We start from the raw sequence: 115,343 nt of genomic DNA, 5'->3' as shown, positions 1-115,343 counted from the left end.
CTCTCTGAACATCCTGAATTAAAACTACGGATTTTCATATTCTTGTCAGCTTCTGTCATGTCAAAATGATTCGCTTGTTATTCGGTAGGTAAATAAACAGAGCAATATCCGTCACTCTGAACATATACTTTATAATCAATAGCTTTTACATATTGATTGTAGGTACCATACCCTCCCATTTTATAGGCTTGAATAGTTTTAATAACCCATTCCTCCTTTTTATTAGCCAATATGCCATAAATGGTATTTGAGGGTTGTTTACTGATCAATAATTTAGCTGCTTTGATATTTTCAGCATAAAATTTATCAACTCTTCCATTGCTATTAAAAACTAAAAAATCGTCGTAGTGTTTACTATCAGAACCTCTCTGTGTCTCAAGCTTGGGAGGAACAATTCCAAATTTTCCTTTCGCTATATACATTCCTTCTAATATGTATATCTTATCAAATGCTATATCTGGAAAATCTTTAACATTAAAATTTTCGACTTCTTTTAACAGTTTGTTCTGAACACGGTCTATCTTTTGGCAGCCCGCTTGTGAGAAGAACGAAAAAAAAGTTAAAAAAATCATATATTTTTTATGTTTTACCATGATGTAAATTGATTTATTGTTTGGTATTGGAAATAAGGCAACCAGGAATTTGACGTCATTTGAAATGCTGGCTGCGGAGAAATCCAGCGGTGAGCGGCTACATTTTGAATGGCATGTCTTACCCACTCCGAGTTTACGCCAACTCTGTAATTACCCCAGCCAATGTAGGCTGCACCTAGTCGGTATTTAGGTCCTGTTTCTACAACCAAGCCATGGGTATATTTTTCTCCATAAGCTCCACCTAAATAATCATCTTTTCCAAATTTTCTCATTTCTGCATAATCATTTAAATAATTTTTTGCGTTATAATCATTTTCTTCGTAGGTATCTTTCATTCTTGATCCTGTGAAAAGATTAAACCCTGCATGAAAATCTCCAATACTTAAAGACATAGCTGCGGTTCTATATCTGTCATTACCATCGCCTAAAATTCCTTTACCTAATTTATCAAACGGGCTTCCATCATTTTCATAGCTCAGGGAGAAATCTCCGCTTACCAGTTTTACAATTCCTGTCTGTTGAGCATGTAAACCGCTCCATATATTGGTTCCCACCATCATTCCAAGATTCCCTTCGGTTCCCAGTGTTCCTGCCATTACAGAGGTTCTGTACTCCCAACCGCTCAAGCCGCTTCCTGCATGTGCGGTCTGATAGGTAACTCCATATCCGAAAGACATTCCGAAATCTCCGTTTTTATAGGATAAGCTAAAGTTGAAACCCGCACTGACGCCTTGTCCAAAAGCAATGGATGGCGATATGGAAAAACTAAATCCTCCTCCCAGGTTCATGCTAAAGCTCGGCATAAAGGAACCTATAAATGCTGATGTCAGCTGCTGTCCCCAGGAGCCCGACGGCACTCCTATGGCTCCCATAATGGCCCCTTGAATTGCTCCACCCAAGATAGACATTCCAAATTTACCCCAACTCCAGTCTCCAGTTTGTATGGCCTGCCCTATATAGCTTACCGCACCAGTGGCAGCTCCTATAATTGCACCGGCAATTACCAAAGCCCAAATAATTTCTCCACTAGGATCCATATACATCAATGGATTATTCAGTACATACCCGAATCTATTATAATTCTGTGTATTAAAGGGATCTTGTATATTATTATCTACGGATAGGAAAGTATGCAGCTTAGGGTCATACATTCTTCCATTCATATGAATAAGCCCTACCTGCATAAAGTGTTCATGTCCTGTATACCCTCTTTCAATAAACAGATCTGCTGTTCCTTTTTTCAAATCTATTTTCTTCCCATCCTTTTCCAGATATGTCAGATTTCCCCAAGGATCAAATTGTCTTCTTTCTTCAGCTTTTCCATCCTTACCGGAAATAGCTAGGATAGTTCCCTGGTAATCTCTGTGAATATAGTGAATTCCCTCGCTCAGGTATTCATCATATATGTCAAAATCTTTGACATGAATAACGGGAGCTGAATAAGGATCTCCTGCAATATATGTAATAATCCTTGTTTTTATAAATTGAGCAGGGGCTCTTCCGGGGAAGCGATTCTCAATAATTTCCACTGTATTATCATCAGAATAAAGTTTGTTCTTTGCATAATATGTGAAATAACTGTTATAATTATATTCTGAAGATGCTCTTGTCTGATGAATATTATAGGTGAATTTGGCCATTTCATTTCCATCCTGCATTATACTTACAGGATTTTTGTAGGCATTATATGAAATGGTCTGCAGTTGGTTTACCTTATAGTAAGCATCCCCAATAGGATTGAGGTTAATCCCTTTTTTTGCATACCTGTTACCATCTGCATATTTATAGTCTCCAACTTCGCTATTGGTATTGATTCTTCCATAGGTATCATAAGTTTGTGATTGAATCCCATTAGGATCTTTCCAGGAGATTAACCGCTGCATATTATCGTATTCAAAGCTTTCCTGCCAGCCATTGGTGATTGCTGCATTATTTCTTTTTTTCAATAATCCTGTATTGCCTTCAAATGTATACTCATTGGAGAGAATCAAACCGGAGCTATTCTTATGTCTTACTCCTTTTAAGAAATAATTGGCATCATAGGAATTGGCGATATCTGTTCCGTTACCAAAATTGGCAGAAATCACCTGTCCTTTTTCGTTGATACTGCTTAATTTCCAGAGTACATTTCCGTTGGGATCATTAATTCCTGTCAGCATCCCACAAGAAGCATACACATTTTCCATCGCCACTTCACTGGAAAGTGTACCATAGATGGTGTGCTTAGTTTCTCTTTTTACTCTTCCAAAACCATCATAGATAAAATATTTTTTGAAGATCGCTGTTCCGTTATTCTCTTCACTTTGGGCTACTCGGTAATAGTTATCATATTGATAAGTATAGGAATTATTTACCCCGTTAGAAGTTCCAGTTTCTGAATCCAGAAGTCCTTGGGCATTATAATTATAGACAATTTTTATATCTGTATTATCCCCTATAACATCTTTTTTGGCAACTCTTCCATACTGATCATAGGCATATATTGTTTTGCCTTTAGGGTTTTCCTCTTTCAGAAGCTGCCCCAAACCATCGTATACATAGGTATAATCTCCTCCCACAGAAGGATCGGACATTTTTGTTTTTCTTCCCCATCCATCTTGCTCTATATTTACAACATGCCCTGCATAGTTTGATGATTTCAGTGCTCCATTAGCATAATAAGTATAGTTAATGGTACCTCCATTATCAGTCATTTTAATTTTATTACCCCACTCGTCTTTAGTGACGGATTGTGTTTGTTGTCCATCTGTAACTGTTGCCGTTAATGCATTGTAAGAAGAGATAATAATTTTTCCGGTGGGTAAGCTGCTCTTGACCACTCTTCCATATACATCATATTCAGTGATTGTCCATTTACTTGGTGAAGTTGTGGAGAAGTAAGGCTCACTCACCTTATACGGTCTGTCTAGAACATCATAATCTGTTCTTTTTTCTATCCATTTGTCATTAAGAGACAATGCCTTTTCAACACGTGTCCTTCCCCAATTATCTGTAAATGTTTCCTTTATTGCTCCCGTGGCATCAACTACCCTAAGCTTTGTTCCATTAATAAAATCTCCTGAAGTAAGCCACTCGTAGAAATATTGAGTAGCATTATTATAAATATCCTTTTCCTGTGCTTTTCTCTGCCAGGTATCATAAACATAGGATACGGTTTGATTGAGATTATTTGTTCTGGAAATTAATGTTCCAAAATTAGAATCATAGGTAAATAGAGAGGATGCCCCTAAAATATCAATAGTCTTAATTGCAAATCTGCCAGAAGCATCATACTGAACCTTTTCAACTCTTGGTGTAATACCGTTGGTAGAAAGAGTTTTCTGAATATTATTTCCAAATACATCATATATAAAATCTTCAGTGATATAATCAGTATTGTTTCCTTTTTTTCTATTCTGCGTAAGGAGTCCGTTGGCATAAGTAAAAAGTAACTCCGTAGAAAAAGAGTCATTACCCAATACCTGTGTTTCAACCTTTTTCACCGGCCTTCCCACATAGTACTGGCTTCCGGTTCCTGATGGATTATCTTCATAATCTACCAAAGTTGTTTTTTCGCCGCCGTTGGCTACTGTTCTTGTTTTTTTAGGATTATTATAGGAATCATAGAGGTCGTAATACTGATTGATAGTGGTTCCTGCCAAGTTATCAATTTGCTGTACCTGTGATGGCAGATTCACAAAAACCTTGTTCGGTAGCAAGGAAGTTGTATAACTGTTAATGGTTTTCGAAACAAAGGTACCCGGAGAGTTAAAATCGGGGCTTGAGTTGAGATATGTTTCTTTCACCGCTCCTCTTTTCTGCGAATCCTGTAAAGAAACAGTCCAAAAAGGCTGTGTTACAGTTCCTCCATAAACAGATGATGTAGCTACCCCCTTCAAGCCTACGAGGCCTAAGCCTTCCATGTTCATTACAATTCCTTTATATCTGTATTCCTGTATTTTGGTTTCTCCATTAAAGCTTTTCTCAACTTTTTTCACAAGTTTTATAGATGGAGCAATATTAAGGTTGATATAAGGATACTGTTCAGAATTATCTGCTGTATAGGTACCGGAACCACTTCCAGTATCTATGGCCGCATCATATGAAATATCTGTTATAAGATCATTTTCTTTAATTCTCTTTAGGGTAACATCTTTACGATTATCTTTCTTGAATGAAACGTATTTTATTTTATCCCCACCGAAAAATGCATAATCCAGATTCTGGTTTGTAATATTGGAATTACTTAAAAATATAGGTGTCCCTTTATTAATGGCACCTCCGTAGGTATAATTATTTTGCCATCCATCTATATAGCCGGAAAAGCTAGGCATTCCATTCGTATTGCTTCCCATATTGTATTTCACCCCTCCTCTGTCTCTGATACTATAGTTGTCTCCATAGGCTAAATAAGCTCCATTTTGAGCAGATCCATAGTCTGGTACATTATGAGGAGTCAGAATATCGTGGTAGAACAAATCTGCTTTTCCATCTCCGTTAATGTCCGTAAAGGAATAATAAAATGTCTGAAGCATATGCCCACAGATATTGGAATTGGGGGATGGTCCTGGATAGCAAGTATTCTGAATCTGAGGCTTGAAATAATTGGTTCCTATATCCCTTACATTTCCCATAAATGATTCCCCAGAACTTATAATGAAAAACCAATTGGTATTGGCATTATCTATAGGAAATACAACATCCGTTTTTCCATCTCCATTAAAATCAGCAAGATAACATGGTAGATCTTTTTTAATCAGATTATGGGAATAAGATGCCTTTTGAACAAAGGTTCCGTTCTTTGTTCCAAATACATATAATTGACCAGGATTGAAGACATATAAATCAGAAACTCCATCGCCTTCAAAATCTGCCGAATATATTCTAGATTCTCCCGTGATTACAGCATTGGATCCCAACATGAGCGGGTTTTGAACAGCAGAATTATTCGGATCTAATTTTAACAGATAAAAAGTGGAAATATTAATCGTAACACCCTGATTACAACAACCCGGTGGAGGTCTGTTGGTATCACTCACTTTGGCTGGACCACAGTAATAATTTTGATTTACTGTATAAGGTCTCAATACTGCCAAAATATCAGAAACCCCGTCACCATCAAAATCTCCGACCAAATAATCCTTTGGAATCCTGTTATAGTAGGTATTGCTTCCGTTAATTACATTACATCTTTCATTCATTGCTGTATAAAACCTGTAAGAATTGGTGAATGAAAGATCAAGAGAATTAGCTGAGTTGGGGATATAATTATTTATTTTAATGATCTCCTCATCAGTAACAGGAGTTGCAGTACTGGTTACCACTGTAGAAACAGCATCCAGATTGTAAAACTTGTTATTAGGCAGCACTAATTTTGTTGAAAAAATTTCCTTAAACTTTTCAACATTAGTCACAGCACCGGCCACATTGGAAGTAGAATTCATCAACTGGCCGGAATTAAACCTATAAAGCTGATCTCTGGAATTAGGATAAGTCATGAAATCCAGAGAGCTATCACTATCAAAATACCCTGAAGTATACTGCCAATTGCTTCTATCATAGGCCGGAGAAACCCCAGTTATCGTTTTGGAATTATTACTGATCCCATTCTCAGTATTATCATATTCAAAAATAACAGGCTTTACCGCTTCACCACTGCCATTATATTGCTGAACACCAACGAGTCTCTGATAATTTAATGAAGTTACATCATAAGTCAATTGATATTTTCTGAAAAGCTGGTCATTTCCCGTAACCTCTACCCTATCCAGTTTTCTGTGTGAATAAATATCCCGTGCACCATAAATGTAGGCCTGATCTGTACGGGCAGCGTCTTTGTAATAAAATTGTATTTTATTGGGACTGTTATCCGGATTAACTGACAAGTTATTACCATATTCTATCGTTTTAACGTAGATATAATTATTAAAACTGTCATAGGTAAATTTAATCCTGTTTTGCTGGGCATCTTCAATATAATTGATCTTCCATTCATAGGTATTGGATCCTAGAAAGCCACTTCCGCCTCCATATTTTGTGGTTTTCCCATCAGGATAGTATACCATAAAATATTCCGGGCCGTTGGCTATATTTCCGTGGGAAACAATTTTAACATTAGAATACTGCTCTGTCTGATATTCTGCGCCGTCCGCACCATAAGTACCGGATTTCAGAAGTAATCGCTGCCCATCAAAGGCGAACCTGTCAGTATCATTATAATTCACTCCATCAATTACCCCATCATGAAATTTTGTAGAAGCTACTCTGGTAATGGAAGATATTCCGCCAATATTCCAACCCCATCCTGCAACTCCATTTCCTGCCTGGCTAGAATAAGCCAAAGAAATCCCCGGAGCAACATTCTTAATTCCCGGAAGATTGGCAATAGGTATTGTATAGTTGGCCCCTCCATTTGGAGATACCGATAACTCACCCGATGTCTGTCCTACAGACTGCCCATTCAATAGCCCCACTACTGAGAGTAGAGCTAATAAAAAGTAAATTTTGATTCTCATGGTTAGTAGTTTGGGTTATTGTTTTAAAATCTTGTAGGTTAGTTTTTCTCCGGTATTCAAATGGAAAACAACCACATACATTCCTATCGGCTTATCCGAAAGGTCCAGTACTACTTTATTCTCTCTTTTATCAAAGGTAAGTTCCCGGTACTGGGTAAAGTTGTAGGCTATATATTCCACTTTTTGGATCATAGCACCAAATTCAGGAGACCACACAAGTGTCGCCTTGTCTTTCGTAGGGTTCGGGTAAATTTTAACCTGATACTCTGGAGGAGGAAACTCTTTTTTACCGAGTTGCTCGTTGACGAGTGCATTTTTATCCGCAAATAAGCATAAAGCACAATATCGTCTTACGATCTGATTTCCTCCGCTATCATACTCAAATGATAGTGACTGTGATTTAATTCCCTCTATTGAAATCAATAAGAAAAGAATTAGCAGTAAATTTTTTCTCATAAACAATATCTTAGTATTTACAAAAGTCCAGAAAACAAATCAGCTGAGAAAGGACAATGTATCATAGATCAGGGATATAAATAAGATTAATTGTCTAAAAACGAAGCATTATTTATTTTTTTTAGATATTTTTGATAATAAAACACTAATTACCATGAAAAATTATCAGAAAAACCTTTTTGAATTGCTCATAAAGGAATCCGGAGGAAAAAAGAACCTGGTAGATATCATGATTGATAAACTGGCGCTATCCAATGATACAGCCTACAGAAGAATCAGCGGGAGAAGTCACATCACCCTGAATGAGGGTATTTCACTGGCTTCTCATTTTGGGGTTTCGCTGGATTTGATTCACAACGCAGCACCCAATAATGCCGTTTTGAATAAAATTCATGATATTTATAATATTGACGACCTGGAAATGTATTTCGATTCCTCCATTCGAAATCTACAGAAAGTAAAAAATACTCCGGATGTAGAATTTATCTATGCCGCCAAGGATATTCCTCTATTTTATTTTATGAGATTTGAGAATCTGAGAAAATTCAAAATCTATGCATGGCTAAAGCTTATGGATGTTGTTTTTTTCTCTCAGAGAATCAGTTTTGAAGACTTTGAAATTCCTGAAAAAATCAGCCAGAAAGCTATTCTTTTATCGGAAGTGTATAACGACGTAAACTCCACGGAAATATGGAGCAATGTTACCATTTATACTCTTCTTGAGCAGATCATTTATTTTCATCAGCTGGAATTAATCAATACGGAGAATGCCCAAAAGATTTGTGAAGAGATTACAGAAATGCTTACTCAAATAGAAGAAGAAGTCATTAGTGAGAAAAAAGAGTCGCTTAAGTTATATCAGAATGATCTTCTGATCATGAATAATAGCGTATTTATAAGATTTTCTGAACAGAAAATGCTCTTTTTACCCTACAATATTCTGAGCTATTATTACACACTGGATGAGAGAGTCTGTGGGAACTATGAAAAAAGCCTTGAACTGATTTTAAAGAATTCTGAATTGCTTTCTTCCAACAATAAAGCGAGGTACATTTTCTTCAACAAAATGTATAAAAAAGTAGAGGGAATAAAAAAGATGCTTCAAACTTATCATCAGCCATAAAAGGGATCTGCCCTTTGAAATAATCTGGTCTCCAAAATTGTTAAAATTAATCAAAGTTTAACCTAATAAATAGAGCCAGAAACTTTACGAATTATTATTTTTGATAAAATATATACATTTAAGATGTCATTACACTTTAATCCACGAGATATTACATGGCTTGCCTTTAATGAAAGGGTTTTACAGGAAGCCATGGACGAAAAGGTTCCTTTGCATTTAAGAATACGTTTTCTAGGAATTTTCTCCAATAATCTGGATGAATTTTTCAGAGTGCGTGTTGCCGGATTAAAGCGTGCCATGGATTTTAAGGAAAAAGTCATTGCAGAGTCTTTTTACCAGCCTCCATCCAAGATTCTTCAGAGAATCAATGAAATTGTAATGAGACAACAGCTGAATTTTGACAAAACCTGGAAAAATATTCAGGCTGAAATGGCTGACCATAAAGTTTCCATCAAAAATTCTAAAAACCTAACCGCAAATCAAAAGGAATTTGTAAGAACATATTTCGATGAGGTAGTAGAATCCAATGTGATTCCTATTCTTCTTCACGAAAATACTCCAATGCCGTACCTTAGAGATAAAAGTCTCTATCTTGGAGTTGCCATGAGAAAAAAAGACTGGCAGTATTCCAGCAACTACGCTATTATTGAAATTCCATCCCGTTTTGTAGGAAGATTTGTATTGCTGCCTACCGAAGATCCGGAAGAAAAAAACGTAATGCTTCTTGAAGATGTAATTACATTCAACCTACCCCATATTTTCTCTTATTTCGGGTATGATGAATTTGCAGCAAATGCTTTTAAAGTTACTAAAGATGCCGAATTGGATCTGGATAATGATATCCGCACCAACTTTGCAGAAAAGATAGAAAAAGGACTCAAAAACCGAAGAAAAGGGAAACCAACACGATTTGTTTTTGATAAAGATATGGATAAGGCCTTACTGGAACTTCTTATCCGAAAATTAAATTTAACAAAAAAAGACAGTATTATTCCGGGGGGAAAAATTCATAATTTCAAACATTTCATGGATTTTCCTGATGTTTTTGAAACCTATGCACGACCTGTGGAAAGGACTTCTTTTACCCACCAGGCATTTGAACATGGTGAAAGAGTAACAGATGTTATTTTAAAAGAAGATGTACTGCTTACATTCCCTTACCATAAATACAATCCTGTTATTGACCTTCTTCGTGAAGCAGCCATGGATCCGGATGTAAAATCCATACAAATCACTGCTTACCGTCTTGCAAGCAGCTCAAAGATCATTAATGCATTGATCTATGCAGCTAGAAATGGCAAGGAGGTTACTGTAATGCTTGAACTTCAGGCAAGGTTTGATGAAGAGTCCAATCTGGAATGGAAAGATATGCTGGAACCGGAGGGCATTACCGTTCTTGTAGGCCTTCCCAACAAAAAAGTGCACGCCAAGCTATGTGTTATCAAGAAAAGGGCACATAATAAGACTATTCAGTATGGTTTTGTAAGTACCGGAAACTTTAATGAAAAGACCGCCAGAATCTATGGGGACCACCTGCTTCTTACTGCAGATCGTGGCATCATGGCAGATATTAATAAGGTATTTAATGTTCTGAAAAAACCTAAGGACGATTATCTTCCGGTATTGAAAACTTGTAAAAACTTACTGGTTTGTCCGCAGTTTATGCGTGAGAAGATCGTTCATCATATTGATAAGGAAATTGAAGAGGCTAAAGTGGGAAGAAAAGCCGAAATTATTGTCAAGGCCAATTCCTTAAGTGACAGACTGCTGATTGAAAAGCTATATGATGCCGCAAAAGCCGGAGTGATTGTAAGATTAATTGTACGGGGAATCTACTGTGTCATTAACCAGAAAGATTTTAAAGAAAAAATTAAAGGTATAAGCATCGTGGATGAATATCTGGAGCATGCCAGAGTAATGTATTTCTATAATAAAGGTGCAGAAGATATGTATATTTCCTCTGCAGACTGGATGACCAGAAACCTGGATTACAGAATTGAAGCTGCTGCCAAGATCACAGATAAAAATCTTAAAAAAGAACTGAAAGATATTCTTGATATCCAGCTTAGGGATAATGTAAAAGCAAGAATACTGGACAAAAAACTAAGTAACGAGTATGTAAGAAACGACAAAAAGGAATGTCGTTCACAAATAGAAACCTATAAATATTTAAAGGCTAAAACGAGCAAAAAATGAAGATAGCAGCAATTGACATAGGAAGTAATGCAGCCAGACTTCTGATTAATGAGGTAAAAATAAATAATAAAAAACCCGAATTCATTAAACTCAATCTTCTGAGAATCCCTCTGAGATTGGGAATGGATGTATTCACCATCGGAAAGATCGGTGAAGAAAGAGAGAAAATGGTTATTGATTCTATGAAGATCTTTAGTGATCTGATGAAAATCTATAAGGTAGATCATTACAGAGCCTGCGCCACCAGCGCCATGCGTGATGCAGCAAATGGAAATGAAATCATAGAAAGAGTAAAGGAAGCTTCAGGCATCAATATTGAAATTATCTCCGGAGATGAAGAAGCCACCCTAATTTATGAAAATCATGTAGCAGAGGGTCTTGACAAAGATTTCGCATATTTATACATTGACGTAGGAGGAGGTTCTACCGAACTTACATTCTATGAAAACGGTAAAATGGTGTACGAAAGATCTTTCAATATAGGAACCATCCGTCTTCTTAACAACCTTGTTACAGAAGATAATTGGAAAGAGATGAAGGATGAAATCAAGGAGAATATTGTCAGCAAAAAACCAATTGTAGCCATTGGGTCGGGAGGAAATATCAATAAAGTGTTCTCCATGAGTAAAACCAAGGACGGAAAGCCCATGTCTTCTTCTCATTTGAAAAAAGTGTACAAAGAGTTCAATGAACTTTCTGTAGAGGAGAGAATGACGAAGCATAGCCTTAGAGAAGACAGAGCTGATGTATTGGTACATGCTCTGAATATTTTTAATAATGTGATGTCCTGGTCGGATATCAACAGAATATTTGTTCCGAAGATTTCTGTTGCAGATGGTTTAATTCAGAACATCTACAGCCAGTTACAGCATAAAATATAATTAAAAAAAACATAATTATTTCAAAACCGGACAAACTGTTGTTCGGTTTTCTTTTTTCAAAAAATGATAGTAAAATCGGACCGAAGTTTGCTCCTATTGAATTGAATTTACTATTTTAATGAAAAATTTAAAGTAAAATCTCATTACCAAACGTCTTACAATTATCAATAGCAAAACAATGAATCCAATCAAAATAATTCTCACAGGAGCTACAGGAATGGTAGGCGAAGGTGTTTTAATGGAATGTCTGGAGAATCCTAATATCTCCGAAATCCTTAGCGTAGGCAGAAAATCCTCCGGAAAAAAGCATCCTAAACTGAAAGAATACCTTGTTTCTGATTTCTTATCCATTAATATCAATGATGAACATCTAAAAGGTTATGATGCCTGCTTCTTTTGTGCCGGAATAAGCAGCGTAGGAATGAATGAGGAAGATTATACCAAAATTACCTACGATACCACCATACATTTTGCTGAAGCCGTTCTACACCAAAATCCTGAAATGGTTTTCAACTATGTTTCCGGTGCCAGCACAGACAGTACAGAAAGTGGCAAGGTGATGTGGGCAAGAGTAAAAGGCAGAACTGAAAATGCCTTAAAAAAAATGAATTTCAGAGGTGCTTACAATTTCCGTCCCGGATTTATGAAACCTGTTGATGGCCAATTGAATGTAAAATGGTTTTTTAAACCTTTTATTTGGATTTTTCCTATTTTTTTACCGTCAAAATCATTAACTTTACACGAAGTGGGTAGAGCAATGATTAATGCTGTGAATAAAGGATATCCTACCTCAACTTTAGAAATTCGAGATATTAAAAATTTAGCAATATGAGAGACATGTTAAAAAGAATTGTTCTGGTTATTTTTGTACTCTTACTTTTGACCGCAGTTTCAGGATTTCTCTATATGCAGAAACATCCCCTGGAAGGTGGAAAATCAGGAGCAATTTTAAATTTTTCCGGTAAGCCTTCAAAATAACTGAATTCTAAAATACATCCCCACCAAAAATTCCATCTTTTATTAGAAACAAACCTATTTTTTAAACATTTCTTAAAATTCCATTAAAATAGTTGCGAAACATAAAGTTCATTTTTGTATTCATCTAACTGAAGTAAAAAATGATCAACAACTACTTATTAAAAGGGTCTGTTATAGCCGCATTCTTTTTACAGAGCGGACTTTTCGGACAGACACTGATTCATTACTGGAATTTTAACAATAATACATCCTCAGCCTCCATCACTACGCCATCATCTACGTTGGCGAATGGTTCCCTTACAGCCATAGCAGGAGGTACAAGTGTGATAGATTTTGCCAACGGTACGGGACAAAACTTTAATATTGATAATTTAAATGCCAGAAACGGAGACGCATCCGGAACTCATCTGCGATTCAACAACCCAATTGGCGGAGCGTTACAATTTCACCTTCCAACAACAGGGTATAATAATGTTGTTGTAAAGTTTACCACCAGAAGATCTGCACAAGGTGCCGGAACACAAACCTGGTCTTATACAACGGATGGAACAACTTTTATGCCCTATCAAACGGTTACCCCGCAGGATGCCAATCCTCAATTAATTACTTTTGATTTTTCTGCCATTGCCGGAGCGTCCAATAATCCCAACTTTAAATTAAGAGTGGAATTCTCTGCAACAGGAGGAGGAACCGGAGGTAATAACCGTTTTGATAATTTCACGGTGGATGCTAATCCTGCCGGAGGTATTGACACCACTCCGCCTACCACAACCTATCTTCCCTCCAACAATACCAATAATGCCTCTACTACTGTAAATCCTACTATTTCCTTTAATGAAAATGTAAGACTTATAGATAATTCTGCGATTAACGATTCTAATGCACAAAATCTTGTAGAACTTCGTCTGGGAAGTTCTACAGGTACCCAAGTTCCCTTTACAACCTCTTTCAGCAATAACACCATCACTGTAATCCCTACTTCCGGCTTAATTCCGGGTCAAACATATTATCTGGCACTTAAGCCCAATACTGTAGAAGATTTCAGTGATAATGCAGTAGCTACAATAAGTTCAAGCACATTTACAACTGCCGGAACATCCATTTCTCTTGATAAAAACTTTATAAAAGTTGAGGAAAACGTGGGAAATCTGGCCTTTAAGATCAATGTAGCCAATCCCTCAACCGCAACGGTGAATTTGGTTGTGAAACCTGCACCCTTTAGTACTGCGGACAGTAATGATTTTACTTTAGCCAATCAAACTATCAATATCAATTCTTCTACAACAAGTTACACTGTTAATATTCCTATTATCGATGACACATTGGAGGAACAAAAAGCGGAATATTTTGTGGTGAGCCTTGAAAACCCAACTGGAGCAACAATTTCAGGTGATCAATCAGCAACTGTTTATATTATTGATAATGATAAACCAGCCCCTGCACCATCCAATCAGATCCAATTGAATTATATCGGGAGCTTTGATCCATCCGGAAATAATAACAGTTCTACAGAAATTGTAGTTCATGATAAGACTACACAACGACTGTTTACCATCAGCTCTATTACAGACGTTTTTGATATTATTGATTTTAGCAGCCCCGCCACACCATCTATTATCAAAACCGTAAACATGGCCCCTTACGGAGGCATCACAAGTATTGCCGTAAAAAATGGAATTATTGCCGCGGCTTCTCCCAATGCCAATCCGCAGCAAAATGGATCGGTAGTTTTCTTTGATATTAACGGAAACTTTCTAAAACAGGTTACTGTAGGTGCTTTACCGGATATGATTACTTTTACTCCTGACGGAACAAAAATTGTTACAGCCAATGAAGGAGAGCCTAATGATGCTTATACGATAGACCCTGAAGGGACGATCAGTATTATTGATATTGCGGGAGGAATTAACAACCTTGCTCAAACTGATGTGACAACCTTAAACTTTAACAGCTTTGATTCTCAGGTTGCTGCCTTAACAGCTACTGGCTTAAGAAAGGTAAGAACAAACAATACCTTATCTCAGGATCTGGAACCTGAATATGTTACGATAAACGCAGACAGCAAAAAAGCATGGGTAACACTTCAGGAAAATAACGCCATCGCTGAGGTTGATCTTACCACCAAGACTATCACCGGCATCTGGGGATTAGGTAAAAAAGACATGAGTCTTCCGGGTAACGGTTTTGATGCTTCAGACAATAATGGAGAGGTTCTTATTGCTAACTGGCCTGTAAAAGCTTATTACATTCCTGATGCAATACAAAACTATAAGGTTGGAAATACCCATTATATTGTAACCGCCAATGAGGGAGATGAAAAGGATCTTTCCGGATATAGTGAAAGAACAACGGTAGGAGCCAATAACTATACATTAGATCCTGTTATTTTTCCAAATGCTAATCTATTAAAGGCTTCACATAACCTTGGAAGATTCAGGGTATCCTCTGCTACAGGAAATACTGATGACGATGCCGATTTTGAGGAAATTGCAGCCTTGGGAGCACGTTCATTCTCAATATTTAATGCGGATACAAGGCAACAGGTTTATGACAGTGGAGACCAGTTTGAAAGATATATTGCAGCCAAACATCCTTTAATTTTCAATGCAGATAATGAATCTAACACCATTAAAAGCAGAAGCCGCGCAAAAGGTCCTGAACCGGAAGGAGTAGCCTTGGGAGTCATTAACGGACAAACGTATGCTTTCATCACATTGGAAAGAACAGGAGGAGTAATGGTTTACAATATCACAGATCCAAGCAATCCTACTTTCACAGATTATAAACATTCCCGTTCAACTTCAGCATATGGAGGAGACAACGGCCCTGAAGGAATTATTTATATCGCTCCTGAAAATACCACAACCAACAAAGGGTACGTCATCATTGCCAATGAACTTAGCGGAACCTTGTCTATGTATGAAGTGGCTGTTCCTCCTACATTAGGAACCGGTGAGGCAGCCTCAGAAAAAGCGACCTTCAGTGTATTCCCCAATCCTGTAAACAAAGGAAATACCTTATACTTCAACAGAAAACAGGACTACGAATTATACGATATGTCAGGAAAACTGATCGGAAAAGAGAAAAATGCTTTAACAATACCTACTTCAACCCTTTCTACAGGAGTTTATCTTGTAAAGACCTCGGAAGGACACCTGAAGAGAATTATTGTAAAGTAGATTATATTTTACTATTTAATTGAAGCTCCCTTTTGGGGGCTTTTTTTGTTATTTGGCCTTATCATACAAAGATTTTCTGTTCAAAATTGTAATCATTTAACTTTTGATTAACAAGGAGAAAATTATTTTATATCTATATTTATCCCGAACAAAAACCAAATTCAAAATGAAAAATATTAAGACGGCTGCTATTTTAGCCCTCCTATTCTTAGGAACTGGTAAAGCTTTTTCACAATCCAGAAAGACAGAATCTACCAAAGGCGTAGAACAGTCTGACAACAAAAAAATACAGGTAGAAGGAGTAGGTCATAAACTCAATTATACCCTGAATGGAGGAACAGTTGAGGTAGAAGGAGGTGATAATACCGTAATCATCAAGGGAAGTGCAAAAAAGATTTCTGTTTCAGGTACCGGAAACAAAGTATATATTGATAAAGTAGACAAAGTGGCCATAGAAGGTGGAGATAATACAGTGTACTACAAATCTGCAGGAACAAAAACAGGAAAGCCTGAAAGTGCCCTTACCGGTGTAGGAAACAAGGTCGTGAAACAATAAAAGAACAGTAAAAACAAGGCTTGGATTTTGTATTCATCCAGGCCTTTATTTTTAGAAACACATTATCATTTCATTTTGTGGAGAAGCTTTTTCCTTAAAAATATAAACTTCCTCCATAATTATATAACACGTTAGCTCTTATTCATTCTAATTTTATCCCGCGAAATGAAAAGAGTCTTTCACATACTGTTTATCCTCCTTTACATCGTAGTTTCCTCAGGGTTTACTACCAGCAGACATGTTTGCAAGGGAAACTCAAGTGAAATACATCTGGGCCTTAAAAAACTTTCTGATCTGGACTGCCCGAAATGCAGTGCCAACAAAGAAAGAAATCATGGCAAATGTTGTAAGCTGGAAGTAAAAAAAATCTGTAAAGAAGATAATCTGCCCCATTCTTACAAAAATTCGCCGGTAAAGTTTTTATCAGCATCCATTCCGTATTACAATCTGGGGACAGTATTTGATCAGGCCGTAGCTATTGATCCTGAAAACAATCCTTCCTATTTTGATCCCTCAAAATATCACCTCAACTACCCCTCCCTTTTCATTCTTCATTGCGTTTATAGAATTTAGAATACATTGAATCATACTCTGATCCCGATGGGGACAACTATTTTTCAATTTTAATTCTAAAAATATTCTATGAATTTATCATTCAGAGCACTCATCTTATGGCTGGGCTGCCCTGCCCTATCCTTTGCTCAATTCACGAGCTTAGAGGATGTACTTCTCAGGGCCGAAAAAAATTACCAGTCCATTCAAAAAAAAGAAATCAATATAAAGGCCTCCAATGAAAGGCTTCAACTTCAAAAAACCTATTATCTTCCGGAGGTTACCTTAATGGCTCAGCAGAGTTTTGGGACCATCAATGCTCAAAACGGTCCCATGTACAATATGGGAGGGTCTGGGATTGCCTCTACTTCCATGCCTTTGGCAGAACAAAACTGGAATGCCGGATTCGGGAGTCTATATCTGGCCAATATCAATTGGAATGTCTACACTTTCGGAAAGCTTAAAACAAAAGAAAATGTTGAGGTAGCAGATACGGAACTACAAAAAGCGGACTTAAAACAGGAGGTATTTCAACACCAGATAAAGGCAGCGGCGGCTTATTTTAATCTTTTGGTAAGCCAGCGTCTTGAAAATGTACAGCACGAAAATCATAAACGTTCAGAGGTCATTTACTCCATTGCTCAGGCAAGGGCCAACAGCGGACTGATTCCTGAAGTAGATGCCTCTCTGGCAAAAGCAGAAATGTCTGGTGCTCAAACGGCAATCATCAATGCCAATGATCATGTGCTGGAATACAATAAAAAACTGGCTGACTTGCTGGCAGAAAATTTTAATGATTATCAATTAGATCATTATTTCAGTAAGAATACACCTTATTGGGTTCCCGAAACCTCATCCTTAGATAGCCATCCCAGCACTCTTTTTGTGGCTCATAAAATTAATAAAAGTAAACAACAGGAAGCTTACTTACATACCGTAAGCTTACCTTCTATTTCTTTTTTTGGAACATTTCAGGGGCGTGGGTCTGGTTTTGCATCAAATTATGTTCAGGATAACTCTGCTTACTCAGCATCTTATTTGAAAGGAATTGGAGTAGACAGAATGAATTATATTGTAGGATTTAACCTTAGCTGGAATCTTACAGACTTTTACAGAAACAATTCCAGAGTAAATGAGCAGAAATTACTTACAAAAGCATTGGATTTTGATTATCAACAGCTCCAGCAGGAACTGCATAATCAACAGAATCTTTCGGAGTTGAAGTATAAAAATGCAGTAACAAAAGTAGCTGAATCCAAAATACAACTACAAGCTGCTACAGAGGCTTTTCATCAACAAAAAGCGCTGTATGAAAATGGGTTAACCACGATTGTAGATTTTACACAGGCTTTATATCTTCTGAACCGTGCTGAGATTAATTATGAGATTGCCCAGAATAATTCCTGGCAGGCTATCGTACTTATTGCAGCCTCTAAAGGAGATATTTCCATGATTACAAAAGCAATTACCCACTAACCAAAAATTTACACATGAATCTTATAAAGTTTGCATTACGCAGACCAATATCTGTAATGGTATTGGTATTGGGGCTGTTATTTTTCGGAATCAAGGCTGCCAAAGAAGTTAAGGTAGATATCCTCCCTGAAATGGATCTTCCTGTAGTATATGTTGCCCATTCCTTTAATGGATATACTCCACAACAGATGGAAGGGTATTTCACCAAAATGTATGTGAATATGCTTTTATTTACCAACGGAATCAAAAGTATTGAATCTAAAAATACCCAGGGACTCACTCTGATGAAAGTCAATTTTTATGAGGGAACCAATATGGGAGAAGCCATTGCACAAATCAATGCCCTTTCTACCCGTTCGCAGGTATTTTTACCTCCCGGGGCACCTCCTCCCTTTATTATTCGTTTTGACTCTTCTTCACAACCGGTAGGGCAGCTTGTTTTCCGAAGCAATACAAAAACAAATAATGAACTGCAGGATATTGCCAATTTCAATGCCCGCCCTTTCCTGATTGCCATCCCTGGGCTTACTACCGCTCCGCCCTTTGGAGGAAGCCCGCGTACCATAGAGGTCAACGTGAATCCTATTAAGCTGCGCGCCCATAATCTATCTCCTGAGCAGGTAGTAGAGGCCATCAGCAGGAATAATATCACTTCCCCTTCAGGAAATGTGTATATAGGAGAAACCAATTATCTTACTCCGACCAACAATACGGTAAAAAAGGTTGAAGAACTTGGAGATATTCCTCTTTTTAAAGGAACAGCAGACAATGTCTATGTTCGGGATGTAGCTACTGTAAAGGACGGAGCAGATGTTGCCACCGGCTATGCATTAATTGATGGGAAACGTTCTGTTTACATCAATATTGCCAAAGCTAGCAACGCTTCTACTCTTGAAGTCGTTAATAAACTGAAAGAATCATTACCAAAAATCCAGAGAAATATGCCTGATGATGTACAAATTTCCTATGAATTTGACCAATCAGTTTATATTTCAAGCGCCCTGAAAAGCTTAGCTGTTGAAGGAGTTTTGGGAGCTTTACTGACCGGGCTTATGGTGATGCTTTTTCTAAATGACCGCAGAGCTGCATTGATTGTTATTATGACAATTCCAATCTCCATTATTTCGGGGGTATTATTTCTGAAACTGTTCGGACAATCTATTAACATTATGTCCTTATCCGGACTTGCTCTTGCCATAGGAATTCTGGTGGATGAAAGTACAGTGACCATTGAAAATATTCACCAACATTTTGCAATGAAGAAGACCCGCGCACAGGCCATTTGGGATGCTTGTAAGGAAATCGCTTTCCCGAAATTGCTGATCATGCTTTGTATTCTCGCTGTATTTGCTCCGGCTTTCATGATGAGTGGTATTCCGGGATCATTATTTATGCCTTTGGCGATGGCAATAGGTTTTTCGATGATTGTATCCTTTATTTTGTCACAAACTTTTGTACCGGTAATGGCCAACTGGATGATGAAGCATGATCCTAAAACCTGTGAGAACCATAACCAAAATTGGTTTACCCGCTTCCGTGACCGTTTTTCAGAGTTTTTATCTTCTATGATGAAACACAGGAAAGTTATTGTAAGCGTAAGTCTAGTTATTGTTTTGGGGATTGGATTTGGACTTTATCAAGTGACCGGAAAAGATGTATTGCCTACTGTAAACTCGCGTCAGTTTCAGGTTCGTATAAAGGCAGCGGAAGGAACCCGTATTGAAGTCACGGAAATAAAAGTTAAAAAATTCCTCGAACATCTGAAAAATAAGGTTGGAAAAGACAATATTGCCATTTCTTCTGTATTTATCGGACAACATCCATCTACGTTTGCCGTAAGCCCCATCTACCTTTATAATGCAGGTCCTCATGAAGCTTTAATGCAGGTTGCCCTGAAGGAATTTAACGGTAATTCCGATGAACTAAAGGATGAGCTACGAACATATTACAAGGAAAAGATGCCTGACGTTCAGATTTCTTTTGAACCTATTGAATTAACTGAAAAAATTCTAAGTCAGGGAACAAACAATCCTGTCGAAATAAGGATTTCAGGAATGATGAAAAAGATGAACCGTATGTATGCAGAAAAGCTTTTAACCAAGATCAAAGAAATTGAATACATGCGGGATCAGCAAATCCCCCAATCTATGAACTATCCTGCTTTACAGATTAATATTGACAGAGTAAAGGCTGCACAATTGGGACTGGATGCTCAGGATATTGCTAAATCTTTGGTGACAGCCACTGCTTCTACCCGCTATACCAATAAGAACTTCTGGGTGGGAGGAATGATGGGTATTGCCTATGATGTGCAGGTACAGACTCCTCAAAATATTCTTAACAGTAAAGAGGAACTGGCCAATATTCCGTTGTCTAAAAACTCTGACAGACCTGTTTTGGGAGATGTTGCCACCATCAGTTCTTCAAAGGAATTGGGAGAAAGTTACAATCTGGGAACAATGGGTTACACTACGGTTACAGCTAATATCCATAAAACGGATCTGGAACAGGCTTCCAAGGATGTAAAAAAAGCCATTGAATCCCTTGGTGAACTTCCAAAAGGAATAAACATTGAGGTTTCCGGAATGGCTCCCGTACTGGATGAAACCATGAACAGCCTTTCTTCCGGACTTCTCATTGCAGCAGCAGTAATTTTTCTGATGCTTGCAGCCACTTTTCAGTCTTTCCGTGTTTCACTGGTTATTTTAACAACGGTACCGTTTGTTATTGTTGGATCGTTGACCTTATTAAAGCTTACAGGGTCTACCTTGAATCTTCAGTCTTATATGGGATTAATCATGTCTGTTGGAGTTTCCATTGCCAATGCTGTTCTATTGATCAGTAATGCTGAAACCATTCGAAAATCAACAGGGAATGCATTAGATTCTGCTATTGAGGCCGCCAAACTCCGTATCCGTCCGATCATTATGACGACATTGGCAATGGCTGCAGGGATGCTTCCCATGGCTATAGGGTTCGGAGAAGGAGGAGATCAGGTATCGCCGTTGGGCCGTGCCGTAATTGGAGGACTTATTTTCTCAACATTCTCTGTTCTTGTTATTCTTCCGCTTGTTTTTGGATGGATACAAAACAAGGCTAGTACTACTTCACTTTCTTTAGATCCGGAAGATGAAGAAAGCATCCATTATTCTAATTCCAACTTATAATTTTTACATTCAATGAAAAACCTATTATACACCGCCGCCATCCTTAGTATTATGATGATCCCGGCATCCTGCAGCAAAGAAAAAACCGCTCCCAAACAAGAAATGAAAGCCATGATGATGAACCCCATGGAAACGGTAACCATCAAAAAAAGCAATCCAAAAGTGGAACTTAAACTTCCCGGAGAACTGGTTCCCGATCAGGAAACGGCATTATTTGCTAAAGTGCAGAGCTATGTAAAGAAAATTAATGTAGATATTGGAACCTACGTAAGCGCAGGACAAGTTCTTATGGTTTTGGAAGCTCCGGAAATACAATCTCAGGCCGCTAATGCCAAAGCCAAATGGCAGGCACAGGAAGCAATCTATACCTCAACAAAGGCAAGTTATGAAAGAATGTATAGGGCCAATGAGACCAAGGGAGCCATTGCAAAAGATGCACTGGACCAGATTACAGCCCGAAAACTTTCCGATGCAGCACAGATGAATGCTGCAAGATCAGCCTATCACGAACTTCAGGATATCAACCGTTATCTGGTGATCCGAGCCCCTTTTAGTGGGGTCATTACGGAACGAAAGGTAGATCTGGGAGCTTATGTAGGACCTATGGGAGGAACTCCGCTTATGGTTATTCAAAATACATCAAAGCTACGATTGAGTTTATCTGTTTCCGAGGCTAGTGTTCCTTACCTTAATGTGGGAGATACCATTTCATTTCGGGTGAGTGCTATTCCTGAAAAAAGTTTTAAAGCCAGAATATCGAGAAAATCGGGTTCTTTGGATCTCAAACTGCGTTCGGAGAAGATAGAGGCAGATTTTGTCAATCATTCTAAGGAATTAAAGCCATTTATGATTGCAGAATCCATGATTCCTTTACAAAATAAAGAAGCAACATTTTTCATCCCAAGATCTTCTGTGGTAGAAAGCAATATGGGAATTTATGTCATTAAGAAAGAAAATGGAAAAGCAAAATTCATCCCTGTCAAAAAAGGAAGAATCCTTAATGATACTATTGAAGTATTCGGAGAGCTGTCAGAAGGAGACCAGATCATTAAAAAAGGGAATGAGGAAATTTTAGAAGGTAGCTTAATTAAATAATATCAACAATGAAAACAATATTTAGAAACACCTGTATTATTCTTTTCAGTGCAACAGTTGTATTGGCTTGTAATAAGGAAAAGGAGAAAGTAAAAAATGTGGAACCCGTCACTGCGCAGAAACCTCAGCCAGCAGCTTCCGGACAGTATGCAAAAGGCAGCCGTGTTCCGAATGAAACAGTCTGCATGGTTAATAATGCCTATATGGGCAAAAAACAAATGGAAGTTCCTCACAATGGTAAAGTATACTATGGTTGCTGTGAGATGTGTGTAAAAAGAATTCCAACAGATAAGACTGCCAGAGAAGCTATTGATCCGTACAGTGGGAAAACAGTGGATAAAGCAGATGCCTATATTGTAATGATCAGTGATGAGGGTGAGGTGGCTTATTTTGAAAATGAAGAGAGCTATAAGAAATTCCGAGCTCAGAATTCATAGTTATATTTTTCAGATTAATTGTTTTAGGGCTTGGTAACTTATTGTTATCAGGCTCTTTTTACAGAAAATAAAAAAGACAGGCATTGTAAAAAGCCTGTCTTTAAAAATATCTCAGATATAAATTATTCTACGTTGATTACCTTTTCAATTTCCGGTGCATGTTGTTTAATTGTATTTTCCACGCCTAGCTTTAGGGTTGAAAAATTTAACGAGCACCCGGAACAGTTACCCAGAAGTTTTACAAAAACCTGATTATCTTTCACGTCAATAAGCTCAATATCACCTCCGTCTTTATTCAAAAACGGTCTGATGCTTTCCAAAGCTTCCATTACTCTCGTTACTGTATCTTCGTGCGTTATGTTTGTTTCCATATTTTTTCAGTTCAATTCGGTTTTTTCAAATTTGATTGAAAGTTATTATTATTTTGCTTTTGGTGAGCATCCTGCCATTGTAGAAATCTTCACGGCTTCAGTTGGCGGAAGACTTTTATTTCTTTCTACCAGACTTTCTACCATTTTTCTTGCTGTTTCAGTATAGATTTCTGAAATTTTAGACCCTTCCTGAAGCGCTGCCGGTCTTCCTACATCTCCTGCTTCTCTGATGCTTTGGATCAAAGGAATCTCTCCTAATACCGGAATTCCAAGATCTTCTGCAAGATATTGTGCTCCCTGGTTTCCAAAGATATAATATTTATTTTCAGGAAGTTCTTCCGGTGTAAAATACGCCATATTTTCGATTAAACCAAGAACCGGAATATTGATGCTCTCCATCTGGAACATTGCAATCCCTTTTCTTACGTCTGCCAGTGCAACATGCTGAGGTGTACTTACAATCACCGCACCTGTTACAGGCACCTCCTGAATAATTGACAAGTGGATATCACCTGTTCCCGGAGGAAGATCTATTAATAGGAAATCCAATTCACCCCAAGCCGCATCTCTGATCATTTGATTCAATGCTTTTGAAGCCATTGGACCTCTCCAAACTACTGCCTGGTTTGCTCCTGAAAAATATCCTATTGAAAGCATTTTCACACCATAATTCTCAATAGGCTTCATCATGCTCTTTCCGTTTACTTCTACAGAAACTGGTTTTTCGCCCTCTGTATCAAACATTGTAGGAACTGAAGGACCATAGATGTCTGCATCCAATAATCCCACTTTAAAGCCCATTTTAGCCAATGTTACTGCCATATTTGCAGAAACTGTAGACTTCCCTACTCCTCCTTTACCGGAAGCAATAGCGATAATATTTTGAATTCCGGGAATTTGTTTTCCCTTGATCTGACTTTGCTGAATTTCACTAGGTTCCGGAGAAGCAATTTTAAGTTTTAAATGAATGTCTTCTCCAAACTCACTGGCAAAAGCCTGTTTCATTGCAGCTTCCAGTTTTTTCTTTTCGTGCATTGCAGGCGAATGAGCGGTCATGTCAATATAAACATCGTTACCCATTATCTGAAGATTATTCACCAAATCGTCTACTTCTATTTCTTTAAGGAAATCTTGAACCTTTTCTTTCGTCAACATATAAATATAAATTGTTTACAAATTTACGGATTTTTTCGATAATTTAGAATCAATAAAATCTATAATATCAGGTGATAAATCAGATCGTTAAAAATTTTGTTTATTCTATTTTTATCCTAACTCATCATCAACCGCAAAACAAAATCTATGGAAACTACTGCTTATCCATCCAAACAAGCCTCTCCCAAAGGAATCTTCACTGTAGGAGAAACAAGATTTAAATGGTATGATCTGGCAAAAGAGCCTACGGAGGTTTCTTCACAAGACATTTATCATGCTAAAGTATGCATTGAAAATGCCCGGGAAAACTTCCAAAATAGGGATGATCTTGGTTTTGTCATCCTGCATCGATGCGGAGATAATTACCTTCTTTTGGTCTGTACATGGCGCAATGAGAATGAATTATGGGAAAGTGTCTACTATGACGGTTCCGGAAAATTTGAGATATGGGACAGAAACAAAACCCACCTCCCGACTTATTGTGTCTGGGAAATGGGAATAGTTTACCATGAGTCCCAGGCATGGAAAAAGCACCTGGGAACTGCAAGGTATGAAAGTCATAAGGTGGAATATCTTAATAACTTTTTGGAAGGCGAGGTCTAATTTCACGAATCAATTCGCCCTGTATTTTTCATCAAAGTTTACATTTCTGCCGGATCCTTTCACTTTTTTGTTTCCAAAAGTATAGGTTGCAGATAACGTAAGTCTTCGGGCATCATAATAATTGTTGTAGGAATGAGTTCCTGTGGAATAATAAATTTCTCCGATACTTCTTGATTGCTTAAAAATATCAGACACCATTGCATTGATCTGGAGATTTTTTTCCATGAGGCTTATTTTAATGCCAGAGGTAAAATTTCCTGCAAAATCCATGTACACATTTCCGGAGTTAGATGGTAAACGGAACCAATAGTTAAGAATCAGCTGAATGGTTTTACTTTTATTCAGTGAAAAATTATTCTGAAAATCAAAATCATAGCCGTATCCTTTTTTAGACAAGGCATCAGTGGCAAAAACCTCGGTACTCATATAGGAAACATCTGCAGAGTAGTTGGCTTCCCAAAACTTCAGGAATGTATCCGAATAATTAAGAGTAACTCCAATATTATTCTGATTATAAAAATTGAAAAATGTACTGGTTCTGCTCTCTCCGGACAGGCTTGCTACCTGACCGAATGCATCCAGTGTTCTCTGGAAATAAACAGAAGTAGACAGCTTTCCTTTATAAACGTGTGAAAATTCAAAATTATGATTGATGGATGGCTTCAATAAAGGATTTCCCGTGAAGTAAGAATTAATATTGATATACCAGCGATAAGGGTTGATGGCACGAAAACCAGGTCTGTTGATCCTTTTGGAATAATTCAGGTTGAATGTATTGCTTTCATCACTTTTATAGGTAACATAAGCTGTTGGAAAGAATTTACCATAGGAATTTTCTGTCTGTTCTCCAGATGTCAGAGAGTTTCCGTTGACTGTAGAATATTCATAACGAAGTCCTGCCTTTGCAGACCATTTTTCGTTGAATGATTTTTCAAGGCTTATGTAGGCTGCATAATTTTTCTCATTATATTCAAATTCATTGCTCTTTAGCGGGTCTGTAACATAACTTCCATTATTCAGGTTTTGGTAGAAAATACTTGAATTATTATCAAAATTAGTGAACTTCACCCCAGCCTCTGTCTTTGCAAACTGATAAGGCAGCGTAAGATCTGCCTGCCCAGAATATATTTTATAATCCACCATGGATGGGGACTTTACGACAAAATTATTTCCTGAATTTTCCGTTGTTGTAAAATCGATGATATTCTTAGGGTTGTTAGAAAAATAATTTCCTGTGATACTTAGTTTATTATCCTGTTTTCCAAATTTAAGGTCGTAATACGCACTTACCGTATGCTGGGTGGTTTTCCCTCTGTGTTCCGCATCGGTAGATAATGTATTGGTATATATTTCATTTTGAAAATAATCTGAGGTATTTTCAATATCCATATTGGAATGTCCAAATCCATAGTCATAAATAAATCCGACGTTGGATTTTTTTCCCAACTGATAATCAATACTTAGGTTGGCTCCAAGCCCATCTCCAAAATCTCTTCTGTCATCACGACTTTTAAGTCCCTCTGCTCCCTCTATCCAATAGTTTTCAAAGGAATGCTTTTCGTATTTATTTTGTCTTAATTTCAGGGAAGAACGCAGCTTTTCATTCTGATAATTGATTGTTGCGCTGTTCGAAAATGCAGTGTAGGTTTGCTGTTGAAGACTTGTTGTAAGGCTTCCGCTCCATCCAAGGTTTTGATTTTTCTTGAGAACGATATTGATAAGTCCACTATTTCCCTGCGCTTCATACTTGGCCGGAGGAGTGGTAATGACTTCAATTTTTTCTATATTTTCTGATCTGAGGCTTTTAAGATAGGTAACGAGTTCTGCAGATGAGAGGTTCAGGATTCTTTCGTTAATCATCACTGATACTCCACTTTTCCCCGCAATTGAAACTCCTGCGTTATCGTCTACCTTTACCAAGGGGGTTGTGGCAAGGGCATCTGCTCCATCCATTCCTTGTGATGCTACAGAATTACTCACATTAAAAACCAATCTGTCGGCTTTTCTCTCGATCAGTTTTTTTCTGGCAGTAAGAGTAACTCCCTCAATCTGTTTTTCATTTTTCCTTTCAATAAAGAAATCCTGCTTTACTTCACCATTCACCACAACATCCATGCTGGATATTTCTGTGCCCTCCTGTATTAATTTTATATTGTAATTCCCGTTTTCAAAAAGTTTCAGCGTGTAATTTCCTTTTTCATCTGAAATGGCAGTCTGCTTTTTCTGATCCTTCACTGCTATCACCTCAATATAGGAAACCGTACTTCCAGCCTGAGTAATTTTTCCTGTAACTGTCTGAGAAAATATGGCCAGTGGCAACAGTATCATCGCTGAAAGTAATGTTCTCTTCATTTCTATGGTTGTTTTTAATAGAACAATCAATGACTCCTGTTTGTTACATGCAGTCTCTTATTTTAATGTTAAAAACAATTCTATAGTTACCATACAATAAATTCTACATTCCATCAACTTCTTGTAAATATTCTTAAAATACACTCTAGATAAATGTATCTTTAGGTTCATTTTATTCAAAACGACAGAAATAATTCAGTAAAATTTATAGGCAAAAAAAATAAAACACATGAAAGTAATAACATTATCAGGAGCAAAAGATACTGGAAAATCACATACAGTTAATATTGCATATACTTTTCTGCTTAGGGATGGATATGTACAAGTGCCCGGGAATTTCAGGGTTTTGGGAAATTCTAATAATAAAGACTTTACCGATATTTTGGAAAAAGAGGGTAAGAAAGTCGGCTTTGTAGGAATGGGTGATTATGTCAAGGGAGCAGGCAAGAGTCTAAAAAGCTTACTTGAGGAACTTGAATTAAAAGGTTGTGATACAGCGCTATGTGCAGCCCGAGACAATCCAAAAATTTTAGCAGCGGTACAGGCATACTCCCATCATATTATTATTCAAAAAACACTTTCTACGGGTGATGTGAGTCATAGAATTGTGAATACGAATGATGCGATTGTCATGATTTCTCATGTATAGTTTTGGAGGTAAACCAACCTCAAGTTATGGTTTCTTATATCATCTTTTAAAAGTAGTTTTGAAAAAAAATCAGAATAGGAAAATTCCTCCCCTGATTTAAGTATATTTGAGTAATAAAACTATTCAACCTTTTTCACGGCGAGACAGTATTAATTATCCCGTGAATATATTCCTATAAAATAAAACAGACTCTACATTCCTTTTCTTTCTCAAACATTCATGGAACATAACCATAGTTCTTAGATCTTATTTTGTGCAATTCATATTCCGAGTTTTTGGCCCGGTATTTTCAATATATTCGCTTTTATAAAATCATACAGTTATGAAAAGCAGACTCGTTGTATTCTCTTTATTCATTACCCAAATCATTTACGCGCAAAACTATTCTCAATCTATAAATTCTTTTATTGGTACCGAAGAACATGGAGCTGCCACTGTGTTTGGAATGGTACAATTATCTCAAAACACCAGGCTCATTACCCAAAATATAGGCAAGACAGAAATAAAAAAAACAGACTTTGAAAATGTACAATCCATTGAAGATTTAAAATATATTCAACAGACAGATTCTCCGATGATCTCAGCAGACAGAATCTTTGATTTTTCTACTAAAGTTGAAATTACGTCACAGAATCCTCGCGATAAAATTTATTATATGACCATAGATGCAAGTGATGCTAACAAAAGAAAAAAATTCACTGCTTACAAAAGACCATTTATGATCAGTAAGACCACTCAGGTTAAGGCCTATGCAGAAAGAAAGGGTGAAAAAAGCACAATCATTACGGCCAGCTTTAATAGAAGACCTAATTACTGGGATATCAATACACTTTCAAAAGCAGCTCCACAATATACAGCCAGTGGGAAGCTTGCTTTAATTGACGGAATAAGAGGGGATATAAACTGGCAAAGAGGTGAATGGCAAGGATATCAGGGGCAAAATTTTGAAGCTGTTATTGATTTTAAATCTCCTCAACAACTTACAACATTAACCTCTACTTATCTTCAGGACAGTAAAGCCCTGATTCTGATGCCTAAAAAAGTGGAATATTATGCTTCGATGAATGGAAAAGATTTTATCCTTTTAAAAACAATTGATAATGATATTGATCCTAAAGATGAACAAATACAAATCAAGGATTTCACCACAGAAATTCTTCCTACGGAAGCAAGATATCTTAAAGTAAAAGCTTATTACTTTGGGAAACTTCCGAAATCGCATAAGGGAGCCGGCGGAGAAGCTTATATCTTTATTGATGAAATTGCTGTAAAATAATACACTTATAATAAATGGAAAACCCATCATTCAGTATTATTCAGTATCATAATAGCCTCTTCATTTTTGAAGAGGCCAATTTATAATTTATACCATATTTTAATTCATTCTTTCAGACCATTGAAGAACCTCCGGAAGCTCCATATCTGAAAATTCAATATGGATTACTCTTCTTTTCTTTCCATTAGTTGTTCTGTTTGAACCATGTAGCGTGAGAGGTTTCATCAGCATAATTCCACCTTTTTCTACATTACAGATATCTTCTGTTTCTATTGACCAATCTATGGTTTCCGGTCTATAAATCCCCTTGGAATGGGATTTTGGAACCACTTTTAAAGCTCCATTATTTTCATCTGTATCATCTAAATGAATCCTGATGGTGTAAATATTCTCTAAAATATTCAAGGGAGGTTGTACGGCAAACTGATTTTGTTTTGTAGTCCAAGGTCCAAAATTGGGAAGTTCCAACTTTTTATCTACAGAAATGGTCAGATCCTGATGATAAGCAACATACCAATTGGATGTTTCAGGTTTATCAAAATAGATACTTTTTACAACAAAATATTTTTCTCCAAATATTTCTGTAATGATTCGTTGAATGTTATCATTAAAGATGAGGTCCTTTATTTCCGGAATTTCTTTCAAGAACTGTCTTATCGCAAAAAGGTCATCAGATTTTCTAAAATTTTCCCGTGAAGTATCTATACCGTTCAAAACACTGATTATTTTTTCTACTTCATCGACAGAAAAAACATCATTTATAATGGAAAAGCCATATTCTTGAATATGGCTTTTATAAGTTTCTAAGTTTTTTAAACTCATTATAATTTAAATTTTATCTAAAGGTTCGGTTAATTGGCCTTCCCATTTTGATACTGCAGAAGTAGCCAGTGTATTTCCTAACACGTTAGTCATACTTCTTCCCATATCGCAGAAATGGTCAATTGGTAGGATTAAAGCAATCCCTTCTGGTGGAATTCCGAACATGGAACAAGTTGCTACAATGATTACCAATGAAGCTCTTGGAACACCCGCAATTCCCTTAGAGGTAAGCATCAATACCAAAAGCATGGTGATCTGCTGCCCGATAGTCATCTCAATACCGTAAATCTGAGCAATGAAGATAGACGCAAACGTCATGTACATCATACTTCCATCCAGGTTGAAAGAATATCCTAAAGGTAAAATAAAAGATACTACTCTGCTGTTACAACCGAATTTTTCCAGCTCTTCCACCAATTTAGGGAATACAGCTTCGGAACTTGTTGTAGAGAAAGCAATCAATAATGGTTCTTTAATTCTTTTTAATAAATCAAATAAACGGTTTCCTAAGATAAAGTATCCTACCAATAAAAGCACCAGCCAAAGTACGCCCAGCGCAAAGAAAAAGTCTCTTAAGTAGATAGCATATACTTTAAATATTTCAAAACCATTGGTAGCCACTACAGCTGCAATAGCTCCCAATACCCCAAGCGGAGCAAACCACATGATATACCCTACCATTTTAAGGATACCATGAGCCATAATATCGAAAAGCTTAACAACAGGTTTAGAGTAATCCTCACCCAAATTCGCCAAAGCCACTCCAAACATAATAGCAAATACTACAATCTGTAATACTTCATTTGTAGCAAAGGCTTCAAATAAACTTTTAGGGATCATGTGCTTTACAAAGTCTTCCAGAGAAAAACTCTTGCTGCTTTTAAGAAGTTCATCAGCAGAAGCAACATCCTGAATAGGTAATTTGGTAACATGCCCCGGCTCCAGCCAGTTCACAAGGATCAATCCTATGAAAAGGGAAATCAAAGAAGCAGAGATGAACCAAAGCATTGCCTTTGTTCCTACCCTTCCAATCATTTTAATGTCGCTCATTTTAGCAATCCCCACTACCAGGGTAGTAAAAACCAAAGGCGCAATAATCATTTGTACCAATCTGATGAAAACAGTTCCAAGTAGTTTTATATTCTTGGAAAAAGGTTCTGCACTTTCGGGATACTGCACGTGTACAATTCCTCCAATCCCTACTCCCAGGATAAGCGCAATGATAATTGCTATAAAAAGTTTATTCTGTCCTTTCATATATATAGTTCAATTTGCGCAAATATAATGGTTTTTGAATTGGCAGGATATTTTATTCTAATTACGTTAAGGCCATATTAATTTTTTGAAACATAAAAATTAAATCGCTGGTTCAGAAAATATTGTAAAAAATTTAAGAAACATTTATTGATTTTTTATTCTTTTGGTACAAATTTTATTATTACATTTGATTGTATAACAACATTAAAATAAATATACAATATGAAAAAAACTATCGCAATGGCTGCATTAGCTGTAGCTGTATCTTTCGGGGCAGTTTCTTGTAAAAAGAAAATTTCTGATGCTGATCTTCAGACCCAAGCTACAACTGTAGTAACTTCTAATCCCAATGCTTCTGTTGAAGTAAAAGAAGGTGTGGCTCACTTAAGCGGAACTTTCGTTGATCAACAATCTAAAGATGCAATGATTGCACAATTAAAAGCAATCAATGGAGTAAAGGATGTAATGGATATGTCTAAAGTTGAGGCAGCTCCTGTTGTTGCACCTGTAGAGACTACATCTGCAGTAGACCCTGCTATCCAGAAAAAAGTTCAGGATGCTGTTAAAGATTTCCCTACTGTAAAAGTAGAAGTAGTAAATAATGAGCTTACTCTTACAGGAAATGTTTCTAAAGAACAAGCTAAAAAAATTAAGCAGTCTGTAGACGCTTTAAAAGTAGGTAAAGTAAAATATAACTACACTGTAAAATAATTAAATTAAGATGAGTACATTACAAGATAAATATTCAAGCGTAGTTGCAGCGGCTCAGTCTGCTGGAATTTCAAATCTTCAGGTTCAGGAGCAAGACGGAATTTTATATGTTTCCGGTGGTGCTTCCAATTCTGCAGCAAAAGATGCTGTTTGGAATGCTTTAGGTGCTATTGATTCTACTTATTCTGCATCAGATATTAATATTGATGTACAGGTAGAAGGTCTTGCATCAGGAGCTTCTTTAACTGTAGCTACAGAAGATTCTAACCTAAACATCAGACAGGAGCCTTCCACAGAAGCTGCTGTTGTAGGTAAAGCTGCAAAAGGATCTTCAGTAACTTTAATTGAACAAACTTCTGATGACTGGTGGAAGGTAAAAAATGCTGACGGACAGGAAGGATATGCTTATTCAAGATATTTGAAAGCATAATTTCATTAAAAAAAATAATTTTTGAAATATTTTTAAAGAAACATCTCCATGAGGAGATGTTTTTTTATTTTTACCGCTTTGAAAAGAACTTAATGAAGAAAATTATTCTGCTACTGATCTTGATATTCAATGTCCTGATTCTCCATGCTCAGAAATTGTATATTGACGGAAAAGTATCTGATTTTGAGAAAAAACCGCTGGAAAATGCCACAATATATCTTTTAAAACAAAAAGACTCCTCCATTGTCAATTACACCTCTACCAATAAGGAGGGTAAATTTTCTTTGAAGATTGATGAAGTAAGAGAGCCATCTATACTAAAAATTGATGCTGAGAAATTATCTTATTCAAAGGCATTTGAAAAAATAGAACAGTCATTATCTTTGGGAGACATTGAACTTAGCAAAAAGGAGGTGATTACGATAGATGAGGTGAAAATCACTGTTTCTCCAGTAAAAGTAAAGAATGACACCATAGAATTCAATGCTTCGGCCATTAAAGTACGTCCTGACAGCAAAATTGAGGAGCTTTTGAAACAAATTCCAGGGGTAGAAATCGGCAATGATGGAAAAATCACAGCCAACGGAAAAGAAGTGGACCAGATTATGGTTAATGGAAAGCCATTTTTTGATAAGGATGGTAAAATTGCCCTGCAAAACCTACCTGCCGACATTATCAAAAATATCCAGTTTACGACAACCAAAACAAAAGAGGAAGAACTGAGTGGAAAACCTCCAAAGTCTCAAAATACAACCATTAATTTTAATATTGATGAAAAGAAAAACAAAGGTCTTCTTTCAAGACTTACACTGGGCTATGGATCAGATAAGCGCTATGAGGGAAGTGGATTGTTAAGTTATTTTAAAGGAGATTCCAAGATCAGTCTATTGGCTTCTTCTAATAATATTAATTCGAAAAGTATTTCTGCGGATGATGTTTTTGATAGCATGGGGCGTAGCAGAGGTTCGGGAACCCAAAACGGCAGTAGCGGAATTCAAAGGACTACTACTATTGGTCTTAATTATAATGATAAACTTGGCAATGATGCAGATCTGGATAACCTCAGTCTAAAGTATTCAAAGTCTGAGACGGAAACCCGTTCCAAGGTTTCAAAGACTACCCTTCTTCCGGAGTATACACTAAAAACCAATTCTGAAAGTAATGGTGACAATGAGTCGAATCAATATAGTTTTGAGGCTTCAGCAAGGATAAAGCTGGATTCGATGACCAACATTTATATAATGCCCTCTTTTTCAAAGTCCGAAAACTTCAGCTTCAACAGATCAGCATCTTCCACTTTGAGAGATGACAAACTCTTGAATGAAAGTACATCCTCCAGCCAAACCAATGGAGAAAGCAATATATTTTCACCTAATATTTATTTTACCAAAAATCTAAAGAAAAAAGGCCGTTCAATATCTGCCAACATCAACACTTCAATTTCTGAGACAAAAAATGATAATATCAACCAGTCTCAAAATACGTTTTACAAAGAATCTGATATTACCACAGACAACAGAAATCAATTGCAAAGAACACGGGGACAAAACAACAACTATACTTTCAGTACCGTCTATACAGAACCTATTTCTGATTCTGCAACGGTAAGCTTTGGCCTGCAATATAACTCAAAATTATCCCTCGATGTAAGGAATTTTAGTGATTTTGATCCTGCTACCGGGCAATATTCTCAATATAATACACGTCTTTCTAACAGTATGGACCAAAAGATCAATCAGCTTTCTCCGGAACTTTCTTTTTTCCTTTACAAAAAGAAGTTCAACACCTGGAGTACTGTTAATTTTGACATTTCAGATATGAAAGTAAAGTCCTTATTTAATGGGCAGCTATATGATCTTCAGAGAAGTTTTTTCCTACCCAAATACACGGTTAATTTTCAGTATGCTTTTTCTGACCGCAAAAGATTAACCTTAATGAATTCTTCCAACTTTAATATTCCTGATGTAGAAAAATTAATTCCTTACAGAGATGAAGCTGATCCGCTAGTAACCTATACCGGAAATCCTGATTTAAAAAATACATGGACCAACAGCAGCAATATTTCCTTTAGCAGCTTTAATATTGTAAATAATTTCAGCTATTATATTAATGCAGGTTTTACCTACAGAAACAATGATGTTACCCAATATTCTCAATATGACAACTCAGGAAAACAGATTGTAACCTACAGTAATATAAGTGGAAATAAAAACTTCAATGTAAGTTCAGGCTTAACCAAGACTTTTAAATGGAAAGACAATAAATTCAGCATTAATCCAAGGTTCAGTATGAATTATACTTACAACAACGGGTTTATTAATGGACAGCTTTTTAAAAGCAATTCATACAACTTCAATCCAGCACTGAATCTGAGCTATGAAATTAAGGATAAACTTACCATAAAACCATCCTATAAGCTTGGATACAGCTTTTCAAACTACTCCAATTACAGGGTAGACCAGGTGAATACTGCCAATCAGTCTCTAAAACTGGAACTCACCAATTACCTCTTTCAAAGCAGACTTGTCTTTGGTAATGATTTTGAATACAACACTAATTCTAATATTGCTCCAGGTTTCAAAAAAGATTTTTACTTCTGGAATACCAGTCTGGGTTATTCATTCTACAATAAGCAGTTTACAGCTAAAATAAAGGTTTATGATGTATTAAATCAAAATCAAAGTGTAAGAAGAACTATTACGGATTCTTATTTTGAAGACCGTGAAGATTTAATTCTGAAGCGATACATTATGTTTTCTCTCAGTATGAAGCTTAATAAATTTGCAGGTAAAAAAATGAAGAAAAAATAAATTTCTTACACCTATATCTTTTAGTCACAAAAATTTTTGAACACTAATACATCCTAAGATCTGACAAAGCTTTTTTTAACCATCTACCTATAAATTTTCATTATCAATAATAAAAAACTAAAACAAATTCATTTTAAAGGAAGATTCTCATTATAAAATACAATAACAGTGTTTTTTTATTTTTAAATTAGCCTCAAATTTTACTTATGAAGATTCATCTTTCAATTTTACTTATTCTCTTTTTCATTCTTGGAAAGGCTCAAAACGCTGAACAAAAAGATAGTTTTGTTAAAGACAATTTCACCAAGAAAGAATTTTATATTCCTATGCGTGACGGAATTAAGCTTTTCACAGCAGTATATATCCCCAAAGATATTTCCAGTAAAAATAAATATCCGTTCCTGATGCAGAGAACCTGCTACAGCATTGCTCCTTATGGTGAAAACGAATATAAGGCTAAGGTGGGACCTAACTCCTTTCTGATGAAAGACAAGTACATTTTTGTATATCAGGATGTGCGTGGAAGATATATGAGTGAGGGAACTTTTACCAATATGACTCCACAAGTGGAACATAAAACAAAAAAGGATGTGGATGAAAGTACAGATACTTACGATACCATTGAATGGCTTTTGAAAAACGTTAAGGACAACAATGGTAAAGCAGGGCAATTTGGAACTTCTTATCCCGGCTTTTATACAGCTGTAGGAACATTGGCACAACATCCTGCGCTGGTGGCTTCTTCTCCTCAGGCTCCAATTTCAGATTTCTGGAATGATGATTTCCTTCACAACGGAAAATTTATGTTGGGATATTTCAGAACATTTCCTGTTTTCGGAGTTCAGAAAACAAAGCCTGAGCAAAAGGCATGGTACATGGATTCTTTCATTAAACAAACTTCTGAGGATGGACTGAAATTTTACAGAGAACTGGGTACTTTGAAAGATGCCTATGAAAAATATTACAAAAATAATTTTTTCATGACGGAGATTATGAATCATACAAACTATGATGAATTCTGGCAGAAAAGAGGTCTTCTTCCTCACCTAAAAAATATAAACCATGCAGTGATGACTGTTGGAGGTTGGTTTGATGCAGAAGATCTATCCGGGCCTTTAAATATTTATAAAACGATAGAAAAAACAAGCCCAAAGGCAAAAAACACTATTGTAATGGGACCTTTCTCCCACGGTGGATGGTCTCAGGAGCAAGGGAAACATTTCCATAGTGAGACTTATTTCGGGGATAGCATTGCAACCTATTACCAAAAAAATGTTGAAACAAAATTCTTTAATCATTATCTGAAAGGAAATACCAAGGAAGATGCAGGCCTTCCCGAAGCTTTAATGTATGATACGGGAGCTAAAGAATGGAAAGAATTTGCTTCATACCCACCTAAAAATGCACAGAAAGTGAATTTTTACTTGTCTGATAAAACTTTAAAAAAGACTTCCGGTCAAGGATATTCTGAATATTACAGTGATCCTGCCAATCCGGTTTTAAGCTCTGATCATTTAAAAGATTTCAATGGTTTTACTCCAAAAAATTACATGTCGGAGGACCAAAGATTTGCAGTGGGGAGACCGGATGTACTCACGTTCACAACAGATGTCCTGACAGATGATATTGCTTTTGCAGGAGAGATTTTGGCTAAGCTGAATATTGCCTCATCATCTACAGATGCAGACTTTGCAGTAAAATTGATCGATGTTTATCCCGAAGATTTCAAACCCGCAGAAAAGAAAGACGGAGTAATCTATGGAAACTATCACCAGATGGTAAGAAGTGAAATTATGCCTGCAAGATTCAGAAATTCTAAAGAAAAAGGAGAAGCTTTGGTTCCTAACCAGAAAACAGCTGTGAATTTCAGGCTTCAGGATGTGGTTCACACATTCAAAAAAGGGCATAAAATTCAAATACAGATCAGCAGTACATGGTTCCCACTTTTTGCTGTAAACCCGCAGAAATTTATGGAGAATCCAAATTTTGCCTCCAAAGAAGATTACACTAAGGCATTTATCAAAATATATGATGACAGTTCCATTGAGGCTGAAATTTTAAAATAAACTGAAAAAGCTGTTCGTTGGAACAGCTTTTTATATTTTTAGGTTTTGGTTAAATCCCACTTCTATTGATAGACAAACTAATCATATACCTTTAATGAAAATCTAATTTCTAATATTCTTCTTCAATGGTTCTGAAAGTAAGATTCACTCTTGGGGTCTTTACTTTGGTGGTAGGAGGAAGCCTGTGAAGCCAATTATCCTGAGTTGATCCTTTCATGATTAATAAGCTTCCAGTTTCAAGGAATATTTCTATTTTTTCCTTTGTTCTTTTATGTTTAAATAAAAATTTTCTCTCTGCTCCAAAGGTTAAGGATGCAATGGCCCCATGTTTTTTCAAATCCGTTTCTCCATCACTGTGATAGGCCATTCCTTCGCTTCCGTCATGGTATAAATTAAGCAGACAGGAATTGTATGTTTCTCCGGAAATCTCTTCGCACTTTTGTTTTAATTTCAAAAGCTCAGGAGTCCAGGGTTTAGCAAATTTTGTTCTGTTTGAATAGGTATATTCAAAAGCTTTTTCTCCAAACCACGCTACTTTTCGTTTGGTTAAAATGAGTTTTCCGAAGATCACCGCCTCATCATTTTCCCAGGGAATTTGATTGAACAGATATTCATAATACAAATCAGATTCTTCTTTTGTGAAGACTTTTCCATAATAATGAACAGTTCCGTCATTCGGAAGAAGACTTAAGGGATAATCTGGTGTTTCGTCGAACAGGCTGAGCATAATACTTTGTTTTGTGAGGGGTAATAATTTCTAAACACAAATTTCACTAAAATTTTCACAAATAACACAATAACTGTTACTTAAAATTTTTGCAATCCATTTAAGAATAGATTTGTGAACTCTCCCAACCCACAATCATCTGCTTTCTGTCACTACCCCATCGGTATCCTCCAAGGTGACCGCTAGACTGAATGACACGGTGACACGGAATAAGAAATGCTACCGGATTGCTCCCAATTGCAGTTCCTACGGCTCTGGATGCTTTCGGATTTCCTATTCTTTCAGCAAGGTTACCATAAGTGGATAATTTTCCCATGGGAATGGTTAATAGACTTTCCCATACCTTAAGCTGAAAATCGGTACCTTTTAAGTGGAGTTTGATTGTATTAAGCCTTGTCCAGTCTTTATCGAATATGGACAATGCATTTTTTTGAAGAGTATCCTGTTTTTCAAAAAAAGAAGCATTAGGAAATTTATGTTTCAAATTTCCTAATGCTGATTCTTTATTGTTTTCAAAAGCCATATGGCAGATCCCTTTCTCTGTAGATGCTACCAAAATGTTTCCAAAAGGACTTTCAGAAAAACTATAGTTGATGGCAAGGCTTTTTCCTCCATTCTTATATTCTGCCGGAGACATTCCTTCTATTTTCACAAACAAATCATGAAGTCTGCTTGTACTGGAAAGCCCGGTTTCATAAGCGGTATCAAAGATACTTGCTTTTTCTTCCTTTAATAAGTTTTTAGCATGTTCAAGACTGATGAACTGCAAAAACTTCTTCGGACTTGTGCCTGCCCAATCTGTAAATATCTTCTGAAAATGGGCCGGACTCAAGTGAATATTCTCTGCCACTTCCTCCAAACTTGGCTGAAGTCTGAAATTGCTCTGGATATACTCTATCGCTTTGGCAATTCTATTATAATCTATCTGACTTTGTGTGGACATTTTACTTTGTTTTTACCTCACAAATTTCCAAAGAATATACGGCAGAAAAAATCCGATTCTTGCGGAATATTAGTTGTTGTTATAAATATCGTTATAAGCAAGCATTTTGTAATATAACTTCGCAGACAAGAAAGCTGTTGGCTTAGCCATTGGAGAATCCATTAATTCTACAATATCGAATGCTACTACATTACATTTTTCAAATACTCTTCTTAATAATTCTAACGTTGGGTACCATTGTAATCCACCCGGCTCAGGAGTTCCTGTAGAAGGTGCAATAGAAGGATCGAAAGCATCAAGGTCAATGGTAATATATACGTTTCCTGAAACTTTTTCTAATACATCATTGATCCAGTTTTCGTTGTTCGCAATTTCATGAGCAAAAAATACTCTTCCTTCCGGTAGATATTGAGCTTCTTCAGCATCCATAGAACGAATTCCCACCTGAACCAGGTTATGTTTTTGATTCGCTTCAAATACCGCACAAGCATGGTTGGAAGTTGAACCGTGGAAGTCGGGACGTAGATCTGTATGGGCATCCAATTGAAGAACTGTTAAATTCTCAAATTTCTCACCTACCGCACGAATAGAACCAATAGAAACAGAGTGCTCACCACCAAAAAGAGTGAATACTTTTCCTTCATTGTTCAAAAGTTCTTTTGTTTTTTGGTAAACAGCTTCAGTCATTGCCTCAGGGCTAGAATTTTCAGTCACTTCACCTGCCAGGTATACTCCCTGCAAAAATGGCTCAGTACCTGTTTCAATGTCATAAAGCTCCATATTTTCAGAAGCGTTTAAGAATAATTCAGGACCTTTATCTGCTCCTTTTCCCCATGTTGAAGTTCCATCATAAGGAACTGTTACCAACATTACCTTCGAATTCTCTAACGTTGCGTTTTCTTCGGGAATTCCTGCGTATGTTCTCATGCTTTATTTAAAAATTTTAATGTTGTAAAGATTGAAATATTAGCTGCAAAGATACGAAGAAAGTTATGAGTTTTGAAAATGTCTAATTTACAATTTAATACCCTCAATTAAAATTCAAAACCCAAAATCTTATATATGAAGTCCTATATCTTCCGTGTTGTCTCTTTCAACTTTAAAATCAAATAGCTATTTTTACAAAAAACTTTATATATGTCTTTAAAAGCTGTTCTTTTCGATATGGATGGGGTAATTGTAGACACAGAACCATTACATAGAAAAGCTTATTTCAAAACGTTTGATGAATTGGAAATTGCAGTTTCCGAAGATTTATACACCTCTTTTACCGGGGCTTCTACCAAAAGGGTTTGTGAAGCATTAATTAGTGAATATGACCTAAGCCATACCCATGAAGCCATTGCCGGAATCAAAAGATCTCACTTCAAGGATTATTTTTATAATGATGATGAGTTTGATTTAATTCCCGGAGTTCGAAAACTGATTGAGCATTATCATGAAAATGGAATCAAGCTTATTTTAGCTTCTTCTGCAACCATGACAACAATTAATATGGTTTTTGAAAAATTCGGACTTGAAAAATATTTTAGCGGGAAGATCAGTGGTGCCGATTTAAAGGAGTCCAAACCTCATCCTGAAGTTTTTTTACTGGCAGCTGAACTGGCGGAAGAACCTCTAGAAAACTGCATGGTTATTGAAGATTCTACTAATGGAATTCTTGCAGCCCACAGAGCCAAAATTTTCTGTGCTGCCTACAGAAGTCCACATTCAAAAAATCAGGATTATACTTTAGCGGATACTGTTATTTCAGATTATGAAGAACTTGAACTCGATAAGATTTCTAAATACTTTTAAAATAAAATGAGCTCTCAAAACTGAGAGCTCATTTTTTATATTGATTAGTCTTTCGATCCAGTAAAACAATAAGATTGTATTGTTTTCGTTTTTCAAAATAACCGGTTAAGATCTTATTTGTAGCCTAAAAGCTTCAATATATCTTCAGGTTCCTGTTTCTCACGGAAAACCTCATATTGTAATTCGCCATTTTCATCTTTCTGGATCAGGACGTGTCTTGGCTGAGGCATCAGACAGTGGTGTACTCCACCATATCCTCCAATGGTTTCCTGATATGCTCCGGTATGGAAGAAACCAATATACAATGGCTTCGTATCACTGAAAACAGGTAAATAAATAGCATTCGTATGCTGCTCAGAGTTATAATAATCATCTGAATCACACGTTAATCCTCCCAGGAATACTCTTTCATAAGTATCTTCCCAACGGTTTAGCGGAAGCATGATAAAGTGTCTTGAAATAGCCCAAGTATCAGGAAGCGTAGTCATGAAAGAAGAATCAATCATATTCCACTTTTCTCTGTCATTCTGACGTTTTTGGGAAATAATCTTATAAAGGTTAGCTCCACTTTCTCCAACGGTAAAACTTCCGAACTCTGTATAAATATTGGGTTCTTCTACCCCTTCTTCTTCACAGAACTTTTTGATTTGAGAAACAATTTCCTCTACCATATACTGGTAATCGTAATCAAAGTTTAATGAAGTTTTGATTGGGAAACCACCTCCAATATTCAAGGAATCTACTTCAGGAGCAATTTTCTTCAAACGTGCATATACACGAAGACATTTGTACAATTCATTCCAATAGTATGAAGTATCTTTAATCCCCGTATTGATAAAGAAGTGAAGCATCTTCAGTCTTGCATTCGGATGTTCGGCAATCTTCTGGCTGTAGTAAGGGATGATATCCTTGTACCCGATTCCAAGTCTTGAGGTATAGAATTCGAATTTCGGTTCCTCTTCAGAGGCAATTCTGATTCCGATATTGAACGTAGAATCTATACTTTCCGTAAGCTTATCAAGTTCGCGGTAGTTATCCAAAATTGGAGTAATATTTTCAAAACCATTATTAATCATATCTGAAATCTTCATCAGATAGTCATCCGTTTTGAATCCATTACAGATTACTTCAATGTTTTTATCTACCTTTTCTTTCTCATAAAGAGATTTAACAATATCCATATCATAAGCAGAAGAAGTTTCTATCGAAATATCATTCTTCAAAGCCTCTTCCAATACAAAATTGAAATGACTGGATTTTGTACAGTAACAGTAGGTATAATTCTTTTTATATTCGGTTTTCTCAAAAGCTTCTTTAAACCAGCTTTTGGCTTTCTGAATATTTTGAGAAATTCTCGGCAAGTAGCTAATCTTTAGCGGAGTGCCAAATTGCTCAACAACGTCCATCAATGGAACATCGTGAAACAACAAATTGTTCTCAGAAACATTAAACTCCTCAGTAGGAAAATATAATGTCTGATCAATAAGTTCCGAGTACTTTATTTTCATTTCTAAACAAGTGAATTAAGAAATGCAAAATTGCTAAAAAAGTTTGATTTTTGGATGTTAAAATTATTATAATTTTAAATAAAACCTCAATATTGCCTCTTACAGAAATTTATAACTGATAATCAATAGGTAAACTTTTGGATATATTCCTCTCTTTTCGTGTCAGAGATCCCCAAAACCTGCTGAATATAAGCGTCTGTGGAACCATACTTTTTATCAATCTCCCCAAAAGCGGCATCAAGATACCTTTTTTCCACCCAACTTAATTTTTCCAGCACCTTTAAATCCATCTTTGGATATAGAAAATGCAGGCGATTGGCCAGTCGAAGTCTTTTTTCCACCAAATTTTTTCTAAAGTTGTTGGACAAAAGATATTCGTTATAAATTGTTTCTTTATCAAACTTCAGTATTGTAAGAACCAGTGCTGTAACAATTCCTGTTCTGTCTTTACCTGCAGTACAGTGATAAAGAATAGGTTCTTTAGAATCCATTACCTCTGTAATGATGGTCTTTATCATTTCGGGATTTTCCGTAACGTACTCACGGTAAAAGTCTATCATCCTCTTGTCAGCATCTGAAGCATTCACTTTTCCTTTCAGAACAAGTTTTCTTGCCTGTGAAAGCTGATCGCCCTCGTCCTCAAAAGCTGAATATTTTTTATAAACTATTGCATTAGGCAAATGATCAGGTTTTTGAAATATCTCCTTTGAATTTCTAAGATCAATGATTTCTTTTATTCCTAATTTTTCAATCTGATCAAAAGATTTCTTTTTAAGCTTATGAAGATGGGCGCTTCTGTAAAAAACACCCTCTTTTAAGCTTCTTCCATCCTTGTTTTTAATATCACTTACTGCACGGAAATTATGAACCTTTTTGATCTTAATTTCTTTTTCCGTTTCATTTTTACCATATTCCGGCATTTCAAAATTCTGTGTTTTACAAGAGAAAACACAGAATAATGAAATCGTAAAAACTGATATTTTAATTATTTTTTTCAATATATTTTCGGATATTCTATTTCGTTACTTCCTACAAAAAATAATAAATCTCCAGATTCATACTGAACAGTCACTTCATCTTCAACAGCAAAATTTCGGGTTCCTATTCTTGAAGTGATGCTTAGGCTTCCGTTTGTTAAAGGCCAGTTAAGCCCTGTTGTTGTTATATGATCAACAGATGGAAAAGGATAAAGAGAAATCATTCTGTTCTTTACTCCTTTCAATGTAAAATTGTTGGGAATAAAATAATATTCAGAAAACTCATCATAAAATTTAATGCTCATACGGTCTTTAAATGCAAAAGCAACGGTAAGATTTCCAAGAAAATGGTCTTGTTCTCCACCACTTCCTCCGAAAACATCTACCTCTGAATTTCCTTTTTCTAAAATAATTTCCAACGCTTTGTGAAAATCTGTTTTGTCCTGATCCAAGGTAAGAATAAACTTTTCCTGATACACGTTTTCATCCGATCCACAATGAGAATCAAAGTCACCGGATATAAAATCCAGTTTATCCAGAGGAAATCCCATTTTTTTCAGATAGTGAAAAGCACCATCTGTACAGGCAATCAGGTTATAATTATCCAGATCCGGAAAAGATTTTGGAGCGTCTCCGTTGATGAAAAGTAATGCTTTATCTCTCATTCGGGTTCCAGTATTCTTCCGGTTCGTTATTTACTTTTGAAATATATCTTGCTAGTACAAAAAGATAATCTGATAGTCTGTTTAAATATTTAATTAATTCCGGACGTACTTCTTCTGCTTCGTTAAGGAATACCAATGAACGTTCTGCTCTTCTGCAAATGGTTCTGGCAGCATGTAGAAATGTTGCAGGTTTTCCACCACCCGGAAGAATAAAATATTGAAGAGGTTCCAATTTTCCTTCAAAAGCATCCATCCACTGCTCCAATTCTTCAATCTCTGTTTCTGAGATAATGATAGGAAGACGTGATTTTCCGTTAGCTAACATCAATTTATCCGCCGGTGTTGCTGCTTCAGAACCTACCGTGAATAAATCAAACTGTATTTTCTTCAACTGCTTCAAAACTTCTTCATCTTCAATATGGCTTTTAGCAATTCCGATGAATGAGTTCAGTTCGTCTATATTTCCATAGCTGTCCACTCTTGCACTGGCCTTGGAAACTCTTGTTCCCCCATATAATGCAGTCTGACCTTTATCTCCTGTCTTTGTATAAATTTTCATACTACTAAAATACTTTAATTTGTATAAAGTACAATGTAAAAAGTAAAATGTATTGATGATTATCACTCTATTCCAGCTGTATTTTATTCCGAAGAATAATGGAATGAAAATTCACCTATGATTTGCAATAAAAACGGCCGGTAAAAACCGGCCAATCCAAATTATTTATTTACCTCTACATATTGTATGATGGTCTGATTTTTTGGGTTGTAGATGATTGTACTACTGTGTGGAAATCTTTTTAGCTTGTAATATTCAATGCTTTTATCCGTTTTAATATCTTCTAAAAAGCTTGTATCAAAGGTGTTTTCCGGAAGAAATTTTGAGATGAGACTTATTTTACTAAGAATACTTTGTCCATCAATCTTCCTTGCTGATTTATCTGATTTACTTTCATCAGAAGTAGACTGCTTTTCTAAAAAAGGAATTATGGCCGCAATATCAGCTTTGTATTTAAAGATGTATCCCTCAGTTCCGGTAGGAAGCTTAAACTTCTTTCCTTTATCTTCTGAAACCATGGATCCTGAATTAGGAAAAACTTCATTAAATTTTACATCCTGAGAGTTGGTAAAAGAGTTAATGGATTCATTGACTGTTTTTTTAACGGTTTCTTCTACTGCTTCCTGTGCTTTTTGCTGCACTGTTTCGGTTGTTTTCTGAACTGTCTGGTCAATTTTTTCCTCAATTTTATTACATGATACTAATAAAAATGTAGTCACAACGGGCAAAATATACTTCTTCATAATTCTAATGGTCAATTTCTTTTTTATTAATATACTTTTCTTCTAACGGAAAAGTAGGTCTCAATATTTTAGCAAAGAAATAAAATATTTTTCAACATCAAAAATCCTACTGACAAACTGTTGTCATCACCCGCTCTTACCTTTGTATCAACAATAACAAACAAAAACAATACATTATGACAGCTACAGCCACACAACAATTCATGTCAACCGAGCAATTATTAAAACATTGGCAAGGACACAGAAACCTGACAAGAAGAGTGATCGAAGCATTTCCTGAAAAAGAATTATTTGAGTTTTCAATTGGAGGTATGAGACCGTTTGCTAAGTTAGCAGTAGAGCTTATCAGCATTGGAGGTATCGCTTTAAAGGGAATTGTTGAAAGCAATACGGAAGCTTATACTGAGGAAAGCTTTAATCCAAAAACAAAAGAGGATATTCTTAAAAAATGGGATGAAGAAACAGGGGTTATCAATCATTACTTCAACCAGATTTCTGAGGAGCGTCTTCAGGAAACATTCAACCTATTTGGTCAGTATGAATTCCCGGTATATGAAAACATTCTTTATTTTGTAGACAACGAAATCCACCACCGTGGACAGGGATATGTTTATCTGAGAGCTTTAGGAATTGAACCTCCTTTCTTCTGGGAGAGATTCTAATTAAAGTACAATAATTAAGGAAAGCTGATAAGCTGAGAAACAAGCTTGAATTTTCAATCTGATCTCAGCGGGTTAGCTTTATCAGCTTTCTTTCACTTTTTAACCATTTCATCTTTTTGCCTCAATTTACCTCAACACTCAGACTGTTGAGGTTTTATTGATGTCTTTCCTGCATTTTGGTGAGAAGCTCATTCAATTTTACACGAAGACTTTCCGGTTCTAAAACGGTAGCATAATCTGCAAAAGTGATGACCCATCTTGGAAATCCGCCGTCAATCCATTCTGTTTCAAAGGTCAGTTCTACGCCTTGATCTGTCTCTACTTCTTCGATTAAGCCATAATACTTTTTGGAATTCACCAGATGGGACATTATTTCTTTATCTACTAAAAGCTTCGCTCTTACCTTATTTCCATGTGATTTTCTATAATCATTAATCTGTCCATATTCCTGTAGAAAAGGAACCTGCGTCTTAGAAATCTGTAAAATTCTATCTACCCGAAACTGTCTGAAATCTTTTCTCAGGGTACAATACGCCATGATATACCAAAAATTAAATTCAAAAAAAATCCCAACCGCTTCAATGGTTCTGGTAGTTACCTTTGCATCTACCGTTTGATATTCAATATTTAACTGGGTTTTCTCTGCAATGCTTTCTAAAATAATAGGGATTACATTTTTCAGGGAATCTTCTTTCTGGGTATGAACATTAAAAACATCAATTTGTTTTTCAATATTCTGAATCAGGTTTTTATCTGAATACTTTAATACAGAACGTACTTTTTCCATCGCTGTCTGATAGTGATTTCCCAAACTTTGATGGGAAAATTTCTGCATAAGTTTTTCAGCAGTAATGAAACTCAAAACTTCTTCTTTTGTGAACATCACCGGAGGAAGTTTATAGCCATCCATCAAAGAATAGCCATTTCCCGCTTCTCCTACAATTGGAATCCCTGCATTTTCCAGTGTTTTTACATCACGGTAAATGGTTCTGATGCTGACATCGAACTTTTCGGCCAAATCCTGTGCCCTTACAACGGGCTTAGACTGAAGCTGGGTAAGAATAGCCGTTATCCGGTCGAGTTTTTTAAGATAGTGATCGTTCATGGATGTACCGTTTCTGACTGAAAGTTTATAGTTCGCAAAATTATTAATTATCTTTAAGAGTATTGACTAGTTTATCAAGATTTAAACTTCGTGCAGAAGCGTCAAAAATTTCACGGTACGTACCCTCCTTAGTATAAAGTTCATCATGAGTACCACTCTCTACCACTCTTCCTTTTTTCATAACATAGATCGTATCTGAATCTAAAATCTGGGACAAAGAGTGAGAAATAATAACAACTGTTCTTCCCTCTTTTATGGCATCCAGAGAATTCTTTATCTGTTCTGTGGCAATGGCATCCAAGCTCGCCGTAGGTTCATCCAAAAAGATGATGGGAGGATTCTTTAGAAATAACCTTGCAATGGCAATTCTCTGTTGCTGTCCTCCTGAAAGCTGGGTTGCATCATGCTTATATCCATCCGGGAGATCCAGAATCTGATCATGAAGATATGCTTTTCTGGCAGCATCCTGAATTTGCTCAAAGTCTGCATTCATATCTCCGTAGCGGATATTATCTTCAATACTTCCCTGAAAGATGTGATTCTTCTGAAGAACGAGCCCAAGGTCACTTCTCAGAAAAGTATTATCATATTCGTTTAGGTTGACATCATCCAATACAATTTCTCCGAAATCAGGAAGATAGAATTTACATAAAAGATTGATGACTGTTGATTTTCCTGCTCCACTCAACCCTACCAATGCGGTTGTTTTCCCATTTTCAATTTTCATGGAAACATTATGAAGTGCTTTTGTTCCGTTTGGATAGGTAAAGTCTACATTCTTAAGTTCAAAGGTTCCCTTTATTTCTTTTTCTACAAAACTTCCGTTCTGCTCGGTTTCATTATCTGCATTAAGAATATCAAAATACCCCTCAGCATAGATCATTGCATCATTCATATCATCATAAATTCTGTGCAGCTGACGAATTGGCGCTGAAACATTATTAAAAAGCATAATATGAAGCATGATTGCCCCAATGGTCATCTGCTGATCAAGCACCAGATAAACAGTCAAAAGAATGATTAAAACCACTCCAAACTGTTCAATGAAAGTTTTTAATCCATCATAAATAAAATTGATTTTCCTGGTAAACATCTGGCTCTCCATCAACTGCATCTGCAGATCGTATTGTTTTTTTCCCTCAAATTTTTCACGGACAAAACTTTTAATCACCATGATAGAATTGATGAGGTTTAAAAGACCTGAAGTCTTCTTTTCTCTTTGGTTTCTAAGCTGGCGACGTACTCCGCCTAGTTTCTTAGCCTGTAAAGAACTTATATAAAAATAAATGGGTACAATAATCGTGGAAACGGCTCCTACATACACATTCTGCATATACATGATGATCAGCGCAATAATTGCATTGGAGAAAAGCGGTAGAATATCAATGAAAAAGTTTTGTACCAGCTTTGTAAGACTTTCAATACCACGATCAATTCTGATTTGCAGTTTTCCTGATTCATGGTTTTCATCATTAAAATAAGCAACTTTATAGGTCAGAATTTTATCAATTGCTGATTGAGCAAGTACAGAACTGACATTGATTCTTATTTTTTCTCCATAAAATTTCTGTCCGAAGTTGATAAAAATATTCAGCAGTTCCTTTCCCAGTAAGATAATGGAGATAATAATCAGAATATGAATTCCCTCTGTCATCGGATGTGGAAGGTGGGTAAGCTTGGTAACCTCATCCACGGTATATTTCAAAACAATCGGGTTTACTTGTGCTGCCAAAGCACCAAGAAAAGTAAGAAACAAGGTTCCATAGATCATTAACCGGTAAGGCCTGATGAATGGAACAAGTTGTTTATAAATACCAAATAAAGTAACTGTTCTGTTAAAAGGTTTTGCCATGAATCATAGTATAGGTCCTAGTAAAATTAAACCTTTTTTAAAACAATTCATAGAAAAACCAGGCTTAATACCGGCTTATTTTTCCATCTGGACCCAAACCATTTAAATCCTCTTGCATTCAAAATGATTTTCCTCATTTCGGAAGTTTATTCTCCTCCACTTTATTTTTTGGAAATGCATGTTTTTTAATTGTTGCATTTAAAATACAACAATTAATATTTTTTTGTACATTTGTACCATCATATAAAAAAAGACCTGATGAATAACGAACAAAAAGCACTTGTAAAGGCAACAGTACCGGTTTTAAAAACGAATGGAACCGATTTAACAAAACATTTTTATACAAGGATGTTTACACACAATCCTGAACTGAAAAATATTTTCAATATGAGTAACCAGGCTAGCGGAAAACAGCAGAATGCTTTAGCCGGAGCTGTATTAGCATATGCTGAGCAAATTGAAAATCCTGAAGTTCTTATCAATGTTTTAAGATCTATCGGAAATAAGCATGTAAGCTTAAATATTAGCCCGGAACAATATGATATTGTTGGACTTCATTTGATTTCATCCATAAAAGAGGTTCTTGGGGAAGCCGCAAATGATCAACTGATAGAAGCCTGGACACAAGCCTACAATGAATTGGCTCAAATTATGATTTCTATTGAACATGAACTTTACCAATCTACCCTGCAAAAGGATGGAGGATGGAAAGGATGGAGAGCGTTTGTAATTGCAGATATTGTGGAAGAGAGCAGTGAAATTAAATCATTCTATCTAAGTCCTAAAGATAATAAAGCCATTGCAGATTATCTTCCTGGTCAGTATATTTCGGTGAAGACATTTGTTCCTGCATTAGGCCACGAGCAGCCAAGACAGTATAGTTTATCATCTGCCTTCAATCCTGATTATTACAGAATATCCGTGAAGAGAGAGAAAAACATTCAGAATTTGCCTGATGGGGTTGTTTCAAATGTATTGCATCAAAAAATGATTGGAGATGAAATATGGGTCAGCGCCCCAGCCGGTGTTTTTTATGCCAATCCAATATCTGAAGATCCATTAGTATTAATAAGTGGTGGCGTTGGGGTAACTCCATTGCTGAGTATGCTGGAAACTAAAAAAAATACGTTGCAGAATAACACCGTAGTCTGGCTTCATAGCTGTAGAGATGAAAATGTACATGCATTTAAAGATCATGTAAATCAATTAAACACTAGTAATCAATGGCTTACTACTCATGTTTTTTATGAAACTATTGAAAATGAGTCTGATTTTGCAAGAAAAGGGCGAATAGACTTACACGAAATTAAAGAGGAAATTCTTATTGATAAGGCAAAGTATTATATTTGTGGACCCGAAGCATTTATTAAAGCTCAATATAATTCTTTATTACAGCTAGGCATTGCCAAAGAAGATATTCTCTATGAGGAGTTTGGGCCTCAACTGCTTCATCTAAATTAACAATCAATGAAACTGAACCATTTTACCGACTATAGTTTACGAGTATTAATTTATCTAAATCAAAATGATAAGGCTTCTTCATGTTCTTTGGATGAATTATCCGGAAAACTGAATATACTTCGTAATCATCTTATTAAAGTGGTTCAGTTTCTAGCTCAAAAAGACCTAGTCATAACGAAAAGAGGAAAAAATGGTGGAATTACCATTTCTGAAAAAGCTAATAAGACTGGATTAGGAAGTCTCATCCATCTATTGGAACAGGATGACACCCCCATCATCAATTGTTTTGCAAAATCTTGTGTGTTTGTTTCCTATGAGTGTAAATTAAAATCATTTTTGGACACTGCTTACCAAGCTTTTATCGACAGTATGAACCAGCATCATTTATCTGACCTCGCTTTTAACCATTGGGAAATTATCTTTGCCAATCAGAAAAATGCAACAAACAATAATTAAAAGCCTGTTTATTACGGCTATCATCACTTTTACATTAAGCTCATTACACAATAGTGAAAAGATTTATGACGAATGTTTTATATATGACTGGTTAGAGGCATGGTCTATTGCACTCACAATCACTTTAACATTCAATATTCTTATTTTTCCCAATTGTAAATTCATGAGAAAAAACTGAGCAAGTTCATTAAAAGTTTTGCTATAAAATTTGTCTTACCCTTCGTACATATAGGTAGTAAGATAATGCAGCTCAGGTTTGCTTACCTCTTTAGATTCGGCTTCTGCCTGCTCCAGTGAATAATTGCTATTGATTTCTTTTTTCTGGAACACAAATGAATTGTTCACATTCTTATCTACAACATCATTAAAGATATGCTCAATCTCAGAATTAGCTAATGAAGCAAAACTCATATCCTCAAAGCCATACATAAGTCTCAGGTCATCATATTGCTTAAAGTTTTCATTCACAAATCCTTGCAATTGAGATTTTGAATCAAAATTACCTGCCCAGATATTATAGGCATATTTTTTCTTTTTCGGTTTATCAAGAATACTTTGATATACGAAGTTTTCACCAAGATACGCCTCTCTTACCTGAGGATCATTGGCAAGGTCTTCCGGAAGCCCTTCTTTCAGGATCTTTCCTTCAAACATAATGTATGTTTTGTTGGTAATAGCTAAAGTCTGCTGTACGTTGTGGTCTGTAATCAGAATTCCTATATTTTTATCTACTAAACTTCTTACAATTTTCTGGATATCTTCTACCGCAATCGGGTCAACCCCAGCAAATGGTTCATCCAAAAGAATAAAGTTCGGGCTTGTAGCAAGACAACGGGCAATTTCCGTTCTACGTCTTTCTCCTCCGGAAAGTAGATCACCTCTGTTTTTACGAACATGCTGCAAAGAAAATTCTTCAATAAGTTCATCACACTTGATCTGCTGCTCGCGTTTTGAAAGCTTCGTCAGCTGCAATACTCCCATGATATTTTCTTCTACGGATAATTTTCTGAATACTGAAGCCTCCTGTGCCAGATAACCAATTCCTTTTTGGGCTCTTCTGTACATAGCATCAGTGGTAATTTCCTGCTTATCCAGAAAAATCTTCCCTGAAGTAGGCTTAACCAACCCTACAATCATGTAAAACGATGTGGTTTTACCTGCCCCATTCGGACCTAGCAAACCAACAATTTCTCCCTGCTGAACCTGTACAGAAACGCCTTTTACAACTTTTTTAGGACCGTATTCTTTGATTAAGTTTTCTCCTCGTAAAATCATAGGGCAAATATATCAAAAATGCAAACAAGTTTGCATGCCCCCTACGCTCTTTATCTCTAGTTTATGATAATCAATAAAATTTTTTACACTTTTTATGATTAAAACTGGCAAACAGACTCTTTACTTACCGGTACTTACTAATCTTCATACATCGTAAAATGTTCTGTTTTCTTTACTATTTTTTTCTTTTTCATTACCTCAACTGTAAATGTACTTTTATAAAAACCGTCTTTGAATAGTGTAAATTTCTCTTCATCTATAGCAAATACGTTGTTATTAAGTTTAGATAAATCTGTTTTCCACTGCGGATATTCCACATCCATTTCCCAGGATGCCCTGTCCGGATATTTTCCATGAATCACATCCAAAAGTGGCGACCCGGGCAGAAAAACGATGTCCGGATATTGTAAACTGAGGTTTTTGGCTTCCATAATGTACTCATATTCTTTTTCGGGAATCAACAACCCGGAAACTGCAGGAATATTCTTTGTGAATACGTAATGGGAAGAAAATATACTTTCAGAAAAATAGGGAAATTTTAATCTGGTCAGTAAAAATGAGCTTAGGGACAACATCCATAAAACTCCAAAAAAACGGGTTTTATCTTCCAGAAATTTAATCAGTAAAATAAACACTAAAAATGTAGGATTATTGGCTCCCCATGAAATAGTGGAAGCCCAGCCCAGAAGAAGTAAAAAGAATATATTTTTTTCAGAGGAATTATATTTAAAAAATAAAACCATCAAAAGTAGAAATAATGTATTAATCCCAATGAAAACTCCATTATTAAATAGTGGATAGATGATTATAGCAGGAAAAATGATCAATAAAATATTCTCAATAATTTCTTTTTTAATCTTAATCAGATAAATCGTAACCAGGCAACCAATGAATAGTGCAGAGTGCCATTTGCTTTTAAATAAATATGGAGCAATGCTGCTATCATAAAAACTTGAAGCTATGGAAGGGTTAAAAACGAGATTCCAAAATGAAGTAAAGTTTTCAATAATATGGTATTGAAAAACAGCAAATATCAACACAAGAAAAGATACACAGGAAACGATGATATCATTTCTGACAAGGCTATTTTTTTTCAATATATCTTTCAATACAAAAAGAGACATAATACCGGTAAAAACAAAAAAAGATTGCTTGGTAAGTGCCGTGATCGCTAAAAACACCAATGTACTCAGCAGCCATTTCTTCTTATAAAAATAAAGAGAAAGTGCGCCGAAAAACAGGCCGTCAACCGTATGCCATGGCATAATTGGAAAGACATTGACAAAGCAAATCACATAAAGGAAACTGATCTCGTATCTGATTTTATCAAAAAGTAATTTCTGAAAAATCAATCCTGTAATAAAACATTGTATAATGAATAAAACCCGGCATGTCAAAATAAAATAGGGAGATGTGGCGGGAATCCATTTAAGCAGAAAATCCCAAAAGATGAGAGTAAAAAAAGGACGGATATAATCAAAATCCTTATACATTTCCTGTCCTTGTTGCAACCGCCCTACCATTGAGGGAATAAAGCCCAGATCAAACTGATCAATACTATAAATACATATAAAGAAAAGATAGATTACTGATAAAATACCCAGCACGTATTGAAAAGGTTTTCTAAGGTTTTCTTTAAAAGTGATATTCATTAACTTTTATATATTTTATTGGATGACTACAGTACAATATAATCTTTTATTTGTAATTGGGAATGCAATGATACAGATAGTTTTTTGATCTTAGCTGATTTCAACCCGGTGTACAAAACTTTTTTGAAAAAAAAAGAGATTGCCTTGATGACAACCTCTTTCAGTTTATAGAAAATTATATATCAGAAAATTCATTTATGATTCATAATTTTTCGTTTAATTATTTATTTAAAATCATTGCAGCTTCCTTAGCAAAATAAGTAAAGATCATATCTGCTCCTGCTCTTTTGAAGCAAGTAAGACTTTCAATGATTGTTTTATCATTATCCAACCATCCGTTCTGAACAGCCGCTTTCACCATTGCATATTCGCCACTTACGTTATAGACAGCAATAGGAAGATCAATAGCTTCACGTACTTTGGAAACAATGTCCAGATAAGGTAGTCCCGGTTTGATCATAATAACATCTGCCCCTTCTTCAATATCTTTATACACTTCGTTCAATGCTTCTCGGGAGTTGTGAAAATCCATCTGGTACGTTTTTTTGTCCTTTGGAATTTCCATGTCATCCTTTGGTGCGCTATCTAAAGCACTTCTAAAAGGTCCATAGAAAGAACTTGCATATTTTGCAGCATAACTCACAATACCCACATCTGCAAAACCACTTTCTTCTAATGCTTCACGAATCACCAATACTCTGCCGTCCATCATGTCACTAGGTGCCACAAGATCTGCCCCTGCTTCTGCATGAGATACTGACATTCTTGCCAGTGCATCATTGGTAGCATCATTTAAAATTTTTCCGTTTTCAATAATTCCGTCGTGCCCGTATATTGAATAAGGGTCCAGGGCTACATCCGGCATCACAATCATTCCTGGTACTGCATCTTTAATCGCCTTGATTGTATTCTGCATTAACCCATCTTTGTTCCATGCTTCTTTTCCTGTATTGTCTTTCAAGTGTTCAGACACTTTCATGTACAAATTGACAGCTTTTACTCCTAAAGAAAATAATTCCTCACATTCCTTCACTGTTAAATCTATACTTCGCCTAAAAATTCCCGGCATAGACGGGATCCCCTCCTGCTTGTTTTCGCCCTCCATTACGAAGATCGGCATTACAAAATCATCAGTTGTAAGCACATTTTCTCTTACCAAACTTCTGATAGATTCATTAACTCTAAGTCTTCTATTTCTTGAATGTATCATTTTGGAATACTTTTTGAATAAGTTTCTACAAATTTACTACAAGTTCTATAAAAAACTATTGTACAAGATTATAGAATTTGTTATATTTGTTATATATATTCGAGAAATTATAAATTTGATGAAAAAACTTTTACTTTTATTTCTATTTGTAGGCACTTTTGTTGGATTTTCCAACAATTTACAAGCTCAGCTTAGAGAGCCGAGTTCCATCACTCAAAAGGCGGATGATGGTGTATTGCTTGCCTATCCAAATCCTGCAAAGGATTTCCTTATCATTAAGGCAAAAGATTCTTCTTTAAGAATCAAAAGTGTGACTTTTTATTCTATTTTGGGTATGCAGGTCGCTAATTATACCGTTAATATGAATTCCGGTGAAATTAATATTGAAAAATTAAAACCCGGAAAATACATGATTCGTTATATCTTAAGTGACAATACACAAAAAGTTACTCAAATCGTGAAACAATAAATTAAAATCCTGATAATCATCAGGATTTTTTCTTTTACATTAATCTCTTTTAATATTTCCGTAACTTTAGGGACTTTTTTATACTAATTGTAAAAAGAACAATTGAATGCTACAAGCTGAACATATTAAAAAGACCTATAACGCCGGAAAAAAGGTCGCACTGGATGATTTCAGCATCCATGTACCGAAAGGCAGTATTTATGGCCTTTTAGGACCCAACGGAGCCGGAAAAACCTCTTTCATCCGTATTATCAACCAAATTACCCAAGCAGACTCAGGAGATATCTTCATCAATGGAGAAAAACTGAATCCTACCCATATCAAGAACATTGGTTATATGCCTGAAGAAAGAGGGCTGTATAAGAACATGACTGTTGGTGATCAGCTTCTATATTTTGGTGAGCTGAAAGGGATGAGCAAGAATGACGCCCTGAATGAAGCTAAAAAATGGTTTGATAAACTCAACATTGATCAGTGGTGGAAGAAAAAGCTTTCTGAACTGTCTAAAGGGATGGCACAAAAAATCCAGTTTGTGGTAACTGTATTGCACAGACCTCATCTTTTAATACTTGATGAGCCTTTTTCAGGCTTTGACCCTGTAAATGCCAACTTAATTAAGGACCAGATTATAGATCTTAAAAATAATGGAACCACCATCATCCTTTCTACCCATAGAATGGAAAGTGTGGAAGAAATGTGTGATTATGTGGCATTAATCAACAATTCTCAAAAAATTATTGACGGAAGAGTCTTTGATGTTAGAGAAAAATTCAAGAAAAATATTTTCGGGATTACTCTTTCTGGGGTTAATAATGAGCAGCTGGACAGCTTCAAAAACAAATACGATGTCTTCAATTTTTCCAACGAAAATAATCTGGTGTCTTTTGACCTGAAAAATGAGGCTGATCAAAATCATATTCTTCTTGATCTTGTACACGTTGGTAAGGTGAGATCATTTGATGAAAGAATTCCTAGTATGAATGAGGTATTTATTAATGCCGTAAGTAACCATTCTTAATTTTATGAATAATATTTTTTTAATTACAAAGAGGGAGTTTCTTACACAGGTTAAGAAAAAGTCCTTTATCATATTGACTTTATTGGCCCCTGTTATGATTATTGCTTTTGGAGCGGTTATCGGATTAATGTTTAAGGCTAATGAGTCTCACAGTGTTATTGAAGTTGTGGATAAGAGCGGATTGTTTATCAATCAGTTAAAATCTAACGATAAACTGAATTATGTATTCGTTTCTGCGGCTGATGAAAAATCCAAGATCAATAATTTAAAAGGTAATGAATCTCTGGATGGGATTTTAATTTTACCGGAATTAAAAAGTCAGAATTTCGAAGAACTGGAGACGGGCACAAGGCTTGTAGTCAACAGTAAAATGGGATTTGACACTAAGCAGAAAATTGTTTCTGACATTACCAATGTTGTGAAGAAGGAAAAAATTAAGCAACTGGGGATACAGGAAGTACAGCTTAATGATCTTGACAAGGGCTTTAGCTTGAAGACCATAAATGTGGCTGATAATAACAAGGAAGATTCTGATTTAACTTTTGGGGTAAAATCCGGGCTTAGTATGGTATTAATGTATGTTACTTTTATGTTCATCATTATTTATGGAGTAAGGGTTATGCGAAGCGTTCTTGAGGAAAAAAATAACCGTGTTGTAGAGATCATCATCTCTTCGGTAAAACCTTTTGAACTGATGATGGGAAAAATTCTAGGAGTAACATTGGTTGCATTGACCCAATTTCTGATCTGGATTACCATGTCTGTGATTGGTGCATTGGTATTGAATACAGGCTTCTCTCCTCTTCAGCAAAATATTCCTGGTGGAAACGAACAGATAACAAGTAAGCTTGATATGGCCCAACTTGCTACTCAAATTTCTCATAGTTTACTGGAAATGAACTTCCCGTTGATTATTTTTGTATTCATCGTTTTCTTCTTGTTAGGATACATTTTTTATAGCTCTATTTATGCAGCTATAGGCTCTGCGGTAGATAATGAAACAGAGACACAGCAATTCACTTTATTTGCTATTTTACCATTAACTCTTGGAATGTATGGAAGTTTCTCACTTATGAACAATCCTGATGGCCCATTGGGATTCTGGTTATCCATCATACCATTTACATCACCGGTTGCCATGATCGCTAGAATACCATTTGGTGTTCCTGCATGGCAGATTGCACTATCTATTGTATTACTATTGATTACTACAGTTTTTATGATATTCCTGGCCGGAAAGATTTATCGTGTAGGTATATTAATGTATGGCAATAAGGCTACTTTAAAAGAACTTTGGAAGTGGATAAAAGGTTAAGCGCAAAAAACTTAGTTTAAAATACTCAGACTGATATAAAAATAAAACTCCCGGAAATTAAAATTTCCGGGAGTTTTTATATTCTGAATAAATGATTTATTTGAATATGTAGCTTAAAGTAAGTGCAATGACCTGCTCTGATTTTTTCTTAGAAGTACCTCTGGTTTCTTTTGCAAGACCAGGATAGGTATCTGAAAGACCTAAGTCATATTTTACAGCTACTTCCAGCTGTCTTTTATAACTATACCCAACTCCCAGACCTAGTCCCCAGTTAAAGCTTTTGGCTTTTCCGTTTACTCCTGGTGGTTGTGCAGGATCAGTAACATCCGGATCATAGTAAGATCTTCCAATAGGAGTGTTCTTAACATCCTGACTTACCAAAAAATTGAATCTTGGCCCTAATAGACCAAAGAATTCTGATTCTGATTCTGAAAAGTATCCTTTGAAATACAAAGGTACACTTAGATAGTTGTTTGCATATACTGCATCATAACCATCTCTTCCTTTCGCATCCTTATCTTTCCCGGTTTCTCCTGCACCATAGTACAGAACTTCCGGTTGTATAAAGAACTGATTTGCCTTACCTACGGGAATTAAAGCCAAAGCACCACCTTGAAAAGTGTATCTAGGGCCTGAAGGGTTATGGGCATTCGCTACTCTGGAATAGTTTAAACCTCCTGTAAGACCGAATCTTGTATTTTCCCATTGCACCTGGGCAAAAGAAAAAGTAGAAATGGCCAAAGCTGAGGCGAATAAAAGTTTTTTCATATGATGTGAGTTTATATTATCCTAGGATCTTAGCTACAGTAGCACCGATATCAGCAGGAGAATCAACAACGTTGATACCATTCTCTCTCATGATTTCCATTTTTGCCTGAGCTGTATCTTCAGCACCACCTACGATAGCACCTGCGTGTCCCATTGTTCTTCCTTTTGGAGCAGTTTGTCCAGCGATGAATCCTACAACCGGCTTAGTAGATCCGCTTGCTTTGTACCATCTAGCAGCTTCAGCCTCTAGTCCACCACCAATTTCTCCAATCATTACAACAGCTTCAGTTTCAGGATCGTTGATGAATAATTCAAGAGCTTCTCTTGTAGTAGTTCCGATGATTGGGTCACCACCGATACCAATTGCAGTAGAAATACCGTAACCTGCTCTTACTACCTGATCAGCAGCTTCGTAAGTAAGGGTACCTGATTTTGAAACGATACCTACTTTTCCTTTTTTGAAAACGAAACCTGGCATAATACCAATTTTAGCTTCTTCAGAAGTAATGATTCCAGGGCAGTTTGGTCCGATTAATCTGCAGTCTCTGTCAGCAATGTAAGATTTTACTTTTACCATATCAGCTACAGGAATACCTTCAGTAATACATACAATTACTTTAATCCCTGCTTCAGCAGCTTCCATGATAGCGTCTGCTGCAAATGCTGGTGGTACGAAAATAATACTTACGTTTGCTCCTGCTTTTTCAACAGCATCAGCTACTGTATTAAATACCGGCTTTCCTAAGTGCTCGCTACCTCCTTTTCCTGGAGTAACACCACCTACTACATTCGTTCCGTATTCAATCATCTGGCTAGCATGGAAAGTACCTTCGTTCCCTGTAAATCCTTGTACAATTACTTTAGAATCTTTGTTTACTAAAATTGACATTTTATTGTTGTTTTAAATTTTATAATAGTTGTTAATTCTTTAATTTTTTATAAGCTTCGTATTTCTCAACGATTTTCAGCATATATTCTGTTTCATATCCAAAATATTCAGAAGCCTTGAATGACTTTATGAATTCTTCCATTTCCGGAACATCACTCATAAATTTGATCAATTTCTTTTTTGGCAGTCCCGTAAAATAACCTACTCCTATTTCTTGCTTGGTTATCCTATTGAATAAAAAATCGGAAGAGTTCTCACCACCTGTTATAGAATTATATGCTCTATACCAATCTAAATTATCTCCGCTAAATAAAACCTCTCTCAACGCTTTCTTATCTTGAGAATTGTTTATGAAATTTCTTTCTTTTCCTTTATAATCAACCAAAGAAAGTTTCTTTATTGCTGGAGCCTCTATTTTTGTTTTTTCGCCATCCTGCCCTACAACAGTAACCTTTGTATTAAAACTGGTAACGTATAAAAGATCTGGATCAAACATGTTGGAAACAACCTTTATCTTTACCTTGAGAGTATCATTTTCATTAGTAATAATTTTTGCATCAAGAGTTTCCTGCCCAAAGGACGAAGAAAAAACAACAATAAGAATTAATAATAAATACTTTCTCATTTCAATAATGACTCTTTTCGGTTATGGTTTATTAGTTGTAATAATGTTACTATTATTTTTTTTAGATAGCACACAAATTTACTCAAATTTCTTTGAATTTGGATAAAACCTTTCGAATTGTTTATTTGAGATTTCTCAGTTTTACTTCTTTTTTCAGATATGTTTTAAAATCTTCTGCAAACATCCCAATATAAGTTCCTTTTTCCAGGTCTCTGTTCACTCCGGTTTTGCCTAAAATTACAGATCCGCTCTCAATTTTGTTTCCTGAGGCAATACCCACTTGTCCCCATAATGTTACTTCATCTCCTATCACACAACATCCTGCAATTCCAACCTGAGAAGCAATAAGGCATTTTTTTCCAATAATGGTATCATGTCCTATCTGAATTTGATTATCCAAAACAGATCCCTCTCCAATGATCGTAGAGTCTGTAACTCCCCTATCAATGGTACATCCATTACCGATTTCTACATTATTCTCAATCACTACATTTCCTACAGAGATTAAACGGTCAAAATTTCCATTTAATTTTCTATAATAAAAAGCATCACCACCCAAAACTGTATTGGATTGAATAATGACATTATCACCAATAACTGATCTATCCCCAATTACAACATTTGGAAAAATTAAAGTGTTTTTTCCAATTTTGACATTGTTTCCGATAACTGCGGATGAATGAATTTTTGTACCCTCACCTATTTCCACATCGTGAAGTTCTTCTGTGAAGTTATAGATTCTTGTAAAATGAGTATTGATTTTATTAAAGTCTCTGAACGGATCATCAGAAACCAAAAGTGCTTTTCCTTCCGGGCACTCTACTTCTTTATCAATCAAGATAATGGTTGCAGCAGAATTTAATGCCTTGTCATAGTATTTGGGATGATTGACAAATACAATCTCTCCCGGCTTCACCATGTGGATTTCGTTGGAACCTAGTACCTCGAAATCTTCTGGTCCGACAAATTTGGAACCTATTAAATCTGCAATTGTTTTAAGCTTTTGTGGAGAATGAAATCTCATAACAATAGATTTTCTTATAAAACAAAATTCGGAGTGCTAGTGCAAACCGAATTTATGTAAATTTTATTTATTATTTTACTCTTTCTAAGTAGCTACCGTCTTCAGTGCTTACTTTAATTTTGTCTCCCGGTTCAATGAACAAAGGAACCATTACTCTTGCTCCTGTTTCAACGATTGCGTTTTTCAGGGCGTTTGTTGCAGTATTTCCTTTTACTCCCGGATCAGCTTCAATAACATCTAAGTATACTGATTGAGGAAGTTCAGCAGAAAGTGGAGTTTCATCAGCTTCTTTCAGGATGATTGTTACTTCTTCACCTGCTTTCATCAGGTTTGAGTTTTCAATCATTTCTTTATTTAAATATAACTGAGAAAAGTCATCGTTATTCATGAAGTGGAAACCGTTCTCATCATCATAAAGATACTGGAACTTTCTTGTGATTACTTTTACTTCATCAATTTTGTGACCTGCAGAGAATGTATTATCTAATACCTTTCCATTTGTCACAGACTTTAATTTTGTTCTTACGAATGCAGGACCTTTTCCTGGTTTTACGTGAAGAAACTCAATTACTTTAAAAATATCATTGCTATATTCAATGCAAAGACCTTTTCTGATATCGTTACTTGTTGCCATTAATTTATATTATTCTTTTTATTTAGTTTTTATTGGCCGTTCAGCAAATGAGCCAGTGCAAATTTACTTTTAGCCTCGCATATTAGTTACTGTCTTTGCTTGTTCCGTAGCCTTTCACAATACCTCTTGGAGAGTTTTGGATAAACTGTAGGATTTCATCTCTTTCAGCAGTAGGCAACATTTCTTTTTCAATGTAAGTCAATGCCTGAGAAACATTCATTTTCATCTGGAAAATAGCTCTGTAGATTTTTTGAATTTCAAATATCTTTTCATTGGAGTAGCCTCTTCTTCTTAAACCAACAGAGTTGATTCCTGCATAGGATATTGGGTCTCTCGCTACCTTTACATAGGGAGGAATATCTTTTCTGATTAGTGATCCTCCTGAGATCATGGTGTGTTTTCCGATCTTACCAAACTGTTGTACTGCAGATAAACCACCCATTACGGTAAAGTCTCCGATTTCTACGTGTCCTGCAATACCGCATCCATTAGCAATAATCACATTATCTCCTATAATACAGTCATGAGCAACATGGGAAGTAGCCATAATAAGGCAGTGGCTTCCTACTTTTGTATATCCTAAGGCTTTTGTTCCTCTGTTTATGGTTACACATTCTCTCAGAGTTGTATTATCTCCAATAATGGTTTGTGTATCTTCACCATCGAACTTTAAGTCCTGAGGAATGGCAGAAATTACAGTACCCGGAAAAATTTTACAATCTTTCCCAATTCTTGCTCCATCCATGATGGTAACATTTGGACCAATCCATGTTCCTTCTCCAATTTCTACGTCCCCAGCAATTGTAGTAAAAGGCTCTACAATTACATTTTTGCTGATTTTTGCGCGTTTATCTACGGCTGCTAATTGATGAATCATTTAATCAACTTTATTTTTTGCAACTTGAGCCATAAGCTCTGCTTCTACTGCCACTGTGTCTCCTACATATCCGTACCCCTGCATGTGAACGATGCCTCTTCTGATTGGCTCAATCAATTCAATTTTGAAAATAAGAGTATCTCCCGGAATTACTTTTCTCTTGAACTTTACTTTATCAATTTTAATAAAGTAAGTAGAATAGTTTTCAGGATCCGGAACACTTGCCAAAACTAGGATACCTCCTGTTTGGGCTAAAGCTTCAACCTGAAGAACTCCAGGCATTACAGGCTCCTTCGGGAAATGTCCCACGAAGAAAGGTTCATTCATTGTTACATTTTTCAGACCTACTACATGAGAGTCTGAAAGTTCAAGAATCTTATCGATTAATAAGAACGGAGGTCTGTGAGGCATAAGCTTCATAATTCCGTTGATATCAAATACCGGCTCTTTAGTTAAATCAAAGTCCGGAACGTTTTTCTTTTTCTGCAATTTCCACTGACGGTTTAATTTCTTCGCAAATTGAGTATTCACAAAGTGTCCTGGTTTGTTGGCAATAACCTTGCCTTTTATTTTCACTCCTGCCAATGCTAAATCACCAATTACATCCAGTAATTTGTGTCTTGCAGCTTCGTTAGGATAGTTTAGGTTAAGGTTATCAAGAATACCGTTTGGTCTGATGGAAACATTGTCCTTACCAAAGGCTTTCTTTAATTTTTCTGTAGTTTCCGGAGTAAGATCCTTATCTACATAAACGATCGCATTGGAGATATCTCCTCCCTTGATCAATCCGTGGTCTAAAAGCATTTCCAACTCATGTAAGAAGCTGAATGTTCTTGCTGAAGAGATTTCGTCTTTAAACTCGGAAATATTTTTAAGGGTAGCATTTTGAGTTCCTAAAACTTTAGTTCCAAAATCTACCATTGTGGTTACTTCATAAGTATCTGAAGGAATGATGGTGATCTCTGAACCCGTAGCCGGATCGCTGTAAGTAAGAACTTCCTTTACTACAAGGTATTCTCTGGCAACGTTTTGATCTACGACTCCTACACTTTCAATAGCTTCTACAAAATATTTTGAAGATCCATCAAGGATAGGTGGCTCTGAAGCATCCATTTCCAACACTGCGTTGTCTATGTCACAACCTACCAATGCCGCCAAAAGGTGCTCACAGGTAGTAATTTTTACGCCTAGCTTTTCTAATGTTGTACCTCTTTCTGTTGCTACTACATAATTAACATCAGCTTCAACCTGAGGATGTCCCTCCAAATCGGTTCTTACAAATACAAATCCCGTGTTTTCCTTTGCGGGTTTGATGGTAAGTTTTACTTCTTTACCAGTATGAAGGCCTATTCCAGAAAGAGTTACCTCTTCCTGAAGCGTTTTTTGCATATCACTCATTAGGATTATCTTTTGAGTTATTCTCAAGATTATTTATTCTGTTGACTATTTCAGGGAAATTTCTGAAGTGAACGTAGCTTCTCAAATAGTCATTGTAGCTGATTGCTGGTGAACCATACAACGTTTCTCTATCATTAACACTGGAGTTCACGCCACTCTGAGCCTGAATTTTCACCTGGTTTCCGATTTTGATGTGTCCCACTACTCCTACCTGACCTCCAATTTGATTCCAATCACCAATTGTAGTAGAACCTGCTATTCCTGCTTGCGCTGCAATTACATTATTCTGACCAATTTTCACATTGTGAGCAATCTGAATCAGGTTATCAATTTTTGTTCCTTTCCCAATGATGGTAGAGCCTATTGTTGCCCTGTCGATGCTACAGTTTGAACCAATTTCAACATCATCTTCAATGATGACATTTCCAAGCTGTGGAATTTTTTTAAACCCTTCAGCAGTCGGTTGAAATCCGAAACCATCACCTCCTACTACCGTATTGGAGTGGATCACACAATTATCCCCGATAATACAGTAATCGTAAATTCTGGCACCACTGTCTATTTTACAGTTTTTACCAATTTTCACTCCTTTCCCTATATATACATGTGGATAGATCTGTGAACCCTCTCCGATCTTCGCTTTTTCAGAAACATATGTAAATGCTCCTATATAAGCTCTATCACCTATTACGGCTGTATCATGGATGGATGAGCCATCTTCAATACCTTCTTTTCTTCCTCTCATTTCCTGATATAAATTCATCAGAACCTGAAAAGATAGATAGGCATCTTTTACAACAATTAAGGTAGGGGTATAACTATTTTCATTCAGAAGTTTTTCTGAAACGATGATAACAGAGCACTTTGAGGTATCCAAAAAATGAGAAAATCTATCTTGTGCTATAAAAGAAAGATGTCCTGATTCTCCATTTTCAATTGGAGAAACCCCTGTAATAAGTGCAGTCTCGTCACCTATTATTTTTCCGTCAATAAAACTTGCAATTTGCGAAGCTGTAAATTCCATATTCTGCAAAGATAAGAAATTCTATAATTTGCAAACATTTTTTGGTTTCAGATCGTAAATTTTAATATTATTTAAGAATCTAGTTAGAGATATCTCTCGGAAACATAAGGATATAGCGTGTTGTTTTGTTTACCATTAATCCTGATAAAAGCTGATCTTCAGACTCATGAAGTTTCATTCTTCTGCCATTTTTCTGCAATAAATAGATAGGTTGCTTTTCCGTATCATAGGGCAAAAGCTTTCTTTTAATCTCGTGAACCAATTCTTTCCCGTTATTGATCCCAAAAAAATCATTGGTATTTTTTACTTTTTCATTAATGATCTCCTCATTAAAAGGATGTGATGAAATAATGGTTTTAGGAAGATTTCTCTGAATGACACTTTTGCACCAATAAGACAGCACAAAATCATCAGAATTCTGCCACTCTTTCATGGCCTGGATAATGTCATTATCATCCAATTGGGTAAATCTTTCTACATCTTCATTCGTTGCAGAACTCTTACCACGGTACAAAAAGTATTTCAGATTATCTGTTGCAGGAAGCTCTACTCCCTGAGAGATCAGATGTTTTGCTCTTTCAAGGATTTTCACCAACAGAAACTCTGCAAGGGCCGACGTCTTATGATAATACACCTGCCAGTACATAAACATTCTGGCCGTTAAAAAGTTTTCAATAGAATATATCCCTTTTGCATCGATAACCAGTTCTCCTTCTTCGCACACATTCATCATGGAAATAATTCGTTGGGTATTAATATTTCCCTCCGATACTCCTGTAAAAAAGCTATCTCTATTCAGATAATCCAACCTGTCCACATCCAATTGAGAAGAGATAAGCTGATTGAAGAATTTCCGGTGGTATTTCCCCTGAAACATTTCAATGGCCATGGAAAGCTGTCCTCCAAATTCTTCGTTGATCTTATTCATCAATAACAGCGAAAGATTTTCGTGGTGCCAGTCATCCATCAGCATACTTTCCAATGCATGAGAAAAAGGACCGTGCCCTATATCGTGCATTAAAATTGCCAACATTGCTCCTTTTTCTTCTTCTTCAGAGATTTTAACGCCTTTCTGCCTTAATGTTTCCAGTGCCGTAAACATCAAATGCATAGCTCCCAAGGCATGATGAAACCTCGTATGTGTTGCTCCGGGGAAAATAAGGTTCAAAAGTCCTGTTTGTCCTATTCTTCTCAGTCTCTGGAAGTAAGGATGTTCAATAATATCAAATAAAATTTCGTGTGGAATTTTGATAAATCCGTGAACAGGATCGTTGATAATTTTTAGCTTATTCTGCATTGAATCGTCAATATTAGTAAACAAAGTTAGGGATTTTAAATTTTAGGAATGATTAAATTAGTATTAACAGCTAAGAGAAAAAGATTAGAAAGATGAAAATGAAAGCTGGAGGTTATTATTAGCTGTCTATATAAAATTGGAATAAACTTAATCCAGCCCATTTTTACAATGCATTATTCTAAATGTAACATTTATTGTATCCCAAAACAGGTTTCTTTCCACACCGGCTTCTTTCTCCTGTCAAATATTCTTCAAGAACCATTGCATCTGTTATTTTTTAAATTTATCTTTGAGAAAACCCAATACTTTTTGATGAGAAAATATTTTTTTTTCATTTTATTATTTTTAAGTCTACATTGTTCTGCACAGATTTTATCTGAAAATCAAAAACTGGAATCCCTCTGCAAAGTTTGGGGGTTTTTAAAGTATTATCACCCACATGTAGCCAAAGGAAATAGTAATTGGGATGATCAGCTTCTCAAAAAAATCAATGAGATTAAAAACGTTCATGATAAAGCCGCGCTCAACAATTTATATGCCACCTGGCTTAATAGTCTGGGAAAAGTAGATGAGTGTAAAGAATGCTTACAAGCAGAGAACAAGACCTACTTTTTGAAAAATTTTGATCTTAGCTGGATAGACAACACCAGTATATTTACCGAGAGTACAGCTCAAAAGCTTCGTTATATTGAACAGAATCGCAATATTGGAAATAATCATTACATAGGAAAAGGAGGAAGAAAAATATATTTCAAAAACGAAGAATCCTATGGATCAAAATTCACTTCCAGCTCCATTTGCTTGTTGGAATTATTCAGATACTGGAATTATGTAGAATATTTCTTTCCTTATAAATATGAAACCGATCAAAACTGGAATGATGTACTGAGAGAAATGATTCCAAAATTCCTTACGGTTCAAGATGACAAAGATTATCACTTGGCTTTAGCAGAACTGGTGGCAAAAATTGATGACTCACACGCCTTTCTCTTTTCAACACTCATAAGCCTTAACCAATATGGAAACAGAAAACTTCCTGTAGAATATTCTTATGCAGAAGGAAAATTAGTCATTACAAAGATCAATGCCAACCGGTTTCATGAGAAAACCCCTTTCTATGTGGGCGATATTATCTATGACATTAATGGTAAAACCATCCCACAAATGGTCAACACTTATGGAAAATATATTTCCGCCTCCAATTCCTGGGGAAAAGTAAATAAAGTGAAAAGCAAACTTCTTTTCAATAATAAGGACTCTATTTCCGTTAAACTGGAAAGAGACGGACAGAATATGGAAGTTGCAGCCAAAACCTATTTTATTAAAGACATTATCGGTAAGAAGGCTTCGGCTCCTCAAAAATGGAAGTTTCTGGATCAGGAAAAGAGAATTGGATATGTTAATATGGAAGTGATCACGAAGGAAGATCTGAATGAAATGTACAGAAACCTAAGGTCTACAAGCTCCATTATTTTTGATCTCAGAAATTATCCTAAGCTTACAATTCTACCATTAAGTGAGCTTTTGCTTCCCCAGACAACCACCTATTATCAGTTCAATTTTCAGGAAACCATGTATCCAGGCAAATTTTATAGCCGAAAAAATAACATCGGAAGAAAAAATCCTGACTACTATAAAGGAAATGTAATAGTTTTGGTAGACGAAAATACACAAAGCCAGGCTGAAACTACTACCATGATGTTTAAGCAGCATCCCAAAGCAAAGATTATCGGAAGTAATACTTCGGGGGCCAACGGAGATATTATCAGATTTAAGATTGCAGACCTGGATACGTGTTTCACAGGTCTTGGTGCTTATTATCCGGATGGCAGAGAAACACAAAGAATTGGGATTATTCCCGACCTCATTGTAAAGCCTACGGTGAATGGAATCAGGAATGGAAAAGATGAAATACTGGAAAGGGCTTTGATGTATATAAAAAACAATGAATAAGAGAGGATCCGCAGAAAATATCCTCATAGATTTTCATTTAACTAATATTTAACTTTTAAAGTTTCGATTTTGTGAGATTTTAAAAGGATTTGGTCAACATTTTGATAGAATAATCATGTAAAAAATAAATTATGTCAGAAAAGATATTATGGATAGATGATGAAATAGATTTACTTAAACCTCATATCGTATTTTTAGAAAAGAAAGGTTACCTGGTGACCCCTGTTAACAACGTGAACGAGGCTTTGGAACTTATGGATTCAGAAAAATTTGCTTTAACGCTAATTGATGAAAATATGCCTGGCATCTCTGGGTTGGAAGCCATCCCTATGATTAAGGAAAAAGATAATTCCTTAAAAATAGTAATGGTTACCAAAAGTGAGGAGGAACACATCATGGAAGAAGCTATTGGCTCTCAAATTGCCGATTATATATTAAAGCCTGTCAATCCTAATCAGATATTACTTTCTTTAAAGAAGAATCTGCAGGAAGACAATTTGGTAGAACAAAAAACCATTTTACAATACCAACAGGAATTCAGAAATCTTTCTATGGAGCTTTCTTACCTGAGAACCTATCAGGAGTGGGCCGAATATTATAAAAAGATCCTTAGCTGGGAAATTAAATTTGATAAGGTAGCAGATAATGAGTTTGCAGATCTTTTACAATCTCAAAAAGAGGAAGCCAACATTCAGTTTGCGAAGTTTATCGAAAAAAATTACGAACACTGGCTGACAGATTCTGACAAACCCATGATGAGCCATACTCTTTTCAAAGAAAAGGTAAAGCCTGAAGTTGAAAAAGACAAAGTACTTTTATTGATGGTAGACAATCTTCGTTACGACCAATGGAAAGTTATTGAGCCTTTGTTTACAAAATACTACAATAAAGTTTCGGAGGATTATTACTATAGTATTCTTCCTACCGCTACACAATATGCAAGAAACTCTTTCTTTGCAGGATTAATGCCGTCTGAAATTGAAAAACGTTTCCCTGAGAAATGGTTTAATGACAATGAGGAAGGAAACAAGAATGAATTTGAGCGTGACTTCCTGGAAGATCAAATGAAAAGAATCGGCATTGGAAACAAATCTATGAAGTATCTTAAAGTACTGAATGCTGATTTTGAAAGAAAAATCTATGATGATTTTAATCAACATAAAAACAATGATCTTCTTGTAATTGTATATAACTTTATCGATATTCTTTCTCACGCTAAAACTGATAACCACATTGTAGATCAGCTTATTCGTGATGATAAAACTTTCCGATCCCTAACCTTTAACTGGTTTGAGAATTCTTCATTGCTGAAAATTATTAAAGCAGCAGCTGAAAATGGGTATAAACTAGTCATTACAACAGACCACGGAACAGTATATGTTAAAAAACCGAGTAAAGTTGTTGGAGACAGAGAAACATCTACTAATATCCGATACAAAACAGGTAAAAGTTTAACGTATGATGATAGCGATGTATGGGCTATTACTAATCCTGAAAAGCTTTTCCTTCCAAAAGGAAACCTAAGCTCTAAATATATTTTTGCTAAAAATAATATATTCCTGGCTTATCCTAAGAACTACAATCATTTTGTAAATTACTATAAAGAAACCTACCAGCACGGAGGAATTTCACTGGAAGAATGTATTATTCCGATCAGTGTTTTAGAACCTAAGTAATTTATTTCATTTTAGGTTTAAAGCGGAAAAAATCAATTGATTTTTTCCGCTTTCTTGTTTTAAGGCACTCATTTTGCATGGTAAGAAACATCCATAAATAAATATAAACCTATGAAAAGAACCATTTTTATTACAGCAACACTTACAGCATTATTTTTAACTTCTTGTAATAAGGAAAAGAATGCAACAGATTCTTCACCGGCAACTACAGACAGCATTGCAGCAAACCCGTCTGATTCTGCAGCTGTTTCCGGCAGTAAAGATGAAATTGTAAAAAGTACATCTAAAGACAGTAGTGGAAAAACATTGGATATGACTTTCAATAACACTAAAAATACAGCTACTGTAGTATTTAATAATGAAACGATTGAGTTACAGGGACAAAAGCCTGCATCTGGGATCTGGTATAAGAATGACCATTATGAGCTTAGAGGAAAAGGTGAAGAAATTGAACTGACAAAAGACGGTAAAACAGTTTTTAAAAAATAAAATATCTTATTAAAAAGATAAAAGTCGGTTTTGAAATTCAGAACCGACTTTTTTATTTCCCTACATTTGAAAAAATTTATTATTCTTTATGAAATTAATCACCTACAATGTCAACGGAATCAGGGCTGCTTTTACCAAGGATTTTCTGGGCTGGCTAAAAACCGCTGATCCGGATATCATCTGTATTCAGGAAAGCAAGGCCGGAAATGATCAGATAGATATCGAAAGTCTTGAAAAATCAGGATACCACAGTTATTGGCATTCAGCAGTAAGAAAAGGCTATAGCGGGGTCGGAATCGCCTCAAAAACAAAACCTAACCATGTAGAGTATGGTTGCGGTATTGAAAGCTATGATAATGAAGGAAGAATCATCCGTGCAGATTTTGACGGATACTCTGTCATTTCAGTGTATGTTCCTTCTGCTTCCAATATTGAAAGGCTGGAATTTAAAATGCAGTTTTGCCATGACTTTCTTGCGTATATTAAAAATTTAAAAAAGGAAATTCCCAATCTTATTATTTCCGGAGATTTCAATATTTGTCATGAAGCTATCGATATTCACAATCCTGAGGGGTTAAAGAATGTTTCAGGGTTTCTACCTATGGAAAGAGAATGGATGACGAATTTCATGAATGAGTGTGAGCTGATTGACAGCTTTAGGTTTTTCAATAATGATCCTGACAATTATACATGGTGGAGCTACAGACAAAATTCAAGAGCCCGAAACAAAGGCTGGCGATTGGATTACAACTTCACTTCTTATAGTTTAAAGGATAAGCTTAGCAGGGCTGTTATTTTAAAGGAAGCAGTACATTCAGATCATTGTCCTGCATTATTAGAATTGGATGTTTAATACTCCATATATCTATAAACGCAAAAGCCAGCTGAAATCAGCTGGCTTTTCATAATTTAAATCATAAGATTAATCGACAATTTCATATTCGACCGGAATTGTACCATGGTTGATATCTCCGATCTCATCGAACGCAGCTTTAGACATGTCTAAAGATCTTGATGAATGGAAAGGTCCTCTGTCATTGATCCTCACTATTACTTCTTTACCATTCTTAAGGTTAGTAACCTTAACGTTTGTTCCAAAAGGAAGCGTTCTGTTTGCTGCAGTGAACTTTGAGTTATCAAAGATTTCTCCGCTAGCAGTTTTTCTACCGTTAAATTTATCGTGGTAGTACGATGCATAACTTGTTTTTTTCGCATCTAAGGCGTTATTCGTAAAAGAATAAATACCTAAGGTTGAAATCATCATTATGATTACGAGAATGAATCTTTTCATCATTTTGAACTTTTATTGGTTTTGACAGGGCAAAAGTATCAGGAATCTCATTAACTCCCTATTCCAATTGTTAAAAACCGTTAACAAAAACCAAAACATATGTTAATTGAACTTGTAACCTCCTATGAATAGGGATTTTAAAGCACACTGTTAAAAAGTGTTAAAAAAACAAGCCATATGTTAATATATTTAACTAATTTATGCATAATTTTAAAAAATAAATATCTTAAAATATTTAAAATCAACACATTAAGAATTTAAAAAAATTATAAGAATATAAGTAAAATCAGCCTTAATAATAAAAACATTTAAGATCTTCAAAGTACTGAAAAGCCCTGATAGAAGTCTTTTAGAGACATAAAACCTAAACTCTTATTTTTTTTTAACAGCAATGTTAACAGTAAAAATTAGGCTTATTGAATTTTCAACACAATTTTTCAGGTTAATTTATGTCATCCGGCTTAAAAAAAAGATCAGCTTCTCTGAATATATTCCTCAAAAATAAGTTTTTAAGATCAGCTTAAAAAGTTTTTCATTGAAAATATCATACCATTTAAGCCCAATATATTGTGAGACCATGAGATGATGAAACAATAAAAGGAACCTGAAGCCCATCATATAGCTTAGAAAACAGGCTTAAAATAAATTCCCTATTCGCTTAAGCTTTCTATGGATAGAATGAATTTTGGAGCTCTAAATGCCTTAAACAAAATTCTTGTTCCTTTTTCGATATAATAAAAACAAAAAAACCAATGAGTAAATCATTGGTTTTCTTTATATAATTAAAAATATAATCTTATTTAATGTATTCTAATACATAGTCATAGGTATCTGCAGGGTAAACCACAGACATACTTGGGGAACCTGTAATAGCATTATTTGTAGGACCTACGTTATAAGAATAAAGGTCTCTGGAATAAACTACTTTATTTCCTGTACCTGTAACCTTATAAATAGTAATACCATATAAAGAAGTCATTCCTGAAGGAGAAGGGATACTCACTGTAGTAGATGTTCCACTAGCAGTAAAAGATCCTTTGATAGCATAAACTTGCTTATCAACACCCGGGCTAACGTTTATAATTGTATTTGTAGTTGTTTCAGCTGTTCCGATAGTTACTTTAGGAGAACCACCTACTGCCATCCACTGACCTGTTGAAGTTGCATATGCGTTACCAGAACCACCTGTAGGGTTTGAGAAATAGTAAAATCCAGGTACAACAGCCTGATTTCCTACCCCAGATCCTGTTCCAGGAGTATTACCAGCCTTAGAGTTATATACAATCATTCCATCATATGCTGTAGGAAAATTAAAATTACTCGTTGTAGTGGTTGCAAATGTAAAAGTTGTTAAATCTGTTCTAGGAAAAGCAATTCCTTTTCCGTTATTGGCAGATGTTGAAAATCCATTTGCTGAAGCATCTAAAAACACTGACTGTCCTGTAATGTTTGTACTGATCGCATTATTAGCTCTCAATTGTGCAAATGTTACATTAGCAGATGCTGTAAGAGCTAAAATTATTGAGGTTAAATATAATTTCATATTGAATGTGTTTTTAAGATTAATAACTACTGTAACTATACCAAACTGATCCGTCACAAATATAACTTAATGATCCACCTGGCCCTGTTGGGGAAAGTGTAGCCTGATTACTTATTGTTCCGGAAGCACCCGTGATACTAAAACCAGTTGTTGTATTATCAATAAATGTGATAACCTTACCGTTAGTCTTAGTTAGAGCATCTAAGTTAAATACTGTACCTGCTGTATTTACAATAATTCCATTATTCAAATCAGCATCAGAGATCGTATTACCTGTTTGAAGTCTAACCGTCATTCCGGTTGCAACAGCTCCACCTCCTAGAGGTTTCCATTCAGGAACAACAGAATCAAAATAGTAGAAACCAGGTCCTGTGATCTTAGCTTTTCTAGGTCCAGCTCCTGTACCAGAAGTAATAAAAACTACTGCTCCGTTCTGTGGAGTACCATAAGTACCCGAAGTATCATCTTTAGTAGATAATTGAGCAGCTGTCATACGAGGGACTAGTAGGGCATCAGGTCTTGCGTTATCTGTAGTATTAGCTACTACATCTAAAGTTGCGGCAGGTGTGGTTGTGTTAATCCCCACTCGCCCTTGCTGAGCCTTAGAAAGTGCCGTAAGGCAAACGAGCATAGTCGTTGTTAATAAAAATTTTTTCATAAGTTTTTAAAGATTTTAATTACATTATTTTTCATCAATTTTTCCAAAAGAGGAAGACACATCTCAACTTGTTATCATTTTAAGCTAAATAAATTAAAAAACCGTATAATTTTTTTTGAGTTTTTTAGTTCTATTTAAACAAATAACTTATTGAAAGCATATGATTTAAAAACATTGCTTAGTGCAAATTTAAGACATAATTTCTTAATTTATCTAATTTATAAAAAGAAATTAAAAAATCTTAATATTCAAAAACAATAAACAACTGGAAATCAAAAACATAAATATTTCATTGAATGAATTATTTATGTTAAATTCCATTAATATTTCTAATTTTTAAGCTAAAAAAAATATAACTTTCTTACTGATTAATAGCCATTTATATTTTAGACTAATTCACCATATAAGTCAAATTCTTCTGCAGAAGTAATTTTCACATCTGCAAACTCTCCGATAGAGATATAAGTATCTTCTGCCGATACTAAAACAGTATTATCTACATCTGGAGAATCGTACTCTGTTCTTCCGATAAAATAGTTTCCTTCTTTACGATCAAACATACATCTGAATGTCTTGCCAATTTTTTCCTGGTTTTTTTCCCAAGAAATTTGAGACTGCAATTCCATGATCTCCTCTACTCTTGCCTCTTTTACTTCTTGTGGAATATCATCCTCCAATACGTGGGCAGTTGTATTTTCTTCATGGGAATAAGTGAAACATCCTAATCTGTCAAACTTCTGTTCTCTAACCCAATCCTTAAGCTCCTGGAATCTTTCTTCCGTTTCACCCGGATATCCAACAATAAGGGTTGTTCTGATCGCCATATCAGGAACTTTTTCTCTGAACTTGGCCAAAAGAGCATCTGTTTTCTCGTGGGTTGTTCCTCTCTTCATGGATTTCAACAAGTCGGAATTGATATGCTGAAGTGGGATATCTATATAGTTACAAACTTTAGGTTCTTCACGGATAATATCCAAAACATCTTCCGGAAATCCGCTTGGAAAAGCATAATGAAGACGAATCCACTCTACTCCTTCTACTTTTACCAGTTCTTTTAATAAATCTCCTAATGCACGTTTCTTATAAAGATCCAGACCATAGTAAGTAAGATCCTGTGCAATAAGAATTAATTCTTTTGTTCCTTTTTTTGCTAATTTCTGAGCCTCTGTTACCAACTTTTCGATAGGGGTAGAAATATGCCCACCTCTCATCAATGGAATAGCACAGAAAGAACACGGCCTGTCACAGCCCTCAGAAATTTTCAGGTATGCATAATGCTTTGGAGTAGTTGTTAATCTTTCTCCAACCAATTCATGTTTATAATCTGCACCTAGATGCTTTAATAAAATAGGAAGATCTCTTGTTCCAAAATACTGGTCTACATCAGGAATTTCTCTCACCAAATCCGGCTTATATCTTTCGGAAAGGCAGCCTGTAACAAATACCTTTTCTACTTCACCTCTGTTTTTGGCTTCAACATAATCAAGGATCGTATTGATAGATTCTTCTTTTGCGTTATCTATGAATCCGCAGGTATTGATAACCACAATATCTCCGCGGTCTTCATGAACAACTTCTTTGCCATTGGCTTTCAGTTGGCTCATTAACACTTCAGAATCATATACATTCTTGGAACATCCAAGAGTAACTACATTGATTTTCTTCTTCCCTACAGATTTTGTACGCATCTTTTTGATTTTGAGTCTGCAAAGATACAAAATATTGAATAGTAACGATTATAAAAATAAAAACCACTTTAAAAAAGTGGTTTTCAATACTATACTTTAAAAGTTTTTTTCTTTAAAACTTGGTGCATTTTCATCTTTTTCAGATAAAACAGCATCTTTTTCATCAATTTTCCAGTCAATACCTATGTCCGGATCATTAAACTTCACGCTGCCCTCTGATTCTTTGTTATAAAAGTTATCACATTTATAAGAAAATACAGCATGGGTACTCAATACGGAAAATCCGTGTCCAAATCCTCTAGGAACATAAAGCTGTAATTTATTTTCAGCTGTGAGTTCAATACCAAACCACTTCCCAAAAGTTGGAGAATCTTCTCTAAGGTCTACGGCAACATCCCACACACTCCCTTCAAGGCATGATACCAATTTGGCCTGTGCGTGTTCTCCTTTCTGGAGGTGTAATCCTCTTAAAACGCCATAAGAAGATTTAGAAATATTATCCTGAACAAAATGTCCGTTCATTCCTGTAAGTTCCTCAAACCTTTTTTCGTTGTATTTTTCAAAGAAATAACCTCTATCATCTTCGAATACGGTAGGTTCTATAATGTAACAATCTTTAAGTGGAGTTTCTTTTATTTTCATTTTTAATTTTTATGAAATTATCTTCTTTTTAATATTTAAGAATTAGCAAATCACCTTTACCTATTGAGAATGACTTCGAAATATTTTTCTTGAATGGAACCGCTTTCTGGTTTTTGTTGATTATATTAAAATCTCTTTTCGAAGAAATACTTATGTTATTTACCTTAGAAAGGTCTTTATTAACAAAAACGATATAGCGGCTATTTCCATTTTTAATTCTAGAAATTAGCAGATCTTTACCAGAGTTCAGTTTCAGTTCTGTGAAGTCATTTTTGAATAATGTTGTTCCTTCAAGTTTTTCAGTATGGTATACTTTTTCAACAGTTGAATTATAAAAAACGGGTGAAACGGCTTTAATTTCAGAGCTGATCACACTTACATTATCATAACCTGTCTGCTTTACTCCTCTACTGTTTATAGGGCCATTAAAATAATCCTTTTCAGGCATCCAATAGGTAAAATACTGTATTCCTTGTGCTCCGTATGCCAAGTTGGTAAATGCCTGTAATCTTAAATCTTCAATTGTGATTTTTTCATTTTGATCACTATAAGATGTCGTTTTTGCAAATGCCCAAAAGTTAGCCCCTTTACTTTTTGTATATTCTGAAAACACTTCCAAGTTGCTATACCAATTGGGTTTTACTACTCCATTATATATTGGATAAAAATCAAAAGAATAAATTTTAAAATTAAAATTTTTAAAAAATTGATCTAGATAGTCCCTATAGCTATTTGCTCCTAAAAGATTAACAGGTGCATCTATGGGAAACAAGTTGATATAAAAAATATGTTTGTTGTCTACAGAACTAAGCTGCCTGTGTATCCTTTTCAACGTTTCAAATTCTTTCACCCCTGGTTCATCTGCCAAAAAATAGCCTGCCAACCCCGGATGGTTCATTATTCTTTTTGCGGTTTCTTCAGGTGTATCAAACATCTCCGGGCAATTGAGAAGTAACTTTATGCCGTTCTTTTCTGCCAAATCCAAAGCTTTAACAGCATCATTTAATGAATGAAAGCCAACATGATTAATTGTAATCCCAGCATTCACAAGCTGTTTATAAGTATTTGCATTAGTAAAACCAGACGGAACTCCATTCCAAGCAACGACTTGTATCTGGTTGGCTTGAGAAAACACTAATTTGAAAACAAATAAAATGAGAAATAAGGTATACGTTTTTTTCATTTTTCTATTTCTATAAATTATACTCTTTCTTTAGCTTCAATTTTAGTCCCAGGTATATACAGCCTATAGGGATAAATATAATTAAAGCAATAGCCCAGTCCGGCAATTGTGAATGAATTAAAAATATATTCACAAACAACTGACAAAAAGCGTACACAGAACTAATGACTAAATGAGAAACCTTTTTTTCATTGGCAAAAAGCTGGTACAAATGTCTTCTGTGAGCTTCAAAAATATTTTCTTTTAATAATAATCTTTCCATTATGGTCAGTACAACTTCCAATCCATAGATTGATAGAAGCAGAATATACTTATACTCTCCTGTCCTCATAATTAAAAGGGTAATGAGCCCAATTACCCAAAAGCCTATCCCCATGCTTCCTACATCTCCGGCAAAGCATTTTGCTTTTTTTCTAAAATTAAAAAAAAGAAAAACAAGGCATGCCAGTATAGGATAATATATAAAGTTATAATCTGTAAACTGAACAACTTCTTTATTGATATAGGCCAAAGAACCTAAGGTAACAAGACTATATAACCCTGTTATACCATTAATACCATCCATAAAGTTGTAGGCATTCAGGGTTCCGATAATCATAACAAATAAAATGGGCCATGCCCAAAAAGGAACCATTTCAAAAGCTCCTGTAAAATATAGTAATAGTACAACGGCTATTAGGTGGATGGAAAGTCTTATTTTATTGGATAAAGTCTTAATATCATCAATAAAGCTTACCGTACAAATAGCAAGTAATCCCAGTCCAAAGGCCCAATATCCCTGCAGCGTCTCATTAAAGTTTAAAATGCAAAACAAAATAAAAGTGAGTGGAAAAATAATTCCCCCTCCTCTAAGTGTTATTTGTGTATGAGCACTTCTGTGATTAGGTTTATCAATAATATTGAACTTATCTGCTATCTTAAAATATAAAAGTTCTAATGCAAAAAGAACAACAATGATGAATAAATACTGCATAGACTGGATTAAAATTTATCTATAGATTTTGTTAGTGTACATCCAAACTCTTCAATAAGTTGTTTATTGGAAAAAGTTAAAGATTTTGTTATTTTTTTTAGTTTTAAAGAGTTGATTGGTGCTTTTGACCCAAGCAAGTCTCCAAACAAAGCTAAGCTTTTTGCTATAAAAAAAGGAATGGATAAAACTCTTTTGTTCTGCTTTTTTGCCAATGCATCACCTATCTCTTTAAAAGTAGGCGGATGTGAATCGCAAACATTATATGTCCCCGCTTTTTTATACGGTGAAAGTTCAATCAAATGGGCAAAATCATCTACCCAAAATATACTTTTAAGAGCGTCTCCCTTTCCAATATTAAAATATCTTCCTTTATTGATTGCAGTAATCATATCTCCTAAATTACCTGGAGGATTAGGTCCGGCAATAAGGGATGGACGAAAAATGAAAAGCTTTACATTATGTTTTTTTGACCAATTTATCAGATAGTTTTCTGCCAACAGCTTACTTTTGGCGTAAGGGGTTGTCCCCAAAGTAGAATATTCTTCATCAATATCTTCGCCTGTCTCCTTTCCATATACTGCTACAGTACTAAGAAAGATAAATATTTTCGGAGGGGTTAGTTCTAATGCTTTGCAAAGATTTTCAGTTCCGTGGGTGTTTACTTTGAAAAACTGTTCTTCATCTTGTAAAGAGCCCGGTATTGAATGGGCTTTTCCTGCTGCATGAAAAACAATATCAAAATGATCAGATACCTGAGGGATTTCTTTACTTAAATCAGCCACGATATCTCCATGTTTTGAGCCCAGGGTACTAACTTCAAAACCTTTTTCTTTTAAAATTGGTATAACATTTTTACCAACAAAGCCATTCGAACCTGTAAAAAGTATTTTCATCAGACTATTTCATAAAATTTATCTAAGATTGCTTTTTCTGAAAATTTTGTTTCAGCCAACATTCTCGCTTTTCTGCTTTTTTCTTCAATATCCTTTAAAACTCTTTCATCTATTGAATTTAAAAATTCAACAAGTCCGGGATCTTTATGAGAAGTAAATACGTAGCCAATATTATATTCTTTAATCAGCAAGCTCACTTCACTTCTAGGGTCTCCTATAAATAAAATGGGTTTACCGGCAGCCAGTATATTATATACTTTAGATGGAACACCCAATCCAAACATACCCTCCGCTAGAGTTACCAAGGCAATATCTGACTGGTTAAGCACCGTTTGCTGCTCTGCCCTTGAATAGGCTCCTGCAAAGAAAACATTATTAAGTTTGTTTGTCCCTACATAGTTCTTCATCTCATTTTTAACAGCACCTTCTCCCACAAAGTAATAGGCTATGTTTTCATTTGGAACTTGTCTGATCGTTTCTAAAAAATTCATGAGTCCTTGTACCCTTCCAATATTTCCTGCATATTGAATGATTACCTTTTTTCTTAACTCAGAATCTAATGTTAAAACGTCATCTTTAGGTACCGGAATTATCTGATCAACATCTCCCCAATTTTCAATAATAACAATCTTTGCTTTCGTATTCTTTATCTTCGATTGTATTACTTCTTTCATATCTCTTCCCAATACAATCAGGAGGTCTGCTTTTGAATAGGCTTTATCAAAAATCTTTTTCAATACCCTGTAAACAATTGATGATTCTGACTTAACAATTCCTGCCGGAATTGTATTTTCAGGAAAGACATCGTGAACCAGGATAATCAGCTGACTTCTCTTTATTATTTTCACCAATACAGCGAGAATAACTAAAGGTGCGGGATTTGTAACAATAAAAATCTTTTCGCCTTTTCTTACATTGATGAGTAGTTTATAAAAAATTAAAAAACTAAGAAATATAAACCTGAAAGTTCTTCCGATCAAGCTATTTTTATTATTTGCAAAGCCTTTAATTCTTGATACTTTTACTCGGGAATCCAGCGAAAATCCTTCGCTTTTATTTTTTGCACTGTCATAAACCGGCTCTCCACAAATAACATTTACCTGATATTTGGAAGATAGTTTATTGACAACCTTTGTGAGTATAAAGGATGTTGATGTTTCTTCAGGGAAAAAGAGCTCCGTTGCTATCCAGATTTTTTCCATTATATATCTTGTGACCAAACAGTTCTTCTCACATAATCTGTATATGAAAGAATAATACGTACCATTTTCTCAGAAACATTCGGCATAGAATAGTCAGATACGGGTCTGTAATTTCTTTCTTTACCAATAGTTTGCTGTTGAAGCTGTACCATACCCTGTAAAATTCTCTCTGGCGAAAGACCTACCATCATTACAGATGTTTCTTCCATAGCCTCCGGTCTTTCATGAGCTTGTCTAATATTAAGGGCTCTGAAATTCAGGATTGAAGATTCTTCTGAGATAGTTCCTGAATCTGAAAGTACTGCAAATGATCTCATCTGAAGTGCATTATAATCATGGAATCCTAATGGTTTCAGGAATTGTATTTCAGGACGCATTTCAATCTGCATCTTATCAATCATATTTTTGGTACGTGGATGCGTTGATACAATAATTGGATATTGATATTTTTCAGCGATGGCATTTAATGACTCCATCAATCCTTTAAAATTCTTTTCGGAATTAATATTTTCCTCTCTATGAGATGAAACTACAAAATATTTCCCTTCTTCTAAGTTCAGGCGTGATAAAACATCAGAGCTCTCTATTTGAGGTAAGTAATGATTCAAGACTTCAAACATTGGTGAACCTGTTTTGATAATTCTATCAGCAGGAAGACCTTCTCTCAATAGGTATTCTCGAGCAATATCAGAATAAGTTAGGTTAACATCAGCTGTGTGATCTACAATTTTACGGTTCGTTTCTTCTGGAACACGCTGATCGAAACATCTATTTCCTGCTTCCATGTGGAAAATTGGAATATGGCGTTTCTTTGCAGGAATAGCACACAGGCAAGAGTTTGTATCTCCTAAAACCAGGAAAGCATCCGGCTGTAGTTCTTCCAAAAGAGGATCTATTTTAATAAGGATATTTCCTACTGTTTCTGTTGCCGTTTTTCCGGCAGCTTCAAGAAAATGATCCGGTTTACGAAGGCCCAAATCTTCAAAAAAGATCTGATTTAGTTCATAATCGTAATTTTGTCCGGTATGAACAATGATATGCTCTATTGCCTCAGAAGCATCTAAGGCTGATAATACTCTTGATAGTCTTATAATTTCCGGTCTGGTTCCTACGACCGTCATCACTTTTAATTTTTTCATTGTAATAGCGTTTGGCTTTTCAGCATTGGGCTTTCAGCAATTTGATATTATTATATTTTATTTTTGCAGTATTTATTAACCTGTTAGGGTTTTGTTATACTTCCAAAAAGTAGGTATCTGAATCTTGAGGATTGAAAGGTTCATCAATCCAAAAAATAGTATACAAATCTTCGTCTCCAATATTTTTGATGTTATGAGTATACCAGATAGGCATATCTACATAAGCTGGTTCTGTTCCGTCTAAATAGAAATCTAATGTTTCATCAGTATCAATTTTTCTTAATTGAATCAAGGCTTTTCCTTTAATGACTGCAAAACGTTCTATCTTTCGGGTATGATAATGATTTCCTCTTGTAATTTCCGGAACAGTTGTGGAAAATGAGCATTGTCCGCCAATTCCCAGACGGATTACTTCAACAAAGGCTCCACGTGGATCTGTATGCTGTGTAAACTTTACAGGATAATGTTCTTGATGATTGATATAAGAACGATAAGTGTTAAATAAGTTATGCTCAAATGTATCCTTTAAAGCAGGAATTTCTCCCCCCTCGAAATATTTGATTTTAAAATCATTCAATAAGGCTAAAACTTCAGAAACTTTTTTTGTAGCAGTTGCATCTACAAATAATTCCGGATGACTTTCTTCTGAACGAATTTCAGAAATAATTCTCATAACCAGCTCCTGAACATAGATTAGCTTTACTTCGCCATCGTTATCAATATTAGGTACTTCGCCATGGGTTAGCTGATAGCAAAATGTAGCAATGAATGAATTATAATATGGTTTTCCAAAAGCTCCAAAAACATTAGGAATAATTAATCCTGAAACCTTTCCACCATTATCATTTGCCCAATTTACTAAAGCTTCTCTTCCCTCCCGTTTGGATTTGCCATAAAGGTTATCACGCTCTTCTTGTGTAGAGGATGAAATAAGAACATGTGCTTTGGAGTTGGTTCTCTTTAAAGCATCAACAAGATTTTGGGCTAGTCTAACATTCGTTTCGTAGATAACTTCTGCATTTTCGTGGCGGTTCATTGCAGCTAAATGCACAATGACATCACATTTTGCAACAAAGGCATCGAGGTCTTCTGTATTTTCAAAGTATTCTTTCTGAAAATCAACACGTTCAAATTCTTCAGGAAATAATCCTAAGGTATTATATAAATGCCGGCCAACAAATCCATTTTGTCCGGTTATTCCAATTTTTTTCATAAATTAATATTAAAGTGATTGAGCGGAAATCGGTACTCATCTTTAATTTCACCCAATCCGTGATCAGCAAGTACCAACAATTTACTATTCTCTTCTATAGCCTTAATCGCAGTAATACCACCTGGTTCTATATGAAGAAAATCTAAAGTATCAGCATTGAGGTCATAATATTTTATTTCTAAATCAGGTGACGGGTTTTCAAAGTTATCAACATAGATAACGGCTATTCTAAAACAGCCCTGCGTGCAAGCAAACCAACGTTGCTCTATAGCGTGTCCCTGCCATCCTCTTATAAAATCAATATTCGAATTTTCTATTGTGTAAATTCTTTTTACAGCTGAAGCATCGAAATCATTATTAAATTTAATAACTCCTCTTTCATCCTTAAACTTATTCCCTTTATTAAACATAAATACTCTATTTTATTTCATTTTATGGAAAGAATAAGTATATCTTCTAGTAAGGATATTGCATCACATCTTCTCCAAAAACTTCTTTTTTAATTAATGGCAAAGTTGAAACCAGCTTTTTAAGCCCGTCTACTCCTTGCTGCTCTGTATTATGAGAATGATAATCTTCTACTTTAGAAATATCTTCTTCTCCTTCCGAGAAATACTTCGCATAGTTAAGATCACGATTATCTGCAGGCACTCTGTAGAAATCTCCCATATCTTCAGCTTTTAGCATTTCTTCACGGGTACAAAGTGTTTCATATAACTTTTCACCATGACGAGTCCCTATAATCTTGATAGGAACTTCTTTACCTGTAAGCTCTATTAAAGCTTTAGCCAAATCACCAATACTTCCTGCCGGTGCTTTATTTACAAACAAATCACCAGGATTTCCATTTTCAAAAGCAAACAATACCAAGTCTACAGCGTCTTCAAGAGACATGAAGAAACGTGACATATTAGGATCTGTAATTGTTATAGGTTCTCCTTTTTGAATTTGATTTAAAAACAATGGAATAACAGAGCCTCTGGATGCCATTACATTTCCATAGCGTGTAAGACATACAACGGTATCTGTAAGGTTTCTGGCTTCTGCAACAGCAACTTTTTCCATCATTGCTTTAGATATTCCCATTGCATTAATGGGGTAAGCTGCTTTATCTGTAGAAAGGCAGATAACTTTTTTCACTCCATTTGCTGCAGCTGCGCGGATAACATTCTGAGTTCCCTCAACGTTGGTTTTCACAGCCTGCATTGGAAAGAATTCACATGATGGCACCTGCTTCAGTGCTGCCGCATGAAAAATATAATCTACACCCCGCATTGCCGGTTCTACAGAATTATAATCACGGACATCACCTATATAGTATTTTATTTTTTCATTTTTATACAGGTTTCGCATATCATCCTGTTTCTTTTCGTCACGAGAAAAAATACGAATTTCCTTGAAATGATCTGTCGCTAAAAAGCGATTAAGTACAGCTGTTCCAAATGAACCTGTACCACCAGTAATCAAAAGTGTTTTATGTTGAATTTGCATACGGTATTCCTTAAAAGTACTGCTTTATAATTTCTTCTTTTTCCTTAAAATTTGGATAATTGATCAATACAGCTTTGAGTTTACCTTTATAAACAAAAAGACTACCTGCTGAAGCTCCTATTATACCAAATTTATTAATTAGCTGTCCCACATCATCCATTGTTCCTGCACCACCAATAGCGGTCATTGGCAATGTAGTCTCTTTTCTTGCTGTTTCCATCAGTTTCATGTCATATCCTTTCATAACACCATCGTTGTCAATAGAATTAATAACGATTTCTCCAGCACCTAGTCTCTCAAATTCTTTAATGAGTTCAAAAGGGGATTTTCCTGTAGATTTTTTCCCGTTATGGGTATAAACTTCATAGCCACCAAATAGTTTTTTCTTAACATCTAGTACTACTACTACACTTTGGCTTCCTACTTTATCTGAAATTTCTTTAATGAGTTGAGGGTTTTTCAATGCACCACTACTGAATGCTATTTTTTCTACTCCTAATGAAAAAATTCTTTGAGCCTGTTCTACTGTAGTTACTCCTCCTCCATAGCACAATGGCATTCTGCATTCTTCAGCCCAATGTTCTATCATTTTGAAATCAGGTCCGCGTCCTTCTGCAGTGGCATCAATGTCTAGAATGATAATTTCATCAACTTCCTTTTCATTGAAAATCCTTACTGCGTTCATAGGATCTCCAAGATATCTTGGTTTTTTGAAGTTTTCTGTTTTTACAAGGCCCTTGTCATGAACTAAAAGGCATGGTATAATACGTGGTCTTAACATTTTTCTGCAAAATTCTTTAATAACTGAATACCAAAATGATGACTTTTTTCTGGATGAAACTGAGCACCAAATATATTTTTATGATTGATAGCACTTGTAAACTTTATTCCATAATCAGTTTCTGCAATGATATCATCATTATTTTCACATTTAAAATAATATGAATGCAGAAAATAATATCTTGGATTTTCATCTAGATCTTGTAATAGTGGAGTTTCTTTGGTTAACTGTATATCATTCCATCCCATGTGAGGCAATGGTAGTTTGGCAGAAACCTGTGCAGCATCAAATTTATGAACATGGGCATCTACCCAGCCCAGCCCTTCTAAATTTCCTTCATCACTACCTTTAGCCATCATTTGCATTCCTACGCAAACCCCTACTACAGGAAGTTTTTTTTCTAGAACCAACTCATTTACCTTATCTTTCATCCCAGAGTCATTAAATCGTTGCATGGCATAATCAAAATGCCCAACACCGGGAAGAATAAGTTTAGTTGCCTGTTCCAGATCTTCTACTTTTTTGGCTGTTGCTGCAGGAATATTAAGCTGTTTAAAAATATTTAAAAAAGCATTAATATTACCTACACCATAATCTATTATTGTTACCATTTTATTTGAATGCTCTTTTTTCTAATCCTAACATCTGCATTACCTTTGTTCCTAGCTGAATAAGTTTATAGTTATTCTTATAATCCATAAAGTTCTTATTCTGACCATTGAAGTATGACCATAATTCTTCTGTAGTAAAATCTAGTTTTTTAGCTACATATTCGAATTCTTTCATCAACTCATCTTCTGGTAATTCTGGAGAGGAAACTCTTTTTAAAGCATCTTCTCTTGTCATTTGTCCTGTTAAAACTAAAGATGACAAGTGGTTCTTTCTTTTGTCAAAACCAAACTTTCTTGGTAACCAAAAAGCCTCATACCATCTTGTAAATCTAGACTCGTGATGCTTGTGTTTGTAGCGTTGCCATCCATATTCATTTTCCAACAGATCTTCCGCTTCTTTCTTAAGAAACTTAACATGATCCAAAGGCTTTACTACTCTAACACCATTGATCAATCTGTATTGAATTTTATACTTGAAGATATCACATGTTGGGAAAGTTTTAAGTTTTCTGCTTCCAAACTTTTTATGGATATCACTCACATACTTCATATCAGTTTGATAGTAAGCACCCCAAGCTAAAGGTTCTCTTACGCATTCGGTAGAAAAGTTTCCTCCTGTAAGGATATATTTGATACCATTTTTGGCACAATAGTTATAAAGTGATGAGAAAAACACCAAGTCTTGTGGGGTATCAATGTCTGGAACCTGAGATTTAATAAAAGCTCTTTGAAGATCTTTCATTTCTTCCCAATTAATAACATCTGTATATAGGTCTACCCCAAGTCCGTCAACAAGGTTTTTGATATTATTGGTTGATACATCTGAGTTCCAACCGGCATCTACGTGGTAAAGAAGTGGTCTTAGTCCCCATTTTTTCACAGCAAGATGTACAAGGAAAGAACTATCCAGACCACCGGAAATACCAATAATACAATCGTGGTCCTTGCCTTTTCCTTCTGCTTTTATTTTATCAATAACTTTTTGTATTTCGGCTTCTCCTTGTTCGTTGGGATGCCAATAAGGTAAAATATTATTATAGTAATTGTGACAGTAGTCACACATTCCTTTTTCGTCAAAGATAATAGATTCGTCTGTACTGTCCATAATACAGTTGGTACATACCTGGACTTCGTGCTTTTTTATTTCCATTTATTTTTTTGCAAAATTAGCGATTTACATTATAAATTCTAAAACATTAAGAGGTTATAAATTAATTATAGAAAAACACCTCTTTTTTTTTACTACAAAACCTGTTCCCTTTCTAAAGAATCAAAAAATATTAAGCCTTTATATTGAATAGAAACTTTTCTGATAGCTTATTAATATTGTTCTCGTTAATGAGAACCTTTTTTTTCTATAAAGGCTTTTACATCATTAAATAAATGACCTGATTCCTTTATAGCTTTATCATCCCATTCCCACCATTTTGTATCGAGTAATTTCTCTATGACATCATCATCAAATCTCTTTCTAATCATTCTTGCCGGATTACCTCCCCATATTTCATAGGGTCCTACATTTTTTGTCACCACACTTCCCATACCTAAAACAGCTCCGTCTCCAATGGTAACATTAGCTTTTATGAGAACATTATTTCCAATCCAAACATCATTACCAACCTTCGTAGAGGTATCTAATGAAAACTTATGATATGCAAATTTTTGTGGAAGATGATCTTTATTTTCATTAAAAACCGGAGAGGTAGAAACCCAATCTAATGTATGGGGCGGGCCTCCGATAATGATATTTGCACCTAGTGAACAAAAAGCTCCTATTGAAGAGTTAATAATAACACAATCGTATCCTACATCTGAATGTTTACCAATTGTAGAACCTACAACCTGGCTGCCAGCACTCACCTTAGACGTTTTGTGAATCTGAGAATCAACAACAGCCTTAAATCTAATTTTTTTCAAAAGTTTAGACCAGTAGTATTCAATTTTGTTTAGCATAATTCAATAGATTTTTTCGAAATTACAGAATAATAGAATTCTTTTGCTAGTGGTGAATTAGCTTTCTCTAGCATATTTTTATATACATCAGGATCATTAAGAATTTCTATAAGTACCTTTTCTATTTCTTCTATGGATTCATTTCTCAAGAAACGACAATTTCCACCAATATCTACGTGGGTCATCCCATCCCAATATTTGAAAATAGCAGGTTTGCCTGCCCCTACTGCCTGCTCCCACAGAACTGAATGGGTTCCCGGAAAAATAATTAGGTCAGACATCAGCAAATAATCTAAGATTTTCTCTTGAGAAAGCCACCCCACGAATATTATATTTTCAGAGTCTAAAAGTTGGTCTATCATCTCTTTACTTTCCGGAGCAATTACCCCAAAAACAACCAACTTAAACTTTTTATTCGAATTTTTGATATTCCTTACCGCTTCTAAAACAAGATGAATATTTTTCTGGAAGTCAATTTTACCACCTGTTAGAATAACAAATTCATCATCTTCTATTCGTAATTCTTTTCTAAGATTAACTCCTACATTGCTATTAATGAGTTCCTGTAATTTGTGGTCGTCAACCCCCATTCTCAAGAACTTTATTTTTTCATCCGGTAACTGATATGCATCTTTCAGGAAATCACATCGAAGAGGAGTAACCCCATAGAAAAATTTGATATCATTTTTTATTTTTTTTCCTATCAATCTCCATATTAAGTGGTGAAAAATATTCTTAGAAACCCAAGATTTTGCACTGTTAATATAGTCTGTGTGGCAATCAGAATAAACTGTCACATTATTTTTTTTGGCATATTCCATTACTGGCAGGATATCCATAAAAGAATAATCATGAATAAATAAAATATCCGGAGCTTCTTCTACAATATATTTCATGAGGTTATCATAGATTCTAATAAAACTATTCAATTTATGAAATGGTTTTTTATAATCTAATCTTACAACCTTATAGCCGTCTTTTGCCATATATTCTCCTCCGGATGGAAGTATGCACGGTTTACCATTACTATCAAATGATACCAATGATGCTATTACAGTAACATCATATCCCATCTCTTTATGATACTTTGGTAACATATTTTCCTGATAAGAAAAATCATCAATATAAAAACATGATAAACAAAGGTGTACTATCTTAGCCTTATGATTTTCTGACTTTGTTAAAGATGTTTCGTTATGTTTTTTTTCCATTTGTTTTTGCACTTTGATAAGATTATTTTAAATTTTATCTAGTCATTTATTTTTGATTTGATCTCTGGATTAATAACTCCTTAAATATTAATTTCGTTTATAAACTAATTCATATTTTTTATTCCTTGTATTACTAAATCAAGTTGATCAACTTCATTTTTTCTACCCAATAGTCTTGCTTTTAGTTTAAGAACCTTATAGATATTCAATTCATTTTGTATTGTTACATCTTTAGACCTCCCACTTTTCTCATTCACATATATCAATGACTTCATTGCACGAATAATTGAAGTAACATTAAATCCTCTATCTTCTACTGGATGAATATATCCTAAATCTTTTTTATAAATAATTGATCCATTCAACTTCAACAATCTGTAATGTAAATCGCGCTCTTCGCTATATAAAAAGATATTTTCATCAAACATTCCCACCTTTGTAAAAGCATCTTTACTAATTGCAAAACAGGCTCCAGAAAAACAAAACATTTTTGAGCTATAAAAATCTATTTTTTTACATATTTTATGAATAAATAAATCTATTGGTGATGAATTCAACATAAGAAAAGATTGCCCTAATTTATTTGTTGTTTCATACTGCTTCATGCCTATTAAAAGAGTCTCTGGGTTGGCAGTGAAAGTGGAAAGAATCGAATTAAAAATTGGTTTAAATAAAATTACATCAGGATTCATAATTAGAATAGTATCACCTGTCGAATTCCTTACCCCAACATTATTCCCCTGCCCATATCCTTTATTTTCTGCATTGCTAATTAATTTAACATTTGAAAATTCTTTTGTAACTATTTCACTTAGTTCATTAAAATCACCACTATTATTATCAACTATTATTACTTCAAGTTGATCACCAATATCATTAAATTTAAAAACTGATTGTAAACAGGTTTTTATTAAAGACGATGAATTATATGTAACTATAATAATACTTAACTTCATATATATTTATTTATTAAGATAAGGTTTAAATAAATGAGCTATTAGAATGTTTTATTATGCTATTCAATAAAAGTTTACTATTTCTTATCATATTAATTTATTCTACTTAAAATAATTATGCAATTAATTCGAGATTTGTAATTCTTAAAATAAAAATCAATTGGCATACAACAATTACAAGTAATAATAAAAATTCAAATAAAAGATTTTTTTTACTTGATAAAAATAAATAAAAAAGAATAAAGGAGTAAAAAGTAAAATAATCTGTAATCCTCTCGACCAATAATATAGATCTAAATAAAGAATGGATTAAAACTCCAATGATCAAAATATTTAATAGTTTATAATATATTTTATTTTCTTTTTTATTTAAAGATAAAACGAAAGACATACTCCAAAAAAATAAAAATTTGAGTGAGAATCCTTCTGATTTTAAAGCTCCAAATCCAGAGGAATACCCATCAAGTTTAGCAGCAAAAGCTGAGTCTCCTGATCCTATAATCTTAAATAAATATATTCCTATTGAGGTTGATAAATTAAGAAAATAAACAAGGAATATTAAAATTAAAGTAATAATGTATGTTTCTCTTTTTAGTTGTTTTGAAAACATTAAAACAGACAGTATAATAGCTCCCAAAATAAAGGCCGTTGAATGCATTAAATAAGCAACAAAAAGCAAAAAAGCAATAATAATATATTTCGAATACCCTTTTTTCTGAGGATCCAATGCTATAGAAGCGGCATAATAGATAATTGAATATGCCATTCCTACACGTAATACAATTGCATTAACATAAATTCCAAAAAAAGATATATAGAGTAATAGTAATAATGACGAAAAATAAATAATTTTCTTATTACTTTCTCCCCCCCATTCTAAATTATAGTTATTTATTATTCTCTTTGATGAATAATTAATTACTAGCATATTTAATATACATATAGCTCCCATATATATATTACTATCCTCTGTAAATGTTTTAATAATTTTAGTAAAAAAACGAAATCCTTCTTCAAAACCAGTGATAGCTCTGTAATATCCAAAGTTAGTATCCTCATCATTAAAATATGCCAAATACATAAGTGTATCTGGAACTTTATCACTTCTTGAGGCAATAAGATAACAAAAAACGGTAATAATATATATTCCTCCAAATGATTTTTTAATGCTTTTATTTAAAAAAATCAAAAGAAATATAGATGAAATATAAATAATCAGAATTGGAATATCCATTTGCTATCAATAAGTTTTTAACTTATATTTTTTCATTTAAAATATTTTTAATCGAATCACTATAACATTCATTTTTCATCAAATGCATATGATTTTCTTTATACCAAGATGTTTCCTTATTATATATCTGGATATTTTTTTCCAACAAATCTATTGTTTCCTCATCAAACCTTTTCTTTATAATTTTAGCAGGATTCCCACCAATAATACTGTAACTTGGAAATGACTTTGTAACAACAGCTCCTGCTGCAACTACGCAACCGTTTCCTAATTCAACACCCGAGAGGATTGTTGCTCCTACTCCTATCCAGCAGTCATTACCAATCTTTATTTTTCCCTTAGAATATGATCCAATTCCTTTATCGATTAGCATTGGGCTTATTGGATAGCAAAAAAGTCCATCAGTAAAGTGATTGCCTCCTAAAATAAATTTAACATTCAATGCAATAGAACAAAAACTACCCATTTCAAGGCCTGCATTCTCTTCACCATAATCGAAAATTTCCAATGGACCATAACTAAATCTACCGATTTTAACCCTATCCTTATTGAATAAATTTTTCGCTGTTGTAAAATTATGAGAATTTAATTTTCTCCATTTAATCTTGAAAATAACAACAGCAAATATGGATTTAATATATGAAAATAATCTACTCATTTTTATACAGTTTTTTTCGATATTTATTTAAAATATAAAAAGTGAACCCAATCTCCAAAAAAGAAGAAAACGTTACAGCTAGCGGCATTACAACAATACTTTTGAACAAAAATAACCCACAAATAATAAAGGCAGAATATCCTATAAAAGCAATTGTTTGATTATAGGCCACCATTTTATATAAACCGTGAGGTACAAATACAAAACTCATTATAGCTCCTACTGTTAAAATTGTAAAAACACTAAAACTTATGGCAACCAATAACGGATATGCATCCAGCATATTTGCTCCACCAAGGAGTGTTATAATAGGCTTGCCAAAGAATAATAAAAATAGAACAATAAAAATTCCAATTAAGGTTTCGTATCTCACAATTTTTTTAACAAGACTATAATTTGCATTTCCAACAATTTTTGGAAAAATAGCACCATTAATGTTAGATGTAATTAATGTGGGAACCTGAAATACTTTAAGTGCCAAATCATAGAGAGCAACATCTTTGGTTGAAAAGAAAATTGCAATTAGAGTTGTTGTACTTTGATGCTTAATAGCATTAACTGAATTTGATGCAAAAAATGGAGAAGACATTTTAATCCATTTCTTTATTTGTTCTATAGTTGGTCTAACAACACTTACTTTATCTTTATATAAAATAATATAAAATAAATACAATGAAGATAGTAGATTGAATATTACAGTTATAGCAGTAAATATCAAAATATTTTCTTTTTCCTTTACAAAAATAAAAATGAAAGGTAAAGAAAGAACTTTAAAGATAAGCTGCACTATTGTTACTATTTTCATTCTCTGTAATCCTTGGAAATACCATTGAGGATAGAGAACAAAACTAAAAATATTCAAAAAACACAGGAAGTAAATCAACCCATTTTCTAAAAGTCGCGGTACTGAAAATATGATCGCGGAAAAAACAATAAGCGATAGCAAAAATAATAAGAGCTTGGCATAAAAAACTACTGAAAATGTCTTGCTAATTTCAGAAGGTTTATCATGAGACAAAGAGACTTCTTTTAAAGCTGGAAAATCAAATCCAAACGTAATAATTGTTTGAAAATAAGTAGCAATATTTACCCCCACTACATAAATACCATAATTTGCAGGACCTAAAACCCTTATTAAATATGGATAAATAAGAATGTAAAAAAAAGAATTTAAAATTTGAAAGACAGTCATGAAAATATAATTTTCCACAACTGTCTTATTATTTTTTACACTAAGTTTAATCTTAGATAAACTATCTTTTACATTAAAGTCTCTCATCAACAACAGATCTGTCTAAACACGCTTTTACATCAAATATAACAGATGTGTCTTTATTCACTTTTGAAAAATCAATATTAATGAACTGATTATGTGAAACAGCTAAAACAACAACATCATAAAGACTTATATCAGGAATATTATTAATAATGTCAATTCCATATTCATCTTTTACTTCTTCTGCACTAGCCCACGGATCACAGACTTCTACATCAAGTCCAAATTGATTAAGTTCATTATAAATATCAACAACTTTTGTATTTCTTACATCAGGGCAGTTTTCCTTAAAGGTAACACCTAGTATTAAAGCCTTAGATCCATGAATATTCATTTTTTTTCTGATCATAAGCTTTACTACTTTACCCGCAATAAACTGAGCCATCATATCATTAACCCTTCTACCACTTAAAATAACCTGAGGGTGATACCCCAGCTCCTGAGCTTTATAGGCTAAATAATATGGATCTACAGAAATACAGTGCCCTCCTACAAGACCTGGTGAGTAACGAAGAAAGTTAAATTTTGTTCCTGCAGCTTCTAATACATCATGGGTATCAATACCAATTCTGTCAAAAATCAAAGCCAACTCATTCACAAATGAAATATTTACATCTCTTTGAGCATTTTCAATAGCTTTGGAGGCTTCTGCAACTTTAATATTAGCAGCTTTATGAGTACCTGCTGTAATAATTGTTTTATACAGCTGATCTATTTCTTCTGCAATCTCTGGTGTAGAACCTGAAGTAACTTTCTTTATAGTAGTTAATGTATTTACTTTATCTCCAGGTACTATTCTTTCTGGTGAATAGCCTACAAAAAAATCAACATTAAATTTCAATCCCGATATTTTCTCAAGAACTGGTACACAATCTTCTTCTGTACAACCAGGATATACTGTTGATTCATAAATAACTATATCTCCAGATTTAATGAGCTTACCCAGCATTTCACTTGCTTTTAAAAGTGGTTTTAGATCAGGTGCGTTAAATCTGTCAATTGGTGTTGGAACGGTAACAATATATATATCTGCATTCTCTATATCTGATAAAGAAGAAGTAGGTTTGTAGCCTTTCTCAAAGTTGCTTTCTTTTGCTAATTGTAGAAGAACACGGATTTCATTACTATCAGCTTCTAACGTATGATCTTCTCCAGATCCAAGTTCATTAACTCTATTTTCATTGATATCGAAACCATAAACAGGGAAATGTTTTGAAAATTCTAGGGCTAGTGGTAGTCCTACATATCCTTGGCCAATAACTGCAATTTTCTTCATCTATTTAAAATTTTTCTTTTATTTTATCAAACCATGATTTATGCATAGCTCCATAACCATAGCCATATTTATTACTGTATCCTAGATTATCTCTACTCACATCATTTAATACAAATCCTACATTTCTAATCTTCTTCTGGTCAATATTATTATTTGCGAATTCTAATAATGATTTCTCTGTATATTTCGATCTTGTAACATAAATTGTAACATCTGAAAGTTCAGCAATTAAGAATGTATCTGTAACAAGAAGTAATGGTGCTGTATCTAAAATGATATAATCATATTTTGACTTAAGCTGATCTAATAGATATTCATATCTACCATTCGAAAGTAGTTCCGTAGGGTTTGGAGGGATCATTCCTGAATAGATAACATCTAAATGTGGATTGAAAGATGATACATGAATAATATCCTCCAATTGTGTTTGTTCAGAATATAAGTACTCAGTAAGTCCAGCCAATCCTTTTCTTGCCGTATTATACCTCTGTAGCTGAGGGTTTCTAATATCTGAACCTATAATAATTGCTTTCTTTTTAGGATTAGCTAATGTTAAAGCCAAATTTACAGAGGTAAAAGTTTTCCCCTCTCCTTTAACTGTTGAAGTAACAAAAACAACTTTTCCATGGTTTTTATCTTTCGGAAGCATAAAGTTCATGTTAGTTATTAAGATTCTAAATGCTTCAGCCATAGGAGTAATATCATTTACCTGAACAATACCCGAGTCTCCTTTTTCTAAGCTTGGCAACTCTGCAATAACAGCTCCATGCACTAAGTTTTCTAAATCATGCTTAGTTACAACTTTATTGTTTAATAATCCTCTTACATAAATAATAACTAAAGGAATTAGTAGTCCTATTGCTAAAGCAACAAGGAGTATAACTCCTTTTTTAGGTGATACGGGAGAACTTGAAGCATATGCAGTATCAATAACTCTAGCTTTAGGAGCTGTAATTGATAGGCCTATTGCAGTTTCTTCTCTTTTTTGAAGAAGAAGAAGATATAGATTCTCTTTAATTTGCTGTTGTCTTTCAATTCCTCTAAATAACTTTTCAATGGAAGGTAATCTGGAAATTTTACTGGAAACCTTATTTTGTTCGCCTAAATATTCATTCCTTGTTAATGCCAAACCATCTCTGTTTTTCTGTAAACTCTGTGTTATTGTTGTACGCATGGAATTAATCTGCTTCGTGATATCCATCACAGCAGGGTTTTCAGGGGTTGCAGACTCTAATAGTCTATTACGCTGCATGATAAGTTGGTTATAGGCAGAAATTCCTGCTGCAGTCTCCGTATTGTTTAATCCTACGTTCGCAGGAAGAACTTGAAAATGACCTTGTTTTGAAACAAAACTAATCAAAGAGTTTGTTAATTCTAATTGAGCATCTACATCTAGTTGTTTTGCTCTAGCAGATGCAGAGCTCTCTAGGTTTATTTTAGCCTCAGTTTCAAGATCAGTAAGATTATTTTTTGTTTTAAAGTTTTCTTTTTCAGTTTCAACTTCGCCTAATTCTCCAGAAAGCTTTTTAATTCTTCCTTCGATAAAATCCAGAGTTTTTTTAGATTCTAAATTTTTATCTGTAATAGCATCATTATTATATGCTATTACCAAAGCATTTAGAATATCAATTGCTTTTTCTTTTTGGGGATAGTTTAATGCAAGTCCTAAAACCGTAGCATCTCTACTAACAATACCTATATTGGAAATATCTTGAAGAGAAGTAACTTTCGCCTCTGTAGAGGAAATAGATAACTGCAAATCATTAATATCAAGATCCTTAACTGTTAAAGGATTAAACTTATTATTTTTAATAATAATAATAGTTGCAAATGGTAAATTTATTGTTTTACCAAATCTGGATGAAAACTCTTTCCCAAGTTCATCAGAAGAAAGATGAAGTTCATCATTTTTTATTTTTAAATTGATAGATTTTTTAGGAAATTGTTCTAATGGATTTTCTTTAACAACTTTAACTATAATGGGAGAAGAACTTTTATACAGTTCAATATTACCAATCTTTTGCTTTGCAAATACATTAGTTTGTAGATCATGAGATTTTACTACATCCCTCATCAATTTTTTTGATTTTAGGATCTCAACCTCATTATCTATACTATTCGTTTTCATACCTGCCAAACCGGATAAATCCTGAAGCACCCCCATATCACTAGCTGTAGATGGGGTATTTTTAGCATCTTTAATAAGTACAGTCGTTTTTACGCTGTAGACAGGAGTAACAAATTTTAAGGCAAAATAAGTAATAATAGCACATAAAAACATTGAAACAATAATCCAAGTCCAATTCCTTAGATAAGGCTTTATTATTTCATTAAGATCAATATTATTTGAATTTTCAGCTTCTGATGAATTCAGAGTATTTTGGTTATTCATTAATTTTTTTACTTCTTGATTAGACCTATAACAACTGCCGCCGCTGTAACGGCTATTGAGATTGCAGTTAAATAAAGTGCTGTATTTGGGTTTTGTTTAGATGCTATATCTTTTGTATTAGTAGAACCTACAATGATGGCATCTCCTTGTTTAAGGTTATAAAAAGGTGAATTTATCAGATTGGCATCCTGTAGATCTATCTTTCCGTGAGTTATCTGTCCGTTTTCATTTCTTATGACTAATACATTATCTCTTTTCCCATATACCGTTAAATCACCTGCCATACCTAGGGCATTTAATATTGTTGCCTGGCCATTAGAAACTATATAATCTCCTTGTCTGTTGACCTCTCCTAAAACAGTAATTTTAAAATTGGATATTCTAATATTGATTGTAGGATTGATAACATAGCGTGTCATTTCTGACCGAAGCATGTCTTTAAATTCTGTTAATGTTTTACCAGTAGTATTAAGTTTTCCAATAATTGGAAAATCAATTTCTCCATGTGAATCTACAATATAAGTAGGACCACTGATAGTTATCATTCCCTGATTAGGTGTATTTCCTCCAGCTAAAGTATTAGTTTGAATAAGTTCTGAAGATGAATAATTTTGGTTGAATGGCTTTACAACATCCATATCTTTAGCCGTAACAAGTATCACCAATTGATCTCCTGTCTGTATTGTAGAACTTGAATTTTTCGTAGATGCCTCTATAGCAACTTTTTCTATATTTTGCATATAGTTCAAGTCATTTTTGGCTTTCTCATTAACCTTACATGACATCAACAGGCATAAAACAAAAATACCTAATAATTTACTCTTCATATTTTAAAATTGTACAAATATACATTTTATATTTTTTTATTTATCCAAAACCTCGTAGATAGAATTATTACTTCTAAACTCAGGAACTATTAACTTTAAAATCTTAACAACTTCCACTTTTTCTTTGATTACAGAAGCTTCTGTAATCAAATTAATGAGGCTTTCTATTTCTGAGAATATCATGGCTGGATCCTTCGAAATCATAATTTTCTCATGGTGAGTTGGAAGAGTTTTAGCATTGTCACTTAGCAATTCCTCGTACAGTTTTTCACCAGGTCTAAGTCCTGTATAAATAATTTTAATATCAATATTAGGTTCAAACCCTGATAGCTTTATCATTCTGTTGGCCAAATCTAAAATTTTAACAGGTTCACCCATGTCAAAAACAAAAATTTCGCCCCCATGCCCCATAGTTCCTGCCTGTAAAACAAGCTCGCAGGCCTCAGGGATAGTCATGAAATAACGTACGATATCAGGATGGGTAATAGTTACCGGTCCTCCTGCCTCAATTTGCTTTTTAAAATGAGGGATAACAGAACCGTTAGATCCTAAAACATTTCCAAATCTTGTAGTAATAAATTTTGTTGTATTACCTTCTGCATGTTGCAATGATTGCACAAATAATTCGGCTGCCCTTTTAGAAGCTCCCATTACATTGGTAGGGTTTACTGCTTTATCTGTAGATATCATTACAAATCTATTCACTTTATAACGACTGGATAAAACTGCAATATTTTTTGATCCCAGTACATTTACACGAATAGCTTCGTTAGGATTATCCTCTACAAGAGGTACATGCTTGTAAGCGGCAGCATGGTAAACCATTGAGAAGTTATAAGTTTGGAACAATGGTTCTACCCTATGAATATTGGAAACATCTGCTAAAACGAATTTAAACCTAATATGAGGAAACTTTTCTCTCATTTCAAGCTCTATATCATACAAAGGTGTTTCTGCCTGATCCAGCACGACAATTAAAGAAGGAGTAAATTGAGCAACCTGTCTTATAATTTCACTACCAATAGAACCTGCACCTCCGGTTACAAGTACATTTTTACCGTAATGTCTACTTTTAACTTCCTCGTTTTCGATCTTTATAGGTTTTCTATTCAGTAAATCTTCAATTTGAAGATTTCTTATAGACCCCCCTAAATCACTATCTCTTAATTTCTGTACAGACGGAGCCTTAAATACATTTAGATCTTTCTCCAGAAATAAATTAACCCAGGAATTCATTTCATCCTTAGCCATCATTTCTTTTACGATGATAACCCCATCTACAACAAGATCATCCTTTGTACTATTTTCAATCTTTTCTTTTGCATAGATTGGCTTGCCTAGAAGTGAAGCTCTTTTTGAGTCTGTTCTTTGGGTTAAAAAACCAACTACCTGGTAAGGAAGATTTGGGTTATCTAAGATTGCTCTTGCTATTGCAATAGATTGCTCGTCTATACCCAGTACAAGAATTCTTTTTTTCAATGCACTTCTTCTATATTCTCTCACAATATGAAAAAATTCCTTAACATAAAGCCTGAAAAGAAATAGCCCCATAAAAGAGATAATAAAATATAGAACCAAATACGGAGTCAGAATAAATTTCCCTCCTGTAATCCAAAAATATACAATATTAATCGTAGCTACGACAAACATGGTACAGAAACATGATACAAGAAGTTTAAATAAATCTATAAAAGTTGAGTGTCTAATGATTCCTGCATAGGTCTTAAAAATATACATAAAGACCGTATTTATCACTATGATAAAAGCAAAAACAGTACTTTTATCATCATGGTAAATAAATTCTCTTTGAGTAATTTTTTCTATGATAAATGTGGAAAGCAATAAAGATATAGCCAGTATAATAATATCTATTATAAGTATTATCCATCTGGGAAGATATCTTACGTCTGAGAGATTGACAACATTATCTCCGCCAAATATTTTTTTTCTGAGAGAGTTATACATTGTCTTTATTGGTGTTCATATATTATTATTGTATGGTACAAAACCCTAGTTATTAAATCAATTTTAATCCCTGGTATTTATGCAAAATTAAAATAAAATCTCATCAATACCTTAAATCTAAAAAAAAAATTCAGGATATAAAGTTAATCAAGATATTCTTGATTTTATTTTTGTCTTCATCAGACAGATTAGTACCCGATGGTAAACATAGACCCGTGTCAAAAAGTATACCACTTACATTCCTTCCAAAAAAATTATAATTCTTATATAATGATTGCAAATGCATTGGTTTCCACAAATATCTGGTTTCTATGTTATTTTCTGAAAATACTTTTTTCAATTTTTCTTTTGTGATTCTATTTTCTCTTTTTTCAATGGTGATAGTATTTAACCAATAATTGGAATAAAAATCTGTATTAGGCTCTGCAAAAAGATTAATTCCATCACAATTATCAAAAATATCCTGATAAAATTTATGATGATCTCTTCTTTTTGATATTCTGTCTTCTAAAACTTCTAACTGCCCCCTGCCTATTCCTGCTGAAATATTGCTCATTCTATAATTATATCCAATTTCAGAATGGCTATAATAATCTTTATTTTCCTTAGCCTGTGTAGCAAGGTAAAGTGCTTTATCTTTATCGTTTTGATTTCTGGAAATAAGGATTCCACCTCCTGATGTAGTTATAATTTTATTACCATTAAAACTGATTATTGAAAGATCACCAAATGTTCCACAAGGTTGGTTTTTATATTTACTTCCCAGAGCCTCTGCACTGTCTTCAATAATAGGAATTTCATATCTCTTGGATATTTCTCTAATTTCATCAACCATAAAAGGCATTCCGTATAGGGATACAATGATAATTGCTTTGGGTTTTTTACCTTGTTTCAAACAGAACTTAACGGCATCTTCCAATGCGTTGGGGCACATGTTCCAGGTAGAAGTCTCACTGTCTACAAAAACAGGAATGGCTTTTTGATAAAGAATAGGATTAGCAGATGCTACAAATGTAAATGATTGGCACAAGACAAAATCATCTTCTTCAACGTTCAATAAATTTAATGCTAAATGTATTGCTGCCGTTCCGGAAGACAAAGCTGTTATGAATGAATTATGTCCAAGATAGTCTTCAAGTGTTTTCTCGAATTCATTTATATTTGAGCCATACTGGGAAATCCAGTTTGTATCAAATGCATCCTGTACATATTTCAATTCACTCCCCCCTAAATGTGGAGGTGATAGCCAAATCTTTTTTTCGTCCAATTATTTTGTGTTTATTTTTTAAATTAAGTTATTAGTCCGTCAAAAATATCATTTATTTTCTCATATTCAAAACCTCTGCCCATCAAATATTTTATGGTTTTCGATTTTTTCTGATATTCCTGCAGACCTTTTTGCTTGGAAGAGTAATCTTCGTAGATTCTGGTGATCGTTTTTATATAGTCATCATCATGTATTTCATCAAAGCACATACTGATCAGTTTTTCAGAGATTTGTTTCTGTTTAAGATTCATTTTAATCTTATTTTTCCCCCAGTGTTTGATGTAGAATTTCCCTCTGATATAGCTCCTCGTGAACCGCTCTTCATTGAGATAATTTTCTTTCATGAGATATAGAAAAATTTCTTCTTTTGCCTCATCAATAAGCAAAAATTCTCTCATTTTCTGTTCTATTTCTGCATGGCAGCGGTCCTGATAAACACAATAATTTACCAATTTCTGCTTAATTTCATCAAAAGTAAAAGACTTTTTTTCCATAGACATAAAAAAAGAATGAGCTTCCGCCCATTCTTTATACTGTTATATTTTATAGGCTATATTAATAATTAAATAATGCCTTACCTTCCATTAGTTCATTAACGTTCTTTCTTACAGATGCAAGAACTTCTTCATTCTTGATGTTGTCTACTACTTCAGAAATTAATCCTGCAATGGTATCCATATCATTCTCTTTAAGTCCTCTTGTTGTAATGGCAGCTGTTCCTAATCTAATACCAGATGTTGTAAATGGAGATTTATCATCAAAAGGAACCATGTTTTTATTACATGTAATATCGGCAAGAACTAGTGCTTTTTCTGTTTCTTTACCGTTTACTCCTTTATTTCTAAGATCTACCAACATTAAGTGATTGTCTGTACCACCACTTACAATATCAAATCCTCTGTCGATCATTGCTTTTGATAGCGCCTGAGCATTTGCTTTAACCTGCTTTGCATACGTTTCGAATTGTACATCCAAAGCTTCGCCGAAAGCTACTGCTTTACCTGCGATAACGTGTTCCAATGGACCTCCCTGAATTCCTGGGAATACAGCTCCATCCAATACCTGGCTCATCATTTTAATATCTCCTTTTGGAGTTTTGTGGCCATATGTATTTTCAAAGTCTTTCCCCATCATGATCATTCCTCCTCTTGGACCTCTTAATGTTTTGTGAGTGGTAGTGGTTACTACATGACAGTGCTCAAACGGAGAGTTTAATAATCCTTTTGCTACCAAACCTGCAGGGTGTGCAATATCTGCCCAAAGAGTTGCTCCAATTTCGTCTGCTACTTCTCTGAATTTAGCATAATCTAAATCTCTTGAGTATGCTGAGAAACCTGCAATAAGCATTTTCGGTTTTTCTCTCAGTGCTACTTCTCTCATTTGGTCATAATCAATAAGACCTGTTTCCTGCTGAACTCCGTAAGAAACTACGTTGTATTGAATTCCTGAAAAATTCACTGCAGAACCGTGAGTAAGGTGCCCTCCCATTGAAAGGTCCATTCCCATAATCTTATCTCCAGGTTTCAAAACTGCAAGATAAATGGCTGCATTCGCCTGAGAACCGGAATGTGGCTGAACATTCACATAGTCTACACCGAAAAGCTCTTTTGCTCTGTTGATAGCCAATGTTTCAACCTCATCTACTACTTCACATCCTCCGTAATATCTTTTTCCGGGATATCCTTCAGCATATTTATTTGTCAGTACACTTCCCATTGCTTTCATCACATTTTCAGAAACGAAGTTTTCTGATGCGATAAGCTCTAACCCATGGGCTTGTCTTTGTCTTTCCTTCTCAATCAGGTCGAAAATAATATCCATTTTACTTTTAGTTTTTGAAATTTTTCACCCCAAATGTACGGAATTTTCGTTGAGATTTTGATATCAAAAAATATGATTTTTGGTACAAAATTTTAAATATCATTCATTATTTTGGTTATAATTATTGAGTTCTTTTATTTCAGTTGATATCTTTTTTTTAAATAAAGACTCGCTTTTACCAATAAAATTAATACCGGTACTTCTACTAGGGGACCGATTACTCCTACAAAAGCCTGGGATGAGTGAATCCCAAAAACAGCAATACTTACGGCAATAGCCAACTCAAAATTATTTCCTGTGGCAGTAAACGCAATTGAAACATTCTTATCATACGGAACTTTCATTAATTTATTGATTAAAAAGCTAATAAAAAACATCAATACAAAGTAGATAACCAACGGAATTGCAATTTTCACAACATCCATCGGCAGCTCCAATATTTGATCCCCTTTTAAGCTAAACATTAAAATAATGGTAAATAGCAATGCATATAATGTAACCGGTGAAATCATAGGAATGAATTTTCGGTTATACCATTCTTTCCCTTTTGATTTTATCAGAAAATAGCGGGATAGAAAGCCTGCCAAAAAAGGTATTCCCAGATAAATAAAAACACTTTCAGTAACATCCTGAACGGGTACGGAAATATTAAAACCTCCAAGACCTAGTTTTTGGGGAAGAACATTAATAAACAGCCAAACCAGAAAACTGTATGATACAATCTGAAAAATGCTGTTCAAAGCAATCAGTAATGCTGCATATTCTCGATTTCCTTTCGCCAAATCATTCCAGACAATAACCATGGCAATACACCTTGCCAGACCTATTAAGATCAATCCTATCATAAAGTCCGGTTCATTTCTGAGAAAAATAATTGCCAGCACAAACATTAATACCGGACCAACTACCCAGTTTAATAATAAAGAGATAGATATGACTTTTGTATCCTTAAAAACTTGTGGTAATAATGAATAATCTACTTTTGCCAACGGCGGGTACATCATTAGAATAAGACCTATGGCTAAGGGTATATTGGTTGTTCCGGATGAGAATGAGTTGATCGTTATAGAAATATTAGGAAAAAAATATCCTAATCCTACTCCGATTATCATTGCCAGAAAAATCCAAAGGGTCAAATATCTATCAAGAAATTTTAATTGAACGTTCATTGTTAACGATTGATTTTGGAAAAAACATAAAACATTTCAGCACCAATTTCCAAGCTTCTTTTCTCATAAATTTCTTGTTGCTTTGGTGTATCATCCGAAATTTTGGGATCCTCATACGTAATAGCAATACGTCTCTCTGCTCCTGCGATGAATGGACAGCCTCCATCTGCCTGCGAGCAGGTCATAACCGCAACAAAATCAGTATTCGGATTAAAAGCATCATCATATTTCTTAGAAAATCCAATAACAGGCAAAGTGTTCTGAGCATACTTTATAGAATATACTGGATTCTCACCTTCACTTAATTTCCAAATATTGAAACCCGAATTTATTAGGGTATCTGCAACTTTAGGAAACAAGGCTGTAACTTCTGTTCCTCCGGAATAACAATAAATATTGGATATTTTAAAATAATCTGATGCCATTTGTGCCCAAATTTGCGCCAGATGACTTCTTCTCGAGTTGTGGGTACAGATAAAATTAATATTTACAGGCTCTTGTCTCTTTACTTTTTCCTGTATAAAATCTATCAATGGCTGTAACACTTTTTTTCTTTCCTCACTGATCTTTTGAGAAAGAACTTCTTCTATGTATACTGATAACTTAGGATTCATTTTTTTAATATTATAAAAAATTAATATTAGCAGCAGCCACTTCCAGGGGTACAAGATGTATTTTGATTTCCTGTCAGTTCATTTAGACTTATCTTTTGTTTCTGAGGAGGAACTCCGCAAGCATCTGTAGCCAGACAAGCCGTTAGTTTATTTTTCAGAATAAAATTTTTCCCATTAAAATCCAAATCATATTTTCCAATGGTGGTATCCTGATATTCTACTTCAATTTCAAAATCTCCAATTCCTAACTTCTCTTCTGAAAGATGAATAATATGTAGTAGTTTTCCGGGTTTTAAACGGTGTTCATAGTCATCAGCATTCCAAAGTTGAAAGTTTACTTTTTCTTCTTTTCTGATCACTCCCCCACAATCAATAAAATTTTTGGTAACCATACCTATTTCTGTTACATGAAAATGTTCAGGAACAAATGTTCCGTTTTCTAACTGAAATTCGACATTCTCCAATTCCGGTAAGATGTTTTTTATTTCTGATAATTTCATAATTGAATATTTTAAATTGTTACAATGCAATATTACGATATAGATTTTCAAAAAAATTTTAACAGCAGTTTTGTTTCTTTACTGTCGAAATAATATTTGAAAAATAGAGGTTTAAGCTTTCGAAAACTTTTTCGTTAATACAGTAGCAGATTGAATTTCCTTCAATATTCCCTTTGATAAGACCCGCGTTTTTCAGTTCTTTCAGATGTTGAGAGACTGTAGGCTGTGCCAGAGGCAGCTCATTAACGATATCACCACAAATGCATTCGTTTACTTTAAGCAAGTATTCGATAATTGCAATTCTGGCAGGATGGCCCAATGCTTTCGCAATAAGTGCCATCCTATTTTGTTCTTCTGTAAAAAAATCTGTTTTTGTAGCTCCCATAATTCAAAAGTATATCGCAATATTACGATAATAAATTATCATCACAAAATTTGAAGTGAGAAATCTATGAATTCTTCAGAAAATAAAATCTGTCATTTAAAATGCTTCTTCAGATAATTCTTTATTCACAACAGCTCCAGCGAAATTGCCCTGCGCTATAGCATTGGCTACAGACCTCATCATGGTTACATTGTCTCCACAGGCAAAGAGTCCAGGAACTGAAGTTCTCTGCATAGGATCAACTTTAATAAAGCCCTGCTCTGTTAATTCACAACCCATAGCTTTTGTAACATTGATATTTTGTTCAAAAGGAATTTTTGCATACAATACCTTTAATGGTGTAGAGTTTCCATTTTTGAAGACAATTTTTTGGATGAAACCGTTATCATGCTCAACCCTTTCAATTTCTTCTTCATTCAGATTAATGTTATTTTGTTTTAATTTTTCAACCTGTTCCTGAGTAAGGCTAGATTTACCATTCGTAAATAAAGTCAGTTTTTTTGTCATATTAAAAATGAGCTTTGAAAATTCAAACGCTAGGTCTCCATTAGAAAGAATCCCTGTTACTTCATTTTTTACTTCATAGCCATGACAGTATGGACAATGCAAAACAGAAATTCCCCAGCAATCTTCAAATCCAGGAATATCTGGCATAATATCTTTTACTCCGGAGGCCAGAATAATTTTTTTAGCGAAAAATCTTTCATTGGATAGGGTTTCCACTTCAAAGCCATTATTATTCTTCGATACCTGCGTGGCAATTCCATCGTAAAATTGAATAGTGGAATATTTTTCAACATCTTTCCTAGCAAGATCACTTATTTCTTTAGGGGTATTCCCATCATGGGTAATGAAGTTATGAGAATGGGGAGTCTGCCTGTTACAAGGTTTACCGTTATCAATGATTAAAACATTTCTCAAAGATCTTCCTAAAGCCATTCCGGCAGATAATCCGGCATAGCTTCCTCCTATTATAATGACATCAAAGTTTTTATTTTCCATAGTTTAATTATTTGATGCTGCAAAGTTAAAACAAATCACATTAACGCAACATTGTTGCGATTTATTTTTTCAATATTCATTATATGGAATTAGGCTCATTTTACTTATCATATTCTTTTTTGTCTTCGTTAATTTCATCCTGAATTCTCTTCCTGATATCTATTTTTGCTCCTTTAAAACTAAAAATCATAGTTCCTTTCTCACGGGCAAAAGGGTTTGTTATGGAACCAATAAGCTGGGAATTTTGAAAGTAAGGACCGGTTTCTTTAAGCTCATCTTCATTCTCTGAATATTCTTTAACCCGAATAAGATTTTCATATTTTTTACTCAAATCAAACCAATTGATATAATCTGCATTGAATGATACTGCCCTCACTCCTTTTTTCGAATAATAATTAATAGCTCCCGCCTGCCCATAGTTATCGCATAAGACCAAGGTATGTCCTGATTGAGATAGTTTGGAATATTCTCTATCTACTTTTTGAGCCAATTCTTCCCAGCCCTGCATATCGGCAAAATCCTGTGGTAAAGAGTGTTCTTTTCCGTCCTCCCAACGCAGCAATCCAAATTTTCTATACTCTTCCTGATGATTTATGATATACTCCGGGCTTTTATTCGGAAAGGCAACATTATACAAAGGAAGAAATAATAACACGGGAATTAATACACAAACCGGCTTTAGAAATCTTCGCCTTCCTTTCTCTAGAAAGTAAGCTAAAAAAACAGAACCAAATGCTATATAAACAGGATATAGCCCTATAGCATAATAATCTTTGGCCTTGAAAAAAAGAAACAAAGCTATGGTCATAATATAACTCCAGAAAAACAATCTGAATTTCTCGAAAGGCCGGTACAATAGCAAGGCGCCCCAGCCAGCAATAATAACAATAATAGATCCGATGAAAAATAATACCTGGGATTTGAGAAAATCAATCCTGTTCACATTCACCAGTTGTCTTTCTGACAATTCTTTCATATGGTGGATGACGGGAAATTTGTTCTGATATTGCCAGAGAAGATTAGGAAAAATAATGACTAAGGCTAAAAGTCCTGCCCAATACAGATGGGGCTTTATAAAAATTTTCCGTTGCGGGGTAAGTAATAATGCAGGGATGAGCCCTAAGACCAAGAAAGCAATATTATATTTATTTAAAATCCCTATTCCGAAGGCTATGGCACCCATGTAAAGCCATTTTACTTTTTCTGAATTGATATATTTTATCAGTGAATAATAAAGAAATGTCCATAAAAGAATTTCCAGAGATGTTGGCTGAAACAGCATATTCACACGAAGAAGCACCGAAAGTAAAATGCCCAGAGCGGCAAGAATTTTTGCAAAAAGGTTACCGTTGAGCTCCTCAATGATTTTCCAGACAATGGCTATAGTCAGCGCACCAAAGAGTGCCGGAAAGAATTTCACCCAAAATACAGAATTACCTAATATTTTAATCAGCCAGGCAAATAATGAGTTAACAGGCGGAACAGAAAGATATCCCCAATCAAGATGATTTCCCTGATCAAGATGTAGGTATTCATCCCTGTGCAATTCATACTCTGAATTTATTAATGAATACTGCAGAACAAATTTTGCTATAATAAAGAGAAACAGAATCAGATAGCTTTTCTTCATGGTTATATTTTGAAATTAAAATTAAGACATTTTAAAATTCCTATTTATTACATCTCTTACTATTTTTCTTCATCTATTTTGTTAAGTCTTTGACTAATTGGCTCTTCAGCCTCTTATTCAAACTGAAGTCCACAATCTTCACCAATAAAAATCCCGAAGAATTTTTTTCTTCGGGATCTAACAGTTAAATAGTTTATAATATCAGTTTATTATTTTGCTTTCGATTTTTCTTTTAATTCCTCTTTGTCTTTATCAGACGGATTCCAAACTTTCACTTCAGAATCTTTTGTAATATTGGATCCAGGAAGAATCTGAACATTAATACCATCGCTGGCACCTAATTTCACATATACTTTTTTGAATTTTCCATCTGGTTGTTTTACTTCTATAAATGGAACATCCTTCCCTTGCTTCTTTTCATACTGAACCAAAGACTCATCCAGTAATAAGGCATTCTTTTGAGAGCTTAATACAATCTCCCCGTTTGCTGAGAAACCGGCTCTGATATATTCGTTATTAGGATTATCCACGTTTCCTTCTACAGGGAATTTAATGGTTCCTGCATTATCCTTTCCTTTAGGTGCAATCATCGTCAGTTTTCCTGGGAAAGTTTTGTTTTGTAATGCTCCGATCACAATATTCATATCCATACCCTGGCTTAATTTTCCTGCCTGAGCTTCGTCAATTTCTCCTTTAAAGATCAAAGAGTTCAGATCAGCTACGGAACATATTGTGGTTCCCGCATTAAAGTTATTGGCTTCAATTACCTGGCTACCTACTTTTACAGGTACCTCAAGTACGGTTCCTGAAGCCTTGGAACGAATTTGTGTCGTTGCCAGACCTTGTCCCTGAAGTTCAGGTGTTGCTCCTGTCTTGGCAATTTGTAGTCTTTTCTGGGCTGTATTTAATTGTTGCTGAGCATTTTTAAGAGATTGCTGCTGAGAATATAACTGCTGCTGAGAGTTAAGATATTCCTGTCTGGAAGCTACACCCTGCTTGAAAAGCTTATCCTGCATTTCAAACTGCTTTTGCATATTCGCAACATTCAGCTGTGAATTATTGATCTGAAGCTGAGCATTCTGAACTTCTTGCTGAGCAGCATTCACTTCAGAGATGCTTGGTACAATTCTGATGGTAGCAATCAGCTGACCTACTTCTACCTTATCTCCTTCTTTTACTAAGATCTTATCAATAATCCCTGTAATATTGGGTTTAATTTCAATTTCTTCCTTTGGAACAATTTTTCCAGTAGCCATTACTTTATCATCCATGTTCTGAATGTTAGGTTTACGGGTAAGGAAGGATTCGCTTTCTTTAGAATTTGATTTTACAAGATAGCCAATCCCTGAGAACAATGCCACTGCAAATAAAAGCCCCAACACTATATAAATGGCTTTTTTCCAAGTGAATTTCTTTTTCATATGTATAGTTTATTTTTTATTAAAAGATTGAATGATTTAAAAATGACAAGATTATTCTGTTCTTAATGCTTCAATCGGCCTAATTTTCACGGCTCTTTGTGCCGGAATCATCCCGATAATTAATCCTAAAATCACCATAACGGCCATTGCTGCGAACACGTTCCCATAGTTTACCGTAGGGTTATAGAAAGGAAACGCATCCTGTCCTTGTGTAACGGCATTCAACACCATCAGAACAAAGATCCCAAAGAGGAATCCTAACAATCCTGAAGAGAGGGTAATAACAACACTTTCCAGCAATATTTGATTTCTTACTTCTGCCGGTTTTGCACCTAATGCTCTTCTGATCCCAATCTCCTTGGTTCTTTCTTTCACGGTAATCAGCAGGATATTTGAAATAGCAATTACGCCTGCAAGAATCGTCAGCGTTCCCACAATAATGGTTAAAAGCTGCATCCCTGTAAGAAAACCTGTCAGTTTTTTGAACTCTTTTCCAAGGTTAAAGCTTCCAAACGCATTGGTATCTTCCGGAGAAACTTTATTTTTAGTTTTCAAGACCTGCTTTACATCCTCTTCTACTGAATTGACGTTGGCATTGGGCTTACTTACAATAGCAAACATGTCTATCTGGTCTCCGGCATTATACATTTTAGTATAAGTGGATAATGGAATAAAGGCTGTCTGGTCATTCTCAAAACCACCTCCTTTTTTCACTCTGAAAACACCAATTACATTGAAGAAAAGACCTTTTATATTAATGGACTTCCCGATTGGGTTTTCTTTTTTCTTGGAATCGAAAAAGTTCTTATAGATTTCTTCTCCAATTACTACTACATTTTTATTTCCAGAGACGTCTGCATCATTGATATAGCGTCCGAAAATAAGTTTCTTTTCTGAAATTTTATTTCCTACGGAGTAGTCTCCTGTAAGAGAATAGGTGGCACTTTTACCGTTTCTGGACATTGATTCTCCAGGGGTCCCCGTAAAGCTTCCTCTTGCATTCTGAGGAGAAATATAATCTACGGCTGTCACTTTTCTTTTCAGCATTTCCATATCGGATAGATTCAAATGGACATCTCTTCCCTTAGGAAATCCCTCGTAGGGAATAGAGGTTTTTTGCGCCCACAAGAAAATGGAATTGGTAGCAAAACCTGAAAATAATTTATCAAAACCATTCTCCATTCCTTTTGCTGCCCCAAGAAGGCTCACATACAAAAACATCCCCCATCCTACTCCAATCATGGTAAGAAATGTACGAAGCTTATTATTCCTCAATGAATAATAAATCTCCTGCCAAGTATCTATTTTAAATATGATATTCACCTTTTTGAATTATAAATTATAAACTGTGAGTTATGAATGACTCATTTAATATTTCTTATTTCAGAGCTTTTTATCTTTTACGCTTTCAATATGTTACTCTGTCCTCAGTGCTTCAATTGGTTTAATTCTTGATGCTCTGTATGCCGGAACAAATCCTGCAATCAATCCGGAAAAGACCAATGCAATGAATGCTGTAAAGATGGTTGCCCACCCTACGCTTGGACTTTTTATGAAAAATTCCTCAAGGCTGTCACCAATAAGACTTAGGGTTAAAACTCCTACTCCCACTCCGACAAATCCTGAAACTACTGTAATGACGACACTTTCCTGAACAATTAAGGCAACAATTCCTTTTGGTTTTGCTCCAATGGCTTTTCGTACTCCTATTTCTTTAGTTCTTTCTTTTACAATATACACCATGATGTTACTGATCCCGATAATTCCCGCCAGTAGGGTTCCCATACCGATAAATCCAACAATAGCTGTAAGAACGGCCATAAAGGTAAAGGTATCATTCATGTTCTTGGCATTGTTCCAGATACGAACACCATTTTCATCGTCCGGAGAGACATTTTTTCTCGATTTTAATTTATCTTTTAACTCGTCTCCATATTTGATTGCTTCCTGTGGAGTAAGCTTGTCACTATAGGAGATGTAGGCTATATTTACAGTATCAGACCCTTTTTTCATTTGCTGCAAAGTGGTTATGGGAACTGTAATATGTCTTTCATCCCAGTCTCCCCCATCATCTGAAAACACTCCGATAACCTTAAACATGGTGCCGTTGATATCCAGATCTTTTCCTATGGGACTTCCATTTTTAATTAAATCCCTCTGGACCATTCTACCAATCACGGCAACATTCTGCTTTCCGTTCAAATCTCTTGGTGTGATATAACGTCCGTCTATCATTTTTCTGTTTTCAATCACCTGCTCCCCGGGTTCTGCACCGTGTATCTGATAGATTCCGCTTTCTTTTCCATATTTCACCATTAAACTTGCGTTATATCTGGGACTGGAAGCTCCTACATTTTTTTTCTCTGCATTGATTAGAAAGTCGTAATCCTCATTATTCATTGTAACATTTCGCTCAGACTGCAGTCCTTTATAAGCCAAAGTTGTCTTTCCTGTAGAAATAGTAATCAGGTTTTTCGCGTCTCCGGAAAATCCTTCTGAAAAGGCATTTTGAAGTCCTTTTCCAATTCCAAAAAGCACGATGAAGATAAACAGCCCCAAAGCCACTGTAAATCCCGAAAGCACCGTCCGAAGTACATTACTGCGGATAGAACTGAATATTTCCTGCCAACGATCTAAGTCAAACATTTTTATTGATATTAAAAGATTGAAAAAATTGTTCAGCAAGTTTGCTGTTCAATTTTCAAATTATCTCATTTTTCAGATTCTCAAATTAACTTACAGCACAATCTGCTTAATAAACTCATCACTTTCAATGATACCATCTTTCAGAACTACATTTCTCTTGGTCTGTGCTGCCACATCAGGTTCGTGGGTTACAACAATAATTGTTTTTCCCTCATTGTTAATATCCTGAAGAAGCTTCATAATATCATGCGTAGTTTTTGAATCCAGTGCACCGGTAGGTTCATCTGCCAGCACTACTTTCGGATTGGTAATCAAAGCTCTTGCAATAGCTACTCTCTGTTTCTGTCCTCCGGAAAGTTCACTTGGAAGGTGATTCGCCCATTGTGCAAGTCCTACTTTTTCCAGATATTCCATTGCTTTCTGATTACGTTCTTTTCTCGGTACATTCTGGTAGTATAGGGGAAGTGCTACATTTTCCAAAGCCGTTTTATAACTGATTAGGTTAAAAGACTGGAAAATAAACCCTAAAAACTTACTCCTGTACTCTGCTGCTTTTACCTCAGATAAGTGTTCTATAGGAACTCCATCCAATTCATAGGTTCCTGAACCTTTTTCATCCAGAATACCAATAATATTAAGAAGAGTGGACTTTCCGGAACCGGAACTTCCCATGATAGAAACAAACTCGCCCTCTGAAATATTCAGATTAATCCCTTTCAGAACATGAAGTTTGCTTTTCCCTGTATCGTATGACTTGTGTAAATCCTGAATTACTAACATTAAGTGATCTATGTTTTATACCCAATAAGTAGATGATATTTTCAAATTGTTACAAGAATGAAAATTTATTCAAATATTTTTTTGTTTAATAGATTAACCCTTTATTTAAAACAAATTATAGAAAACCGTTTAACTGTAACTCTAGTTTTCCATCTATTTACCCCCCGTATACCTGTCTAAGCTATTATCCGTGCCCGTTTCATGTAAATGTGGAAAACTTTTACAGCTAAAAGTCAGCCTATTAGTATTTACCCCTTTCAAAATCAGTTCTTTTTTTCGAACTTTGTACTTAGTTCTTTACAAGAAATATTGAATTGCCCCCGTGAATAACTTTTATTCACAATAAGCAGAAAAACAAAAAGTTAGGTATTTCCTGAACGTTATCCACAGAGATCTAAATTATTTTAATTATAAAGATATTTAATATGGGAATTTTTGATAAAAGAGTAAGTTATAAGCCATTTGAATACCCGGAGGTTCTTCAATTTGTAGAAGCCATCAACAAATCGTTCTGGGTACATTCGGAAGTGGACTTTACTGCAGATGTTCAGGATTTTCATTCGCAGTTAGAACCACATGAAAAGCATGCTGTGAAAAATGCGCTTTTGGCCATTGCACAGATCGAGGTGTCTGTAAAGACATTCTGGGGGAATTTATATAACCACCTTCCAAAGCCGGAATTCAATGGATTAGGATCTACTTTTGCAGAATGCGAGTTTCGCCATTCTGAAGCATATTCTCGTTTATTAGAGGTATTAGGATATAATGATGAGTTCCTTAACGTAATTGAAATCCCTGCTGTAAAAGGTAGAATAGAGTTTCTTGGAAATGCCTTAAAACATGCCAATTCTGCAACTCCTAAAGAATATGTTTCAGCATTATTGCTGTTCAGTATTTTAGTAGAAAATGTTTCTCTTTTCTCTCAATTTGCCATTATCCTTTCTTTCACAAGATTTAAAGGATTTATGAAGAATGTTTCCAACATCATTGCATGGACTTCCGTAGATGAGCAGATTCACGCTAATGCAGGAATCTATCTAATCAACAAAATCCGTGAAGAACAACCGGATCTGTTAACAGACAGCGACCTTGAAGATATATACACCCTTGTTGACGAATCTATCGCAAGAGAAGGAGATATCCTTAGCTGGATCTTTGAATTAGGTGAAATAGACAATGTATCTAAAGAAGATCTGTTGAACTTCATGAAGTACCGTGTAGATGACAGCTTGAAGAAAATCAACATGAAAACAAGATACAACATCACTCCGGAACAATACAGACCAATGGTATGGTTCGAAGAGGAAGTTTTTGCCAATTCATTAGATGATTTCTTTGCAAAAAGACCAGTAGACTATACAAAACACGACAAGAGTATTACAGCAAACGACTTGTTTTAATGTAAAAGAGCGAGCGAAGCGAGCGTCAAAGCAAATCGTATTAGGATGATACCATTCATAATACTTTAAAACAAAATCACAATTGACTTAATAAGCACAAATATAAAAGATGATTAATGTAATCGTAAGCTACACCGTAAACCCTGAATTTGTTCCTGCAAATAAAGCCAATATTCAAACATTTTTGGATGACTTCAAGAATTTGGATCAGTCCACATTTGAATACAAGGTGTATGTAAAGGAAGACGGCGTTACTTTTGTACATTATTCAAACTACAGCAATGAAGAAGTTCAGCATGAAGTTTTGAATGTTCCATCTTTTAAGGAATTTCAGAGATTAAGAGATGAAAGTGGACTGAACGGTTCTCACAAAGTAGAATTTTTACAACCAATAATATAAAAAAAACAAAATTCCGGAGTGATACCCTCATTCCGGAATTCGAAAATATAACATCTATGGAAGAGCAAAATTCAAATATATGGTGGCTCAATGAAGAGTCTGAGCAAATGCTGAACAGAGGATATCTGTTGAAAGGTGAAACAGTAGACGGAGCTATCGACAGAATTACTACTGCGGCTGCAAAAAGATTATACAAACCGGAACTTCAGGCGGCATTCAAAGAAATGATCACTAAAGGATGGATCAGTTTCTCTTCTCCTGTATGGGCTAATATGGGAACAGAAAGAGGTCTTCCTATCTCATGTTTCAACGCTCACATTCCGGACAGCATTGAAGGGATTACCCACAAAATGGGTGAGGTCATCATGCAAACCAAAATCGGAGGAGGTACTTCAGGATATTTTGGAGAATTGAGAAACAGAGGAACAGCTGTAACTGATAACGGAAAGTCTTCAGGAGCAGTTTCATTCATGAAGCTTTTCGATACTGCTATGGATGTTGTTTCACAGGGAGGCGTAA

General features: G+C 34.9%; 101 protein-coding genes and 1 pseudogene (1 of these 102 only partly in view). 33 read left to right on the top strand and 69 right to left on the bottom strand.

Annotated elements, in window-relative coordinates:
• Positions 1 to 77 precede the first annotated feature (77 nt).
• The 3 genes from C7D53_RS03385 to C7D53_RS03375 are packed head-to-tail and all read right to left on the bottom strand — an operon-like array spanning position 78 to position 7,543.
• Positions 78 to 593: a hypothetical protein gene (locus C7D53_RS03385; RefSeq protein WP_106914973.1), complete on the bottom strand. Its 516-nt coding sequence runs from the start codon at positions 591 to 593 to the stop codon at positions 78 to 80.
• Positions 587 to 7,087 (bottom strand): polymorphic toxin type 23 domain-containing protein, encoded by a 6,501-nt coding sequence (locus C7D53_RS03380; protein ID WP_106914972.1) that lies wholly within the window; start codon positions 7,085 to 7,087, stop codon positions 587 to 589. Before C7D53_RS03380 ends, C7D53_RS03385 begins: the two co-directional genes overlap by 7 nt.
• A gap of 15 nt (positions 7,088 to 7,102) precedes the next feature.
• The gene (locus tag C7D53_RS03375) at positions 7,103 to 7,543 is read right to left on the bottom strand and encodes a T9SS type A sorting domain-containing protein (RefSeq protein ID WP_106914971.1); all 441 of its coding nucleotides are present in this window, start codon (positions 7,541 to 7,543) and stop codon (positions 7,103 to 7,105) included.
• A gap of 154 nt (positions 7,544 to 7,697) precedes the next feature.
• Between C7D53_RS03375 and C7D53_RS03370 the strand changes: the two genes are divergently transcribed.
• From C7D53_RS03370 to C7D53_RS03320, 12 genes are all read left to right on the top strand, one after another.
• On the top strand, positions 7,698 to 8,666 hold the full coding sequence (locus C7D53_RS03370) for a hypothetical protein (protein WP_106914970.1): 969 nt from the start codon (positions 7,698 to 7,700) through the stop codon (positions 8,664 to 8,666).
• A 123-nt stretch (positions 8,667 to 8,789) separates the two neighbouring features.
• Positions 8,790 to 10,862 (top strand): polyphosphate kinase 1, encoded by a 2,073-nt coding sequence (ppk1, locus tag C7D53_RS03365; RefSeq protein ID WP_106914969.1) that lies wholly within the window; start codon positions 8,790 to 8,792, stop codon positions 10,860 to 10,862.
• Entirely contained in the window at positions 10,859 to 11,743 is an 885-nt protein-coding gene (locus tag C7D53_RS03360; RefSeq protein WP_106914968.1) for a Ppx/GppA phosphatase family protein, read from the top strand. The genes ppk1 and C7D53_RS03360 overlap by 4 nt, the downstream gene beginning before the upstream one ends.
• 178 nt (positions 11,744 to 11,921) lie before the next feature.
• Positions 11,922 to 12,575: an NAD-dependent epimerase/dehydratase family protein gene (locus C7D53_RS03355; RefSeq protein WP_106914967.1), complete on the top strand. Its 654-nt coding sequence runs from the start codon at positions 11,922 to 11,924 to the stop codon at positions 12,573 to 12,575.
• Positions 12,572 to 12,721 (top strand): hypothetical protein, encoded by a 150-nt coding sequence (locus C7D53_RS20825; protein ID WP_162926063.1) that lies wholly within the window; start codon positions 12,572 to 12,574, stop codon positions 12,719 to 12,721. The genes C7D53_RS03355 and C7D53_RS20825 overlap by 4 nt, the downstream gene beginning before the upstream one ends.
• A gap of 140 nt (positions 12,722 to 12,861) precedes the next feature.
• Positions 12,862 to 15,900, top strand: a complete 3,039-nt coding sequence (locus tag C7D53_RS03350) for a choice-of-anchor I family protein (protein ID WP_106914966.1) — start codon at positions 12,862 to 12,864, stop codon at positions 15,898 to 15,900.
• 166 nt (positions 15,901 to 16,066) lie between these two features.
• Complete coding sequence (locus tag C7D53_RS03345) at positions 16,067 to 16,456, top strand: DUF3060 domain-containing protein (RefSeq protein ID WP_106914965.1); 390 nt, start codon at positions 16,067 to 16,069, stop codon at positions 16,454 to 16,456.
• A 165-nt stretch (positions 16,457 to 16,621) separates the two neighbouring features.
• The gene (locus tag C7D53_RS03340) at positions 16,622 to 17,029 is read left to right on the top strand and encodes an HYC_CC_PP family protein (protein WP_106914964.1); all 408 of its coding nucleotides are present in this window, start codon (positions 16,622 to 16,624) and stop codon (positions 17,027 to 17,029) included.
• A 69-nt stretch (positions 17,030 to 17,098) separates the two neighbouring features.
• A complete protein-coding gene (locus C7D53_RS03335) occupies positions 17,099 to 18,484 on the top strand; it encodes a TolC family protein (RefSeq protein WP_106914963.1) in 1,386 nt (461 codons plus the stop codon).
• Between the two features lie 14 nt (positions 18,485 to 18,498).
• Positions 18,499 to 21,651, top strand: a complete 3,153-nt coding sequence (locus C7D53_RS03330; RefSeq protein WP_106914962.1) for an efflux RND transporter permease subunit — start codon at positions 18,499 to 18,501, stop codon at positions 21,649 to 21,651.
• 12 nt (positions 21,652 to 21,663) lie between these two features.
• The gene (locus tag C7D53_RS03325) at positions 21,664 to 22,746 is read left to right on the top strand and encodes an efflux RND transporter periplasmic adaptor subunit (RefSeq protein WP_106914961.1); all 1,083 of its coding nucleotides are present in this window, start codon (positions 21,664 to 21,666) and stop codon (positions 22,744 to 22,746) included.
• 8 nt (positions 22,747 to 22,754) lie between these two features.
• The gene (locus C7D53_RS03320; protein WP_106914960.1) at positions 22,755 to 23,183 is read left to right on the top strand and encodes a hypothetical protein; all 429 of its coding nucleotides are present in this window, start codon (positions 22,755 to 22,757) and stop codon (positions 23,181 to 23,183) included.
• Positions 23,184 to 23,305: 122 nt separating this feature from the next.
• On the opposite strand, the gene C7D53_RS03315 is transcribed toward C7D53_RS03320, so the two are convergent.
• A complete protein-coding gene (locus tag C7D53_RS03315) occupies positions 23,306 to 23,554 on the bottom strand; it encodes a NifU family protein (protein ID WP_002977212.1) in 249 nt (82 codons plus the stop codon).
• A 48-nt stretch (positions 23,555 to 23,602) separates the two neighbouring features.
• On the bottom strand, positions 23,603 to 24,709 hold the full coding sequence (locus C7D53_RS03310) for an Mrp/NBP35 family ATP-binding protein (protein ID WP_106914959.1): 1,107 nt from the start codon (positions 24,707 to 24,709) through the stop codon (positions 23,603 to 23,605).
• 147 nt (positions 24,710 to 24,856) lie between these two features.
• Between C7D53_RS03310 and C7D53_RS03305 the strand changes: the two genes are divergently transcribed.
• A complete protein-coding gene (locus C7D53_RS03305) occupies positions 24,857 to 25,312 on the top strand; it encodes a PH domain-containing protein (RefSeq protein WP_106914958.1) in 456 nt (151 codons plus the stop codon).
• Between the two features lie 9 nt (positions 25,313 to 25,321).
• Here C7D53_RS03305 and C7D53_RS03300 read toward each other — a convergent pair whose 3' ends face one another.
• Positions 25,322 to 27,664 carry an outer membrane beta-barrel family protein gene (locus tag C7D53_RS03300; protein WP_106914957.1) on the bottom strand — a complete coding sequence of 781 codons (2,343 nt, stop codon included), beginning with the start codon at positions 27,662 to 27,664 and terminating at the stop codon, positions 25,322 to 25,324.
• A 229-nt stretch (positions 27,665 to 27,893) separates the two neighbouring features.
• Here C7D53_RS03300 and C7D53_RS03295 point away from each other — a divergent pair, with 229 nt between their 5' ends.
• Both C7D53_RS03295 and C7D53_RS03290 read left to right on the top strand, forming a co-directional pair.
• Positions 27,894 to 28,313: a hypothetical protein gene (locus tag C7D53_RS03295; RefSeq protein ID WP_106914956.1), complete on the top strand. Its 420-nt coding sequence runs from the start codon at positions 27,894 to 27,896 to the stop codon at positions 28,311 to 28,313.
• Positions 28,314 to 28,635: 322 nt separating this feature from the next.
• On the top strand, positions 28,636 to 29,589 hold the full coding sequence (locus C7D53_RS03290; protein ID WP_106914955.1) for an FN3 associated domain-containing protein: 954 nt from the start codon (positions 28,636 to 28,638) through the stop codon (positions 29,587 to 29,589).
• Between the two features lie 99 nt (positions 29,590 to 29,688).
• Here the strand turns inward: C7D53_RS03290 and C7D53_RS03285 are convergent, their stop codons facing one another.
• Together C7D53_RS03285 and C7D53_RS03280 are read right to left on the bottom strand one after the other, a co-directional pair.
• A complete protein-coding gene (locus C7D53_RS03285; RefSeq protein ID WP_106914954.1) occupies positions 29,689 to 30,411 on the bottom strand; it encodes a phytanoyl-CoA dioxygenase family protein in 723 nt (240 codons plus the stop codon).
• 6 nt (positions 30,412 to 30,417) lie between these two features.
• Positions 30,418 to 31,668 carry a dicarboxylate/amino acid:cation symporter gene (locus tag C7D53_RS03280; protein WP_106914953.1) on the bottom strand — a complete coding sequence of 417 codons (1,251 nt, stop codon included), beginning with the start codon at positions 31,666 to 31,668 and terminating at the stop codon, positions 30,418 to 30,420.
• Positions 31,669 to 31,890: 222 nt separating this feature from the next.
• On the opposite strand from C7D53_RS03280, the gene C7D53_RS03275 reads away from it, so the two are divergent.
• The 4 genes from C7D53_RS03275 (at position 31,891) to C7D53_RS03260 (ending at position 37,685) form a co-directional block, all read left to right on the top strand.
• The gene (locus C7D53_RS03275; protein WP_106914952.1) at positions 31,891 to 32,379 is read left to right on the top strand and encodes a BON domain-containing protein; all 489 of its coding nucleotides are present in this window, start codon (positions 31,891 to 31,893) and stop codon (positions 32,377 to 32,379) included.
• Positions 32,380 to 32,389: 10 nt separating this feature from the next.
• Positions 32,390 to 32,809 (top strand): SH3 domain-containing protein, encoded by a 420-nt coding sequence (locus C7D53_RS03270; RefSeq protein WP_076352535.1) that lies wholly within the window; start codon positions 32,390 to 32,392, stop codon positions 32,807 to 32,809.
• Between the two features lie 92 nt (positions 32,810 to 32,901).
• A complete protein-coding gene (locus C7D53_RS03265) occupies positions 32,902 to 35,619 on the top strand; it encodes an outer membrane beta-barrel protein (RefSeq protein WP_106915556.1) in 2,718 nt (905 codons plus the stop codon).
• A 206-nt stretch (positions 35,620 to 35,825) separates the two neighbouring features.
• Positions 35,826 to 37,685, top strand: coding sequence for a CocE/NonD family hydrolase (locus C7D53_RS03260; protein ID WP_106914951.1), 1,860 nt, complete (start codon positions 35,826 to 35,828; stop codon positions 37,683 to 37,685).
• A 109-nt stretch (positions 37,686 to 37,794) separates the two neighbouring features.
• Here the strand turns inward: C7D53_RS03260 and C7D53_RS03255 are convergent, their stop codons facing one another.
• From C7D53_RS03255 to speB, 3 genes are all read right to left on the bottom strand, one after another.
• The gene (locus tag C7D53_RS03255; protein WP_106914950.1) at positions 37,795 to 38,412 is read right to left on the bottom strand and encodes an alpha-ketoglutarate-dependent dioxygenase AlkB family protein; all 618 of its coding nucleotides are present in this window, start codon (positions 38,410 to 38,412) and stop codon (positions 37,795 to 37,797) included.
• 100 nt (positions 38,413 to 38,512) lie between these two features.
• On the bottom strand, positions 38,513 to 39,355 hold the full coding sequence (locus C7D53_RS03250; RefSeq protein WP_106914949.1) for a bifunctional helix-turn-helix domain-containing protein/methylated-DNA--[protein]-cysteine S-methyltransferase: 843 nt from the start codon (positions 39,353 to 39,355) through the stop codon (positions 38,513 to 38,515).
• A 69-nt stretch (positions 39,356 to 39,424) separates the two neighbouring features.
• Positions 39,425 to 40,282: an agmatinase gene (speB, locus tag C7D53_RS03245; RefSeq protein ID WP_106914948.1), complete on the bottom strand. Its 858-nt coding sequence runs from the start codon at positions 40,280 to 40,282 to the stop codon at positions 39,425 to 39,427.
• Positions 40,283 to 40,492: 210 nt separating this feature from the next.
• On the opposite strand from speB, the gene C7D53_RS03240 reads away from it, so the two are divergent.
• On the top strand, positions 40,493 to 41,152 hold the full coding sequence (locus C7D53_RS03240; RefSeq protein WP_106914947.1) for an HAD family hydrolase: 660 nt from the start codon (positions 40,493 to 40,495) through the stop codon (positions 41,150 to 41,152).
• 113 nt (positions 41,153 to 41,265) lie between these two features.
• Here C7D53_RS03240 and C7D53_RS03235 read toward each other — a convergent pair whose 3' ends face one another.
• The 5 genes from C7D53_RS03235 to C7D53_RS03215 all read right to left on the bottom strand — a co-directional run bounded on the left by C7D53_RS03235 (position 41,266) and on the right by C7D53_RS03215 (position 45,604).
• On the bottom strand, positions 41,266 to 42,660 hold the full coding sequence (locus C7D53_RS03235; protein ID WP_106914946.1) for a type III PLP-dependent enzyme domain-containing protein: 1,395 nt from the start codon (positions 42,658 to 42,660) through the stop codon (positions 41,266 to 41,268).
• Between the two features lie 122 nt (positions 42,661 to 42,782).
• Positions 42,783 to 43,658: a tyrosine-protein phosphatase gene (locus C7D53_RS03230; RefSeq protein ID WP_106914945.1), complete on the bottom strand. Its 876-nt coding sequence runs from the start codon at positions 43,656 to 43,658 to the stop codon at positions 42,783 to 42,785.
• Positions 43,655 to 44,302, bottom strand: a complete 648-nt coding sequence (locus C7D53_RS03225; protein WP_106914944.1) for a thiamine diphosphokinase — start codon at positions 44,300 to 44,302, stop codon at positions 43,655 to 43,657. The genes C7D53_RS03230 and C7D53_RS03225 overlap by 4 nt, the downstream gene beginning before the upstream one ends.
• Entirely contained in the window at positions 44,292 to 44,861 is a 570-nt protein-coding gene (locus C7D53_RS03220; RefSeq protein ID WP_106914943.1) for a cob(I)yrinic acid a,c-diamide adenosyltransferase, read from the bottom strand. Before C7D53_RS03220 ends, C7D53_RS03225 begins: the two co-directional genes overlap by 11 nt.
• 161 nt (positions 44,862 to 45,022) lie before the next feature.
• Positions 45,023 to 45,604, bottom strand: coding sequence for a hypothetical protein (locus C7D53_RS03215; RefSeq protein ID WP_106914942.1), 582 nt, complete (start codon positions 45,602 to 45,604; stop codon positions 45,023 to 45,025).
• A gap of 176 nt (positions 45,605 to 45,780) precedes the next feature.
• On the opposite strand from C7D53_RS03215, the gene C7D53_RS03210 reads away from it, so the two are divergent.
• Positions 45,781 to 46,266: a DinB family protein gene (locus C7D53_RS03210; protein ID WP_106914941.1), complete on the top strand. Its 486-nt coding sequence runs from the start codon at positions 45,781 to 45,783 to the stop codon at positions 46,264 to 46,266.
• 154 nt (positions 46,267 to 46,420) lie between these two features.
• Here C7D53_RS03210 and C7D53_RS03205 read toward each other — a convergent pair whose 3' ends face one another.
• Positions 46,421 to 47,371, bottom strand: coding sequence for a helix-turn-helix transcriptional regulator (locus C7D53_RS03205; protein WP_106914940.1), 951 nt, complete (start codon positions 47,369 to 47,371; stop codon positions 46,421 to 46,423).
• A 43-nt stretch (positions 47,372 to 47,414) separates the two neighbouring features.
• Positions 47,415 to 49,142 carry an ABC transporter ATP-binding protein gene (locus tag C7D53_RS03200; protein WP_106915555.1) on the bottom strand — a complete coding sequence of 576 codons (1,728 nt, stop codon included), beginning with the start codon at positions 49,140 to 49,142 and terminating at the stop codon, positions 47,415 to 47,417.
• A 339-nt stretch (positions 49,143 to 49,481) separates the two neighbouring features.
• Here C7D53_RS03200 and hmpA point away from each other — a divergent pair, with 339 nt between their 5' ends.
• Positions 49,482 to 50,684: an NO-inducible flavohemoprotein gene (gene hmpA, locus C7D53_RS03195; RefSeq protein WP_106914939.1), complete on the top strand. Its 1,203-nt coding sequence runs from the start codon at positions 49,482 to 49,484 to the stop codon at positions 50,682 to 50,684.
• A gap of 6 nt (positions 50,685 to 50,690) precedes the next feature.
• Positions 50,691 to 51,140, top strand: a complete 450-nt coding sequence (locus tag C7D53_RS03190; protein WP_106914938.1) for an RrF2 family transcriptional regulator — start codon at positions 50,691 to 50,693, stop codon at positions 51,138 to 51,140.
• A gap of 549 nt (positions 51,141 to 51,689) precedes the next feature.
• On the opposite strand, the pseudogene lptB reads toward C7D53_RS03190, so the two are convergent.
• The 3 genes and pseudogenes from lptB to hemB all read right to left on the bottom strand — a co-directional run.
• Positions 51,690 to 52,415 (bottom strand): annotated as a pseudogene (lptB, locus tag C7D53_RS03180) (LPS export ABC transporter ATP-binding protein); the annotation flags it as partial.
• Positions 52,416 to 52,552: 137 nt separating this feature from the next.
• Entirely contained in the window at positions 52,553 to 54,067 is a 1,515-nt protein-coding gene (locus C7D53_RS03175; protein WP_106914935.1) for a hypothetical protein, read from the bottom strand.
• Between the two features lie 220 nt (positions 54,068 to 54,287).
• The gene (gene hemB, locus C7D53_RS03170; RefSeq protein WP_106914934.1) at positions 54,288 to 55,277 is read right to left on the bottom strand and encodes a porphobilinogen synthase; all 990 of its coding nucleotides are present in this window, start codon (positions 55,275 to 55,277) and stop codon (positions 54,288 to 54,290) included.
• A 118-nt stretch (positions 55,278 to 55,395) separates the two neighbouring features.
• Between hemB and C7D53_RS03165 the strand changes: the two genes are divergently transcribed.
• From C7D53_RS03165 to C7D53_RS03155, 3 genes are all read left to right on the top strand, one after another.
• A complete protein-coding gene (locus C7D53_RS03165) occupies positions 55,396 to 55,746 on the top strand; it encodes a T9SS type A sorting domain-containing protein (protein WP_106914933.1) in 351 nt (116 codons plus the stop codon).
• 106 nt (positions 55,747 to 55,852) lie between these two features.
• Positions 55,853 to 56,764, top strand: a complete 912-nt coding sequence (locus C7D53_RS03160) for an ABC transporter ATP-binding protein (protein WP_106914932.1) — start codon at positions 55,853 to 55,855, stop codon at positions 56,762 to 56,764.
• Positions 56,765 to 56,768: 4 nt separating this feature from the next.
• The gene (locus tag C7D53_RS03155; RefSeq protein WP_106914931.1) at positions 56,769 to 58,079 is read left to right on the top strand and encodes an ABC transporter permease; all 1,311 of its coding nucleotides are present in this window, start codon (positions 56,769 to 56,771) and stop codon (positions 58,077 to 58,079) included.
• A gap of 96 nt (positions 58,080 to 58,175) precedes the next feature.
• Here the strand turns inward: C7D53_RS03155 and C7D53_RS03150 are convergent, their stop codons facing one another.
• From C7D53_RS03150 to C7D53_RS03110, 9 genes are all read right to left on the bottom strand, one after another.
• The gene (locus C7D53_RS03150; RefSeq protein WP_106914930.1) at positions 58,176 to 58,847 is read right to left on the bottom strand and encodes a porin family protein; all 672 of its coding nucleotides are present in this window, start codon (positions 58,845 to 58,847) and stop codon (positions 58,176 to 58,178) included.
• A 16-nt stretch (positions 58,848 to 58,863) separates the two neighbouring features.
• On the bottom strand, positions 58,864 to 59,736 hold the full coding sequence (gene sucD, locus C7D53_RS03145; protein WP_047488432.1) for a succinate--CoA ligase subunit alpha: 873 nt from the start codon (positions 59,734 to 59,736) through the stop codon (positions 58,864 to 58,866).
• 31 nt (positions 59,737 to 59,767) lie between these two features.
• Positions 59,768 to 60,361, bottom strand: a complete 594-nt coding sequence (locus tag C7D53_RS03140) for a hypothetical protein (protein ID WP_106914929.1) — start codon at positions 60,359 to 60,361, stop codon at positions 59,768 to 59,770.
• Between the two features lie 121 nt (positions 60,362 to 60,482).
• Positions 60,483 to 61,385: a UDP-3-O-(3-hydroxymyristoyl)glucosamine N-acyltransferase gene (locus C7D53_RS03135; protein WP_106914928.1), complete on the bottom strand. Its 903-nt coding sequence runs from the start codon at positions 61,383 to 61,385 to the stop codon at positions 60,483 to 60,485.
• Positions 61,386 to 61,455: 70 nt separating this feature from the next.
• Positions 61,456 to 62,019 carry an elongation factor P gene (gene efp, locus C7D53_RS03130; protein WP_076352561.1) on the bottom strand — a complete coding sequence of 188 codons (564 nt, stop codon included), beginning with the start codon at positions 62,017 to 62,019 and terminating at the stop codon, positions 61,456 to 61,458.
• Between the two features lie 82 nt (positions 62,020 to 62,101).
• Complete coding sequence (gene lpxA / locus C7D53_RS03125) at positions 62,102 to 62,896, bottom strand: acyl-ACP--UDP-N-acetylglucosamine O-acyltransferase (protein WP_106914927.1); 795 nt, start codon at positions 62,894 to 62,896, stop codon at positions 62,102 to 62,104.
• Complete coding sequence (locus C7D53_RS03120; RefSeq protein ID WP_106914926.1) at positions 62,897 to 64,294, bottom strand: bifunctional UDP-3-O-[3-hydroxymyristoyl] N-acetylglucosamine deacetylase/3-hydroxyacyl-ACP dehydratase; 1,398 nt, start codon at positions 64,292 to 64,294, stop codon at positions 62,897 to 62,899.
• Positions 64,287 to 65,318, bottom strand: coding sequence for a UDP-3-O-(3-hydroxymyristoyl)glucosamine N-acyltransferase (gene lpxD, locus C7D53_RS03115; RefSeq protein WP_106914925.1), 1,032 nt, complete (start codon positions 65,316 to 65,318; stop codon positions 64,287 to 64,289). Before lpxD ends, C7D53_RS03120 begins: the two co-directional genes overlap by 8 nt.
• 79 nt (positions 65,319 to 65,397) lie before the next feature.
• A complete protein-coding gene (locus C7D53_RS03110) occupies positions 65,398 to 66,615 on the bottom strand; it encodes an HD domain-containing protein (protein ID WP_106914924.1) in 1,218 nt (405 codons plus the stop codon).
• Positions 66,616 to 66,927: 312 nt separating this feature from the next.
• Between C7D53_RS03110 and C7D53_RS03105 the strand changes: the two genes are divergently transcribed.
• The 4 genes from C7D53_RS03105 to C7D53_RS03090 all read left to right on the top strand — a co-directional run bounded on the left by C7D53_RS03105 (position 66,928) and on the right by C7D53_RS03090 (position 71,586).
• Positions 66,928 to 68,568 (top strand): S41 family peptidase, encoded by a 1,641-nt coding sequence (locus C7D53_RS03105; protein ID WP_162926062.1) that lies wholly within the window; start codon positions 66,928 to 66,930, stop codon positions 68,566 to 68,568.
• A 131-nt stretch (positions 68,569 to 68,699) separates the two neighbouring features.
• Positions 68,700 to 70,244 carry a T9SS response regulator signal transducer PorX gene (gene porX, locus C7D53_RS03100; RefSeq protein ID WP_076352567.1) on the top strand — a complete coding sequence of 515 codons (1,545 nt, stop codon included), beginning with the start codon at positions 68,700 to 68,702 and terminating at the stop codon, positions 70,242 to 70,244.
• A gap of 111 nt (positions 70,245 to 70,355) precedes the next feature.
• Positions 70,356 to 70,733: an MliC family protein gene (locus C7D53_RS03095; RefSeq protein ID WP_106914922.1), complete on the top strand. Its 378-nt coding sequence runs from the start codon at positions 70,356 to 70,358 to the stop codon at positions 70,731 to 70,733.
• An 88-nt stretch (positions 70,734 to 70,821) separates the two neighbouring features.
• Positions 70,822 to 71,586 carry an exodeoxyribonuclease III gene (locus C7D53_RS03090; RefSeq protein WP_106914921.1) on the top strand — a complete coding sequence of 255 codons (765 nt, stop codon included), beginning with the start codon at positions 70,822 to 70,824 and terminating at the stop codon, positions 71,584 to 71,586.
• A gap of 69 nt (positions 71,587 to 71,655) precedes the next feature.
• Here the strand turns inward: C7D53_RS03090 and C7D53_RS03085 are convergent, their stop codons facing one another.
• The 39 genes from C7D53_RS03085 to C7D53_RS02895 all read right to left on the bottom strand — a co-directional run bounded on the left by C7D53_RS03085 (position 71,656) and on the right by C7D53_RS02895 (position 113,024).
• Positions 71,656 to 72,027 (bottom strand): septal ring lytic transglycosylase RlpA family protein, encoded by a 372-nt coding sequence (locus C7D53_RS03085; protein WP_106914920.1) that lies wholly within the window; start codon positions 72,025 to 72,027, stop codon positions 71,656 to 71,658.
• Positions 72,028 to 72,820: 793 nt separating this feature from the next.
• Positions 72,821 to 73,567, bottom strand: coding sequence for a hypothetical protein (locus C7D53_RS03080; RefSeq protein ID WP_106914919.1), 747 nt, complete (start codon positions 73,565 to 73,567; stop codon positions 72,821 to 72,823).
• A gap of 19 nt (positions 73,568 to 73,586) precedes the next feature.
• Positions 73,587 to 74,225 carry a hypothetical protein gene (locus C7D53_RS03075; RefSeq protein WP_162926061.1) on the bottom strand — a complete coding sequence of 213 codons (639 nt, stop codon included), beginning with the start codon at positions 74,223 to 74,225 and terminating at the stop codon, positions 73,587 to 73,589.
• 386 nt (positions 74,226 to 74,611) lie between these two features.
• Entirely contained in the window at positions 74,612 to 75,913 is a 1,302-nt protein-coding gene (rimO, locus tag C7D53_RS03070; RefSeq protein WP_106914917.1) for a 30S ribosomal protein S12 methylthiotransferase RimO, read from the bottom strand.
• Between the two features lie 96 nt (positions 75,914 to 76,009).
• A complete protein-coding gene (rfbC, locus tag C7D53_RS03065; RefSeq protein ID WP_076352575.1) occupies positions 76,010 to 76,555 on the bottom strand; it encodes a dTDP-4-dehydrorhamnose 3,5-epimerase in 546 nt (181 codons plus the stop codon).
• A gap of 28 nt (positions 76,556 to 76,583) precedes the next feature.
• Positions 76,584 to 77,738 (bottom strand): hypothetical protein, encoded by a 1,155-nt coding sequence (locus C7D53_RS03060; RefSeq protein WP_106914916.1) that lies wholly within the window; start codon positions 77,736 to 77,738, stop codon positions 76,584 to 76,586.
• Between the two features lie 10 nt (positions 77,739 to 77,748).
• On the bottom strand, positions 77,749 to 78,711 hold the full coding sequence (locus C7D53_RS03055; protein WP_106914915.1) for an MraY family glycosyltransferase: 963 nt from the start codon (positions 78,709 to 78,711) through the stop codon (positions 77,749 to 77,751).
• A gap of 8 nt (positions 78,712 to 78,719) precedes the next feature.
• Entirely contained in the window at positions 78,720 to 79,604 is an 885-nt protein-coding gene (locus C7D53_RS03050; protein ID WP_106914914.1) for an NAD-dependent epimerase/dehydratase family protein, read from the bottom strand.
• The gene (locus C7D53_RS03045; protein ID WP_106914913.1) at positions 79,604 to 80,806 is read right to left on the bottom strand and encodes a glycosyltransferase family 4 protein; all 1,203 of its coding nucleotides are present in this window, start codon (positions 80,804 to 80,806) and stop codon (positions 79,604 to 79,606) included. Before C7D53_RS03045 ends, C7D53_RS03050 begins: the two co-directional genes overlap by 1 nt.
• Positions 80,806 to 81,945 carry a non-hydrolyzing UDP-N-acetylglucosamine 2-epimerase gene (wecB, locus tag C7D53_RS03040; protein WP_106914912.1) on the bottom strand — a complete coding sequence of 380 codons (1,140 nt, stop codon included), beginning with the start codon at positions 81,943 to 81,945 and terminating at the stop codon, positions 80,806 to 80,808. The genes C7D53_RS03045 and wecB overlap by 1 nt, the downstream gene beginning before the upstream one ends.
• Positions 81,946 to 82,039: 94 nt before the next feature.
• Positions 82,040 to 83,158: a polysaccharide biosynthesis C-terminal domain-containing protein gene (locus C7D53_RS03035; RefSeq protein ID WP_106914911.1), complete on the bottom strand. Its 1,119-nt coding sequence runs from the start codon at positions 83,156 to 83,158 to the stop codon at positions 82,040 to 82,042.
• The gene (locus tag C7D53_RS03030; protein WP_106914910.1) at positions 83,155 to 83,568 is read right to left on the bottom strand and encodes a cupin domain-containing protein; all 414 of its coding nucleotides are present in this window, start codon (positions 83,566 to 83,568) and stop codon (positions 83,155 to 83,157) included. The genes C7D53_RS03035 and C7D53_RS03030 overlap by 4 nt, the downstream gene beginning before the upstream one ends.
• 46 nt (positions 83,569 to 83,614) lie before the next feature.
• Positions 83,615 to 84,649 (bottom strand): polysaccharide biosynthesis protein, encoded by a 1,035-nt coding sequence (locus C7D53_RS03025; RefSeq protein WP_106914909.1) that lies wholly within the window; start codon positions 84,647 to 84,649, stop codon positions 83,615 to 83,617.
• Positions 84,650 to 84,659: 10 nt separating this feature from the next.
• On the bottom strand, positions 84,660 to 85,430 hold the full coding sequence (locus C7D53_RS03020; protein WP_106914908.1) for an AglZ/HisF2 family acetamidino modification protein: 771 nt from the start codon (positions 85,428 to 85,430) through the stop codon (positions 84,660 to 84,662).
• Positions 85,424 to 86,041: an imidazole glycerol phosphate synthase subunit HisH gene (gene hisH / locus C7D53_RS03015; RefSeq protein ID WP_106914907.1), complete on the bottom strand. Its 618-nt coding sequence runs from the start codon at positions 86,039 to 86,041 to the stop codon at positions 85,424 to 85,426. Before hisH ends, C7D53_RS03020 begins: the two co-directional genes overlap by 7 nt.
• 1 nt (position 86,042) lies before the next feature.
• Positions 86,043 to 87,191: an N-acetyl sugar amidotransferase gene (locus tag C7D53_RS03010; protein WP_106914906.1), complete on the bottom strand. Its 1,149-nt coding sequence runs from the start codon at positions 87,189 to 87,191 to the stop codon at positions 86,043 to 86,045.
• 185 nt (positions 87,192 to 87,376) lie between these two features.
• Entirely contained in the window at positions 87,377 to 87,994 is a 618-nt protein-coding gene (locus C7D53_RS03005) for a CatB-related O-acetyltransferase (RefSeq protein ID WP_106914905.1), read from the bottom strand.
• Complete coding sequence (locus tag C7D53_RS03000; protein WP_106914904.1) at positions 87,988 to 89,205, bottom strand: glycosyltransferase family 4 protein; 1,218 nt, start codon at positions 89,203 to 89,205, stop codon at positions 87,988 to 87,990. Before C7D53_RS03000 ends, C7D53_RS03005 begins: the two co-directional genes overlap by 7 nt.
• 104 nt (positions 89,206 to 89,309) lie before the next feature.
• On the bottom strand, positions 89,310 to 90,161 hold the full coding sequence (locus C7D53_RS02995; protein ID WP_106914903.1) for a glycosyltransferase family 2 protein: 852 nt from the start codon (positions 90,159 to 90,161) through the stop codon (positions 89,310 to 89,312).
• Positions 90,162 to 90,276: 115 nt separating this feature from the next.
• The gene (locus C7D53_RS02990; RefSeq protein WP_106914902.1) at positions 90,277 to 91,395 is read right to left on the bottom strand and encodes an EpsG family protein; all 1,119 of its coding nucleotides are present in this window, start codon (positions 91,393 to 91,395) and stop codon (positions 90,277 to 90,279) included.
• Positions 91,396 to 91,417: 22 nt separating this feature from the next.
• Positions 91,418 to 92,053, bottom strand: a complete 636-nt coding sequence (locus tag C7D53_RS02985) for a CatB-related O-acetyltransferase (RefSeq protein WP_106914901.1) — start codon at positions 92,051 to 92,053, stop codon at positions 91,418 to 91,420.
• The gene (locus C7D53_RS02980; protein ID WP_106914900.1) at positions 92,046 to 93,332 is read right to left on the bottom strand and encodes an oligosaccharide flippase family protein; all 1,287 of its coding nucleotides are present in this window, start codon (positions 93,330 to 93,332) and stop codon (positions 92,046 to 92,048) included. The genes C7D53_RS02985 and C7D53_RS02980 overlap by 8 nt, the downstream gene beginning before the upstream one ends.
• Positions 93,319 to 94,605, bottom strand: coding sequence for a nucleotide sugar dehydrogenase (locus C7D53_RS02975; RefSeq protein ID WP_106914899.1), 1,287 nt, complete (start codon positions 94,603 to 94,605; stop codon positions 93,319 to 93,321). The genes C7D53_RS02980 and C7D53_RS02975 overlap by 14 nt, the downstream gene beginning before the upstream one ends.
• Before the next feature lie 4 nt (positions 94,606 to 94,609).
• A complete protein-coding gene (locus C7D53_RS02970; RefSeq protein ID WP_106914898.1) occupies positions 94,610 to 96,997 on the bottom strand; it encodes a GumC family protein in 2,388 nt (795 codons plus the stop codon).
• Positions 96,998 to 97,005: 8 nt separating this feature from the next.
• On the bottom strand, positions 97,006 to 97,824 hold the full coding sequence (locus C7D53_RS02965) for a polysaccharide biosynthesis/export family protein (protein ID WP_106914897.1): 819 nt from the start codon (positions 97,822 to 97,824) through the stop codon (positions 97,006 to 97,008).
• Between the two features lie 36 nt (positions 97,825 to 97,860).
• Entirely contained in the window at positions 97,861 to 99,789 is a 1,929-nt protein-coding gene (locus C7D53_RS02960) for a polysaccharide biosynthesis protein (protein WP_106914896.1), read from the bottom strand.
• Positions 99,790 to 99,919: 130 nt separating this feature from the next.
• The gene (locus C7D53_RS02955) at positions 99,920 to 101,056 is read right to left on the bottom strand and encodes a DegT/DnrJ/EryC1/StrS family aminotransferase (RefSeq protein ID WP_106914895.1); all 1,137 of its coding nucleotides are present in this window, start codon (positions 101,054 to 101,056) and stop codon (positions 99,920 to 99,922) included.
• 23 nt (positions 101,057 to 101,079) lie between these two features.
• Complete coding sequence (locus C7D53_RS02950; protein ID WP_106914894.1) at positions 101,080 to 101,556, bottom strand: regulatory protein RecX; 477 nt, start codon at positions 101,554 to 101,556, stop codon at positions 101,080 to 101,082.
• Positions 101,557 to 101,611: 55 nt separating this feature from the next.
• Positions 101,612 to 102,877, bottom strand: coding sequence for a serine hydroxymethyltransferase (gene glyA / locus C7D53_RS02945; protein ID WP_106914893.1), 1,266 nt, complete (start codon positions 102,875 to 102,877; stop codon positions 101,612 to 101,614).
• A gap of 134 nt (positions 102,878 to 103,011) precedes the next feature.
• A complete protein-coding gene (gene arsB / locus C7D53_RS02940) occupies positions 103,012 to 104,046 on the bottom strand; it encodes an ACR3 family arsenite efflux transporter (RefSeq protein ID WP_106914892.1) in 1,035 nt (344 codons plus the stop codon).
• Positions 104,047 to 104,048: 2 nt separating this feature from the next.
• Entirely contained in the window at positions 104,049 to 104,660 is a 612-nt protein-coding gene (locus C7D53_RS02935; protein WP_106914891.1) for an arsenate-mycothiol transferase ArsC, read from the bottom strand.
• Positions 104,661 to 104,686: 26 nt separating this feature from the next.
• The gene (locus tag C7D53_RS02930) at positions 104,687 to 105,160 is read right to left on the bottom strand and encodes a DUF6428 family protein (RefSeq protein WP_106914890.1); all 474 of its coding nucleotides are present in this window, start codon (positions 105,158 to 105,160) and stop codon (positions 104,687 to 104,689) included.
• A 58-nt stretch (positions 105,161 to 105,218) separates the two neighbouring features.
• Positions 105,219 to 105,545 carry an ArsR/SmtB family transcription factor gene (locus C7D53_RS02925; RefSeq protein ID WP_106914889.1) on the bottom strand — a complete coding sequence of 109 codons (327 nt, stop codon included), beginning with the start codon at positions 105,543 to 105,545 and terminating at the stop codon, positions 105,219 to 105,221.
• A 96-nt stretch (positions 105,546 to 105,641) separates the two neighbouring features.
• Positions 105,642 to 106,547 (bottom strand): NAD(P)/FAD-dependent oxidoreductase, encoded by a 906-nt coding sequence (locus tag C7D53_RS02920; protein WP_106914888.1) that lies wholly within the window; start codon positions 106,545 to 106,547, stop codon positions 105,642 to 105,644.
• Positions 106,548 to 106,647: 100 nt separating this feature from the next.
• Positions 106,648 to 108,177 carry a glycosyltransferase family 39 protein gene (locus tag C7D53_RS02915; RefSeq protein ID WP_106914887.1) on the bottom strand — a complete coding sequence of 510 codons (1,530 nt, stop codon included), beginning with the start codon at positions 108,175 to 108,177 and terminating at the stop codon, positions 106,648 to 106,650.
• A gap of 209 nt (positions 108,178 to 108,386) precedes the next feature.
• Positions 108,387 to 109,598 (bottom strand): efflux RND transporter periplasmic adaptor subunit, encoded by a 1,212-nt coding sequence (locus tag C7D53_RS02910; protein ID WP_185126678.1) that lies wholly within the window; start codon positions 109,596 to 109,598, stop codon positions 108,387 to 108,389.
• Between the two features lie 51 nt (positions 109,599 to 109,649).
• The gene (locus tag C7D53_RS02905) at positions 109,650 to 110,921 is read right to left on the bottom strand and encodes an ABC transporter permease (protein ID WP_106914885.1); all 1,272 of its coding nucleotides are present in this window, start codon (positions 110,919 to 110,921) and stop codon (positions 109,650 to 109,652) included.
• A gap of 93 nt (positions 110,922 to 111,014) precedes the next feature.
• On the bottom strand, positions 111,015 to 112,244 hold the full coding sequence (locus C7D53_RS02900; protein ID WP_106914884.1) for an ABC transporter permease: 1,230 nt from the start codon (positions 112,242 to 112,244) through the stop codon (positions 111,015 to 111,017).
• Positions 112,245 to 112,334: 90 nt separating this feature from the next.
• Positions 112,335 to 113,024: an ABC transporter ATP-binding protein gene (locus tag C7D53_RS02895; protein ID WP_106914883.1), complete on the bottom strand. Its 690-nt coding sequence runs from the start codon at positions 113,022 to 113,024 to the stop codon at positions 112,335 to 112,337.
• Positions 113,025 to 113,449: 425 nt separating this feature from the next.
• On the opposite strand from C7D53_RS02895, the gene C7D53_RS02890 reads away from it, so the two are divergent.
• The 3 genes from C7D53_RS02890 to C7D53_RS02880 form a co-directional block, all read left to right on the top strand.
• Positions 113,450 to 114,424 carry a ribonucleotide-diphosphate reductase subunit beta gene (locus tag C7D53_RS02890; RefSeq protein WP_106914882.1) on the top strand — a complete coding sequence of 325 codons (975 nt, stop codon included), beginning with the start codon at positions 113,450 to 113,452 and terminating at the stop codon, positions 114,422 to 114,424.
• Between the two features lie 109 nt (positions 114,425 to 114,533).
• Complete coding sequence (locus C7D53_RS02885; RefSeq protein WP_106914881.1) at positions 114,534 to 114,824, top strand: hypothetical protein; 291 nt, start codon at positions 114,534 to 114,536, stop codon at positions 114,822 to 114,824.
• A gap of 56 nt (positions 114,825 to 114,880) precedes the next feature.
• A protein-coding gene (locus C7D53_RS02880) for a ribonucleoside-diphosphate reductase subunit alpha (protein WP_106914880.1) crosses the window boundary here: on the top strand, positions 114,881 to 115,343 show its 5' portion. The gene runs 1,196 nt beyond the window's last position; only the first 463 of its 1,659 coding nucleotides appear in the window; it begins with the start codon at positions 114,881 to 114,883; its stop codon lies off the right edge, out of view.

The sequence above is a fragment of the Chryseobacterium aurantiacum genome, from assembly GCF_003020585.1.
Classification (GTDB): Bacteria; Bacteroidota; Bacteroidia; order Flavobacteriales; family Weeksellaceae; genus Chryseobacterium; species Chryseobacterium aurantiacum.
This window is presented reverse-complemented; position numbering and strand designations above follow the sequence as displayed.

Excerpts from the sequence above, each read along its gene's own strand:
- C7D53_RS03385 (WP_106914973.1), bottom strand. The coding sequence starts at position 593 with ATGGTAAAACATAAAAAATATATGATTTTTTTAACTTTTTTTTCGTTC.
- C7D53_RS03380 (WP_106914972.1), bottom strand. The coding sequence starts at position 7,087 with ATGAGAATCAAAATTTACTTTTTATTAGCTCTACTCTCAGTAGTGGGG.
- C7D53_RS03375 (WP_106914971.1), bottom strand. The coding sequence starts at position 7,543 with ATGAGAAAAAATTTACTGCTAATTCTTTTCTTATTGATTTCAATAGAG.
- C7D53_RS03370 (WP_106914970.1), top strand. The coding sequence starts at position 7,698 with ATGAAAAATTATCAGAAAAACCTTTTTGAATTGCTCATAAAGGAATCC.
- ppk1 (WP_106914969.1), top strand. The coding sequence starts at position 8,790 with ATGTCATTACACTTTAATCCACGAGATATTACATGGCTTGCCTTTAAT.
- C7D53_RS03360 (WP_106914968.1), top strand. The coding sequence starts at position 10,859 with ATGAAGATAGCAGCAATTGACATAGGAAGTAATGCAGCCAGACTTCTG.
- C7D53_RS03355 (WP_106914967.1), top strand. The coding sequence starts at position 11,922 with ATGAATCCAATCAAAATAATTCTCACAGGAGCTACAGGAATGGTAGGC.
- C7D53_RS20825 (WP_162926063.1), top strand. The coding sequence starts at position 12,572 with ATGAGAGACATGTTAAAAAGAATTGTTCTGGTTATTTTTGTACTCTTA.
- C7D53_RS03350 (WP_106914966.1), top strand. The coding sequence starts at position 12,862 with ATGATCAACAACTACTTATTAAAAGGGTCTGTTATAGCCGCATTCTTT.
- C7D53_RS03345 (WP_106914965.1), top strand. The coding sequence starts at position 16,067 with ATGAAAAATATTAAGACGGCTGCTATTTTAGCCCTCCTATTCTTAGGA.
- C7D53_RS03340 (WP_106914964.1), top strand. The coding sequence starts at position 16,622 with ATGAAAAGAGTCTTTCACATACTGTTTATCCTCCTTTACATCGTAGTT.
- C7D53_RS03335 (WP_106914963.1), top strand. The coding sequence starts at position 17,099 with ATGAATTTATCATTCAGAGCACTCATCTTATGGCTGGGCTGCCCTGCC.
- C7D53_RS03330 (WP_106914962.1), top strand. The coding sequence starts at position 18,499 with ATGAATCTTATAAAGTTTGCATTACGCAGACCAATATCTGTAATGGTA.
- C7D53_RS03325 (WP_106914961.1), top strand. The coding sequence starts at position 21,664 with ATGAAAAACCTATTATACACCGCCGCCATCCTTAGTATTATGATGATC.
- C7D53_RS03320 (WP_106914960.1), top strand. The coding sequence starts at position 22,755 with ATGAAAACAATATTTAGAAACACCTGTATTATTCTTTTCAGTGCAACA.
- C7D53_RS03315 (WP_002977212.1), bottom strand. The coding sequence starts at position 23,554 with ATGGAAACAAACATAACGCACGAAGATACAGTAACGAGAGTAATGGAA.
- C7D53_RS03310 (WP_106914959.1), bottom strand. The coding sequence starts at position 24,709 with ATGTTGACGAAAGAAAAGGTTCAAGATTTCCTTAAAGAAATAGAAGTA.
- C7D53_RS03305 (WP_106914958.1), top strand. The coding sequence starts at position 24,857 with ATGGAAACTACTGCTTATCCATCCAAACAAGCCTCTCCCAAAGGAATC.
- C7D53_RS03300 (WP_106914957.1), bottom strand. The coding sequence starts at position 27,664 with ATGAAGAGAACATTACTTTCAGCGATGATACTGTTGCCACTGGCCATA.
- C7D53_RS03295 (WP_106914956.1), top strand. The coding sequence starts at position 27,894 with ATGAAAGTAATAACATTATCAGGAGCAAAAGATACTGGAAAATCACAT.
- C7D53_RS03290 (WP_106914955.1), top strand. The coding sequence starts at position 28,636 with ATGAAAAGCAGACTCGTTGTATTCTCTTTATTCATTACCCAAATCATT.
- C7D53_RS03285 (WP_106914954.1), bottom strand. The coding sequence starts at position 30,411 with ATGAGTTTAAAAAACTTAGAAACTTATAAAAGCCATATTCAAGAATAT.
- C7D53_RS03280 (WP_106914953.1), bottom strand. The coding sequence starts at position 31,668 with ATGAAAGGACAGAATAAACTTTTTATAGCAATTATCATTGCGCTTATC.
- C7D53_RS03275 (WP_106914952.1), top strand. The coding sequence starts at position 31,891 with ATGAAAAAAACTATCGCAATGGCTGCATTAGCTGTAGCTGTATCTTTC.
- C7D53_RS03270 (WP_076352535.1), top strand. The coding sequence starts at position 32,390 with ATGAGTACATTACAAGATAAATATTCAAGCGTAGTTGCAGCGGCTCAG.
- C7D53_RS03265 (WP_106915556.1), top strand. The coding sequence starts at position 32,902 with ATGAAGAAAATTATTCTGCTACTGATCTTGATATTCAATGTCCTGATT.
- C7D53_RS03260 (WP_106914951.1), top strand. The coding sequence starts at position 35,826 with ATGAAGATTCATCTTTCAATTTTACTTATTCTCTTTTTCATTCTTGGA.
- C7D53_RS03255 (WP_106914950.1), bottom strand. The coding sequence starts at position 38,412 with ATGCTCAGCCTGTTCGACGAAACACCAGATTATCCCTTAAGTCTTCTT.
- C7D53_RS03250 (WP_106914949.1), bottom strand. The coding sequence starts at position 39,355 with ATGTCCACACAAAGTCAGATAGATTATAATAGAATTGCCAAAGCGATA.
- speB (WP_106914948.1), bottom strand. The coding sequence starts at position 40,282 with ATGAGAACATACGCAGGAATTCCCGAAGAAAACGCAACGTTAGAGAAT.
- C7D53_RS03240 (WP_106914947.1), top strand. The coding sequence starts at position 40,493 with ATGTCTTTAAAAGCTGTTCTTTTCGATATGGATGGGGTAATTGTAGAC.
- C7D53_RS03235 (WP_106914946.1), bottom strand. The coding sequence starts at position 42,660 with ATGAAAATAAAGTACTCGGAACTTATTGATCAGACATTATATTTTCCT.
- C7D53_RS03225 (WP_106914944.1), bottom strand. The coding sequence starts at position 44,302 with ATGAGAGATAAAGCATTACTTTTCATCAACGGAGACGCTCCAAAATCT.
- C7D53_RS03220 (WP_106914943.1), bottom strand. The coding sequence starts at position 44,861 with ATGAAAATTTATACAAAGACAGGAGATAAAGGTCAGACTGCATTATAT.
- C7D53_RS03215 (WP_106914942.1), bottom strand. The coding sequence starts at position 45,604 with ATGAAGAAGTATATTTTGCCCGTTGTGACTACATTTTTATTAGTATCA.
- C7D53_RS03210 (WP_106914941.1), top strand. The coding sequence starts at position 45,781 with ATGACAGCTACAGCCACACAACAATTCATGTCAACCGAGCAATTATTA.
- C7D53_RS03205 (WP_106914940.1), bottom strand. The coding sequence starts at position 47,371 with ATGAACGATCACTATCTTAAAAAACTCGACCGGATAACGGCTATTCTT.
- C7D53_RS03200 (WP_106915555.1), bottom strand. The coding sequence starts at position 49,142 with ATGATCTATGGAACCTTGTTTCTTACTTTTCTTGGTGCTTTGGCAGCA.
- hmpA (WP_106914939.1), top strand. The coding sequence starts at position 49,482 with ATGAATAACGAACAAAAAGCACTTGTAAAGGCAACAGTACCGGTTTTA.
- C7D53_RS03190 (WP_106914938.1), top strand. The coding sequence starts at position 50,691 with ATGAAACTGAACCATTTTACCGACTATAGTTTACGAGTATTAATTTAT.
- C7D53_RS03175 (WP_106914935.1), bottom strand. The coding sequence starts at position 54,067 with ATGAATATCACTTTTAAAGAAAACCTTAGAAAACCTTTTCAATACGTG.
- hemB (WP_106914934.1), bottom strand. The coding sequence starts at position 55,277 with ATGATACATTCAAGAAATAGAAGACTTAGAGTTAATGAATCTATCAGA.
- C7D53_RS03165 (WP_106914933.1), top strand. The coding sequence starts at position 55,396 with ATGAAAAAACTTTTACTTTTATTTCTATTTGTAGGCACTTTTGTTGGA.
- C7D53_RS03160 (WP_106914932.1), top strand. The coding sequence starts at position 55,853 with ATGCTACAAGCTGAACATATTAAAAAGACCTATAACGCCGGAAAAAAG.
- C7D53_RS03155 (WP_106914931.1), top strand. The coding sequence starts at position 56,769 with ATGAATAATATTTTTTTAATTACAAAGAGGGAGTTTCTTACACAGGTT.
- C7D53_RS03150 (WP_106914930.1), bottom strand. The coding sequence starts at position 58,847 with ATGAAAAAACTTTTATTCGCCTCAGCTTTGGCCATTTCTACTTTTTCT.
- sucD (WP_047488432.1), bottom strand. The coding sequence starts at position 59,736 with ATGTCAATTTTAGTAAACAAAGATTCTAAAGTAATTGTACAAGGATTT.
- C7D53_RS03140 (WP_106914929.1), bottom strand. The coding sequence starts at position 60,361 with ATGAGAAAGTATTTATTATTAATTCTTATTGTTGTTTTTTCTTCGTCC.
- C7D53_RS03135 (WP_106914928.1), bottom strand. The coding sequence starts at position 61,385 with ATGAGATTTCATTCTCCACAAAAGCTTAAAACAATTGCAGATTTAATA.
- efp (WP_076352561.1), bottom strand. The coding sequence starts at position 62,019 with ATGGCAACAAGTAACGATATCAGAAAAGGTCTTTGCATTGAATATAGC.
- lpxA (WP_106914927.1), bottom strand. The coding sequence starts at position 62,896 with ATGATTCATCAATTAGCAGCCGTAGATAAACGCGCAAAAATCAGCAAA.
- C7D53_RS03120 (WP_106914926.1), bottom strand. The coding sequence starts at position 64,294 with ATGAGTGATATGCAAAAAACGCTTCAGGAAGAGGTAACTCTTTCTGGA.
- lpxD (WP_106914925.1), bottom strand. The coding sequence starts at position 65,318 with ATGGAATTTACAGCTTCGCAAATTGCAAGTTTTATTGACGGAAAAATA.
- C7D53_RS03110 (WP_106914924.1), bottom strand. The coding sequence starts at position 66,615 with ATGCAGAATAAGCTAAAAATTATCAACGATCCTGTTCACGGATTTATC.
- C7D53_RS03105 (WP_162926062.1), top strand. The coding sequence starts at position 66,928 with ATGAGAAAATATTTTTTTTTCATTTTATTATTTTTAAGTCTACATTGT.
- porX (WP_076352567.1), top strand. The coding sequence starts at position 68,700 with ATGTCAGAAAAGATATTATGGATAGATGATGAAATAGATTTACTTAAA.
- C7D53_RS03095 (WP_106914922.1), top strand. The coding sequence starts at position 70,356 with ATGAAAAGAACCATTTTTATTACAGCAACACTTACAGCATTATTTTTA.
- C7D53_RS03090 (WP_106914921.1), top strand. The coding sequence starts at position 70,822 with ATGAAATTAATCACCTACAATGTCAACGGAATCAGGGCTGCTTTTACC.
- C7D53_RS03085 (WP_106914920.1), bottom strand. The coding sequence starts at position 72,027 with ATGATGAAAAGATTCATTCTCGTAATCATAATGATGATTTCAACCTTA.
- C7D53_RS03080 (WP_106914919.1), bottom strand. The coding sequence starts at position 73,567 with ATGAAATTATATTTAACCTCAATAATTTTAGCTCTTACAGCATCTGCT.
- C7D53_RS03075 (WP_162926061.1), bottom strand. The coding sequence starts at position 74,225 with ATGAAAAAATTTTTATTAACAACGACTATGCTCGTTTGCCTTACGGCA.
- rimO (WP_106914917.1), bottom strand. The coding sequence starts at position 75,913 with ATGCGTACAAAATCTGTAGGGAAGAAGAAAATCAATGTAGTTACTCTT.
- rfbC (WP_076352575.1), bottom strand. The coding sequence starts at position 76,555 with ATGAAAATAAAAGAAACTCCACTTAAAGATTGTTACATTATAGAACCT.
- C7D53_RS03060 (WP_106914916.1), bottom strand. The coding sequence starts at position 77,738 with ATGAAAAAAACGTATACCTTATTTCTCATTTTATTTGTTTTCAAATTA.
- C7D53_RS03055 (WP_106914915.1), bottom strand. The coding sequence starts at position 78,711 with ATGCAGTATTTATTCATCATTGTTGTTCTTTTTGCATTAGAACTTTTA.
- C7D53_RS03050 (WP_106914914.1), bottom strand. The coding sequence starts at position 79,604 with ATGAAAATACTTTTTACAGGTTCGAATGGCTTTGTTGGTAAAAATGTT.
- C7D53_RS03045 (WP_106914913.1), bottom strand. The coding sequence starts at position 80,806 with ATGGAAAAAATCTGGATAGCAACGGAGCTCTTTTTCCCTGAAGAAACA.
- wecB (WP_106914912.1), bottom strand. The coding sequence starts at position 81,945 with ATGAAAAAATTAAAAGTGATGACGGTCGTAGGAACCAGACCGGAAATT.
- C7D53_RS03035 (WP_106914911.1), bottom strand. The coding sequence starts at position 83,158 with ATGAAAAAAATTGGAATAACCGGACAAAATGGATTTGTTGGCCGGCAT.
- C7D53_RS03030 (WP_106914910.1), bottom strand. The coding sequence starts at position 83,568 with ATGTTTAATAAAGGGAATAAGTTTAAGGATGAAAGAGGAGTTATTAAA.
- C7D53_RS03025 (WP_106914909.1), bottom strand. The coding sequence starts at position 84,649 with ATGCAAATTCAACATAAAACACTTTTGATTACTGGTGGTACAGGTTCA.
- C7D53_RS03020 (WP_106914908.1), bottom strand. The coding sequence starts at position 85,430 with ATGTTAAGACCACGTATTATACCATGCCTTTTAGTTCATGACAAGGGC.
- hisH (WP_106914907.1), bottom strand. The coding sequence starts at position 86,041 with ATGGTAACAATAATAGATTATGGTGTAGGTAATATTAATGCTTTTTTA.
- C7D53_RS03010 (WP_106914906.1), bottom strand. The coding sequence starts at position 87,191 with ATGGAAATAAAAAAGCACGAAGTCCAGGTATGTACCAACTGTATTATG.
- C7D53_RS03005 (WP_106914905.1), bottom strand. The coding sequence starts at position 87,994 with ATGCTAAACAAAATTGAATACTACTGGTCTAAACTTTTGAAAAAAATT.
- C7D53_RS03000 (WP_106914904.1), bottom strand. The coding sequence starts at position 89,205 with ATGGAAAAAAAACATAACGAAACATCTTTAACAAAGTCAGAAAATCAT.
- C7D53_RS02995 (WP_106914903.1), bottom strand. The coding sequence starts at position 90,161 with ATGAAGTTAAGTATTATTATAGTTACATATAATTCATCGTCTTTAATA.
- C7D53_RS02990 (WP_106914902.1), bottom strand. The coding sequence starts at position 91,395 with ATGGATATTCCAATTCTGATTATTTATATTTCATCTATATTTCTTTTG.
- C7D53_RS02985 (WP_106914901.1), bottom strand. The coding sequence starts at position 92,053 with ATGAGTAGATTATTTTCATATATTAAATCCATATTTGCTGTTGTTATT.
- C7D53_RS02980 (WP_106914900.1), bottom strand. The coding sequence starts at position 93,332 with ATGAGAGACTTTAATGTAAAAGATAGTTTATCTAAGATTAAACTTAGT.
- C7D53_RS02975 (WP_106914899.1), bottom strand. The coding sequence starts at position 94,605 with ATGAAGAAAATTGCAGTTATTGGCCAAGGATATGTAGGACTACCACTA.
- C7D53_RS02970 (WP_106914898.1), bottom strand. The coding sequence starts at position 96,997 with ATGAATAACCAAAATACTCTGAATTCATCAGAAGCTGAAAATTCAAAT.
- C7D53_RS02965 (WP_106914897.1), bottom strand. The coding sequence starts at position 97,824 with ATGAAGAGTAAATTATTAGGTATTTTTGTTTTATGCCTGTTGATGTCA.
- C7D53_RS02960 (WP_106914896.1), bottom strand. The coding sequence starts at position 99,789 with ATGTATAACTCTCTCAGAAAAAAAATATTTGGCGGAGATAATGTTGTC.
- C7D53_RS02950 (WP_106914894.1), bottom strand. The coding sequence starts at position 101,556 with ATGTCTATGGAAAAAAAGTCTTTTACTTTTGATGAAATTAAGCAGAAA.
- glyA (WP_106914893.1), bottom strand. The coding sequence starts at position 102,877 with ATGGATATTATTTTCGACCTGATTGAGAAGGAAAGACAAAGACAAGCC.
- arsB (WP_106914892.1), bottom strand. The coding sequence starts at position 104,046 with ATGAACGTTCAATTAAAATTTCTTGATAGATATTTGACCCTTTGGATT.
- C7D53_RS02935 (WP_106914891.1), bottom strand. The coding sequence starts at position 104,660 with ATGAATCCTAAGTTATCAGTATACATAGAAGAAGTTCTTTCTCAAAAG.
- C7D53_RS02930 (WP_106914890.1), bottom strand. The coding sequence starts at position 105,160 with ATGAAATTATCAGAAATAAAAAACATCTTACCGGAATTGGAGAATGTC.
- C7D53_RS02925 (WP_106914889.1), bottom strand. The coding sequence starts at position 105,545 with ATGGGAGCTACAAAAACAGATTTTTTTACAGAAGAACAAAATAGGATG.
- C7D53_RS02920 (WP_106914888.1), bottom strand. The coding sequence starts at position 106,547 with ATGGAAAATAAAAACTTTGATGTCATTATAATAGGAGGAAGCTATGCC.
- C7D53_RS02915 (WP_106914887.1), bottom strand. The coding sequence starts at position 108,177 with ATGAAGAAAAGCTATCTGATTCTGTTTCTCTTTATTATAGCAAAATTT.
- C7D53_RS02910 (WP_185126678.1), bottom strand. The coding sequence starts at position 109,598 with ATGAAAAAGAAATTCACTTGGAAAAAAGCCATTTATATAGTGTTGGGG.
- C7D53_RS02900 (WP_106914884.1), bottom strand. The coding sequence starts at position 112,244 with ATGTTTGACTTAGATCGTTGGCAGGAAATATTCAGTTCTATCCGCAGT.
- C7D53_RS02895 (WP_106914883.1), bottom strand. The coding sequence starts at position 113,024 with ATGTTAGTAATTCAGGATTTACACAAGTCATACGATACAGGGAAAAGC.
- C7D53_RS02890 (WP_106914882.1), top strand. The coding sequence starts at position 113,450 with ATGGGAATTTTTGATAAAAGAGTAAGTTATAAGCCATTTGAATACCCG.
- C7D53_RS02885 (WP_106914881.1), top strand. The coding sequence starts at position 114,534 with ATGATTAATGTAATCGTAAGCTACACCGTAAACCCTGAATTTGTTCCT.